The following is a 113,770-nucleotide window of genomic DNA, read 5'->3' on the forward strand; positions in this document are numbered from 1 at the left end:
GCTGCTGCCACCGCCGCTGCTGCCACCGCCGCTGCTGCCACCGCCGCTGCTGCCACCGCCGCTGCTGCCACCACCGCTGCTGCCACCGCCGCTGCTGCCACCGCCGCTGCTGCCACCGCCGCTGCTTCCGCCACCGCTGCTTCCGCCACCGCTGCTTCCGCCACCGCTGCTGCTGCCACCGCCGCTGCTGCCACCGCCGCTGCTGCCACCGCCGCTGCTGCCGCCACCGCTGCTGCCGCCACCGCTGCTGCCGCCACCGCTGCTGCCACCGCCGCTGCTGCCACCGCCGCTGCTACCACCGCCGCTACTTCCACCGCCGCTACCGCTGCCGTTACCCTTGCCGCCGCCACTGCCCGAGCCCGCTGCGCCGCCGGCGCCATTACCGCTCGCACCTGCGCCACCGCTGCCAGCGCTCGCCGCGCCGTTGCCGCCGCGATGCTGCGTGCACCCGCCGATACTGGTGGTTGTGCAATCGCGCGGACTGAACACAATGGCTGCGTCGTCGGCAGCGGTCGGTTCATCAGGCGCGGTGCCAGTCGCCGCTGCGCCCGCCGCCGAACTGTCGTCCTGCACGCTTTGCGTCGCTGCGTGCGCGCCGCTTGCAGGCAGCGGTGCATCGGCAACCGTCATCAACTTGGGGACCGCATCCGTCGACGCCGAATACGCGACCTGGGTGATCAGCAAAGCTACGCCCGCCGCGATTGCCGTACTCCGTAGTACCCCGAAGTAGTACTGATTGAATTTTGTGGTTTTCATCACGTCTCTCCCGAGGGGACGCCGACACCTCGCTGCCGCCATCTCCCACGCTGAATCGCCGACGCCGGGCCTGTCTGAACGCGAGCCTCGCCGTCCCCCGAGTCTGTTTTGCGGATGCAAGTCAAACACCATCACTGTCTTCCCGGCGCCGTAGCCGGTTTGCTGACAAACGCTTGCGTGCGCTTCAGCCGATACCGTTCAAACGCGCTTCGTCACGTATCGCTTCTTGTCACTGCGATTCGCGTAAGCGGCGCTCTCAGGCTCTCTTCCGATCTCTTCTGGATTCGAATGTCTGGACAGTACTTAGCGATATCCATGCCACGGTCCGCAAAGCCTTGCGGCGACGGGCGTCGGATAGGGGTGTGCGATGGCCGCGAGGAAAAAACGCAGGAAAATGTTTCGATGATGAAACGCGTGGCCGGAAAGTCGCCTTATTGCGCGTTATTCGTTGCGCGCGGCGTTTTCCGGTGTGTTTTCCGAGCCGCTGCCGGAGACCTTGCCGGCGTTGTCGCGCGCGGCGAATTGCAGTACACGCAGGTCGTCGACGGGGATATGACAGCGGATGCGATGCGCGGACGGCTGACCCGCGTCACCGCTGCCGGCTTCGAGGAAGGGCGGGTCTTCCTGCTCGCAGATCGCTCCGAGTTTGCGCGGGCAGCGCGTGTGGAACACGCAACCGGACGGCGGCGATGCGGCGCTCGGCAGATCGCCGGACAGCCGTATGCGGGCGGTGTTGTCGTGGGCGTCGAGGGTCGGCACCGAAGACAGAAGCGCTTCGGTGTAGGGATGATGCGGTCCGCCGAAAACCGCGGCTGCCGGTCCGATCTCCAGCAGCCGGCCGAGGTACAGCACTGCGATGCGATCCGACAGATAGCGCACCACATGCAGGTCATGCGAGATGAACACGTAGCTCACGCCGCGCTCGCGTTGCAGATCGGCGAGCAGGTTGAGGATCGCGGCCTGCACGGAGACGTCGAGCGCGGACGTGGGTTCGTCGCAAACCACCACGCGCGGCTCACCGGCAAACGCGCGCGCGATCGCCACGCGCTGCTTGAGTCCGCCGGACAACTGACGCGTGCGCGAGCCGAGATAGCGTTCGGGCAAACGCACGGCTGCTGTCAACATAGCGAGTCGTTCGTCGATGGCGGCGCCGCGCAGTGCGGTGAGTCGCGACAACGCGCGACCGATCAGCCGCTTCACCGAATGCGCGCGATTGAGCGCCGAGTCCGGATTCTGGAACACGATCTGCAGCGACTTGACCTGCTCGTCGTTGCGTCGCGTGACGCGCGCGGCGAGAGGCGTCCCGTCGAGTTCGAGCACGCTGCCCGCGTCCGGTGTGAGCAGGCCGAGCATCAGTTTCGCGAGCGTTGTCTTGCCGCTGCCGGATTCACCGACAAGGCCGAGCGTTTCGCCACTGGCGAGATCGATCGAAACGTTGTCGACCGCGCGCAGCGGAGCGCCGGATACGTGGAATGTCTTCGAGAGTTTTTCCGCGCGCAGCACGAGAGCAGGGGGCTCGCTCTCACGCAACGCATCGCCATGCAGAGGCAGTCCTTCCGCGGACGCACGCGGCAGTTCGATTGCGCGTTCGTGGTAATGGCAGCGCGACATCTGATCGCCGTGTGCGGCACTCACGCGATAGGGCGGCGGTGCTTCACGACGGCAGCGGTCGTCGGCGAGCCGGCACCGGTCGGCGTAAATGCAGCCTTGCGTGACCGAGCCGGGCAAGGGCAAATTGCCCGCGATGGTGTCGAGCCGCTCGGTGTCCTTGCTGCGTCCCGTGGTCGGCAAACAGCGCAGCAGTCCGACCGTATAAGGATGACGTGGCCGTGCGAACACGTCCTGGGTGGCGCCTTCCTCGACCAGCTTGCCCGCGTACAGCACGCCGACGCGCTCGCACATCCGGCCAATCACCGCGAGATTGTGGCTGATGAACAGCACCGCGGTGCCGAGTTCTTCGCGCAGTTGCGCCACGAGATCGAGCACTTCGGCTTCGACGGTGGCGTCGAGGCCGGTGGTCGGTTCGTCGAGAATCAGCAAGGCCGGATTTGAGGCGAGCGCCATCGCGATCACCACGCGTTGCTGCATGCCGCCCGACAACTGATGCGGATAGCTGTCCATCACGCGTTCGGGTGCAGCAATGCGCACCCGCTGCAGTATCTCGACCGTGCGCCGCACGGCTTCGTCGCGCGAGACGCCGGCGGCTTCGAAGGCTTCCGTGACTTGCCGTGCGATCGTCAGTGACGGATTCAACGCGCGGCCTGGGTCCTGATAGACCATCGAAATCGCGTTCGCGCGCATCGTGCGTAACGCGTCCGCGTCGAGCTTCTGCACGTCCTGGCCGGCGATGATGATCTTGCCGGCCTTCACCTTGCCGTTACGTGGCAGATAGCGCAGTGCCGCCATTGCGACCGTCGATTTACCGCAGCCCGATTCGCCGACGAGGCCATACGCTTCGCCGCGCCGCACGCGAAACGAGACGTCCTGCAGCACTTCACGATCACGTCCGCGCATCCGGTACGTGACCGTCAGGCCGACGACGGTCAGCGCATCCGTGCGATCGCTCTTCGAGACGTCGAAGGCGGGGAACGAGGCGGGCGGCGGGCCGTTCATCGGTCGAGTACTCCTTGCACGCTATCGGCGATCAGATTTACGCCGACCACGAGCGAAGCGATGGCGCCGGCGGCGAACACCACGGTCCACCATGCGCCACCCGCCATCAGCGTGTACGACTCGGACAGCGCGAGGCCCCAATCGGCCGAAGGGGGTTGAATGCCGAAACCAAGAAACGACAGCGTGGCGACCGCGAAAATGGCATACCCGAGCCGCACGGTCGCCTCGACGATGATCGGCGGCAGCACGTTCGGCAGAATCTCGGCGAACATGATGTACGGCGCGCGTTCGCCACGCAGTTGCGCGGCGGCGACGTAGTCCAGATGCCGTTCGGCGAACACGGCGGCGCGTACCGTACGCGCGGTGATCGGCGTGAAGGTAATGCCAATGACGAGAATCACGGTGAAGTTCGATGCGCCGACCGCGGCCAGCGCGAGCAACGCGACGATCACGAGCGGCAGCGCGAGCACGGCGTCGATTGCGCGGCCCACGACGTTATCGACCCAGCCCTCGAAGTAACCGACGATCAATCCCAGCGCAGTGCCCGCGACCGTGCCAAGCAGGGTCGCCAAAGGCGCGATGGTCAGAATGTCGCGCGCGCCGACAATCACTCGAGAGAACACGTCACGGCCGAGTTGATCGGTGCCAAACCAATGCGTGCCATCGGGCGGCGTGAGCGAATTGAGCGGATCGGAGGCATACGGGTCGATTCGCACGATCCATTGCCCGGCGATGGCGCAAACGACCCACCATCCAACGATCAACACGCCGACCACGAACGTGGGCGAGCGCAGCAGCACGCGCAACTGGTCGAAGCGCGGTTCAGTAGCCGGGCGTGGCGCGGGCGGCGCGGCCGGCGGAACGATGGTGCTCATTCGGCGCTCCTCACTCGCAGTCGCGGATTGAGCAGGATATGCAGTGCATCGGCGGCGAGGTTGGCGACGGTGTAGATCACGCCGATCGTCAGCACGCCCGCTTCGAGCATCGGAAAATCCTTGGCCTTGGCGGCGTTGTAGATCAGCGAGCCGATACCTTGATAGTGGAACAGCGTCTCGACCACCACGAGGCCGCCGATCATATAGCCGAGCTGCGTGGCGGCGACGGTGATGGTCGGGAGCAGCGCGTTGCGCAACACGTGCCGCCAGATCACGGTACGGCGCGGCAAGCCTTTGAGAATCGCGGTGCGGGTGTAGTCCGCATCGAGCGCTTCCACGGTGCCCGCGCGCGCCATTCTCGCGATGTAGCCGAAGAACACCAGCACCAGCGGCAGCACCGGCAGAATCAGATGCCGCAATTGTTCGAGCGCGTTCGCTTCGGGCGGATACGACGCTTCGATCGGCAACCAACGCAGCCACACGCCGAACACCAGAATCAGCACGATCGACGAGACGAACTCCGGCACGACGGTCGCCGACAAACCGGCGATGCTGATGGTGCGATCGAGCCAGCGTCCCGCGTGCATGGCCGACCAGACACCGCCCGCAATGCCGAGCGGCACGACGACGATAAACGCGAGCAGACCGAGCTTGGCCGAATGCGCCAGGGCGTCGGCGATAAACGGCGCAACCGGTTCACGGTACGCATAGGAGAGTCCCATGTCGCCGCGCACGAAATGCGAGATCCACTCGACGTATTGCGTCATGAGCGGCCGGTCCGCGCCGAGCTGATGATTGAGCGCGGCGACCGCGCGCGCATCGGCGAGCGGCCCGAGCACCGCGCGGCCGATATCGCCAGGCAGCAACTGGCCGCCCGCGAACACAATCACGGACAGCAGCCACAGCGTAATCAGCGACAAACCGACCCGCGTCGCCAGAAATCGCGCGACACGGCCGGCGTTGCCGCTGGGGACCGGAGAGGCGGAAGGGGTCACCGTGGTCGACATTGTGATCTCCTGCCGAAGAAGTGCCGTGCGCTCATGCTTTCAATGGCTTTCGCGCCCACTGCTTTCGCGTTCACCGCTTTTGCATCCACATCACGCGCTCAACACCGCGCGGTCGAAATAGAGTTGCGCGAGCGCGGTAAAGCGCACGCCGTTCACACCCTTGCGCATCGCGATCAACTGATCGTAAAAGAACGGAATGATCACGGGCGTTTCATCGAGCAGCAGCGTCTGGATCTGTCCGGAGATTTTCTTCTGCGTGCTGAGGTCGACCGCCGCGACGAACTGCGCGACCAGTTGATCGTATTGCGGGTTCTTGAAGTGCGCGGCGTTCCACGTGCCGGTGCTGGTAAGCGGCGCGTTCAGAAACACGTTCGGCACGCCGCGATGACCGTAATCGGTGATGCCGAGCGGCGAGTCGAGCCAATCCGATTTGCCCGGTGTGCCCGCGCCGTAGTACAGCGACTGACTCTCCACCTTCAGATTGATGCGCACGCCGATCGCCTTCGCTGCGTTCTGCACAACCACCGCAAGATCGGGAATTTCCATGTACTTCTCGGTGGTCAGCGTGACGTCGAAGCCGTTCGGCACACCCGCTTGCGCAAGCAGTTGCTTCGCCTTCGCGATGTCGATCTTGCGTTGCGCGACGCCTGCATCGGAAGACGGAAATACCGGTGCGAACGGGCTGTCGTTGCCGATCTGCGCACGGCCCTTGAACAGCCCTCGCACCAGCACGTCGCGATCGAGCGATAACGCCAGCGCCTGGCGCACGCGCTTGTCCTTGAACAGCGGGTTGTCGTTGCGCATATGAATCTGGCGATGCGCGCTCGACTTCACGCCGATTGCCTTGTAGTCCGGATTGTTCAGAATGCCGGCGCCGCCCTGCACAGTGAACGTGCCCATTACATCGGCCTGATGGCCTTGCAGCGCGAGCATTTGCGCCTGTTCGTCGGCGTAGAACGAGAACTGTACGCGTTGCGGTAACGCTTTGTCGCCCCAGTAGTCCGGATTGCGCACGAACGAGGCGCCGACCTTCGCCTGATACTTTTCGAGCTTGAACGGACCGGTGCCGATGAAGCTCTTTTCATAACCACCCGCATAGTTCGCGGGCAGGATCACAGCGTTGAAATTGTCCGAGGAAACGTAATACGGGAAGTTGCCGTTCGGCGCATCGAGATGGAAGGCGACCGTGTGCTCGTCGACGACCTTCGCACCGCCTTTCGACAGCACGCCCTTCAACACCGAGAGCGCCGCCGAACCGCTTGCCGGATCGGCGAGGCGATCGAAGGTGGCGACGACGTCTTTGGCGGTGAACGCCTGGCCGTCGTGGAATTTGACGTTCGGGCGCAGCGCGAAGGTCCACACGTCGCCCTTGTCGTTCGCCTTCCACGACAAGGCGAGCGCCGGCTTCAGCATGAGTTTTTCGCCGTCGTCGTCGATCAGGAACTCGCCGGTCTGGTTCAGCAGCGCGAGGCTCGCGGCATCGTTCACGGTGAGTGGATCGACTGCGCCGGCCGGCGTCAGGTGGGCGACGCGGATTGTCTGGTTAGACGGACTCGGCGCGCCTTGCGCGCGGGCTCGCGGCGCATTCAGCACACCGCCGCCAGCCAGCGACAAACCGATCACGCTCGCATAGCGCAGCAGATCGCGGCGCGTGATGCGGCCGGCGATGAATTCGTCGATAGCGTGATTGCCGTAGGCGTCGGCGGTGCGGCGGGCTAGGTCGAGTTCGAGAAATCGGTCCGCGGGAGTCTTCATCGATGGAGTGTCCAGTCCGTTCTGCTGTCGGTTCTGAAGGGCCGCGCCGGATACGCGCGACAAGGCGACTTATTGCAATGACGAAAAGCTGCAGCGCGCTGCAGTGCTGAAAAGCGATTTCAGTGTAAGCGATTGCCCGCCGGTTCGGCGCGCTTGCAGCGCGGTCCGGTCTCCGTTTGGCGTATAAAAGGGCCGGCGTGTGTCGTCACGACAACGCTCGTGGGCTGTCTCGCCCGGCCTGCGCGAAGCGCACGATGCCGCAGCGCGGAAATTGCCGTTACGCCGTCGCCGCCGTGGAAACCTTACCGATCCTCCGCGTAGGCAAACTGGATTTACCGCGCAACCGTGTCGGCGCGGCGCCAGCGATGGAACAGTACCGAGCCGATCCAGCACGCCATGAAGGTTGCGACGATGCCGTAGCCTAGCGCGCCGAAGTGCTCGTTGAGACTCCCCACTGCGTCCCAAACACCGCCGTTCAAACCGAGTTTGTCCGACAGCAGTCCCAGCGCTTCGACGCCGCCAATGACGATCGCCACCACCGCCGAAACGAACGTGATGCTCGCGTTGTAGTAGAGCTTGCGCTTCGGATCGTCCATGGCCCAGCCGTAGGCGTGGACCATCAGCACATTGTCGGTCGAATCGACCAGCGTCATGCCCGCGGTGAAGAGCGCCGGGAACACGAGGATCGAATACAGCGGCAGTCCTTTGCCGGCTTCGGACGCGGCAATCGCCAGCAGGCCGATCTCGGTCGCGGTATCGAAGCCGAGGCCGAACAGCACGCCGACCGGGTACATGTGCCAGCTTTTCGTCACGAGCCGGAACATCGGCCGCAATGCGCGCGACAACAGACCGGCGGGCGCGATGTTTGCCGACGTTTCAGCAGCGAGTTCGCCGCCGCGTTGGACGTGGCGATAGCGGCGCCACACGTCGCGCAGAATCACGAGGTTCACGCACGCCAGCACCAGCAGAAACACCGCCGAGACGATGGTGCCGATCGGGCCGCCTACCGCCTTGAAGGTCTCGAAGCGACCGTGCAGCGAGTGCGCGGTCCACGCAATGCCGATCGTCGCCATGATCACGATCGTCGAATGGCCCAGCGAAAATGCCAGGCCCACGCCGAGTGGCCGCTTGCCCGCCTGCATCAGCTTGCGCGTCACGGCGTCGATCGCGGCGATGTGGTCCGCATCCACCGCGTGGCGCAGACCGAAGCCATAGGCGAGCAGCGCGGTGCCGAGCAGCAGCGGATAGTGGCGAAACGCGATCAGCGCCCACGCCCATGCGCCGAGATTGGCGGCGATCAGGACGGCATACAGCGTGATGAGGCGAGGGCGCAGCGAGGCGGTCGGCGTCATGGGTTGCGTGAAAGAGGTTTAGTGATCGTGCGGATGCTTGTGAATCGGATCGACCCAGAAGACCGTTTCCGGGGCTTCCACCGCGTCGATATTCAGATTCACCACCACCGCTTCATTGTCGCTGCGCACCAGCACGCATTCGAGCGGATCGTCGGTGCTTGCGTTGATTTCCTGATGCGGCACATAAGGCGGCACGAAGATGAAGTCGCCCGGACCGGCTTCGGCGGTGAACTCGAGGTGCTCGCCCCAGCGCATGCGTGCCTGGCCTCGCACCACGTAGATCACGCTTTCGAGCGTGCCGTGATGATGCGCGCCGGTCTTCGCATTCGGATGGATCGTCACGGTGCCGGCCCAGATTTTCTGCGCGCCGACGCGCGCCGCGTTGATCGCCGCCGCGCGATTCATGCCCGGCGTTTGCGCGGTATTGCTGTCGAGCTGGTCGCCCTTGATGACCTTGACGCCGTGCTCGCGCCAATCGATTGGCGCCGCCGGTTGCTCGTCCTTGTAGTGCGGGTGTTCGTGATCCTGGCTCATGGTGCGTCTCCTCGTGGGCGTTATTCCGGGCGGTCAGCACGGCGCCGTCTGGCATTTTTGCACGTTCAAAAACGTGTGTGTTGCCGGCTGCCGCAGGCGGCGTCGCGGACGAAAAAAAAGCCCATCCACAGGGGATGGGCCTTTTGCTGTCTGCCTTCATTGCGTCGCATTCGATTTCGGGTTGCAGCACATGGCGTGTTGCAACCCGTAGCGCTTATTTATGCTTCGCGTTGATCACGGCTTCCGCGACGTTGTTCGGCGTTTCAGCGTAGTGCTTGAACTCCATCGTGTACGTCGCGCGGCCTTGCGTTGCCGAACGCAGCGACGTCGAATAGCCGAACATCTCCGCGAGCGGCACTTCGGCGCGCACCAGCTTGCCGCCACCGCCGGCGATGTCTTCCATGCCTTGCACCATGCCGCGACGGCTCGACAGATCGCCCATCACGTTGCCCATGAAGTCTTCCGGTGTTTCCACTTCGACGGCCATCATCGGTTCGAGCAGCACCGGCTTGGCCTTGCGCATCGCGTCCTTGAACGCCATCGAGCCGGCCATGCGGAACGCGTTTTCGTTCGAATCGACGTCGTGGTACGAACCGAAGGTTAGCGTCACCTTCACGTCGACCACCGGATAGCCCGCCAGCACGCCGGCCTTCAGTGTTTCCTGAATGCCCTTGTCGACTGCCGGAATGTATTCACGCGGAATCACACCGCCCTTGATCGCGTCGACGAATTCGTAGCCCTTGCCTTGCGCCGACGGTTCGAGCGTGATCACCGCGTGGCCGTACTGGCCGCGGCCGCCCGACTGCTTGACGAACTTGCCTTCGACGTCTTCGACCTTGTTGCGCACGGTTTCGCGGTAAGCCACCTGCGGCTTGCCGACGGTCGCCTCGACGCCGAACTCGCGCTTCATCCGGTCGACCAGAATCTCCAGGTGCAATTCGCCCATGCCGGAGATGATGGTCTGGCCGGATTCTTCATCCGTCTGCACGCGGAACGACGGGTCTTCCTGCGCCAGACGATTGAGCGCGATGCCCATCTTTTCCTGGTCGACCTTGGTCTTCGGCTCGACGGCCTGCGAAATCACCGGTTCCGGGAAAATCATCTTTTCCAGAATGATCACGTGTTGCGGATCGCACAACGTGTCGCCCGTGGTCGCTTCTTTCAGACCGACTGCCGCGGCAATGTCGCCGCAGTAGACTTCCTTGATTTCCTTGCGCTCGTTCGCATGCATCTGCAGGATCCGGCCAAGGCGTTCCTTCTTTTCCTTGGTCGCGTTGTAGACGGTATCGCCCGAATTCACCACGCCCGAATACACGCGGAAGAAAATCAGCTGGCCCACGAACGGGTCGGTCATGATCTTGAAGGCGAGCGCGGAGAACGGATCGTCGTCTTTCGGATGCCGCTCGATTTCGTTGTCGTGCTCGTCGTGACCGGTAATCGCGGGGATGTCGAGCGGCGAGGGCAGATAGTCGATCACCGCGTCGAGCATGGCCTGCACGCCCTTGTTCTTGAACGCGCTGCCGCACAGCATCGGCACGATCTCGTTGGCGATGGTACGCACACGAATACCGTGCTTGATTTCCTCTTCGGTCAGCGTGCCGCCATGCAGATATTTGTCGAGCAGTTCCTCGCTCGCTTCAGCGGCGGCCTCGACCATCTTGTCGTGCCATTCCTTCGCGGTAGCCTCGAGCTCGGGCGGAATGTCGCGGTACTCGAATTTGATGCCCTGGTTCTCTTCGTCCCAGTAAATCGCCTTCATCTTGACGAGGTCGACCACGCCCTGGAAGTGATCTTCCGCACCGACCGGAATCTGGATCGGCACCGCGACGCCCTTCAGGCGATCGCCGATTTGCCGCTGCACACGGAAGAAGTCCGCGCCGACGCGGTCCATCTTGTTGACGAACGCAATGCGCGGCACCTTGTACTTGTTCGCCTGACGCCACACGGTTTCGGATTGCGGCTGTACGCCGCCAACCGAGTCGTACACCATGCAGGCGCCGTCGAGCACGCGCATCGAGCGCTCAACTTCAATCGTGAAGTCGACGTGACCCGGGGTGTCGATGATGTTGATCCGGTGTTCCGGATAGTTGCCGGCCATACCCTTCCAGAAAGCAGTCGTGGCAGCCGATGTGATCGTGATGCCGCGCTCCTGCTCCTGTTCCATCCAGTCCATCGTCGCAGCACCGTCGTGAACCTCGCCGATCTTGTGGGTCACGCCTGTGTAGAACAGGATGCGTTCAGTGGTGGTGGTTTTGCCGGCGTCGATGTGAGCGCTAATGCCGATATTCCGGTAGCGCTCGATGGGAGTCTTGCGGGGCACGTGAACCTCCTTGAAATGGCGCGCCTGAAACGCTTGCCGGGCGGCAGTCTGTGCCGCCCGGGGAGCCTTGGATGCTGCTTTGCCAAGAATACTAGGATAGCGCGTCGGCCTGTCTTTTGCAGGAATCTTGCCAGCTGCGTGTGAAGGCCTGCTGGTATGGGCTCGCGCGACGCCGCCGGCCTCCGCCGCGTGCTGCCGCGCATCGCCTGCCCCGCGCCGAATGGAAAAAGCCGGTGCCTCGCGAAAGGCACCGGCTTTTTTCAAAAGCGGCTGCTGAAGAATCGGCAGGGTGTCGTCGTGGTCGACGCGCCTTTATTGCGCGGCCGGCAGGCCCTGGATCTTCATGCCCGGTTTGATGCCTTTCGACGAGAACCAGCCCTTGCTCATTTCCAACGCATACACGCCGTTGTTCTTCGGGCAGTGATTGTTGGTGGTCTCGGCCTGCATCTCGTCGATGTCGGTGACCGTGCCGTCGGCGCGCATGAACGCGATCGACAGCGGGATCAACGTGTTCTTCATCCAGAAGCAATGCACGGCGGTTTCATTGAAGACGAACAGCATGCCTTCATTCGGCGCGAGGTTCGTGCGATACATCAGACCTTGTTCGCGATCGGCGTCGTTAGCGGCGACGGCTGCGTCGATCACGAACATGCCCGCGGTCAGCTTTGCGCGCGGAAAGTCGCCGGGCTGCTTCGCACCGGCCGGCATCTGTTGCGCATGAGCGGGGGCAGCGGTGGTCGCGGCGAACGACATCGCGGCGAGCGGCAGTGCAACGGCAACAGCGAAACGCGCAATCAACGAGCGCATGGGAAATCGCACGGCATGACTCCTTGCTGGAATTTAACTCGCGAATGTTACGCGAGCGCGTCAAAAACAAAAAGGCAGATCGCCTTGCGGTGATCTGCCTTTCAACGCCGTAAGAACGGCAATGAAGCTAGTTCTTGACTGCGTTTTTACAACAAACTTACTCCGAAGCGCCCGAAGCTGCAGCTGCTGCTGCTGCCTTCTTGTGCGACTTCTTGTGAGCGTGCTTCGTGGTCTTCTTTGCCGACGAAGCTGCTGCTGCCGGAGCTGCCGAAGCTGCTGCCGGTGCCGAAGCTTGTGCGAATGCTGCCGTTGCGAAGAGACCAGCGACCAGAGCGGCGATCAGTTTGTTCATTTTGTAAATCCTCAGCTTTAGTTGATTAACCAAATGACCCGGTTATATGTAGAGTCATGTCGGTAAACGTGCCATCCACCTTTCGGTTGACAGCCGCATCGAACATTTTTCTCGACGCGTCTGCTTAGCGCTCAGACTCCCCGTACTCACCGCCAGAGCGGCGTGTGCAAAGGCCCTTAAGGCTGAATGCCGGATAGCTTCGGGCGGCATCTGCGTCGAATAACGCGTGAGCTCGCGCACCGGTTGACGTGAATTTCGTGGAAAATTTATATGCCAACGTGCTGAAGCAAATGAATGGCTGCAGAGCGATCGTGAGCGCAATTGTTTCACGCGTTTTTCATATTGGTTTCACGCGCTATTTTGTTTGCGGATACAACGAGTTAGCTTTTTCGATGCCGGTCGAAATAGCGGGTCGACGCAGGTTCCGTGCAGACATGGCGCGCATGCAAATCGCTCAGGCGATGCCATCCCATGGGGCCTTTAGCGGCAATTCGACACTTTCTCCTGGCTGCAGCCCGAGCGAAAAAATATCGAGTGCGCCGATACCGGCGCGCACGAGACGCAATGTGGGGAAACCCACCGCGGCGGTCATGCGTCGCACCTGGCGGTTCTTGCCTTCCGTGATCGACAATTCGATCCATGTGGTCGGAATCGCTGCGCGATAGCGGATCGGCGGCCTGCGGGTCCAGAGCGAGTCGGTCGGCTCGACGTATTCGGCGCGGCAGGGCCGCGTCACGTAGTCGCCGAGATCGACGCCGCGCGCGAGCTTCTTCAAGGTGGCATCGTCGACTGCGCCTTCCACCTGTGCCCAATAACGTTTGACAAGTTTGTGACGCGGCTCCGCGATGCGTGCCTGCAGCGCGCCGTCGTCGGTGAGGAGTAGCAGCCCTTCGCTATCGGAGTCGAGCCGGCCCGCCGGATAGATGCCGGGCACTTTCACCCAGTCGGCCAGCGACGCCCGCGTTTCGTGCGGCGAAAACTGACAGATGGTGCCGAACGGTTTGTTCAGGGCGAGAAGTCGCATAGAGGAATCAATGAAGGTCGAGCGGCGGCGGGAGCGTGCCGCGCAGGCCAGGAAGGGCGCTGCTCGGTAGTAAATGGCGGAATAATAATGCATAATGAGCCACGCCAAGTCTTATGTCTTATATAAGATAGATGAGTAAGCGGCGTTGCTAACTTTGATTTTCGACAATGTTGGAAAACCCCGAGCCGTATGCGGACTCGGGCCTGCGTCAGCGTGGGCTAGAATAGACGACCAGGCCGCTCGCAGGCGTCCGGCATTGCGTAGCGAGGAGCACCCAGTTTCCGCAGTCTCCCATCAGCTTTCAGCACAGCCTTCACTGGAGTCCGATCATGCCGTACCAGCACGTCAAGGTTCCGACCGGCGGTGACAAGATCACCGTCAACGCAGATTTCTCGCTCAACATTTCCGACCAGCCGATCATTCCGTATATCGAAGGCGACGGAACGGGCCTCGACATCACGCCGGTGATGCTGAAAGTGGTGGATGCCGCGGTAGAAAAAGCCTACGCGGGCAAAAAGAAAATCCACTGGATGGAAATCTACGCCGGCGAAAAGTCGACCAAGGTGTACGGCCCGGACGTGTGGCTGCCGGAAGAAACGCTGCAGGTGCTGAAGGAATACGTCGTCTCGATCAAGGGTCCGCTCACCACGCCGGTCGGCGGCGGCATCCGCTCGCTGAATGTCGCGCTGCGTCAGGAACTCGATCTGTATGTCTGCCTGCGCCCGGTGCAGTACTTCAAGGGCGTGCCTTCACCGGTGCGTGAACCCGAAAAGATCGACATGGTGATCTTCCGCGAGAATTCGGAAGACATCTATGCTGGCATCGAATGGCCTGCCGGGTCGGAAGATGCGAAGAAGGTCATCAAGTTCCTGCGCGAAGAAATGGGTGTGAAGAAGATCCGCTTCCCGGAAACCTCGGGGATCGGTGTCAAGCCGGTGTCGCGCGAAGGCACGGAGCGCCTCGTGCGCAAGGCGATCCAGTATGCGATCGACAACAATCGCCGCTCGGTCACGCTGGTGCACAAGGGCAACATCATGAAGTTCACCGAAGGCGCGTTCCGCGACTACGGTTATGCGCTGGCGCAGAAGGAATTCGCCGCGGAGCTGATCGACGGCGGTCCGTGGATGAAGATCAAGAACCCGAAAACGGGTGGTGACATCGTGGTGAAAGACGTGATTGCGGACGCGTTCCTACAGCAGATCCTGCTGCGTCCGGCGGAATACGACGTGATCGCCACGCTGAACCTGAACGGCGACTACATTTCAGACGCGCTGGCCGCGCAAGTCGGCGGTATCGGGATTGCGCCGGGGGCGAACATGTCGGATTCGGTCGCGATGTTCGAAGCCACCCACGGCACGGCGCCGAAGTACGCCGGCAAAGACTACGTAAATCCGGGTTCGGAAATTCTCTCGGCTGAAATGATGCTGCGTCACATGGGCTGGACTGAAGCGGCCGACCTGATCATCAAGTCGATGGAAAAGTCGATTCTGCAAAAGCGGGTCACCTATGACTTCGCGCGCTTGATGGAAGGCGCGACGCAGGTGTCCTGCTCGGGCTTTGGCCAGGTGTTGATCGAAAATATGTAAGTGATTCGCGCTGGTTTTTCCAGCCTGAGTCAAAACCCCGGCGCCGTAAGGCGGCCGGGGTTTTTTTACGGCCGGCGGCAGCGGTTGAGCATCGAAAGCGTTCGGAAAGAGAGACGGGTGTCCGATATTTGGGTATTCGCGTTATCCCCGCCTCAAGCAATGGTCACGATTTGCCGTAAATCAGAATGTGCCGCCCAAAAAAAGAAACCCGGCATGAAGCCGGGTTTCAAAAGGACGGGTAACGAACAGGTTCAGGCAGGTGCCTGGATGTTCGATGCCTGTTTGCCTTTCGGGCCTTGCACGACCTCGAAGGTTACTTTTTGACCTTCCTTGAGGGTCTTGAACCCATTCATCTGGATGGCCGAGAAGTGTGCAAACAGATCCTCACCACCTTCGTCAGGCGTGATGAATCCGAAACCTTTTGCGTCATTGAACCATTTGACCGTACCAGTTGCCATTCCAACTTCCCCTGTAACTCATGTCACTACCACGAGCCCTCGAAAAGCTCGACGACCGCGCGATGCAGCCGCTCCCTCCTCACAAGCTCACCATCGGCATTTTTTCGATTTATGGCGCAGTGAAAAAAGTGCCAGCTTGATTGTTGAGGCTCTTTATTCGAGTGTCAAGAAAATTTTGAGACGTCGTTGTCGCGTTGCAAACAGGCGTTTTCCAGGGTTTTTCCCGCTTTTGTTTTCTTATGTGCGGTTGCCCAAGCGTGCTGTCTTGAAAAGTCGCATAATCGACTCACATGCTGTTCTGCGGGTCGCACACCGTCCGCTGGCCGGGGGCGTGCCGTCAGCCAGCATGGGCAGGTTGTGCGATACTCGATCCGACTGCGGCGCAGCACGGCCGCGACGCATCACAGGATAGGGGCCGGCTCCGCAATCGGCTCGTCGAATGACGCACCGCTTTGGGGTATTTACCCATCAGGCGGGAGCGAACGGGCTCACCGGCCGGTCGGCTGGGTTTTGACAGGATTGCGGGCCTGTCCTAGTTGTTTAGAATGGGTGTATGGCGATTATCCCGGACAAGCAGGACGGCACCGTACTGGAGCGGCAGGAAAAGAAGCTGAAGCCGCCTTCCATGTACAAGGTAGTGCTGCTGAATGACGACTTCACGCCAATGGAATTTGTCGTGATGATCGTGCAGGAATATTTCAATAAAGATCGTGAAACCGCAACGCAGGTGATGTTGAAGGTGCATCGCGAGGGCAGGGGAGTTTGTGGGGTCTATACGCGGGACATCGCGTCGACCAAAGTCGAGCAAGTCGTTACCCACGCACGGCAGGCCGGGCATCCGCTGCAGTGTGTGATGGAGGAAGCATGATTGCCCAGGAACTGGAAGTCAGCCTGCACATGGCGTTCATGGAAGCACGCCAGGCGCGGCACGAGTTCATAACGGTCGAACATCTTTTGCTGGCACTGTTGGACAATCCAACAGCGGCGGAGGTGTTGCGTGCATGCGCGGCCAATATCGAGGATCTGCGCCAGAACCTGCGCAACTTCATTCATGACAACACGCCGACCGTGCCAGGCACGGACGACGTCGACACGCAGCCCACGCTGGGATTCCAGCGTGTGATCCAGCGCGCGATCATGCATGTGCAATCCACCTCGAATGGCAAGAAGGAAGTGACCGGCGCGAATGTGCTGGTGGCGATCTTCGGCGAGAAGGATTCGCATGCGGTGTACTACCTGCAACAGCAGGGCGTGACGCGTCTGGATGTGGTGAATTTCATCTCGCATGGCATTGCCAAGACCAGCAGCACGGACGCCGCGAAAGCGAGCGACGCGAATGCCGAGTCCGACGAAGCCGCCGCGCAGAAGGAAACGCCGCTCGCCCAGTTCACGCAGAACCTGAACCAGATGGCGAAAGACGGCCGCATCGACCCGTTGATCGGGCGCGAGTCGGAAGTCGAGCGCGTGGTCCAGGTGCTATGCCGTCGCCGCAAGAACAATCCGCTGCTGGTCGGTGAGGCCGGCGTCGGCAAGACCGCGATCGCCGAAGGGCTCGCCTGGCGCATTACGCGCGGCGAAGTGCCGGATATTCTGGCGGATGCGCAGGTGTATTCGCTCGACATGGGCGCGCTGCTCGCCGGCACCAAATATCGCGGCGACTTCGAACAACGCCTGAAGACGGTCCTCAAGGAATTGAAGGAACGTCCGCACGCAATCCTGTTCATCGACGAAATTCATACGCTGATCGGCGCGGGTGCTGCGTCGGGCGGTACGCTGGACGCATCGAATCTGCTGAAGCCGGCGTTGTCGTCGGGCACTTTGAAGTGCATCGGCGCGACGACGTTCACGGAATATCGCGGCATCTTCGAAAAAGACGCGGCATTGTCGCGCCGTTTCCAGAAGGTCGACGTGACCGAGCCGACCGTCGAGCAGACGGTGGCGATCCTGCGTGGCCTGAAGTCGCGCTTCGAAGAGCACCACGGCGTGAAGTATTCGTCGGGCGCGCTGTCGGCGGCGGCTGAATTGTCGGCACGCTTCATCACGGATCGTCATCTGCCGGACAAGGCGATCGACGTGATCGACGAAGCGGGTGCTGCGCAACGCATCCTGCCGAAGTCGAAGCAGAAGAAAACCATTGGCAAGAACGAGATCGAAGAAATCATCTCGAAGATTGCTCGCGTCCCGCCGCAAAGCGTGTCGCAAGACGATCGCAGCAAGCTGCAAACGCTGGATCGCGATCTGAAGAGCGTGGTGTTCGGGCAAGACCCGGCCATCGACGCGCTGTCGGCCGCGATCAAGATGGCGCGTGCGGGCCTGGGCAAGCTGGACAAGCCGATCGGCGCGTTCCTGTTCTCCGGCCCCACGGGCGTCGGCAAGACGGAAGTGGCGAAGCAACTGGCGTTCACGCTGGGGATCGAGCTGATTCGCTTCGACATGTCGGAATACATGGAGCGTCATGCGGTGAGCCGTTTGATCGGCGCGCCGCCGGGCTATGTCGGTTTCGACCAGGGCGGTCTGTTGACCGAAGCTGTCACGAAGAAGCCGCATTGCGTGTTGCTGCTCGACGAAATCGAGAAGGCGCATCCGGACATCTACAACGTGCTGCTGCAGGTGATGGACCACGGCACGCTGACGGACAACAACGGCCGCAAGGCGGATTTCCGCAACGTCATCATCATCATGACGACGAACGCGGGCGCCGAGGCAATGGGCAAGGCGGTGATCGGCTTCACGAATCGTCGGGAAACCGGCGACGAAATGGTCGACATCAAGCGCATGTTCACGCCGGAGTTCCGTAACCGTCTGGACGCAACGATCAGCTTCCGCTCGCTCGATGAAGAAATCATCATGCGCGTGGTCGACAAGTTCCTGATGCAGTTGGAAGATCAGTTGCATGAGAAGAAGGTCGACGCGCTCTTCACCGACGCGCTGCGTGCTCACCTTGCGAAACACGGTTTCGATCCGTTGATGGGTGCGCGGCCGATGCAACGTCTGATCCAGGACACGATCCGTCGTGCGCTGGCCGACGAGTTGCTGTTCGGCAAGCTGATGAACGGCGGCCGCGTGACGGTCGACGTGGATGCGGAAGACAAGGTGCAGTTGACCTTCGACGAGCATCCGGCACCGCGTAATCCGAATCCGGAAGCGGTCGAGGTTGAATAAGTCGGTCGAGTAAGCGTTTCAGTCTCATCTGAAAGCAGAACGGCGCGGGTTGAACCCCGCGCCGTTCTGCTTTTTGCGTTGTGCGAAACGCTTGTTGCTAGTTGGAAGCAAGCGAAGCTTCAACGCTTATCGATACGCTTAGTGCTTGCCGGTGCTGCCGAATCCACCCGCGCCACGCTCGCTGGTTTCGAAATCGTCGACGATGTTGAACTCGGCCTGCACGACGGGCACGATGACCAGTTGCGCGAGGCGCTCCATCGGATTCAGCACGAACGTGGTTGTGCCGCGATTCCACGTCGAAATCATCAGTTGCCCTTGATAATCTGAATCAATCAGCCCGACCAGGTTGCCGAGCACAATGCCGTGCTTATGACCCAGACCCGAACGCGGCAGAATCAACGCCGCATAACCCGGATCGCCGACGTGAATCGCCAGACCCGTCGGCACCAGTGCGGTTTCGCCGGGTTTGAGGGTCAACGGTTCGTCGAGGCAGGCGCGCAGGTCGAGGCCCGCGCTGCCGGTGGTTGCGTAGGCCGGGAGTTGTTCGCGCATGCGCGCATCGAGAATCTTCAGGTCGAGTTTCATGCAGGGTCGAAGGTTTAAGGAGTGGAGTCCGGGCGTCCGAGTTCGAACGCGTCGGCGAGAAGTTCATAGGAGCGCAGCCGGGCGCGATAGCTGCCCGCTACGGTGAGCACGATCAATTCGTCGGCCTGGAACTGCTCCTGCAAGGCATGCAGCCGTTCAGTGACGGTTTCTGGCGTGCCGATGATACTGCGCGGTTTCTCGCGGTCGATCACCAGTCGCTCGCGTTCGCCGTATTCTTGCGCGATGCCTTGTTCGATTGTCGGGATCGGCTCGTTCAGGCCATAGGCCATTTGCACGCGACGCAGGTCGACGGCCTTTTCCAGATCGGCGGCTTCCTGCTCCGTGTCTGCGCAAATCGCGAAGACAGCGGCGGCGAGATAGGGTTGTTGCGTTTCCAGGCTGGCTTTGAAGCGCTCGCGATAGGCAAGCGCCACCTGGTGCCCGAAATGCGCGTTGATGAAATGCGCGAACGCAAAGCGGATACCGAGTTGTGCCGCCAGGAGGCCACCGAATTCGCTCGAGCCGAGCATCCACAGTTGCGGGCGTGTAGCAATCTGCGGCTGCAGCAGTACACCGTGCGCAATGTGATCGGTGGGCAATGTGCCGTGCATCAGGCCGACGAGATCGGCAACCTGCTGCGGGAAAATGTCGCCGCGGTTGTAGGCGCCGGCTGCGACCGCCTGCGCTGTTTGCATGTCGCCGCCTGGAGCGCGGCCTACGCCGAGATCGATCCGATTCGGGAATAACGCCTCGAGCATCATGAACTGCTCGGCGACCTTGAACGGGCTGTAGTACGGCAGCATCACGCCGCCGGAGCCCAGCCGAATGCGTTGGGTGACGCTGCCGAGGCGCGCCAGCATGACCTCGGGGCATGGGTTCGACACGCCGCGCAAGCCGTGATGCTCGGCGCACCAGTAGCGCGTGTAGCCGAGATCGTCAGCCAGCTGCGCGAGTTCGACGGTGGCGGCAATTGCGTCCGCCACTGAGTGCCCGCCGATCACGGGCGTTTGATCGAGCACGGAAAGTAGCGTCATGTCAGTACTGCTCCAGATAATTCGGTGCGCTAAAGGCGCGCGCGGCGAACGCAGCTTGCGCCGCCTCGCGCAGCTTTAGCGGATCAGACTTGTGTCGGGCAGACGCCTGGCAATTTCCACGATCAAGGCGCGCGCGAGCGTCTGCTTGTCGGCGCGTGGCAGTTTGGTTGCACCGCCTGCTTCGAACAGAATGACCTCGTTGTCGTCGAGACCGAAAGTGAGCGGGCCGAGATTGCCGATCAGGAGCGGCACGTTCTTGCGCGCGCGCTTTTCTTCACCGTGCACTTCGAGGTCGCCGCTTTCCGCTGCAAAGCCGACTGCGAACGGAGGATGCGGCAGCTTGGCGACCGCTGCCAGGATGTCCGGATTCTCGACGAATGTGAAGGTGGGCAGTGCGCGCTCGGCGGTCTTCTTGATCTTGTGTTCGCTGGCGTGATCGACGCGCCAGTCGGCCACCGCGGCCACGCCGATGAAGATGTCGGCGTCCGCGACCGAGCGCATCACCGCGTCGTGCATTTGCTGCGCGGTTTGCACGTCCTGGCGGAACACGCCCCACGGCGTTTCCAGCGCGACGGGGCCGGCGATCAGATGTACTTCGGCGCCGGCTTGTTGCGCGGCGCGCGCCAGCGCAAAGCCCATCTTGCCGCTCGAACGATTGGTGATGCCGCGCACCGGATCGAGCGGCTCGAAGGTCGGGCCGGCGGTCAGCAACACACGACGGCCGGACAGGATCTTAGGCGAGAAGAATGACGTGATCGCTTCGTAAGTCGCGGCCGCTTCGAGCATGCGACCGTCGCCGACTTCGCCGCAGGCTTGCGGACCCGAATCGGGGCCGAGCACTTCGATGCCGTCCGCGCGCAACTGCGTGACGTTGCGTTGGGTGGCCGGGTTTTGCCACATCTGCCGGTTCATCGCCGGCACAACGAGCAGCGGGCAATCGCGCGCGACACACAGCGTCGACAGCAGGTCGTCGGCCATGCCGTGCGCAAGTTTGGCGAGGAAGTCGGTGGAGGCGGGCGCAATGACGATCGCGTCGGCTTCACGCGAGAGATCGATATGCGCCATGTTGTTCGGCACACGAGCGTCCCACTGGCTCGTGTAGACCGGCCGGCCGGACAGCGCCTGCATCGTAACGGGGGTGATGAACTGCGTGGCCGCTTCGGTCATGACGACCTGCACGGTCGCGCCGGCCTTGGTCAACAGACGCGTGAGTTCGGCGATCTTATAGCAGGCAATGCCGCCCGTCATGCCGAGGACGAGGTGTTTTCCTGCGAGTTCTGCGGTTGCCAACGAAAGCCTCCGACAAAGCGTGGTCTACCTATACGCGTTACCGCGAGCCGCGCACGCGCCGCAACTCGTCGAGCACGAGCAGGATCGCGCCGATCGTGATCGCGCTGTCGGCGAGATTGAACGCCGGCCAGTGCCACGTGCGTACGTGAAAATCGAGAAAGTCGATCACATGACCGTACGCCAGCCGGTCGATCACATTGCCGAGCGCGCCGCCCAGAATCAGCGCGAGCGCCGTGCAGAACATCTTCTGCCCGCCGTGGCGCTTGAGCAGATAGCAGATCACCAGCGCCGCGACCACGCCAAGCGCGGTGAACGCCCAGCGCTGCCAGCCGCCCGCCATCGCGAGGAAGCTGAAGGCGGCGCCGCGGTTGTACACGAGGATCAGGTTGAAAAACGGCGCGACCTCATGCGGAACACCGTAGGCGAACACCTTCTGGACCGCGATCTTGGTGAGCTGATCGAACAGGATCACGATCAGCGCGACGCCGAGCCACGGCGCCAGCGAACCACCGGCAGCTGACGATTTCGACATGGTTTTCGCCATTATGCCGCGCTCCTCACTTCACCGTTGCCGAACAGATTGCTGAAGCAGCGGCCGCACAGGGTGGGGTGCTCGGCGTTGGCGCCGACGTCCGCGCGGTAGTGCCAGCAGCGTTCGCACTTCAGATACTTCGAGGCGATCACCTCAACGCTTTCTTCCGCTTCGCTATCGACCTTCACGACGGTCGCCGCCGACGTGATCAGCACGAACTTCAGGTCGTCGCCGAGGCTCGTGAGCGCGTCGTAACGCGCGCCGCTCGCGCGGATTTCGACTTCCGCCTGCAGCGACGAACCGATCAGGTTCGCGACGCGTGCTTCTTCCAGCGCCTTGGTCACGTCGCTACGCGCGGCGCGCAGCAGCGTCCATTTGTCGAGCAGCTCGCCGGCTTGCGGCACTGCCGGGAACGCGTGATACGTCTCGGTGAAGATCGTTTCGCTGTTCGGCTGGAACACCTTCCACGCTTCTTCCGCGGTGAACGACATGAACGGCGCCATCAGGCGCAGCAGGCCGTGTGCGATGTGATACAGCGCGGTCTGAGCCGAGCGGCGCGCGACGGAGTCAGCCGCCGTGGTGTACAGACGGTCTTTCAGCACATCCAGATAGAAGCCGCCCAGGTCTTCCGAGCAGAACGTCTGCAGCTTGGCGACCACCGGGTGGAACTCGTATTTGTCGTAGTGCGAGAGGATGTCGTTTTGCAGATTTGCCGACAGCGCCACCGCGTAACGGTCGATCTCGAGCCAGTCTTCGACCGGACGCGCGTGTTGCGCGAAGTCGAAGTCCGACAGGTTCGCGAGCAGGAAGCGCAGCGTGTTGCGGATGCGGCGATAGCCTTCCGTCACGCGCTTCAGGATCTCTTCGGAGATCGCCAGTTCGCCCGAGTAATCGGTCGAGGCGATCCACAAGCGGATGATTTCCGCGCCAAGGCGATTCGCCACTTCGTGCGGGTCGATACCGTTGCCGAGCGACTTGCTCATCTTGCGGCCTTCGCCGTCGACGGTGAAGCCGTGCGTGAGCAGCGCGTTGTACGGCGGGCGGCCATCGAGCATCGAAGCCGTCAGCAGCGACGAGTGGAACCAGCCGCGGTGCTGGTCCGAGCCTTCCAGATACAGATCAGCCGGGAACTGCAGTTCGTCTTTATGCGAGCCGCGCAGGACGTGCCAGTGCGTGGTGCCCGAATCGAACCAGACGTCGAGCGTGTCGCGGTTCTTTTCATACATGTTGGCGTCGTCGCCGAGCAGTTCGCGCGGGTCGAGCGTTTGCCATGCTTCGATGCCGGCCTTCTCTACGCGTTGCGCGACTTCTTCGAGCAATTCCAGCGTGCGCGGATGCAGCTCGCCGGTTTCCTTGTGCACGAAGAACGCCATCGGCACGCCCCATTGACGCTGACGCGACAGCGTCCAGTCCGGGCGGTTGGCGATCATGCTGAACAGGCGCTGTTTGCCCCACGACGGATAGAAGGCGGTGTTCTCGATGCCTTCGAGCGCGGTTTCGCGCAGCGTCTTGTCGGTGTCGTTCGGCTTCACGTCCATGCCGGCGAACCATTGCGACGTCGCACGGTAGATGATCGGCGTCTTATGGCGCCAGCAGTGCATGTAGCTGTGCGTGTACTTCTCGGTGCGCAGCAACGAGCCGGCCGCTTGCAGGGCTTCGACGATCTGCGGATTCGCCGCCCAGATCGACAGGCCGCCGAACAGCGCGAGCGATTCGATGTAACGGCCGTCGCCCATCACCGGATTGATGATGTCCGAATCGGCCATGCCGTGCGCCTTGCACGACACGAAGTCTTCCACGCCGTACGCCGGCGACGAGTGCACCACACCCGTACCGGATTCAGTCGTCACGCAGTCGCCGAGATAAACCGGTGCCGTGCGCTTGTAGGCCGGATGCGCGGAGGCGAGCGGGTGATTGAAGCGTAGGTTGACGAGCTTCGCGCCCGGCGTGGTCGCGATGACCGTGCCTTCCAGCCCATACAGTTTCAGGCACGCTTCAACACGTTCTTCGGCGAGGATCAGCAAGCCGCGTGGTGTATCGACCAGCGCGTAGACGATTTCCGGATGCAGGTTCAGCGCCTGGTTGGCGGGGATGGTCCACGGCGTGGTGGTCCAGATCACGATGCCGCCTTCGTTGCGCGGCAGCGCATTCAGGCCGAACGCCTGCGCGGTCTTTTCCGGCTCGGCGAAGCTGAACAGCACGTCGATGGTCGGATCGGTCTTGTCCTTGTACTCAACTTCCGCTTCGGCCAACGCCGAGCCGCAGTCGAAACACCAGTTGACCGGCTTCAGGCCGCGGAAGACGTAACCCTTTTCCATGATCTTCGCGAGCGCGCGGATTTCACCGGCTTCGTTCGTGAAGTTCATCGTCTTGTACGGGTTATCCCAGTCGCCGAGCACGCCCAGACGGCGGAAGCCGACCTTCTGCTTCTCGATCTGTTCGGTCGCGTAAGCGCGCGCCTTCTGCATCACTTCGGCGGCCGGCAGCGACTTGCCAAACTGCTTTTCGATCTGGATTTCGATCGGCATGCCGTGGCAATCCCAGCCCGGCACGTAGACAGCGTCGAAGCCCGCCAGATTGCGTGCCTTGACGATCATGTCCTTGAGGATCTTGTTGACCGCGTGGCCCAAGTGGATGTCGCCGTTCGCATACGGCGGGCCGTCGTGCAGGATGAACTTCTTGCGGCCTTTGCTGGCTGCGCGGATCGTCTCGTAGACCTTGCGTTCCTGCCATTCCTTGACCCATTGCGGCTCGCGCTTGGGCAGGTCGCCACGCATCGGGAACGGCGTGTCGAGCAGGTTGACCGGGTAGCGTGACTGCGGTTTCGAATCGGCTTTCTTGTTGCTCATGATGAGGTCGCGGTGAATTCTTTCTAAGCGCAGCGAGGCTGCGGTAAGCGCAAGATGCGCAGGGCGTTGGGCGCGCCCGGCAGGCATGTCGCGTAATCCACGGACGCCCTTCGATGCGCGCAGCAGTGGGTACATGCAGCGCTTCAGCGCGCTCACATGTACCGCGGCGGCTATCTAATTCGGTCAGTGGCCGAAGTGGCGAAACCGGTGGATCGGCTGCCCGGCGTGCCGGCGCCGACGGCCGCGAACCACGCGCGCGCATTGGCGACGTCGCGCGCGATGGCGGCGGTCAGCGTTTCGAGGTCGACGTATTTTTCCTCGTCGCGCAGCTTCTTCAGGAATTCGACGCGCACGAGTTTGCCATACGCGTCGCCGTGCCAGTCGAGCAGGTGTACTTCGAGCAGCACGCGGCCGGAATCGTCGACGGTGGGGCGCAGGCCGAGGCTGGCGACGCCAGGCAGCGGTTCGTCGGCCACGCCATGCACGCGCACCACGAAAATGCCGGCCAGTGCCGGGCGTTTGTGCGCGATCGCCAGATTGAGCGTGGGGAAGCCGAGGTCGCGACCGAGCTTCATGCCATGTACGACGTGGCCGCTGATCAGGTAATCGCGGCCCAGCGCGGCACGCGCGGAGTCGAGATCGCCCGCTACCAGCGCCGCGCGCACGCCCGAGCTGGAAATGCGCGCGCCGGACGGATCCGCTACGGTTGCCATCTGCTCGACTTCGAAACCGTGCAGTTGACCCGCGGCCTTGAGCGAGGCGAAATCGCCCGCGCGCTTGGCGCCGTAGCGGAAGTCGTCGCCGATCATCACCCAGCGAGCATGCAGCCCGTTGACGATGATCCGTTCGACAAACGCATCCGGCGACTGGCTCGCGAAGGTATGGTTGAAATGCTCGACCACGACCCGGTCGACACCGTTGGTGCGCAGCGCCTCGAGCTTGTCGCGCAGCATGGCGATTCGTGGCGGCGCGCCGGCGGGGTTGAAGAATTCGCGCGGGTGCGGCTCGAAGGTCATCACGCAGACGGGCAGGCCGCGAGCATCGGCGGCGGCCCGGACGTGGGCGAGCAAAGCCTGATGGCCGCGGTGGACACCGTCGAAGTTGCCGATGGTCAGTGCGCAGGGCGCACGGCTTTCGGCATTGGGAAGACCGCGGAAGACTCTCACGATAGCGGGTTTGAGGTAGGGCGGCCGATATGCCGCAAAACAAACGATTATAAACGCTCAGCGCACGAGACGGCGGCGCGTCGCCGTTTCAGTGTCCCCCGAATGATAAAATCCGCGGATGAAAAAACTCGTCATCCTGATTTCCGGACGGGGAAGCAACATGGAAGCTATCATTCGCGCCTGCGCGGACGAAGGCTGGGCGGCGCAAGTCGCCGCTGTGATTGCCAACCGTCCTGACGCCGCGGGCCTTGCGTTCGCTGCGTCGCACGGCATTGCCACGGCGGTGGTCGACCACCGCCAGTTTCCCGATCGCGACAGCTTCGACGCCGCGCTGGCGCAAGAAATCGACAGCTTCGCACCTGATCTCGTCGTACTCGCCGGCTTCATGCGGGTGCTCACGGCCGGTTTCGTCGACCATTACGCCGGACGCATGCTGAACGTGCATCCGTCGCTGCTGCCGAGCTTTCCGGGCCTGAAAACCCATCAACAGGCACTTGACGCCGGCGTGCGGCTGCACGGCGCGTCGGTGCATTTTGTCACGTCGCAGCTGGATCACGGGCCGATCGTCGCGCAGGCGGCCGTCCCCGTCGAGGCTGGCGACACGCCCGCCACGCTCGCCGAACGCGTGCTGGCAACCGAACACATTATCTATCCACGCGCGGTGCGCTGGTTCGTCGAAGGGCGTCTTGCTCTCGACGGCTTGCGCGTCACGCTTACGCCGCCGGAGCCGCAATGGCTCTTTGCCGGTCACACCGCCGGAGAGGGCGCATGAGATTACATGGTTTTTTGATTGGACAAACCGAGACTTTGCTGGCTGAAGTCCTGAAGCTGAACGGCCCCGCCGACGCCACGACGAGCCGCTTTTTCCGCGCGCATCCTAAGCTCGGGCACGGCGAGCGCGGCGTGATCGCCGAAGCGGTCTTCGCCGTGCTGCGCCGCCGGATGGAATTCGCTCATCTGGCCGAAGGCGGCGCGGGCAGCCCGGCGCGCCGCATGGCCTTGCTGGGACTGATGCAGACGGCCGGCCGCACGGCCCTCAAGCCGTTCTTGACTGATACCGAATCGCACTGGCTCGAACACGTCGCGAAGATCGACCCGGAGAGCCTGCCGCTGCGGATTCGCCTGAATCTGCCCGACTGGATCTATCAGGCGCTTTCCAAGCGCTTCGAACCCGCGGAACTGGCGCAACTGGCCGCCGCGCTGAACTATCCGGCGCCGCTGGACCTGCGCGCGAACCCGATCAAGGCAAGCCGCGACGACGTGCTGAACGCGCTGTCGAAGGCCGGCATCGAAGGTGGCGCGACGCCTTTCGCACCGTTCGGCGTGCGGGTGGTCGGCAAGCCGCCGCTTACCAAGCTGGACGCGTTCCAGCACGGCTGGGTCGAAGTCCAGGACGAGGGCAGCCAGTTGCTGTGTTCGCTGGTTGCCCCCAAGCGCGGCGAAATGATCGTGGACTTCTGCGCGGGCGCGGGCGGCAAGACGCTGGCGCTGGGCGCGGCGATGCGTTCCACCGGGCGTCTGTACGCCTTCGACGTCTCCGAGCGGCGTTTGGCCAAGCTCAAGCCGCGCTTGGCGCGTAGCGGGCTGTCGAACGTGAATCCGGTGCTGATCGATAGTGAGCACGATGCCAAGATCAAGCGTCTGGCCGGCAAGATCGACCGGGTGCTGGTCGACGCGCCGTGCAGCGGGCTGGGTACGCTGCGTCGTAACCCGGATCTGAAGTGGCGCCAGTCGCCGGAATCGGTCGCCGAACTGGCGCCGAAGCAGGCGTCGATTCTGGCCAGCGCCTCGCGTCTGGTGAAGAAGGGCGGCCGTCTCGTCTACGCAACCTGTTCGATTCTGGAAGCGGAAAACGAAGCCGTCGTGCAGCAATTCCTCGCCGACCATCCGGACTTCGCATTGGTGCCGGCGCGCGACGTGCTCGCTGAGCAGCGCATCGAGCTGGAAATGGGCGATTACCTGTCGTTGTGGCCGCACCGCCACGCTACTGATGGCTTCTTCGCAGCCGTGCTGGAACGCCAGAGCTAAACGCAACCGGCTATCTGTCGGCGCAACCGGGTTCCTTTTCTGAATTGAACCCCGCTGCGCCGGCGATTTCGGCGACATCATGCAAAACCGCATTTTTCCTCATATGTTCGGCGACCTCGCGCGCGACTTCGGCCAGCCGGTGATGCTGTGGCAGGTCGGCGTCCTGCTCGTGACGCTCGCCATTGCCTGGCTGCTCGCGCGCCTGTTGCGCCGCACGCTCGATCTGCGGCGCCAGACGCGTTACCAGACCCTGCGTTTCGGCGCGGAGAGCCTGAACCGCGCATTCTTCCCGCTGATTGGCGCGGCGCTTGTGTGGGTTGCACAGGCGATCACCAGCCAGTTCATGCACACCGCGCTGCTCGATCTGGCGCTGGTGCCGCTGTTCGGTATCGGCCTGATTTACATCGTGTTTTTCTTCGCGCGACGGGTCTTCAGTCAGGACGGCGCGAACCATCCGTGGCTGTTCCTCGTCGAGAAGATCGTTTCGCTGGTCGTCTGGATCGGCATGGTGCTCACCGTGATGGGCATCCAGGACGACGTGATCACGTGGATGGGCAGCGTACGCTTCCGGGTCGCGAATGCGCACATGACGCTGCTTTCGCTTACCACGGGGCTTCTGTGGGTGTGTGTGACGATGATCGTCGCGATGTGGCTCGGCGCCACGTTCGAAGATCGCCTGATGCGTTCGAAGACGCTCGATGCCAACCTCAAGGTGGTGGTGGCGCGAGTCGGGCGTGCTGCGTTCGTGCTGGCGGCGGTGCTGATCAGCCTGTCGCTGGTAGGTATCGACATCACGGTGCTGGGCGTGTTCGGCGGCGCGCTGGGTGTTGGACTCGGGTTCGGCTTGCAGAAGATCGCCAGCAACTACGTCTCGGGCTTCATCATCCTGATCGACCGCTCGCTGCGCATCGGCGACACGATCAACGTCAGCGGCTTGCAGGGCATGGTCACGCAAATCCGTACGCGGTATACGGTGGTGCGCGGTCTCGACGGCATCGAAACGCTAATTCCGAACGAAAAGCTGATTACGGACGTGGTGCAGAACCAGTCGTCCTATCTGACGCGCGGCTACGCCAAGGCGGCCGTGCAGGTTTCCTACTCCACCGACGTGGAGCAGGCGATGGCGTTGCTCGCCGAGGCCGCTCAGGGCGTCGCGCGGGTGTTGCAGGAACCGGCGCCTACGCCTTATCTGGTTGGCTTCGGCCCCGACGGCATCAACCTCGAACTGGGTTTCTGGATCGAAGATGCTGCAACAGGCACGTCAGGCGTTCGCTCGGCCGTGAATCGCAACATCTGGCGTCTGTTCTCCGAACACGACATCGCAATTCCTTTCGCGCAACGCGAAGTGCGAATCGTCGGCAACATCAGCGACGCGATGCCGCAAGCGGTAACAATGACCGCTCCCGCGGCCAATCAGGCGGACAGCGCCCACTGACGGGCACTGCGAACGCGCCGGAGGTCCAAAAACGACCTCCGGCGCGTTCCATCTGGTTGATAGCGCACAAAAAATCCCTATTTGTTACAAACACTTGGAACGCTTCAAGTAGAATATCGTCCAATCCCGCTGTATGCTTTCACTTTCTTGACACGCGCATTTCGCGTGTGTCTGGCGTCTCTTGTTCCACAGGTAAATTGCCTTGTTGAATTCCTTGCTCGATTTCCTTGCTCACGGTTTGCTGCACTTTTCGTGGTGGCAACTTGTGCTGTACACGCTGGTCGCGACGCACATCACGATCATTGGCGTAACGGTCTATCTGCATCGCTGCCAGGCGCACCGCGCGCTGGAGCTGCATCCGATCGTCAGTCATTTTTTCCGCTTCTGGCTGTGGATGACCACCGGCATGCTGACCGGCCAATGGGCCGCGATTCACCGTAAGCACCACGCCAAGTGCGAGACCGAAGAAGATCCGCACAGCCCGCAAACGCGCGGCATCTGGAAGGTGCTGCTCGAAGGCGCGGAACTGTACCGTTCCGAAGCCAAGAATGAAGAAACGATGCGCAAGTTCAGTCACGGCACGCCGAATGACTGGATGGAACGCAACGTCTACACCAAGTACCCGATCCTCGGGGTGAGCCTGATGATGGTGCTGAACGTCGCGCTGTTCGGCGTCGTCGGCCTGACGATCTGGGCCGTGCAGATGGTGTGGATCCCGTTCTGGGCGGCTGGCGTGGTGAACGGCCTCGCGCACTGGTGGGGCTACCGCAACTTCAACTCGTCGGATGCCAGCACCAACATCTTCCCGTGGGGCATCATCATTGGCGGTGAAGAACTGCACAACAACCACCACACGTATGCGACGTCGGCCAAGCTGTCGAATAAGTGGTACGAGTTCGACATCGGCTGGATGTACATCCGCATCATGTCGGCGTTCCGTCTGGCCAAGGTGAAGAAGATCGCGCCTACGCCGCGTCTGACCACCGGCAAACTGGTTCTCGATCAGGACACGTTGCAAGCCGTGCTGGCAAACCGCTATGAAGTGATGGCGCGTTACGGCAAGGCGCTCAAGCGTGCTTATCGCCAGGAACTGGCACATCTGAAGGAAGTAGGCGCACGCGAGAAGTATCAGGTGATGCGCGGTGCGCGTAGCTGGTTCCACAAGGAAGAAGCGGGTCTCGATGAGCCGCAGAAGCGCCAGTTGCCGCAGATCTTCGCGAATAGCCAGAAGCTCAAGACCTACATCGACATGCGCAATGAACTCGCGGCGATGTGGGAGCGCTCGAATGCGTCGCGCGACCAACTTCTGGTTCAGTTGCAAGACTGGTGTCATCGCGCGGAACAGAGCGGTATCAAAGCACTGCAAGACTTTGCAATGCGCCTGCGCCGTTATGCCTGATCGTATGCCTTAGCGCGAAATCTATTAAAATTTCGTTACGTCACAAAACCCCGCGTTGGCGGGGTTTTGCTTTTTGGGCCGCGGCAATTTCAACGACACGCGATTGACAGTCCGCGGCGGCAGAGCGAAGGCAGAGGAGATCATGGATCAGCAGGCGATCAGGACCGTCGAATACGACCGGCCACAGGCGCAGGGCACGAGCTGCGGGATCGGGCAGGCGTGGGCGAAGGTGCCCGACGTGCCGTCGGCGGAACAGAAGGTGGCGCTGAAAGAGCGCATCCGCGCATTGCTTAAGCGCGAGAAAGCTGTGCTCGTCGCGCACTACTACGTCGACGCGGAACTGCAGGAACTCGCCGACGAAACCGGCGGTTGCGTGGCCGACTCGTTGGAAATGGCGCGCTTCGGCCGCGATCACGAGGCGCAGACGTTGGTGGTGGCGGGCGTGCGCTTCATGGGTGAGACGGCGAAAATCCTGAGTCCGGACAAGCGCATTCTGATGCCGGATCTCGACGCGACCTGTTCGCTCGACCTCGGCTGTCCGGTCGATGAATTCTCGGCGTTCTGTGACGCGCACCCGGATCGCACGGTGGTCGTGTACGCGAACACCAGCGCGGCCGTCAAGGCGCGCGCGGACTGGATGGTGACGTCGTCGATTGGGCTGGAAATCGTTGCCGATCTGCACGCACGCGGCGAAAAGATCATCTGGGCGCCGGATCGGCATCTCGGTAGCTATATCCAGAGCAAGACCGGTGCGGACATGCTGCTGTGGCAGGGCTCGTGTCTCGTGCACGACGAATTCAAAGGCATCGAACTCGATCTGCTGCGCGCCGAGTATCCGGGCGCGAAAGTGCTGGTGCATCCGGAGTCGCCGGCTAACGTGGTCGCGCAAGCAGATGTGGTCGGCTCGACCACGCAGTTGATCGACGCCGCGCAAAAACTCGACGCGACGCATTTCATCGTGGCGACCGATCTCGGCATTCTGCACAAGATGCAGCTCGCCGCGCCGGGCAAGACGTTGATCGCCGCGCCCACGGCCGGCAACAGCGCGACCTGCAAGAGCTGCGCGCATTGCCCGTGGATGGCGATGAACGGCCTCGCCAATCTGGCCGAGGTGCTCGAACGCGGCCACAACGAAATCTTTGTCGATCGAGCGATCGGCGAGCGGGCGCGTCTGCCGATCGACCGGATGCTCGACTTCGCGGCGCGTCACAAGAAGCGCGTGCAAGCCAGCGGCGATCTCGCACGCGACGCGCAACTGTATTCGAACGTGGGAGCGGCGTAATGGGGGCGGTTGAAGGGGCAGTTGAGCGCAATCAGGTCGAGGCGGTATCGCCGCTGTTCGCGGAGATTCATGCGCAGTACGGCGCGGCATTCGATGCGGCGTTGGCGCGTAACGTCGCTGACGCGCTGGCAGAAGATGTTGGCGCAGGTGATCAAACCGGTCGCCTTGTTCCTGCGGACGACGTGCGCGATGCACGCATCATCGTGCGTGAAGATGCCGTGCTGTGCGGCGTGCTCTGGTTCAACGCGGTGATGCGCCAGGTCGATCCGCGCATCGAAGTGCAGTGGCGTTATCGCGAGGGCGATCGGATGACCGCGGATACGCCGGTCTGCGAACTGCGTGGCCCTGTCCGTGCGCTGTTGACTGCGGAACGCAATGCGTTGAATTTCTTGCAGCTGCTGTCGGGCGTGGCGAGCGCAACGCGCCGCTATGTCGACGCAATCGCCCACACTCAAACGCGCATCCTCGATACGCGTAAGACCTTGCCGGGCTTGCGGCTCGCGCAGAAATACGCCGTGCGCGTGGGCGGCGGTGCGAATCAGCGGCTCGCTTTGTACGACGGCATTCTGATCAAGGAAAACCACATCGCTGCAGCGGGCGGTGTCGGGGCCGCAATGGATGCGGCGCTCGCGCTGAATGCAGGCGTGTCGATTCAGATCGAAGTCGAAACGCTCGCACAATTGGAAACCGCGTTGGCGCATCGCGCGCAATCCATTCTGCTGGACAACTTTTCGTTCGACGCGATGCGTGAAGCAGTGCGTATCACGGCGGGGCGAGCGGTGCTGGAAGTGTCTGGCGGTGTGAACTTCGAGACGGTGCGTACCATTGCGGAAACAGGCGTCGACCGCGTGTCGATCGGCGCGTTGACCAAAGATGTGCGTGCGACGGATTACTCGATGCGAATCGTCTGAACCGTGCACGCTTAAGCGTTCGCCATCCATGAAAAAGCCATCGCAGGGAAACCGGCGATGGCTTTTTCACTTCAGCTTCAGAAATCACACGTTGCGGTTACGCACATGTTCCGGCGATAGCACAGTCGGCAGCGCTTTCGGCAACGTCGCCGGCCAATCGCGGCTAAAGTGCAAGCCGCGGCTTTCACGCCGTGAACGAGCGCCTTCGACGATCAATGACGCCACGTCGACCAGATTGCGCAGTTCAAGCAAATCGCGGCTCACCTTGAAGTTCGCGTAATACTCATGAATCTCGTCACGCAGTAAGGCAAGCCGATGCTTGGCTCGGGCCAGCCGTTTGTCCGTCCGCACGATGCCGACATAGTTCCACATCAAGCGGCGCAGTTCATCCCAGTTGTGCGCGACCACCACTTCTTCGTCCGGATCGGACACACGGCTTTCGTCCCAGTCAGGCAGCGGAGCATGGACGGCGGCGCTGAAGCCTTCTTCCTCGATCGCCTGCGCGGCGGAGCGCCCGATCACGAGACACTCGAGCAAGGAATTGCTGGCAAGCCGGTTCGCACCGTGCAGGCCTGTGCATGACGTTTCACCGACCGCATAGAGACCGGCGAGGTCAGTCCTGCCCGTCAGGTCCGTCACGACGCCACCGCATGTGTAGTGCGCGGCGGGCACAACCGGAATCGGCTCTTTGGTGATGTCAATGCCGAATTCCAGGCAGCGGGCCAGAATCGTCGGGAAGTGCTCGCGCAGGAATTCGGGCGGCTGATGGCTGATGTCGAGATAGACGCAGTCGATGCCGCGCTTCTTGATCTCGAAGTCGATTGCGCGCGCGACGATGTCGCGCGGCGCGAGTTCGGCGCGCTCATCGTGGTTCGGCATGAAGCGCGTGCCGTCCGGCAGCTTCAGAATGCCGCCTTCGCCGCGTACCGCTTCCGAGATCAGGAACGATTTCGCATAAGGATGGAACAGGCAGGTGGGATGGAACTGGATGAATTCCATGTTCGACACGCGGCAGCCGGCGCGCCAGGCCATTGCGATGCCGTCGCCGGTCGCAGTGTCGGGGTTGGTGGTGTACAGATAGACCTTGCCGGCGCCGCCGGTGGCGAGCACGGTATGCGGCGCTTCGATTGTCACGGTGCGGCCGCTTTGCAGATCGAGTGCATACAGACCGTGGCAGCGACGCCCCGGCAAACCGAGACGGTCGGACGTGATCAGGTCGATCGCGTAGTGGTCCTCGAGCAGGGTGATGTTCGGATGACGGCGTACGCGCTCGCTGAGCGTGGTGACCACGGCATGTCCCGTTGCATCCGCAGCGTGAATGATCCGACGATGGCTGTGGCCGCCTTCGCGTGTCAGATGAAAGCCGAGTTCGGCGGCGTCGTCTTTGGTGAACGGCACGCCTTGCGCGATTAGCCATTCGATCGCAGCGCGGCCATGCTCGACGATAAAGCGCGTCGCCGCCTCATCGCACAGGCCGCCGCCGGCGATCAGTGTGTCGCGCACGTGGTTTTCGATGCTGTCTGCCGAATCAAGAACGGCGGCGATTCCGCCTTGCGCCCAATCGCTCGCGCCTTCGGTCATCGATCGCTTGGCGACCACCGCAACCCGCCGGGTCTCCGCGAGGTTGAGCGCGACGCTCAAGCCTGCCAGACCGCTACCGACAATCGCTACATCGAATTCCATCGCCTGCATCTCCGTCTTTCGTTTTGCCATGACGGCATGCTGTGTGCATGCCGCTAAAACGAGAAAGGATACGCGTCGCGACGAATGAGGGAAAGCTGGCCGAACGGGATAAGACTGTCCTAAGTGGGCAACGGACAGCTAATCAGCGCGATATTGGGAAGTTGAAAACAAAAAAGCCTCGCACGAATGCGAGGCTTTTTTGCGAATCTTTTTGCCTTCGTCAGGCAGGAGTCAAGATTTATTTAATCTTGGTTTCCTTGTAGTCAACGTGCTTACGGACGACCGGATCAAATTTCTTGATCAGCATCTTTTCCGGCATGTTGCGTTTGTTCTTCGTCGTCGTGTAGAAGTGACCCGTGCCTGCGGTCGATTCCAACTTGATCTTGTCGCGTGCGCCTTTCGCCATGATTTACTCCTTAGGCTTCACCGCGTGCGCGCAGATCTGCGAGCACAGCGTCGATACCGTTCTTGTCGATCAGGCGCAGGCCGGCGTTCGAAACGCGCAGACGCACCCAACGGTTTTCGCTTTCCACCCAAATACGGCGGTTTTGCAGGTTCGGCAGGAACCGGCGCTTGGTTTTGTTGTTCGCGTGGGAAACGTTGTTGCCGCTCATCGGCGCTTTCCCAGTTACTTGGCATACGCGTGCCATGAGAGCACTCCTAATACGCTAATTCTGAGTTCGAACGCCGTGAAAGTTTCCCGAAAAGAGCCGCACTTGAGAGTTTATTGAAACTCGAGGCACGTTTCCTTTCCGGAACGCCTTGGTGGCTTCGGAACAGGGGGTTGGAAATAGGCAAACCGGAATTCTAGCAGAAAAAAAGCCGCAAAATCAAACCTTATTTGCGATGCTGAACTCGGCACGACGTTGCTGCGACCCTGGTTGGCGCCGTGTCAGGGCCAGCCGGCGCGGGCAAACGAGTACGTGTGATCCGCGCCGATCACCAGATGATCGATCAATTGTACGTCGATCAGCGCAAGGGCTTCGCGCAGCGTATGCGTCAGCCGGCAGTCGCTAGCGCTCGGCTGGACGGCGCCGGAAGGGTGATTATGCGCGACGATCAGGCTGGCCGCATTCAGGTTTAGTGCCCGCCGCACGATTTCGCGCGGATAGACGGCCATGCGCGTGAGCGTGCCTCGGGCGCTCTCCTCGCAGCGGATCAGGCGGTGGCGGGCGTCGAGAAAGAGCGACAGGAAGACTTCGTGGGGACTTCCGCCGATACGAAGGCGCAGATAGTCTTGCACGGCCTCAGGCGAGTTCATTAGCGAGCGGTCACGCATTTTATCGACCAGCGAACGCCGCGCCATTTCCATAATGGCCATCAGCTGGGTTTTTTTCGCCGGCCCGATACCGCGCAGGCCGTCGAAGTCCGAGTAAGTTGCGTCGAGCATGGCGCGTAGCGAGCCGAAGCGGTCGAGCAGGGTGCGTGCAACGTTGAACACGTCGTGGCCCGGCAGCCCCGCGCCGAGCACCAGCACGATCATTTCGGTGTCGGACAGGACGCTGGGCCCTTCCTCGATCAGCCGCTCGCGTGGCATGTCGTTCTTGTGCCATTTGCCGCGTACAAGCGGCCGGGTCAGAGGTGTGGCGCCGTCCGCGGCGGCTTTGGCAGAGCTGACACTGGCTTCCGCTGCAGTGTGACCAGCCGCGGCGCCAGCGCGTGGCGACGCCGGGGCGGGGGCCGCGAGTGCGGCGGCGTCGGGCGCAGCGGGCTCCGGCAACGCCGCTTCCAGTGTCGCTTCGTCCATCGTGCAGGCATAGTCAGCCATATAGATATACATCCTCCAGTTCGGGTTTGTGGCGGCGCGCGGTGCGCGGCCGTGCCGCGATGCGCGCGACGGCCAAGCCGCCGCCCGCTATGTGGCTTACAATAGACGCTTTGCGCACGGCACCCCGAGGGTTTGCCACGCGCGTCAACTGCGGCGTCAACTGCGCCCGCGGCGCACGCGTGCAGAGCGCTTCGACTGAGCGAGCATTGCATGAGCATCATCGACATTTCCGAAGTGAAACCCGGTTCACACGTCACGCTTCACTACCGGCTTTCCCTTGCCGATGGCGCCGAAGTCATCAATACGTTTACCGACAATCCGGCAACGCTGCTGCTCGGCGCGGGTCAACTGGCGCCGCCGCTGGAAGACATTCTGCTGGGTTTGAAGGTGGGCCACCATTCGACCTTTCAGCTAACGCCGGGTCAGGCGTTCGGTCCGCGCAATCCGGAGTTGATCCAGCGGGTCTCGCTGGCCACGCTGCGCGAAAACAGCATGATCGGCGAGGATTTTTCGCCGGGTGACCTGGTCGAATTCAACGCGCCGGGTGGCGGCCGCTACGCGGGCGTCCTCAAGGAAGTTGGCGAGACGTCGGCGTTGTTCGATTTCAACCATCCGCTTGCCGGCCAGGCGCTGGCGTTTGAAGTGAAAATCATCGGGATTCTGTAAACATGAGCATCACGGAAACGACTCTTGCCGAAACCGAGATCCTGCTGGCGCAGCCGCGTGGGTTCTGCGCCGGCGTCGATCGGGCCATTGAAATCGTAGAGCGGGCCATCAAGCTGCACGGCTCGCCGATTTACGTGCGCCACGAAATCGTCCATAACGCCTATGTCGTCGAGGATTTGCGCAAGAAGGGCGCGATCTTCATTGAGCAACTGGAAGAAGTGCCGGCCGGCAATACGGTCATTTTCAGCGCGCATGGCGTGTCGAAAGCGGTGCGTTCGGAAGCCGAGTCGCGCGGCCTGCGTGTGTACGACGCCACGTGTCCGCTCGTGACCAAGGTGCATATCGAAGTCGCGAAAATGCGCCAGGACGGCTTCGACATCGTGATGATCGGCCACAAGGGCCACCCTGAAGTCGAGGGCACGATGGGGCAGGCGGGCGAAGGCATGCATCTGGTGGAAGACATCAAAGACGTGCTGGCCTTGCAGTTGGCCGATCCCGAGCGGATCGCGTTCGTGACGCAAACCACTCTGTCGGTCGACGACGCAGCCGAGATCATCGGCGCCCTGAAGGCGAAATATCCGGCGATCCGCGAGCCGAAGAAGCAGGACATCTGCTACGCCACGCAAAACCGCCAGGACGCGGTCAAGTTCATGGCGCCGCAATGCGACGTCGTGATCGTGGTTGGCAGCCCGAATAGTTCGAACTCGAACCGGTTGCGCGAGCTGGCCGAAAAGCTTGGCGTGCCTTCTTATATGGTTGACTCGCCAGACCAGATCGATCCGGTATGGGTCGAAGGCAAGCGCCGGATCGGTGTGACGGCGGGCGCCTCGGCGCCGGAAGCGCTGGCGCAAGCGGTGATTGGCCGGTTGCGTGAGCTTGGCGTGCGCAACGTGCGCGCGCTCGACGGCATTGAGGAAAACATCGCATTTCCGCTGCCGCGCGGGCTGGGTCTGCCTGCCTGACAATCAGCCGACGTTTCTGAAAGGAAAGCGCGCCCAAGGGCGCGCTTTTTTTACGTCTGCGGATTCGTGGGCCCGTCCAAAATAAAGTGCCAGATCAGCGCCCTGGGCCGTTTTAAGTGTTCTCCCACACAAATTCCTTTGAATTGTGATTTGGCTTTTAAACAATTTTTGGACGATGTGGCCCCGTTTAAATCGTTTCAAACGTGTTGCCCCGATTTTTGACGCACTAAAATAGTGCGCGCATTCTGATATCAATGGAAACGTAATACTTAACGCGAACCACGGCGCAATCAGGGATCGGGCCAGATCGCTGCAACACTTGATGCCATTGGGTGCGACGATGGTGCAACTGATGCACGAAAAATAGTCGCAACCCGGTTGCGCCTTTTGCGGAATTCCTCTCTCAAAATAAGGTTGCAATGCAGGAAAACCCCACCGTTTCAACAATATTGCCCGTCGCATAATTGGAGTTACAATGCGCGCGTTCTCAAGGCCTCCGGGTCCCGAACAATAGATTTTGCAAGGCGCAGGAGACCTACTTAATGCGAGTCAAGTTTGCTTACGCCGTGTCCATCGTGACCGCGGTTGCGATGTTGACCGCGTGCGGCAAAAAGCAGGAAGGCGAGGCGGGAGCAGGTGCATCGGCTGCCACGGCGGCAGCGGCACCGGCGAGTGAAGCAACTGTTGTGAAGATCGGTCATGCGGCCCCATTGACGGGCGGCATTGCGCATCTTGGCAAGGACAATGAAAACGGCGCGCGTCTGGCGGTCGAGGAAATCAATAAGCAGGGCTTGACCATCGACGGTCACAAGATCCAGTTGGAGCTCGACGCACAAGATGATGCAGCGGACCCGAAAACGGGTACGGAGGTCGCTGAAAAATTTGTCGACGATCACGTTGTCGCCGTGGTCGGCCACCTGAATTCAGGTGTCTCGATTCCGGCGTCAAAGATCTATAGCGATGCCGGGATCGTGCAGATCTCGCCGTCGTCGACAAATCCGGGGTACACGCAGCAAGGTTTCAAGACGACTTATCGGGTGGTCGCGACCGATGCCCAGCAGGGCCCGGCGCTGGCCAACTACGCGACGAAGGTGCTCGGCGCGAAACGCATCGCGATTGTCGACGACTCGACCGTATACGGTAAGGGACTGGCCGACGAGTTCGCGAAGACGGTACAGGCGAGCGGGGCGAAGATCGTCGCGCGTGAAGCCACGAATGACAGGGCTACGGAGTTTCAGGCCGTCCTTAGAAAGATCAAGAGTGTTCAGCCGGACGTGATCATGTTCGGCGGAATGGACGCGACGGGCGGGCCGTTTGCCAAACAGGCGGCGGCGCTCGGTATCAGGGCAAAAATCCTTGGCGGCGACGGTGTGTGTACCGACAAGGTGGGTGAGCTGGCGGGAACCGCCGTGCAAAACCTGGTCTGTTCGGAGGCGGGACTCGCGCTTTCGAAAATGGACAAGGGAGCGGACTTCGAACAGAAGTACGTAGACCGCTTCCACACGCCGGTGCAGATTTACGCACCGTTCACGTATGACGCTGTGTACGTGATTGTCGATGCAATGAAGCGCGCTAATTCTATCGAGGCGCCCAAGGTGCTGGCTGCGATGCCGTCCACCGATTACAACGGGGTAATCGGCCACATCGCGTTCGACGACAAGGGTGATTTGAAAGAGGGCGCCATTACGCTTTACGACTTCAAGGACGGCAAGAAAGCGGTTCTCGACGTCGTGAAGATGTGATGACGGGACGTACAGCCTGACGGCACCGAAACCACCCAACGGTGCCGTTTTTGCATCCGCCATCGATTCGTCCCCGACTGCATCCCAGTCGTAAGACGAAACGGGCAGCGGATAACCCTTACCGGTCTTTTACATCAGTACCCGCAGTGCCGTTGAGATTGGCGTACCGCATCACCGCCCACCGGCTGATGAAGAACGCGAATCCAGTCGCACGGGCTAAGGAGCATTAAATGGATATCTTCATCCAGCAGGTCCTCAACGGGCTGGTGCTTGGCAGCGTTTACGCCATCATCGCACTGGGCTATACGATGGTTTACGGCATCCTGGGCATCATCAACTTCGCGCACGGCGATGTGTTGATGGTGGGCGCGATGGTTGCGCTCTCAGCCATAGGCGTGCTTCAGAACCACTTCCCCGGCCTCGGCAATGTGCCGACGCTCATCATCGCGTTGATCATCGCGGCAGTGGTTTGCTCGCTGGTCGGCTACACGATTGAGCGCGTGGCCTACCGGCCGTTGCGTAAAGCACCGCGTCTCGCCCCGCTGATCACCGCGATCGGTGTGTCGATCCTGCTGCAAACCCTCGCGATGATGATCTGGTCGCGCAACCCGCTGCCGTTCCCGCAGCTGTTGCCTACCGACCCGATCAACGTGATCAAGGCCACCGACACGACGCCTGGCGCCGTGATCTCGATGACCGAAATCGTGATCATCGTGGTGGCGTTCCTCGTGATGGGCGGTCTGCTGCTGCTGGTCCACAAGACCAAGCTCGGCCGCGCGATGCGTGCGATCGCTGAGAACCCGGGCGTTGCCAGCCTGATGGGCGTGAACCCGAACTTCGTGATTTCGGCGACCTTCATGATCGGCTCGGCGCTGGCCGCTCTCGCCGGCGTGATGATCGCGTCCGAATACGGTAACGCACACTTCTATATGGGCTTCATCCCAGGTTTGAAGGCCTTTACCGCGGCGGTGCTGGGCGGGATCGGCAACCTCGGCGGGGCAATGGTGGGCGGCGTGCTGCTCGGCCTGATCGAACAGTTGGGGGCGGGGTATATCGGCAACCTCACGGGTGGCGTATTCGGCAGTAACTACCAGGACGTGTTCGCATTCATCGTGCTGATTATCGTGCTGGTGTTCCGTCCGTCGGGCCTGTTGGGCGAACGTGTTGCTGATCGAGCATAAGGAGTAGACAGACATGACCTCAATTCAACCGATCGAGCCGTCCACGACGCTCATCCCTGAAAAGAACCTGACGAAGACGTTGACCGTCGGCATCATCACCGCGATCTTCGTGATCGCGGCACCGATGATCATCGGCGCGGCAGGCGGCAACTACTGGGTCCGCGTGCTCGACTTCGCGATGCTGTACGTGATGCTCGCGCTGGGTCTCAATGTGGTGGTTGGCTTCGCCGGACTGCTGGACTTGGGCTACATCGCGTTCTACGCAATCGGCGCCTACGTTGCTGCGCTCCTGAGCTCGCCGCACCTGACCTCGCAATTCGAGTGGATCGCGCACCTGTTTCCGGGCGGCCTGCATACGCCGATCTGGATCATCGTGCCGATCGCGATGGGGCTGGCCGCGACCTTCGGCGTCCTGCTCGGCGCGCCGACGCTGCGTCTGCGTGGCGACTATCTCGCGATCGTGACCCTGGGCTTCGGGGAAATCGTGCGGATCTTCATGAACAACCTCGACCGTCCGGTGAACATCACCAATGGTCCGAAGGGGATCACGGGGATCGATCCGGTCAACGTCGGGGGTTTCAGCCTCGCGCAAACCCACTCGCTGTTCGGCCTGCAGTTCCCGTCGGTGTACTCGTACTACTACCTGTTCGTGTTGTGCGCGCTGTTCGTGATCTGGACCTGTACGCGTTTGCAGCACTCGCGGATCGGCCGTGCATGGGCCGCTATTCGTGAAGACGAAATCGCCGCCAAGGCAATGGGCATCAACACCCGTAACGTGAAGCTGCTGGCTTTCGCGATGGGCGCGTCGTTCGGCGGTCTGTCGGGTGCGATGTTCGGTTCGTTCCAGGGCTTCGTGTCGCCGGAATCGTTCACGTTCTGGGAATCGGTCGTGGTGCTGGCGTGCGTGGTGCTGGGCGGTATGGGCCACATCCCTGGCGTGATTCTCGGTGCGGTGCTGCTCGCCGTGTTCCCGGAATTCCTGCGCTCGACGATGGGTCCGCTGCAGAACGCGATCTTCGGCCATGAAATCGTCGATACCGAAGTGATCCGTCAGTTGCTGTACGGCCTCGCGATGGTCGTGATCATGCTGTACCGCTCGGAAGGCCTGTGGCCGTCGCCGAAGCACGAAGACAAGATTGCGAAACTGGCGAAGCGCAGCGGCAAGAAGCCGGTGCGTGCCTAAAGGACAGGAGAAAAATATGAGCGATAACATTCGACTGTCCGTCAAGGGCGTGAACAAGCGCTTCGGCGGCCTGCAGGCGCTGTCCGATGTCGGCCTGCAGATCAAGTCGGGCCAGATTTACGGCCTGATCGGCCCGAACGGCGCCGGCAAGACGACCTTCTTCAACGTGATCACGGGTCTGTACACGCCGGATTCGGGCGAGTTCAAGCTCGACGGCACGGAGTACACGCCGACCGCCGTCTATCAGGTGGCGAAGGCGGGGATTGCGCGTACGTTCCAGAACATCCGTCTGTTCGGTGGCATGACCGCACTGGAAAACGTGATGGTCGGCCGTCACGTGCGTACCAAGCACGGCCTGATCGGCGCGGTGTTCCAGACGCCGGCCGAGCGCAAGGAAGAGCGCGAGATCAAGGAACGCGCGATCGAACTGCTGGAATACGTCGGCATTGCGCAGTACGCGGACTACACGTCGCGCAATCTGTCGTACGGTCACCAGCGCCGTCTGGAAATCGCCCGCGCGCTGGCAACGGATCCGAAGCTGCTCGCGCTGGATGAACCGGCTGCCGGCATGAACGCAACGGAAAAGGTCGAGCTGACCAAGCTGCTCGACAAGATCCGCAGCGACGGCAAGACGATTCTGCTGATCGAGCACGACGTGAAACTGGTGATGGGTCTGTGCAACCAGATGACGGTGCTCGACTACGGCAAGGTGATTGCTCAGGGTCTGCCTTCGGACGTGCAGAAGGATCCGAAGGTGATCGAAGCTTATCTGGGTGCGGGGGTCCACTAATGGCAACGGCAATGTTGAAAATCAAGGGCCTGCAGGTCAATTACGGCGGCATCCAGGCAGTCAAGGGTATCGATCTCGAAGTTGCGCAGGGCGAACTGGTCACGCTGATCGGCGCGAACGGCGCGGGCAAGACCACGACGATGAAGGCGATCACGGGTCTGAAGCCGTACTCGGCAGGCGATATCGAGTACATGGGTGAGTCGATCAAGGGCATCCCGGCGCACGAGCTGCTCAAGCGCGGTCTGGCGATGGTGCCGGAAGGCCGCGGCATTTTCTCGCGCATGTCGATCGTCGAGAACATGCAGATGGGTGCGTATCTGCGCAACGATACCGACGCCATCAAGGCAGACGTCGATCGTATGTTCGGCTTTTTTCCGCGCCTGAAGGAACGTGCGACGCAGTACGCGGGCACGCTCTCGGGCGGCGAACAGCAGATGCTGGCGATGGCGCGCGCGATCATCAGCAAGCCGAAGCTGTTGTTGCTGGATGAGCCGTCGATGGGTCTGTCGCCGATCATGGTCGAGAAGATCTTCGAAGTGGTGCGTGCAATCTCGGCTGAAGGCATGACGGTGCTGCTGGTCGAGCAGAACGCGCGTCTCGCGTTGCAGGCGGCGAACCGCGGCTACGTGATGGACTCGGGCCTGGTGACGATGTCCGGTGATGCGAAGCAGATGCTCGATGACCCGAAGGTTCGGGCAGCTTATCTGGGTGAATAACCTGGACTAAGTTTGCCTTAGCCGTAAAAAAGGCCGCATGCGCGATCGAAGCGCATGCGGCCTTTTTCTATTCAGGCGATTGCCTGCGCCTAAGCCGCTGGCGTTTCCGCCAGTTCACCCAATCGTTTGCCGAGACTGATAACAGCATCCGCACGATACCCGAGCGCCTCATAGAACGCGCGCACATCGTCCTTCGCGGAGAGCACCTGCAAATTCAGCTTCGGGCATCCACGTTCGGTCAACGCGTTTTCGACATGGGCGACGAGGCGCGTGCCGATGCCGTGACGTCGCAACGATTCATCCACCGCGAGCGAATACAGCCAGCCTCGGTGCCCGTCATAACCGCCCATCACCGTGCCGACGATACGCTCGTCGAACACGGCGACAAAGAACAGTTCCGGCTGCGTCGCCAGCTTGTTGGCGATCGACAGATGCGGATTGCGCTGTGGTCTCGTCACGTCCCGATACTCGGGGAATGCTTCCTGCCACAGCGCGACCACGGCGTCGGTGTCGCTCGCTTCGAAGCGGCGGATCGATAGCGTTGCGGTCGTCGTCATACGCGCTTTCCTGTGTGATTACAGCGTGTCGAGAATCGAACGCAGCATCGCCATCATCTGGTCGATTTCTTCATTCGTGACGTTCAGTGCCGGCATGAAACGCAGCAGGTTCGGACGCGCCGCGTTCAGCAGCAGGCCGTCGGGCTGCATCAGGCGAGCCTTCTCGACGATCTGGTTGCCGATGTCCTTGCCGAGCAGCAGGGCGCGCAGTAGACCTTCACCGCGTTCGCCTTCGAAGCCGCGCTCTTCCGACAGTTCGAGCAGCTTGGCGCGCAGATATTCGCCGCGTGCACGCACGCCTTCGAGGAAGCCCGGCGCGGTCAGCTGCGAGATCACCGAGTAGCCGACCGCAGTCATCAGCGGATTGCCGTTGTAAGTACCGCCCTGGTCGCCTGCTTCGAACACGGCGATTTCAGCTTTGGCGAGCAGCGCCGCGAGCGGCACGCCCCCACCGATGCCCTTGCCGAGCGTCATGATGTCCGGCTCGATGCCCGACAGTTCATACGCGAACAAGGTGCCGGCACGGCCGCAACCGCTTTGCACTTCGTCGACGATCAGGAGCAGATTGTGTTTCTTGGTCAGCGCCCGCAGTTGCTGCATGAACTCGCGCGTGGCGGGAATCACGCCGCCTTCGCCCTGAATCGGCTCCAGCATTACCGCGACGGTCTTCGCATTGATCAGCTTTTCGACCGATGCGATGTCGTTCAGATCCGCCTTCGGGAAACCCGGCACTTGCGGTGCGTAGATCGTGTCCCAACCCGGCTTGCCGCTTGCCGACATGGTGGCGAGCGTGCGGCCGTGGAAGCTGTGATCGAACGTGATGATTTCGAACGCGCCGTCCTTGAACTTCTTGCCCCACTTGCGCGCGAGCTTGATTGCGCCTTCGTTCGCTTCGGCGCCGCTGTTCGCGAAGAACACCTTGTCGAAGCAGCTGTGCTGGGTGAGCAGTCCGGCGAGCTTCGCCATCGGCTCGTTGTAGAAGGCCGGCGACGGATTCAGCAGCAGCTTCGATTGCGTGTTGAGCGCTTCGATCATGCCGTCGTTGCAATGGCCGAGGCTGTTGACCGCCCAGCCCTGGATGAAGTCCAGATATCGCTTGCCGTTATTGTCGTAGAGCCACGAGCCCTTGCCGTGCGTGAAAACGATTTCGGGCCGGTTCGTGATGTACATCAGCGACTCGATCGGGTACTCATTGAAATTCATGACGGCAAGCTCCAGACAGCGGGGTGAAGGGTGAGTGAGCGGTTGGCCTCAAATGAAGCAGCGGCCGGTGAAAACAAAAAAAGCAAACAAAAAAGCCACGGCATGCCGTGGCTTTCATGATTCGAACTGCTTGCGCCGTTGTGCGGCGCGAATCCGTGACGAAGCCAGCGGCGCCCCTAAGGGAGCGGCGAGCGGCGACGTCGGAGTTCGGACTGGATGCGGTTCATGCGCGAAAGAATACGACAAGGAAAGCGCTGGTGTAAACCATGAATTTGCATTGGGCGGATATTTTTTGTCCGCAGCGGCAGACCAGGTTGTACGCCGATTATGAGATCGGCGGCTGACTAAAATGTGACATTGGCTGTTTGAGCAGCTGTCCGGCAGGGCGGAACAAGCCGGCATAAAGCGGTACAAACGGCCGCCAGAAATGCAAATGGGCGCTCAGGAGAGCGCCCATTTTCAATCAGGAAGCCGGGGGTCCGCCCATCCGAAGATAGCTGCCGACGCTGATCCCGACTTATCGCAAGCAATTCTAAAAGCACAGGAGCCAAAGGTCAATGAAGCACCTGACAGATGAAGAAATTACTGCAGTCGCCGCACTGCTTTCGGGCGAACGTCTCGGTACGTTTCAGGCAATGGCAGGCAGCACTCGTGCAGCCGTCGCTCTTCATCAGGAGATGTTGCAGCTTGCCGGTGCACTGATGAGCGTTACTGCGGTGGTCGAAATCGCACTGCGCAAGCTGCTCAAGCCAGAGCATGCGGCGCTAGAAAATCAGGCGCACGCGTTGCAGATCAGACTCGACGCGTTTGTCCGTGCAAATCATCCATGCGCAAAGCACGGCCATATGCATAGCCGTGCTTTCAGAACTCCGCTTCGCGAGCATCGACGCACCTGCGCCGATGCTACGCACTCCCTCAAACCGCGTTCGCCAGATCCGCCGCGCTCGTGAAGGAGTCCGCGTAGAACTCGTCTTCCGGCAGCCCATGATGCTGGGTGAAATCGCGCTGTGCCGACTCCACCATTACAGGTGCGCCGCACGCGTACACCTGATACGGCGACAGGTCCGGCAGATCCTCGATCACCGCGCGATGCACGAAGCCGACGCGACCCGTCCACGCGTCGCCCGCGTCCGGTTCCGACAGCACCGGCACGAACTTGAAGTTCGGAATCTCGCGAGCCCATTGCTCGGCGAGCTCGAGCAGGTACAGGTCCTTCTTGCGGCGCGCGCCCCAATAAAGCGTCATCGGCCGGTTCAGGTTCTTGAACACCGCGTGTTCGACGATCGCCTTCAGCGGCGCGAAGCCCGTGCCCGAGGCGAGCAGCACGATCGGCTTGTCCGAGTCTTCACGCAGGAAGAAGGTGCCGAGCGGGGCTTCGAAGCGCAGGATGTCGCGCTCTTTTATCGTGTTGAACACGTGGTCCGTGAATGCGCCGCCCGGCATATGACGGATGTGCAATTCGATCGGGCCTTCGTTGTGCGGCGCACTCGCCATCGAATAGCTGCGGCGTTTGCCGTCTTTCAGAATGAATTCGAGGTACTGGCCGGCCAGATATTGCAGACGCTCGTTAGCGGGCAATTGCAGCTTCAGCACGACGACATCGTCGGCCTTGCGCTCGATCGCGTTCACTCGGCACGGCAGTTTCTTGACCTGCACGTCGCCTACGCCGGCTACTTCGCGGATATCCACTTCGAGATCGGAGCAGGCCGTCGCGCAGCAGAAGAGGGCCATGCCGCGCGTCTTTTCGTCGTTCGACAAAGCCGACGACGAATGCTGACGCTGTTCGATCTGACCGCTGACCACGGTGCCTTTGCATGAGCCGCAGGCGCCGTTCTTGCAGCCGTACGGCAGACCAATGCCCTGGCGCAAGGCCGCGATCAGGACCGGTTCGTCCTGTTCCACCTGAAACTGCCGGCCGCTTTGCCGGAGCGTGACGTTAAATGCCATAGAGTGTTCGAAATCGAAAAGTCGGTAATCGTTATCGGACCCGCTGTGCAACTGTGCGGTACCTGCCGCGCTTGACGGCTACAATGCGTCCACCATGAAAGCGACACGAAATTTACGCCGGCCGCGCGTGTTGATTGTTGGCTGCGGGGACGTTGGCATGCGCTGCGTGCCCCTGTTGCGGCCACACGCGCATGTCTTCGCGCTCACCAGCCACGCCGAGCGCGGTGCCGAATTGCGCGCCGCCGGCGTCACGCCGCTGGTCGGCGACCTCGACGCGCGCCGCAGCCTGAAACGGCTTGCCGGCCTCGCGCCGACGGTGCTGCATCTCGCGCCACCGCAAAAGACCGGCGACGATGACCGCCGCACCCGCGCTTTGCTCGCTACGTTGAGCACACGCCGTGATCGGGCGATGCGCGCCGCGCGCGGCGCGGTGGCGCCGGTAGGGCGGCTGCGCCGCGAGTTGCGCAACATGAGTGCCTCATGGGCGGAATCTGAAGCAGCCAATATTGTACCCGACAGGGTGCGCTGGACCGCCGCTCCGCAAGTGCCTGTGAGGCTGGTGTACGCGAGCACGACAGGCGTGTACGGCGATTGTGGCGGCGCGTGGATCGACGAGACGCGCGCGCCGCAGCCGGCCAATGCACGCGCCAAACGGCGCGTCTCGGCCGAGCGGCAATTGCGGCGCGCCACCGCGCGAGGTGTGGTCGCTGCCAGCATCGCGCGGATTCCGGGCATCTATGCAAGCAACCGCCTGCCGCTCGCGCGGCTGGAAAAGCGCACTCCTGCCCTGATCGACGCCGACGACGTCTACACCAACCATATCCACGCCGACGACCTGGCCGCGATCCTCGTGCGTCTCGCGACACATGGGCGGCCGGGGCGCGTGATTCACGCGTCCGACGATACGTCGCTGAAAATGGGAGAGTACTTCGATGCGGTGGCCGATGCGTTCGGCCTCGAGCGCGCGCCTCGCATCACGCGCGCGGAGGCGGAGCAGCAGATCGAGCCGACCTTGCTGTCCTTCATGCGTGAATCGAGGCGGCTCGTGAATCGGCGCCTCAAAGAAGAGTTGCGCGTGCGCTTGCAATATCCGAGTGTCGAGGATTTTTTCGCGAAGCGTGGAAATTGAAAACGCGTCGGCAGGCGGCGCGTTTTTAAGGTATTCAGCCGAGGGCAAATCAAATGCTCGCGGCGCCAGGCATGACCCGGTCAGACTCCCTGCCGCGCTGGCTTAAGTCAGCGCCGGCAATGCCTCCAGCAACAGGAAACACAGCATGGCGCCGATCAGCGCGCCGATCAGGTTCGGATGATATTTGTGCCGCAGCCGCATCATGACCAGCAGTCCGCCGACCAGGACGATCCCGAGACACGTGAAAGCAATCATCACGGTCGAAATTTGAATAGTGTCGTGGATGACCATGGCGCCCCTCCCTGAGACCTTTGTAGTCTTCGTTTAAACGAGTATAGAGCGACTTGTAAGGAAGAGCATGCTGCGATGCAGCGTGCAATCAGGTGTCCGCGAGAGCCTATGTGTGGGGGCGCACACGATTCTCCTGACGCATCAAGGCTCTAAAGGGATCCTACCTGTTTACCCGCTCCGTAAAGATCCGAGGTCGGTTTCGTCGAGCCATTGCCACGCACCTTCCGCGAGCGTCGCGGGCAATGCGAGTCCACCGATCCGTTCGCGATGCAGCGCTTCGCACCGGTTGCCCGCTGCCGCGATCATCCGCTTGACCTGGTGATACTTGCCTTCCATCACGGTGAGGGCCAGCGCGTGCTCACCGCGCGCCTCGGCGTCGACGGCGACGATCGGCTTGGGCTCGCCGTGCAGCAAGACGCCGTCGCGCAAGGCATGCAACTGGGCGTCGTCGATGGGATGACGCGTGGTCGCGATATACAGCTTCGGCACTTTGCGTTTCGGCGACGTGAACATATGCACGAACTTGCCGTCGTCGGAGAGCAGCAGGAGGCCGGTCGTGTCCTGATCGAGGCGGCCCACGCACTGCACGCCACGTTCGGCGAACTGCGGCGGCAGCAGGCTGAACACGCTCAGATGATGCTGCGGATCGCGCGAACATTCGTAGCCGGCAGGTTTGTTCAGCAACAGATAGGCGTGCTCGCGATACGGCCAGACGGCCCCGTCCACGCTGAAGCAGAACGTGTTGTCGTCGGTTGGGAAATCGGCGTCGGCATCGGCGCAGACGGAGCCGTCGATGCTCACGCGGCCGTCGCCGATCAGCGCCCGGCATTGGCGGCGCGAGCCGAAACCTTGTGTGAAGAGGATGCTTTCGAGATTCATGGCGAGCGAAGAATAACACCGCAAGAAGCGGAGCGCCGCGCCGCGCCTTAGCGACCACGATGGTCTTTCCCCATCCCGTCGCAGGAGTTCATCGATGCACGCCGCTTCCTCTTCGTCGTCTTCATCCGCGCTTCGTCTGCCGGCCGCATTCCAGCGGCTCGCATGGTCGAATCTGGTCGCGCAATCCGCTGAGCAGATCAGCCTTGCCGCCGCGCCGCTCGTCGCCGTGTTCGCGCTCGGCGCCAGCGCACGCGAGACCGGTCTGCTGCAAACCGCGCAGACCTTGCCGTTCCTGTTGTTGTCGATTCCGCTCGGCGTATGGGCCGACCGCCGCTCGCGCCGCACGTTGATGACGCTCGCCGAAAGCGTGCGCGTGATCGCAATGTTGTGCGTGCTGCTGCTCCTGATGACGCATGCGCTGAGCTTGCCGCTGCTCGCCGCGCTCGGCTTCATTGCTGCGACCGGCACGGTTGCCTACAACGTCGCTGCGCCTTCGCTGGTGCCGTCGATCGTGCCGCGCGAGGCATACGCCCAGGCCAACGGCCGGCTCGAACTGGCGCGCAGCGTCGCGTATTCGGCGGGACCGGCACTCGGCGGACTGCTGGTTGGCTGGATTGGCGCGGGATGGGCGTATGGCTGCGCGGCCGGGCTATCGGCGCTGGCCGTCGCCTTGCTCGCGGGGCTGCGCGAACCGCCGCGAGCAGCTGCTCCCCAGCGTCATTTCCTGCTGGAACTGCGTGACGGTACGCGCTTCGTGCTGCGCGACGCGCTGCTGCGTCCGATGCTCGCTACCGCGATCTTCTTCAACCTCGGTTTCTTCGTGCTGCAGGCGGTGTATGTGCCGTACGCCGTGCATCGCTTGGGCTTGAGCGCTTCGATGGTCGGTGTGACGCTCGGCGCGTATGGCGTCGGCATGGTGTGCGGCGCGCTCGCTGCACCGGCCATCGCGCGGCGTCTCGCGTTCGGTCGCGTGCTGATCATCGGACCGTCGTGCGGTTTACTTGCCTCGCTCGTGATGGTGGCGACGATCGTCACGCCGTCGTTCTGGCTCGCGATGCTGAGCTTCTTCCTGCTCGGCGCCGGACCGATTTTGTGGGTGGTCGGCTCGAGCACGCTGCGTCAAGCGATCACACCTGAACGGATGATGGGCCGCGTCTCGGCGCTCAACAGCACCGCGACCTATGGTGCGCGGCCGCTGGGCGCGTTGCTCGGTGCGGCGATCAGCGCGCGCTGGGGAATGGACGCGTGTCTGGTCGCTGCTGCAGCGGCTTTCCTTGTGCAGGCGTTGATCATCGTCATGTCGCCGGCGGCGCGGCTCGCGCATATTCCTGAAGGCGCAGCAGTCGCGCAATGAAAACTGGTTTTCATCGGATGGCATGCGCTGCGTGCCAAGGCAGGTGCGGGCGTCCGTGAAAACCCTCGAAAATGAAAATGAATTTTTTTCGGCGAAATTTCTATGTAAATATACTTTCATGCATTTTGCTTGCACCCCCCGAATGAAGTCCTCTTTGAGGGCAGTTACCAGGCCGCCTTGCTCGCATGATCCATCACTCGTCCGTTGCTTCGAACCCCGCCGAGCAGGCCATCGCCACGCGCATCGCCGCTGCGATGCCGACCCTCACGCCGATTCATCGGCGCATGGGCGAATACGTGCTGGCGAATCTGTTCCGTGCGGCGACCATGCGAATCGACGAACTGGCAAGTGTGGTCGGTGCGTCGGTGGCGACGGCGAATCGCTTCGCCCGCGCGCTCGGCTTTGACGGTTATCCGCAGTTTCGGGAAGCGCTTGTACGCGGTTTCGAAGCGACGCTCGCGCCGGTAGAGCGGCTGCGTAGCGCGCAGGAATCGCTTGCTTCCGGCGACGATGTGATTGACGCGTCGCTCGAACAGGCCGCAACCAATCTGCAATCCACTCGCTCAGCGATCGACAGCGCCGCCGCCGAGGCCGCCGTAGAAGCGATCATCTCCGCGCGTCGCGTCTTTGTGCTCGGCGCGGGTTCGAGCGCGTTCCTCGCCGGCTTGATGGAGCACGGCCTGATGCCGTATCACGACAACGTGCAGTCGCTCGCGTTAGTCGGCGGACCCTCGCATGCCGCGCGGCGTCTGTTCGCTTCGAATGAAGGCGATCTGGTGATCGGGATCGTGTTTCCGCGTTACGTCGAAGACACAATCGAACTTGCGCGGCGTGCGGCAAGTCGCGGGGCGCGCGTGCTCGCTTTGACCGACGGCCCGCGCTCGCCGCTCGCGCAATTCGCCGATCTCTCGCTCTATATCCGCTCTGAACGGCGACTTGCGGCCAATGCTGATGCCGCCGTGCTGGCCGTTATCGAAGCGCTGTGCGACGCGGTCGCCTACCGGGCGAAACGCTCGGTGAAGGCCGCCGCCGAAGTCACCGAATTCGTGCTGCCGTGGCTTACCGATCCGCAAGCTGCTGTCGCCAGCACAAGCGAGCAGTCTGTGAACGCTTCCACTCGCATTCCCCGCACTACCAAAGCCAAAAAATGAACCCCAACGCAGTCATTGCCATTCACGGCGGGGCAGGCACGATCCTGCGCGCGTCGATGTCGGCCAGCGCCGAAGCCGACTATCACGCTGCCTTGCACGCTGTGCTGAGCGCCGGACAGCGCGTACTCGCCGACGGCGGCAGCGCGCTCGACGCCGTTAGCGAAGCCGTCCGTCTGCTCGAAGACTGCCCGCTCTTCAACGCAGGCCGCGGCGCGGTCTACACAGCGGCCGGCACGCATGAACTCGACGCGGCCATCATGGACGGCAGCACGCTCGACGCCGGCGCAATCTGCTGCGTGACGCGCGTACGCAATCCGATTCTGGCAGCGCGCCGCGTACTCGAACGCAGCGAACACGTGCTGTTCACGGGCGCAGGCGCCGAAGCCTTCGCGGCCGCGCAAGGACTCGAATTCGTCGAGCCCGAGTATTTCCATACCGAAGCGCGTCATCGCCAATGGCAACTCGCACGCGGTCAGAAGCGCGCAATGCTCGATCATGACGGCGCGACGCTGGCCTCCGCGCCATCGTCGAGCGACGACGATCCCACGCCGCACGAGCCGATCGATCCGAATCGCAAGTTCGGCACGGTCGGCGCGGTCGCGCTCGACCAGCATGGCCACGTTGCAGCCGCGACATCGACAGGCGGCGTCACCAACAAGCAGGTGGGCCGGGTCGGCGATACGCCGCTGATCGGCGCGGGTTGTTACGCGGACGACGCAACCTGCGCGGTCTCAACCACTGGTTCTGGCGAGATGTTCATGCGCATGGTGGCGGCCTACGACGTGGCGGCGCAGATGGCGTACCGCAACGTCTCGCTCGAAGAAGCTGCGCAAGACGTGGTGATGAACCGCTTGCCGAAGATCGACGGACGCGGTGGCCTGATCGCCGTCGATGCACGCGGCAACGTCACGCTGCCGTTCAACACCGAGGGCATGTATCGCGGTTTCGCACGGATCGGCGAGTCGCCGGTGACGGCGATCTATCGCTGATGCGGTCTTGCTGCGTCGTCGCTCGAACTGCCGCTTAAGTTTTCGTTTGAATCACCGTTAGCCGCGTCCGAATCCAAAGGAACCATCGTGCCGACTTCATCGCACACCGCTCGTCCGCTTATCGAAACCTTGCCGCCGCAACGCGTGCTTGCGGTCGACAATCTGTCGGTCGCATTCCGCAGCGGCGACAAGACCGTCAACGCGGTGCGCAATCTCTCGCTGACGGTCGAGCGTGGCGAGACGCTGGCGATCGTCGGCGAATCGGGCTCAGGCAAATCGGTGACATCGCTCGCGTTGATGCGGCTGATCGAGCATGGCGGTGGGCGCCTTGCCGGCGGCAGCATCGCTTTCCGGCGCCGCGACGGCAGCGTGCTCGACCTCGCGAAAGCGTCGTCCGGCACGATGCGTTCGATTCGCGGCGCCGACATCGCGATGATCTTCCAGGAGCCGATGACCTCGCTGAATCCGGTGTTCACGGTAGGCGACCAGATCAGCGAAGCGATTGCACTGCATCAAGGCAAGAGCCGTTCTGCCGCGCACGCCGAAACGCTGCGTCTGCTCGAACTCGTACGCATTCCGGAAGCGCGCCGGGTGGCCGCACGTTTTCCGCATCAGCTGTCCGGCGGTATGCGCCAACGCGTGATGATCGCGATGGCGTTGTCGTGCAAGCCCGCACTACTGATCGCCGACGAGCCGACCACCGCGCTTGACGTCACGATCCAGGCGCAGATCCTGCAATTGATTCGCGGCTTGCAGGACGAGATGAACATGGGCGTGATCTTCATCACGCACGACATGGGTGTGGTGGCCGAGGTGGCCGATCGCGTGCTGGTGATGTATCGCGGCGAGAAAGTGGAAGAGGGGGCGTCGGATACGCTGTTCGCCGCGCCGTCGCATCCTTATACGAAAGCATTGCTTGCGGCGGTCCCGCGCCTTGGCGCGATGCAGGGCACCGATCAGCCCGCCAAGTTTCCGATTCTGACCGTCGAGCAGGCGGCGCTGACCGGCACCGACGATGCCGTTCGTCCGGCAGCCGCCGTCGCACAAGAAACCCAACCGTTGATCCACGACAGCACGCCGCCGATTCTGCGCGTGCGCGATCTGGTCACGCGCTTTCCGGTCAAGAGCGGCGTGTTCGGGCGGTTGACCGGCCGCGTGCATGCGGTCGAGAAAGTCAGCTTCGATCTGCGCCCGGGTGAAACGCTCGCGCTGGTCGGCGAATCGGGTTGCGGTAAATCGACGACGGGCCGTTCATTGCTGCGCCTCGTCGAAAGCCAGAGCGGCTCGATCGAATTCGACGGCAAGGAAATCAGCTCGCTCACCGGCCCTGCGTTGCAAGCGTTGCGCCGCAATATCCAGTTTATTTTTCAGGACCCGTTTGCTTCGCTGAATCCGCGCTTGACGGTCGGCTTCTCGATCATGGAGCCGCTGCTCGTGCACGGCGTCGCTCAAGGCGCCGAAGCACAAGCGCGCGTGGCGTGGCTGCTCGAAAAGGTTGGCCTGCCACGCGAGGCCGCAGGGCGCTATCCGCACGAATTTTCGGGCGGACAACGGCAACGCATCGCGATTGCGCGTGCGCTGGCATTGAATCCCAAAGTCGTCATCGCCGACGAATCCGTCTCCGCACTGGACGTCTCCGTGCAGGCGCAGATCGTCAACCTGATGCTCGATCTGCAACGCGAACTGGGCGTTGCGTATCTGTTCATTTCGCATGACATGGCGGTGGTGGAGCGTGTCAGCCATCGCGTGGCGGTGATGTATCTCGGCCAGATCGTCGAGATCGGCCCGCGCCGCGCGGTGTTCGAAGCGCCGCAGCACCCGTACACGAAGAAGCTGATGGGCGCGGTGCCGGTCGCCGATCCGGCGCGCCGTCACGCGAAACGCATGCTCGCCGCCGATGAGATTCCGAGCCCGATCCGCGCGCTAAACGACGAACCGAGCGTGGCGCCGCTGATTGCGGTCGGACCGGATCATTTCGTGGCGCAGCATCGGGTCGGGGGCGCTTACTAGACGCGATAGATGCCGCGTACCCGTGCGCAGAACTGAACCACGCACTAAGCCTGAAGCAAAAACCATTTTCTCTCGCAGCACATAACCCTGTTTCAATTCGCAGCCTGGAGCCAACCTCATGAACCTGCTGGTCCCGTCTTCTCCGTTTCGTTTGCGCGCGCTGGTCAGCGGCGGCGCGGTGGTGTTCGCGATGCTCGCGGGCAGTGTGGCGCACGCCGATACCACGGCCGTGATGGCTGTTGCGTCGACCTTCACGACGCTCGATCCATACGATGCGAACGACACGCTGTCGCAAGCCGTCGCCAAGTCGTTCTATCAAGGCCTGTTCGGTTTCGACAAGGACATGAAGCTGGTCAACGTGCTAGCCGATAGCTACGAAGCGAGTCCGGATGCCAAGGTCTACACGTTCAAGCTGCGTCATGGCGTGAAGTTCCAGGACGGTACCGACTTCAACGCCGCCGCAGTGAAAGCGAACTTCGACCGCGTGACTGATCCGGCGAACAAGCTCAAACGCTACAACATGTTCAACCGTATCGAGAAGACCGAAGTGGTCGATCCGTACACGGTGAAGATCACCTTGAAGGCGCCGTTCTCGGCGTTCGTCAACGTACTGGCGCATCCGTCGGCGGTGATGATTTCGCCTGACGCGCTGAAGAAGTACGGCAAGGACATCGCGTTCCACCCGGTCGGCACAGGTCCGTTCGAACTGGTGAAATGGGACCCGGCTGGCGACCTGACCGTGAAGAAGTTCGCGGGCTACTGGAAGAAGGGCTACCCGAAGGTCGATGCGATCGACTGGAAACCGGTGGTCGACAACAACACACGTGCTGCGTTGATGCGCACTGGTGAAGCGGACTTCGCGTTCCAGGTGCCGTTCGAACAGGCGGCGCAATTGCAGTCGAGCCCGAAGGTCGATCTGATTGCTTCGCCGTCGATCATCCAGCGCTATATCAGCATGAACGTCAACCAGAAGCCCTTCGACAATCCGAAGGTGCGTGAAGCGCTGAACTACGCGGTCAATAAGGATGCGCTGATCAAGGTCGCGTTTGCCGGGTACGCGACGCCGGCTGAGGGCGTGGTGCCGCAAGGCGTCGAGTACGCGACGAAGCTCGGCCCCTGGCCGTACGATCCGGCGAAGGCGCGTGAACTGCTGAAGGAAGCGGGTTATCCGAACGGTTTCGAAACGACATTGTGGTCCGCGTATAACTACTCGACGGCGCAGAAGGTGATTCAGTTCGTGCAGCAGCAACTCGCGCAAGTCGGCATCAAGGCGCAGGTCGAAGCACTCGAAGCAGGTCAACGCGTCGCCAAGGTGGAAAGCGCGCAGGATCCGGCAACCGCTCCTGTGCGCATGTACTACGCGGGCTGGTCGTCGTCGACGGGTGAAGCGGACTGGGCGATCACGCCGCTGCTCGGATCGGTCTCGTTCCCGCCGAAGATGGTCAACACCGCGTACTACAAGAACGACACGGTCGATACCGATCTGAAGCAGGCGCTCGAAACCACCGACCGCACGCAGAAGGCCGCGCTCTACACCGACGCGCAAAAACGCATCTGGGCCGACGCGCCGTGGATCTTCCTCGTTAAGGAAAAGGTCGTGTTCGCGCGCAGCAAGCGCTTGTCGGGCGCCTATGTCGCGCCGGACGGCTCGTTCAATTTCGACGAGATCGCGATCAAGTGATGAGCCGACCGTTCGGCGCCGTGTGTTCTTCACGAACGCACGGGCCGGACAGTCGCGTACTGCTCTGAAAGATCTTTCGTTGCCCGCATCATTGCCGGATTGGGTTTCATGCTGAACTTCCTCGTCAAACGTATCTTTGGCCTGCTGCCGACGCTCTTCATCGTCGCCGTGCTGGTGTTCCTGTTCGTGCATCTGTTGCCCGGTGATCCGGCGCGCCTCGCAGCCGGTCCCGAAGCAGATGAGGCGACCGTTGCACTGGTGCGTGCCGATCTCGGCCTCGATAGGCCGATGCCGCAGCAGTTCGCCAACTTCTTCGTGAAGATCGCGCACGGCGACTTCGGCACGTCCACGCGCAGCAAGCGGCCGGTCAGCCAGGAAATCGGCGAGCGCTTTATGCCGACGTTGTTGCTTACGCTCGCGAGCATGGTCTGGGCGGTGGTGCTCGGCATGGGCATCGGCATCGTCTCGGCCGTGTGGCGCAATCGCTGGCCGGACCGGCTTGGCATGACGCTCGCGGTGTCGGGTATTTCGTTTCCCGCATTCGCGCTCGGCATGCTGCTGATGGAAATCTTCTCAGTGAAACTCGGCTGGCTTCCGATTGTCGGCGACGGGTCGTGGAAGAGTTACGTGCTGCCGTCGCTCACGCTTGGTGCAGCAGTGGCGGCGGTGATGGCGCGCTTCACGCGTGCTTCGTTCGTCGAAGTGATGAATGAAGATTTCGTGCGTACCGCACGCGCCAAGGGCGTGCCGGAACGGCTCGTCATCATCAAACACTGCTTGCGCAACGCGATGATTCCCGTCATCACGATGATGGGGCTGCAATTCGGCTTTCTGCTGGGCGGCTCGATCGTGGTCGAAGTGGTATTCAACTGGCCGGGGCTCGGGCGCTTGCTGGTGGATGCCGTGGCGATGCGCGACTACCCGGTGATTCAGGCGGAAGTGCTGTTGTTCTCGCTTGAGTTCATCATCATCAACCTGGTTGTGGACGTGCTGTACGCCGTCATCAACCCGACCATCCGTTTCAAGTGAGGCCCGCATGAGCATCTCAGCCACCGAGGCGAATGCGGCCAAGGCCGCTCTCGTAGAAAACGCGATCCGCACACCGTGGAGTGAATTCTGGCGCAAATTCCGTAAGCAGCATGTGGCGCTGGGCGCCGGCATTTTCGTGCTGCTGCTGGTTGCGGTTGCGATTCTCGCGCCGCATATCGTGCCGTACGATCCGGAAAATTTCTTCGACTACGACGCGTTGAACGCGGGGCCATCGGCGGCGCACTGGTTCGGCGTCGATTCGCTGGGCCGCGATATTTTCAGCCGCATTCTGGCGGGTTCGCGTATTTCGCTCGAGGCCGGTTTTCTGTCGGTGGCGATCGGCGCGGTGATCGGTACGTTCTTCGGTTTGCTGGCCGGTTACTACGAAGGCTGGTGGGACCGCATCACCATGCGTGTCGCCGATGTGCTGTTTGCCTTCCCCGGCATTCTGCTGGCGATCGGTGTGGTCGCGATTCTCGGCAACGGCATGATCAATGTGATTTGCGCGGTGGCGATCTTCAGCATCCCGGCATTTGCGCGGCTCGTGCGCGGCAATACGCTGATGCTTAAACAACTCACCTATATCGAAGCGGCGCGCAGCATCGGCGCATCGGACTGGACCATCATCGTGCGGCATATTCTGCCGGGGACGATTTCGTCGATCGTGGTGTACTTCACGATGCGGATCGGTACGTCGATAATCACGGCGGCGAGCCTGTCGTTTCTCGGACTCGGCGCGCAACCGCCAATGCCGGAGTGGGGCGCGATGCTCAACGAAGCGCGCGCGGATATGGTTACGGCGCCGCATATCGCGCTGTTCCCGAGTCTGGCGATTTTCCTCACTGTGCTGGCATTCAATCTGCTCGGCGACGGTTTGCGCGATGCGCTCGACCCGAAGCTCGACCGGCCATGAGTTTTACCGAAACTGCCGATGAGAACGCGCCGCATATCGGCGTGTTACCGAGTGGCCCACGTGGAACGATTGCCGACGTAGAAGGCGTGACGGTCGGACATTGCACGCTGGATGAAGGCGTTGTGCAAACCGGCGTGACTGTGATTCGTCCGCATTGTGGCGATCCTTTTGCGAGCAAGGTGCCTGCTGCGGCGTCGGTGATCAACGGGTTTGGAAAGAGCATTGGGCTCGTGCAGGTTGAGGAGCTCGGCGTGCTGGAGACGCCCATTGCGCTGACCAATACCTTTGGCGTCGCTGCTGTCGCACAAGCGCAGATTCGTGCGGCTATTCAAGGCAATCCGAAAATCGGACGCGAATGGTCGACGGTCAATCCGCTGGTGTTCGAATGTAATGATGGGTACCTGAACGATATTCAGGCTTTAGCGGTAAGCGAACGGCATTACAGCGACGCGTATGAGGCTGCAAGCGTCGACGTTGCGAGCGGTTCGGTTGGCGCAGGCCGCGGTATGTCCTGCTTCGATCTGAAGGGTGGTATCGGCAATGCGTCGCGTGTTGTTGACGTAGCAGGGCAGACTTATACGGTCGGCGCGCTGGTGCTGGCGAACTTTGGTCGCCTGCCGATGCTGACGATCGACGGCACGCCGCTCGGTCGCGTGCTCGCCGAACGCGCAGCCAAAGCTGTCGCCGCTGGCGCGGCGACCTTAGCAACTTCGGCGAGCGCAGAGACCTCGGTGAACTCAGCGGCCTCAGCGACATCAGCGCCACACTCAAAACCCGAACAAGGCTCGATCATCATGATCGTCGCCACCGACGCGCCGCTCGACGCTCGTCAACTCAAACGCCTGTCATTGCGCGCCGCGGCCGGTCTCGCACGAACCGGTTCGGTGTACGGCCACGGCAGCGGCGACATCGCGTTGGCGTTTTCGACGGCCTACACCGTGCCGCACGAATCCGACTTCGTTGCCTTGCCGCCCATGCTCGCCGACGCACGCCTCGATCCCCTATTCCGTGCCTGCGCGGACAGCGTCGAGCAAGCGATCGTCGATGCGCTATGGAGCGCCACGTCGGTGACGGGCCGCGACGGCCATCGTCGCCTGTCGCTGCACGACGCCGCCCCCGACCTCGCTCAACTTCTCAAGCAATCTTCCTGATGAAAGTCCTGATTTCCGTCGACATCGAAGGCGTGGCTGGCGTGTTCCATCCTGAACAAACGCGCGCGGGCAACGGCGAATACGAAGCCGCGCGCCGCTGGATGACGCTCGAAGCCAACGCGGCGATCGAAGGCGCGTTCGCGGGTGGCGCGACGCACGTGTGGGTCAACGATTCGCATGGCGGCTTTCGCAACCTGCTGCCCGATCTGCTCGATGCGCGTGCCCAGATCGTGCTCGGCAAACCACGCACGCTTGGCATGATGGCTGGCCTTGAATACGGCGCGGCGCTGGTGTTCATGATCGGCTACCACGCGAGGTCGCAAACGCACGGCATCCTCGCGCACACGATCAACAGCTTCGCGTTCGCGCGTGTTTCGCTAAACGGCGTCGAAGTCGGCGAGGCAGGGTTGTATGGAGCGCTGGCGGAAGAATATGGTGCACAGGTAGCGCTTTTATCCGGCGACGATGTATTCGCCGAGGAAACCGCGCCGCGCTTTCCCGGCGCGCATTTCGTGGTCACCAAGAGCGCAACGGGGCATGCGAGCGGCGTCACGCAAACACCGGCAAGCGCTCGCGACGCGATCGAAATTGCCGCGCGCGAAGTGGTGCGGCACTACATCGACAAGGGTCATGCGCCGCAAGCCACGCGCGCTGCCGCGAAGCCCGTCGAATGCGAGTTGCGCGTGCAAACTACTGCACTTGCCGATCTGTTCTGCCAATGGCCGACGCTCACACGCGTCGACGCCGTCACGTTGCGTTTTAGTGCGGAGTCTGCCGAACATGCGGTGCGCATGCTGAACTGCCTGTCGGCGATGTCGTTCATGCTGCGCTGAGCCGTGTGACGGATGGCGTGACCGGCGACAGCCTACTGTTGCCGGCTCAGCTCCCGCGCTGCCCGATCGATCACATCCGCAACCGCGCCAGCATGCGACACCGGCACGAGATGGCTCGATGAGATCGGCACGATCTTCGCACCCATCCGGTTGGCCATGAACTGTTCGACTTCAGGCGATATCGCGCGATCCCTCGTCGTCACGATGTACCACGAAGGCTTTTCTCTCCACGCCACCTGGCTGACCGTTTCGCTGAAGGCACGGGCGGAGATCGGCTGTTGCGCGGCGGAGAGCACGCGCGTCAGATTCTCGGGCACGTCGGCGGCGAAGTCGGCGTGGTATTTGCTGCGGTCAAGCCAAAGAAAGCCTGTGGAATCCGCGGTGATGGCTTGACCCGCTGGCGCCGGCGCCGCGCGTTTCATCAGGTCCATTGTCGATTCGTGCAGGTCCGGTGCAATCGCCGCCACATAGACGAGACCGGCGACGTTCGGCGCGTTCGCACCCGCTTCGGTGATCACGACACCGCCCCATGAATGTCCTACGAGGATGGTCGGGCCATCCTGGCGCGCGAGAACACGGCGGGTGGCGGCGACATCGTCGGCCAGCGACGTGAGCGGGTTCTGCACCGAACTCACGTGATAACCCTTCTGCTGCAATTTCGCGACGACACCGTTCCAGCTCGACCCGTCGACGAACGCGCCATGAACCAGCACGACGTTGCGCACGGGGCCGGTCATCGGTGCTGCGGGTGCTTTGGCGGCGGTCGCTTTTGGAGCGGCAGGCGTGGGGACGGCGGCGGGAGTCGCAGGCATTGCGGCCGGCGCCGCGGGCGGCTCCGGTGCTTCCGGTGCGCTCGATTCCATGCCCGGCATGTCGGCCGGCTCGGCGGCGGGTTCTGCCGTGGGCGCCGCGGTTTGCGCGAGGGCACCCGCCGCAGCGAAGCTGAGACACAAAGCAGCGGCGCAAAGCAAACGTTTGGGCGACATGTTGAATCTCCGAAGGCAAAAACCTCGACTAGGGCAACATACAGAAGCCCCACGCCAGTGACAATCACTATCCTCGCCGTTAAGTGCGGCGCAGAACCAAGCGCGGGTTGCTCCCACTATTTAGGTAATATCGGCCGCGGTAAAATTTCAGGTTCTGCCGGGGCAGACCATAAGTCTGATCGGGCGATCGATATCCATACACTGGGGCGCAATTTTGAATAGTGCACAGCAGCAAGACGGCCTGAAGCGCGGGCTTAAGAATCGTCACATCCAGCTGATCGCGCTGGGCGGGGCGATCGGCACGGGCCTGTTTCTCGGCTCCGCCAGCGTGTTGAAGGCCGCCGGCCCGTCGATGATTCTCGGCTACGCGATCGGCGGCATCATCGCGTTCATGATCATGCGCCAACTCGGCGAAATGGTCGCGCAGGAACCGGTTGCCGGTTCGTTCAGCCACTTCGCGTACAAGTATTGGGGTGATTTCCCCGGCTTTCTGTCCGGCTGGAACTACTGGGTGCTGTACGTGCTCGTGAGCATGGCCGAGCTGACCGCTGTTGGCACCTACGTGCACTACTGGTGGCCGGGCGTGCCTACTTGGGTATCGGCGCTGGTGTGCTTCGCCGTCATCAACGCAATCAATCTCGCCAACGTCAAAGCATACGGCGAAACCGAATTCTGGTTTGCGATCATCAAGGTGGTGGCGGTGATCGGCATGATCCTGTTCGGCGGCTATCTGCTGATCAGCGGCCATGGTGGTCCGCAAGCGTCGATCACCAATCTCTGGGCCGACGGCGGCTTTTTCCCGCACGGTTTTCATGGCCTGTTCATGATGCTCGCGGTCATCATGTTTTCGTTCGGCGGCCTCGAGTTGATCGGCATTACGGCTGCTGAAGCGGCCGATCCGCAAAAGAGCATTCCGAAGGCCGTGAATCAGGTGATCTACCGGATTCTGATTTTCTACATCTGCTCGCTGGCGGTGCTGCTTTCGTTGTATCCGTGGAATCAGGTGGCGGCCGGCGGCAGCCCGTTCGTGATGATCTTCTCGCAGATCGGCTCGACACTGACCGCGAACATCCTCAACGTGGTGGTGCTGACCGCAGCGCTCTCGGTCTACAACAGCGGCGTCTATGCGAATAGCCGCATGCTCTACGGTCTTGCGGAACAGGGCAACGCACCGCGCGCGCTGATGAAGGTCGACCGGCGCGGCGTGCCGTATATGGCAATTGGTTTGTCGGCGCTCGCCACGTTCACCTGCGTGATCATCAACTATCTGATTCCGGCCGAAGCGCTTGGCCTGCTGATGGCGCTGGTGGTGGCCGCGCTGGTGTTGAACTGGGCGCTGATCAGCCTGACGCATCTGAAGTCGCGCAAGGCGATGGTGGCGGCGGGCGAGACGCTCGTGTTCAAGTCGTTCTGGTTCCCAGTCAGCAACTGGATCTGCCTCGCTTTCATGGCGCTGATCCTCGTGATTCTGGCAATGACGCCGGGCCTGTCGGTTTCGGTATGGCTCGTGCCCGCGTGGCTGGTCGTGATGTGGCTTGGCTACGTGTTCAAGTGCCGGCGTGCAGCGACGCATGGCGGCGCACAGGTGGCAGGGCGGTAAGGCGGGGAGTGGGCACCGGCGCTGTTGGCGTCGGACCGCCCAATATCGAGAAGAGCTTCAATATGCGGCCGAACGTCACATATTGCTTAAGCAATTATTGCCTAAGCTGATAAGTGCAATGTCGCACGTCAGGAGCCGAATATGAACACCACCATCGAACACGACGCACGTCTGGAATTGTTGCTGTCGATCGCGCATGAAACGCTCGGCATCGCGACGTTCGAACTGAGCGGCAAGCCGAGCGCCGATTTACGCATCGTGCGTGTCGATAGTCTCGCGCGAGCGCTGGAAGCGGCCTACGACGCCGGCCTCATGGTCGGTCATCGAGTGAGCTCGAATAAATGTCCGGCTGACCATCTTCAGTAGTGCGCTTTAGCCGCTTTGCAGAAGACAACAAAAAACCCCGCGCAGCATGACTGGGCGGGGTTTTCTGATCTTTATACGGTACTGCTGGAATTTCTTTTGGTGCCCAGGGCCGGAATCGAACCGGCACGCCTTGCGGCGGGGGATTTTGAGTCCCCTGCGTCTACCAATTTCACCACCTGGGCAGGTCTTGCAGCGCACGCGCCAGAGTATGGCTCGCGGCGAAGACGCAGATTATGGCGGAAAATTCGACGACGGGCAAGCCGGTCGCTTTCTTCGCATACCCAGCCGTCAAACCGTGCGTGAAAATCGTTCGAGCGCCTGCTGACCGAGATAGCGGTCGAACACCATCGCGATGTTGCGCACGAGCATGCGTCCGGCAATTTGCACCTCGAGCTTGCTGTTGCTTACCGACAGCAGCCCGTCCTGCTCGAAGCCTCGCAAGCGCTCCAGTTCCGGTTCGAACGTGTCGGCAAAGCGGATGCCGTACGCGGCTTCGAATTCGTCGAAGCGCAGTTCCAGATTGCACATCAATTGCGTGATCACATCGCGACGCAGACGGTCGTCCGCAGTGAGGCGCACGCCGCGTGTGATCGCGAGCTTGCCCGCATCGATTGCCGCGGCGTAGCCCGGCAGGTCCTTGATGTTCTGCGCGTACACGTCGCCGACTTTACCGATCGACGACGCGCCGAAGCCGATCAGATCGCATTCCGCTCGCGTGCTGTACCCCTGGAAATTCCGATGCAACGTGCGCTGCGCTTGTGTGCGCGCGAGTTCGTCGGTGGGCAGCGCGAAGTGATCCATGCCGATGTAGACGTAGCCCGCGTCGGTCAGACGCTCGACCACCCTTTGCAGGATCGCAAGGCGCACGGCAGGTGAGGGTAGCGTGGCCTCATCCATCTGCCGTTGCATCTTGAATAGCTGTGGCATGTGCGCATACGCGAACACCGAAAGACGATCGGGTGCGAGTGCGATCATCGTGTCGAGTGTGCGGCTGAAGCTATCGACCGTTTGATGCGGCAGTCCGTAAATCAGATCGACGCCGATCGAGTGGTAGCTCGTATCACGCGCGGCTTGCATCACCGACGCAGTCATCTCGAGCGGCTGAATGCGATTGATCGCCTGCTGCACCACCGGATCGAAATCCTGTACACCGAGACTGAGCCGGTTGAAGCCGAGTGTGCGCAAATGCGCAATGGTCTCGGGCGACGCTTCGCGCGGATCGACTTCGATCGAATACTCGCCTTCAGTATCGGGCAGCAACGTGAAGTGCTCGCGCGCTGCGGCCATGAGTTCCGCCATTTCATCGTGCGACAGGAACGTGGGCGTGCCGCCGCCCCAGTGCAATTGCGAAACGGGGCGTCGCGTGTCGAAACACGTGGCCTGCAAAGCCATTTCACGCTTCAGATGCTCGACATAGGGACGCGCGTGCGCGCGGTTCTTTGTGGCGACCTTGTTGCAACCACAGTAGAAGCACACGGTGTCGCAAAAGGGGATGTGGAAGTACAGCGAGAGATCGGTGGCAGAGGAGCCTGGGTCCGCCGCGGCGCGCAGATAGTCGGCGGGATCGAAATCGTCGCGGAACTGCAAGGCCGTTGGATAGGACGTATACCGTGGACCGTTCGCGCTGTATTTGGTGAGCAGGTCGGGGCGGAATAGCGTGTTGGCGGTGGTCATGGGGCGCTCGGGTTTGACGGCCACCCTTGAAGAGGCACGAGCCGGAGGATTCTCGGGACCGGTTCGAACAGCGCAAACGCCTCTTGAGCGTGGCCTTTCGTATCCAGCAAGTTTACGTGAGCGACCCTTCGCGTAATTGTGTAAAAAGGTCGCACGAGATGCGATGGCACAATGCGGGTCTGGCGCTGCGTTGTATGTTGTATTGCCTGTTTTCGAGTTCAGGAAAAATGTCGTGAGTGATGTGCCGAACAGCGTTGTGAAGCGCGAGTCCCCGTTCCATGTGGCCGGTCATGCGTGCCGCCCCGATTGCGGCGCGTGCTGTATCGCGCCGTCGATTTCGAGCCCGATCCCCGGCATGCCGAATGGCAAACCGGCGGGCGTGCGCTGCGTGCAACTCGGCGATGATCTGCGCTGCGCGATCTTCGGTCAGCCGGAGCGGCCGGCGTGCTGTTCCGGTCTGCAACCGCAGACGGAGATGTGCGGCACGAGCCGCAGCGAGGCGCTCGCTTGGCTCACCCAGCTTGAAACGCAGACTCAACCGCAACTGGCGGTACGCCAATAGCGCGCGGGAACGATTCCGTCACGTCACCCATCCGAACAAACAACCCAACGCAACCGCATGCTCGAGAAGGCTTCCACAGGAGATTTCGCATGACTCGACCCGCTGCGCCGACCCGGCGCCGCTTCCTGCTTGCCGCGCTGACAGGCTGCACCGCGCTTGGCATCACCGTGTCGCTGGCGGCCTGCGCGACATTGACTTTCCCGTTCATCCCCTCGCATTACACGTTCTCGCAGCAGCAGGTGCAGGATGCGGTGCAGCGCAAATTCCCGTATCAGCGGACGGTTTCGCAAGTGTTCGACGTCGCGCTAACCAACCCGGTGGTCGGCTTCCTGCCGGACGCGAACCGCGTCTCGGTGAAGCTCGACGCCCGGCTCGCGAGCCCATTCATGCCGCAACCGGTGGACGGCGTATTCACACTGTCGAGCGAGTTGGCTTACGACGCCGCCAGCAAATCGGTCGTGCTGAAGTCGCCGAGCGTCGACAACGTCAGCGTGAGCGGTCAGGCCCAGGCCTACACACAGCAGATCAACGCCGCCGCGGCCGTGCTCGCCACGCAGTTGCTGACCAACTATCCGATCTACACCTTCAAGCCTGAACAGCTGCAATTTGCCGGGGTGAATTACGAACCCGGTACAATCACCATCCTTACAAACGGCATACGCGTGCAAATCGTCGAGAAATGACGCTGCGCGCGGCCGGCAGGGCCGCGTACACCGTGCCGCCCCTGTTCGTTTCGGCTATCTATAACAACGAGGGTCACGGATGGACTGGCTATTGGCTTGCAAGGCGCTGATTCTGGGCGTCGTCGAAGGGCTGACGGAATTTTTGCCGGTGTCGAGTACCGGCCATTTGATCGTCGCGGGCAGTCTGCTCAATTTCACGGATGAACACGCGAAAACCTTCGATGTCGTGATCCAGCTCGGCGCGATTCTGGCCGTGTGCTGGGAGTTTCGGCGCCGTATCGGCAGCGTGGTGGTCGGCTTGCCCAGCCGGCCCGACGCAAGGCGCTTTACGCTGAATGTGATCATCGCGACGATTCCGGCGGTTGTGCTCGGCCTGCTGTTCGAGAAGGCCATCAAGGCGGCGCTGTTTTCGCCCGTGCCGGTCGCGTTCGCGTTAGTGGCGGGCGGGGTTGTGATTCTGTGGGCGGAAGCACGTCAGCGTGCGCGAGGCGACGTGGCGGCACGTGTTCAGAACGTCGACGATTTGAGCCCGCTAGATGCGTTGAAAGTCGGCCTCGCTCAATGTTTTGCGTTGATCCCGGGCATGTCGCGCTCGGGTTCGACGATCATCGGCGGGATGCTGTTCGGTCTCGACCGGCGCGTTGCTACGGAGTTTTCTTTCTTCCTCGCGATTCCGATCATCTTCGGCGCGACGGCTTACGAGCTCTATAAAGACTGGCATCTGCTGTCCATCGACGCGCTTGGCAGTTTCGCGCTCGGCTTCTTGGCGGCCTTCATCAGCGCGTTCGCCTGCGTGCGCTGGCTGCTGCGCTACATCGCCGCGCACGATTTCACCGTGTTCGCGTGGTACCGGATCGCCTTCGGACTGTTGATCCTGCTGGTGGGTTACAGCGGCGCGTTGAGCTGGGCGGACTGAGTCTCCGCATGTTTTCCGCGTCATGAGAAAAGGCCCGCGTTTGCGGGCCTTTTTGCTTATGGCGAGGACAACTGCGGTGCGGTTTTATACGGCGGCGCGCTTCCTGAACACCAGATCCCACACACCATGCCCGAGCCGTAGCCCGCGGCGCTCGAACTTCGTCACCGGACGATACTCGGGACGCGGCGCGTAGCCGTCAGCGGTATTTTCCAGCGCAGGATCGGCGCCCAGCACTTCGAGCATCTGCTCGGCGTAGTTCTGCCAGTCGGTCGCGCAATGCAGATAGGCGCCCGGCTTCAGACGCGAAACCAGCAATGCGACGAACTTCGGCTGGATCAGCCGGCGCTTGTGGTGGCGCGCCTTGTGCCAAGGATCGGGAAAGAAAATATGCACGCCGTCGAGGCTGTCCGGCGCGATCATCTGCTCAAGCACTTCGACCGCGTCGTGCTGAATGATGCGGATGTTCGACAGCGTCTGCTCGCCCATCAGCTTCAGCAGCGCGCCGACGCCTGGCTCGTGTACTTCGACGCCGAGGAAGTCGTCGGCGGGACGGTGCGAGGCGATCTCCGCGGTGGTCGCGCCCATTCCGAAGCCGATTTCCAACACACGCGGCGCGGCGCGGCCGAACACGCTGTTCCAGTCGGGTTGTTGCGGCGTGAAGGGCACGACGAAACGCGGACCGAGCTCGTCCATCGCGCGGCGCTGGCCGGTCGATACGCGACCAGCGCGCGTGACAAAGCTGCGGATGCGGCGTCGATGTAAGGCTTCGTCTTGCGAGGTGCCGGCAGTCGCGTCGGCGTCGGCCGGTTGGCCCTCGGCTTCTGCTTCAGTTGAAGGCGGCGGGAGTTCGTCGGGCAGGCCGGCGTCGTTTGGATCGTGGATCATTATCGATACTGCTACTAGGGTGAGGGCCCGGCGGCTTGCCTGGCGTGTTGCAAGGCGCCTTTTGCGTTTGTGCTTACGCTTGCCGCGGCATGGGCCGCAGTTCGCAGGCGCGGTTCGCTCGAATCGCTATGCCGGGCCGCTGCCACTACAAAAAAGCCGCCTTCATGGGAGGCGGCTCGTGCTGGATTCCGCTGAAAGCTCAGCAGGAAGGTGGAGCGGGCGTTGCAAGTGCGCGTAAGGTAGCACACCCGAAAAGGGTGCGTCCAGACGGTGGCCGATGCGGAGGGAGCCTGAATTCGACATCAAGATTACGTTTTCATAACCGTGACAGCCATTCGTATGATTTAATCGCGCTGTAAGCCATTCCGTTGCAACGATTATCAAAACGAAAATCCACCATGGGCAAACACGCACACAATCATCGTCAGGCAAAAGCCGCCAAAACGGATTGGGTCGCTATCGATCCAACTGCGGTTCCAACTACTTCCCAGAATGCACTTCGCAAGGCAATGGCCATTGAAGGCGTTGCCCTCACGCAATTCAACGATTTACTGTGGCTCATGGCGCAGGAGTCGAGCGGTGTGGTCGACGTGCGCAATGGGAAGTCGTCCGCACGCGGGCTTTATCAGTTGCTGCGGCCTCAATATGAATTGAATCCGAATGGCGAAAAATCTTTCGGTAATGCGGTCGAAGAATGTCAGGGCGGGATTCGCTATATTCTCGGGCGATATCACACTGCGGCATCAGCACGGCTGTTCTGGGAAAAACACCACTGGTATTGAGCAATGAAAAAGTTTCTATTGATGGGCTTTGTGTCCGCCATGTGCTGGATGGGCGTCGCGCAAGCCGATGATGCCGGCGTGCCGCGCTTTGAAGATTTCGCGGTCAGCGACACCTTCGCGGGCAAAGCGGCGAAAGTGCGGCTCGTATCCGCGGACGACAAGGAATACGCGACGCGTATCCGCGAAGCCAGCCGCCAGAAGCCGAACTTCGCCGGGCATTACGTGCTGGCAAGCTGGGGCTGCGGGGCGTCCTGCGTGTCCAGCGTGGCGATCGACGCGAAGACTGGCCGCGTCACGTGGCTGCCTTTTACGGTGTGCTGCTGGGACGTGGATGTGCAGGAGCCGATCGAATTCCGGCGCGACAGCCGCCTGCTGGTGGTTCACGGCAGCAGGAATGAAGCGGGTGGCGGGACGTACTACTACGCGCTGGACAAAGACGAATTCAAGCTGGTCAAAGCGGTCGAGAAAGCTGCGAAGAACTAGCAGCGGCTCCCGCAATGGCGCGTTGACACCACGCACGCTCATCTCGCGTTTTTGCGACTTCTCGAATGACAGACGGGGAGGACGTAGCGGGCGGGAAATGCGGCAAGGTGCTGCAGATTCAGATCCTTTCGCGAAGCCACCTGGTTAATCGCCAGGCTGGCTGAAAAGAATCTGGAGCGGGCGATGGGAATCGAACCCACGGCTCTAGCTTGGGAAGCTAGGGTATTACCATTATACGACGCCCGCAGAGCGCACGATTCTACTCGGGAAGGGGCGGTTAGCGCAAATCGCACTGCCGCCACCCTTGTTCCACAAGGCGCACGAAGCGCCGTTCAGATCACGAAGTAGGTCAATTGAACGGCCGCACGTGTGACCACCATCAGCAGCACCTGCACGATCACGAACAGCAGGATCGGCGAGAGGTCGATGCCGCCGAGTTGCGGCACCACACGGCGCAGCGGATTCAGGAACGGCGCGGTCAGCTGGTACAGAATCGGCATGGCCGGCGAGCGCGGATTGAGCCACGACAGCAGCGCCATCAGGATCGTCATCCAGATGATTAGGTTCAGCGCCCACTTGATCACGGTCAGCACGGCAACGATCAGCAGTGTCGGCACGAGCGTGAGCGGATCGGCGCCCGTGAGCACCACCATCAGCACCACATAAACGATCGCCGCAATCAGCGCTGCGACGAGACTCGCCCAGTCGATGTTGCGGGTGCTGTGCAGAATGTGCCGCAAAGGCAGCACGATCCAGTTGGTGGCTTGCAGCACGGCGTTCGTCACGGGATTGTACGGCGGCATGCGCACGACCTGCAGCCATGCGCGCAGCAGCAGCGCGGCGCCGAACAGCGTAAAGACGGTATTGAGCAGAAAACGGGCGATATCGCCAAACATCTCGTGTCCTTATCCTTCGGAAGGCGGTCGTCGATCGGCCGCAGGGTGCCGGCGCTGACCGATCGGTGCGCCGGCGGGTTCATTTGGATTGCCTGCGCCGTTCCCGAGGAGGGCGCGTTACGCGTCACAAATGGGGACGCAGTGCTTCAATTTCCAGATGCTCGAGTCAGACCAATTGGCGAACCGCATGCCGCCAGGCCACACCGGCCACGGGATATCACACAGAAACCTTGATTTCGCTGATCAGAATCGTACCGTTGCCGCCGTCGGTGTAATTCGGAATGTCGGCGACCAATTGCTCCGAGGCCGACTTGAAGACTTTATAGAAGTCGTCCGTGCTATCGAACAGGAAGTGGCCTGCGGCGACATACGGCGGCGGCGTTCCCGGCGGCCCGGCATTGATGCCGACGTCGACCGACCAGCCTTTCAGCGACGGCCCGAACAGCCTGGCCGCGAGCGGCATGTGCGTGACGCAGTAGTAGTCCACGTCGAAGTGGCCGTTTTCCCGATACGGATAAAGGATGCTGACCTTGATCATTGTGCGTTCTCGTCTGTTGGTCCCGAAGCGCGGCGCTGGCGGATTGCGCGCGGCGCCGGACGTCACATTATCACGGCTTACTTGACGCTTGCACCTGCTGCGGCCTGATTCAGCGACCGGTTAAGCGATTCTTCCACCGCCTCGGCAATCGTGTCGATCGCGGCGGGCGGTTTGACGCGGCGTTCGGCCAGTCCGACCGCGCGCCGCGTCAGCAAACCGTACAGCGCGGCATGATCGCCGCCAAGGCCTTCCAGCAACGCCAACTGCTTTTCCACCACGCCCGTATCGCCGCGCGACACAGGGCCGGCGAGCGCGTTGGGCAGGCCCTTGTCGCGAGCGGTTTCGATCGTGCCGGAGAGCATGGGCAGCAGCGCGCGCAGCGCGTCGTCTTCGGCAAAACCCAGCGTGCGCCACAGCGCCACGCATTCCGCGAGGCTGCACAGCGCGAAGCTGGCGGCGTAATGCGCGGCGGCGTGGTACAGCATGCGGCCGCCTGCAGGAATCGACAGCGGATGGCAGCGCAGGGCGACGGCCAGCGCCGTCAGAGCCTCCATGAGCGCGCCGTCGGCCTCGATCGTCACCGAACAGCCGGCGATCCGCTCCAGGTCGGCGAGATCGCCGCTAAAGAGGTACAGTGGGTGAAACCCGCCGATCGAGGCACCCTGGTCGCGCGCCGGGGCCAGCAACTCCACCGGCGAGGCGCCGCTGCAATGCACGAGCGCTTTGTCGCATGGGCCGGTCGCCGCGTCTGCCGTGAATCGCAGTGTGTGCGCTGTCGTACCGATGCTGTCATCGGGAACGGCTAAAAAGACGATATCGGCTGCGTCGACAACCTGTTGTGGATCGTCGAATGCGGCGCAATGTTCGATTTGACTGGCGAGCCGGCCGGCCGAGGCCGCCGAGCGGCTCGCCACCGCCGTGACAGGATAGCCGGCGCGTGAAAAGCTCAGCGCGAGACAGCGCGCGAGCCGGCCCGCACCGATGAAGCCGAGGCGCGGCAGAGGGGGCTGGGACATGGTTGCGTGCTCCAGGCGGGATACTTGAACGGGAATGCAGCAGTATCGCCCATCCGTCCGGCAGTAGTGTGTCCCGGTGTGGGTATTCCTCTGATCAGTCCGCGCGCGATATGGCGCGTCTGGTCGGTCATCCGGCCACACACGCCCCGCGGGTCCGAAAACTGCTCACAATTTCCTTCATGAGCCGGTTTTGCAGTTGCAGTTCTGGGTTTTTCGTCTCGCAGTCAGATTCGGGAGGTAGCGATGAATATTTTTTCTTACCGAAAGCACTTGCGGTTCCTGACGCACTCACAGCGCCGTCGCTGGTGGGATCAGAAAAAGCGCCTGACGCCACGCGTGCGCATCAGTGGCGCGTATGTTCCGCCCAGCGTCTCCCGAGAATTCGCCTATGTGAAGGTAGGCTGACAATACCGTCTGCTGATGGGTAAGAAATGCCCGGTGCGATTGCACCGGGCATTTTTCATTTGGGCCGTCAGGATTGAAGCTAATTTGTAATCAAAGATTACTGACAAGTGAGAACCGGGGGCCGCAAGACCCGCAAGGCAGTGGGTTCACGCGCATTTCACCGCTGGCAAACCCTTAGTTCTCAGTCTGTTGCGCGACATGTCCTGGCGGCCTCGCGCCGGCGGACTTTCCGACCTATTGCCGCCAATTGCAATTTGCAACAAATGCGAACATCTATGCACGGTCTTTTTCGATACATTGAATTCATAGCATGCAAGGCATGCGAAGTCGGCGACCTTAGTGGGCCGCGCCAGGAGAATAAAAGTGAAAAAGATCGTTCCGTTTGTCGTTGCCGCCGCACTCGGCGTGGGGTTCGCTACTGCTGCTGAGGCGCACGTTTCCGTAGGCATCGGTATTGGCATTCCGGTTGCGCCCGCGTATCCGGTTTATGCCGCGCCGCCGCCGGTCTATTACGCTCCGCCGCCTCCGCCGGTGGTGTATGCGCCAGGCTATTACGCGCCGCCGCCGGCAGTCGTGGTGGGTGGGTATTACGGTGGCTATGGCCGTCCTTATTATCATCACGGCTACTACGGTCGCGGTTACTACGGCCACGGCTACTACCGCCGCTAATCGCAAGAAGCGCGCAGAGATGTTGACGGCGTAACGCCGGCTTGATCGCCGGGTTACGCCGTTTGTGTTTCTGCTGCGGCATACCGCGCGACATACCAAAGCATCGTCGAAGCTGGGAGAATGGCTGTTTCGCCACCGCTCTGGAGAGTTTCGTCAATGCAAGCGCTTCCCGCTCCCACTTTCGACGACGTACTCGACGCCGCTGCGCGTCTCGAAGGCGTCGCTCATCGCACCCCCGTTCTAACCTCGAGCACGTTCAACGAGCGCACGGGCGCGTCGGTGTTCTTCAAGTGCGAAAATTTTCAGCGCATGGGCGCTTTCAAGTTTCGCGGCGCCTACAACGCGATTTCGCACTTCGACGCGGAGCAACGTAAAGCGGGTGTGCTGACGTACTCGTCGGGCAATCACGCGCAAGCGATCGCACTGTCGGCGCGTCTTGCCGGGATTCACGCCACGATCATCATGCCGCACGACGCGCCCGCCGCCAAAGTCGCGGCGACCAAGGGCTATGGCGGCGAAGTGATCAGCTACGACCGCTACACCGAGAATCGCGAAGAGATCGGCCGGCGGCTCGCCGAAGAGCGTGGCATGACGCTGATTCCGCCGTACGACCATCCGCATGTGATCGCCGGGCAAGGCACGGCAGTGAAGGAGTTGATCGACGAAACCGGCCCGCTCGACATGCTCTTCGTTTGTCTCGGCGGCGGCGGACTGATCGGCGGCAGCGCACTGTCGGCGGCGGCATTGAGTCCGGCGTGCACCGTCATCGGTATCGAACCCGAAGCGGGCAACGACGGTCAGCAATCGCTCGCACGCGGCGAGATCGTGCATATCGACACGCCGCGCACGATTGCCGACGGTGCTGCTTCCACGCATCTCGGCGACTACACGTTCGAGATCATCCGGAAGCTGGTCGCGCAGATCGAAACGGTCAGCGACGAGCAATTGATCGAGACCATGCGTTTCTTCGCGCAGCGCATGAAGATCGTGGTCGAGCCGACGGGTTGTCTCGCCGCGGCTGCCGTGCTCAATGGCATCGTGCCGGTGAAGGGCAAGCGCGTGGGTGTGGTGGTGAGCGGCGGCAACGTCGATCTGGCGAAGCTGGCGCAGTATCTCGCCTGATACGCTGCTTGATCGTTATTGCGCCGAGCTGCGCACGTTGAAATTGAGGGAAGACGGCTCGCCAAGGCGAGCCGTTTTTTCTAGCTTGCCACCTGTGCGGTCTGCACGATCAGATCGCGATATCCGTTCACGATCACGCTATACGAGAAGTAGGCGAACAGCAGCGCCGACAACACATGGCACGCACGCAGCAAACCGGTGCCGGCGCGTTTGCGTCCATGGCTACCGAGTCCGCAGATAAAGATCGTCCAGCACAAGCCACCCAGGAAGAAGCCGCCGAGAAATACCGGTGCAGTGGTCGCGCTGGTGGCGCCGGCTTTCGCGATCAACGCACCGCCGACTGCGGCGAACCACAGAATCGCTGACGGCGATGACATTGCCAGCAACGCGCCGCGCAAGAAACCGCGCCACGGGGAAAGATGCGGCGCGTTGGCATCCGCTTCGCCGGCAACTGCAGGCGCCGTCGCCGGGAACAGCGCTTCACGCGCCATCTTCCATGTGAGAAACAGCAGGACCGCCGCGCCGCCGATCCACACGACCCAGCGTACCGATTCGAACTGCAGCAGCGCAGCCATTCCCGCGAGCGCGAGCGCCGCGTAAACGAGATCGCCGAAACAGGAACCCAAGCCCAGCCAGAAGCCCGGTTTGAAGCCGTGCGACAGCGTCAGCGAAATCATCGCGACGTTGACGAGACCGATATCCAGACATAACGACAACGATAGAAAGAAACCATCCGACATCATTGAAAAGGCATGCATCCGCGCAACTGCTCCATCAGTTTTGTTATTCAGACTTGTTCAAGCGGGAGCGATCCGGCTGGTGAACGGATCGCTTCGATGCCGACAGAATCAGGAATTCAACGGTGTGACCTGTGTGATTCAAGGCCCGTTTTTACAGCCCCAACTCATTCCACAAGGTGTCGATGCGTTTTTTGACCGCGCCGTCCATCTCGATCGGGCGGCCCCATTCGCGATCGGTTTCGCCGGGCCATTTGTTGGTGGCGTCGAGTCCCATCTTCGATCCGAGACCCGCGACCGGCGAAGCGAAATCGAGGTAGTCGATCGGCGTGCGATCGACCAGCACAGTGTCGCGCGCCGGATCGATGCGCGTGGTGATGGCCCAGATCACTTCCTTCCAGTCGCGGATATTCACGTCCTCGTCGACCACGACGATGAACTTCGTATACATGAATTGCCGCAGGAAACTCCACACGCCGAACATCACGCGCTTGGCGTGACCCGGGTAGCTCTTCTTCATCTGCACGATCGCCATCCGGTAGCTGCATCCTTCGGGCGGCAGATAGAAATCGGTGATCTCGGTGAACTGCTTCTGCAACAGCGGTACGAACACTTCGTTGAGCGCGACGCCGAGTACGGCGGGCTCATCGGGCGGTTTGCCGGTGTAGGTGGAGTGATAGATCGCGTCGCGCCGCATGGTGATGCGCTCGACCGTGAAGACGGGAAACCACTCCTGCTCGTTGTAGTAGCCGGTGTGGTCGCCGTAGGGTCCTTCCAGCGCATGTTCGTAAGCGGCGGACGCGCCCTTGGCCGGACGCGGCGGCGCGCCTGCGGGAGCAGGTGAGGGCGTGCCTTCCTGCGGATAGATGAAGCCTTCCAGGACGATTTCCGCGCGCGCGGGCACCTGCAAACCGTCGACGCCCGGCGTGATGCACTTCGCGAGTTCGGTGCGGCCGCCGCGCAGCAGCCCGGCGAACTGGTATTCGGAGAGCGTGTCGGGCACCGGCGTCACCGCACCGAGGATGGTCGCCGGGTCGGCGCCCAGCACCACGGCTACGGGATACGGCTTGCCCGGATTCTGCAGCGCGAACTCGCGGAAATCGAGTGCGCCGCCGCGATGCGCGAGCCAGCGCATGATGAGTTTGTTACGCCCGATCAGTTGCTGGCGATATATGCCTAAATTTTGTCGGCTCTTATTCGGGCCTTTTGTGACGGTCAGGCCCCATGTGATCAGCGGCCCTGCATCGCCCGGCCAGCAGGTTTGAATTGGCAGCTTTCCGAGGTCGACGTCGTTGCCTTCCCAGACGATTTCCTGGCAGGGCGGCGCGCTCACTGTTTTGGGCGCCATGTCCCACACCGCCTTCGCGAGCGAGAACAGTTTGCCAGCGTCCTTGAGGCCCTTCGGTGGCTCCGGTTCCTTCAATGCGGAGAGCAGACGGCCGACGTCGCGCAGCGACTCCAGCGCGGCGCCATCGCCTTCACCTGCTTGCGCGTCGATACCCATGCCGAGCGCGACGCGGCGCGGCGTGCCGAACAGGTTGCCGAGCACCGGAAACGCATGCTGCTGCTGGCTCTCAAACAATATCGCGGGACCGCCGGCGCGGAGGACGCGGTCGCACAGTTCGGTCATTTCCAGGACGGGCGAGACGTTTTGCGAGATGCGGCGCAGTTCACCGATCGTTTCGAGACGGCCGACGAAATCGCGCAGGTCTTTGTATTTCATCTGGTGCGGTAGAGAGCCGCGCAAGCGGCAAAAAGGTAGGGCACGGCAGGGCTTCGCGGTGCCAGAACGATTGTCGATTTTACCTGTGTTGGCAGTCGCACGTAGATTGGCCAAACGGCCTGCTTCGGGAGGACTAATTGAGATAGCTCAAGAAGCGCGCACCGCGCGGTTCTTAACGGACTGAACACTGTTCATTATTACAATTAGTTATACATTTGCCTATCTATAGTGTTGACGATCTATAAAACCCTGCATAAAATCCGTCCACATTGGTTGCAGGGCGTGAACGTTTTTACCGCCGCCCCGGTCCCTTCAGACGCAACGCGTCACCGCTTACCGACCCCCTGCACGGTATTTGACGGTCTTACTGAAGTCCTCGCCAGCGCCTGTTGACGCTGGTTTTTCGCGTGGGAGCCTCCGCCCGCATGTTTTTTGGCATGCCGCGGGCCTCTTTTCAAGATGGCTCCCCACAAACGGTATTTGCCGTTTTCCCGACGTCGCTGCTGCCCTAACCAGACAGAGCGCGCGATGTCTTGACTCTGCGAATGTGTGTTACCGCCTGTTCGACTGGCGGAGTTCGCGGATCATGCAACATGGGAGATCTGAATGAACGCCTGGTTATCGTGGCGTCCCGATGAACGTATTGCGCAAGTTGTGCGTGGTGCGTTGCGTCGCGGCACGCGAATGAGTCATCACCTGTTCAGCATTGTCGGCGGAATCGCCGTCGTGCTGGCCGTTACGCTGTGGCTGATGCCAGCTTTGCGCGGCACCCTTGCCGCCAAGCTGATGCCGGTCATTTCCGCCGCTGTGCAAGCCGGTCCCGCCCGTCTGCTGCAGGGCCACCCGCTGCCGGCTTTCGGGCCCCCTGGTGCGTCCTCTGACGACTCGCTGGCCGCGAATTCGACAAGTAGCGACACCGCGAGCGGTGCGAACAACGGCAACAATGGCAACAACGGCAACAATGGCAACAACGGCGTCACCGCCAGCAATACCAGCTATGACGGCGCCTTCGACGGCACCGGCACGTCCGGTATGGGCGTGGCCGCACTGAACGGCCTCGACCCGCGCACCATGCAGAGCGTCTCCGCGCTGGCACGGCTGATCCCGGCGCAGCGCGTCTCGGCCGATGCACGCGACGATCGCGTGCTGGTTTCGACCCGCGAGCAGGATCTGGTTTCGTCTTACCTGGCGCGGCGCTATCGCGTTGCTCAGGAGCCCGTTAGCGAGCTCGTGAAGGCAGCGTTCGACACCGGCCGCGAAGTCGGTCTCGACCCGCTTCTCCTGCTGTCCGTGATGGCAATCGAATCGGGCTTCAACCCGTACGCCGAGAGCGGCGTGGGCGCGCAGGGCCTGATGCAGGTGATGTCCAAGGTTCACTCGGACAAGTTCCAGTATTTCGGCGGCCAGAGCGCGGCGCTTGAACCGGTCGCGAACATCAAGGTTGGCGCGCTGGTGCTGAAGGATTGCATCGCACGCGGCGGTTCGCTGCCGGGCGGCCTGCGTCTCTACGTCGGCTCGACCTCGCAGGACGACGGCGGCTACGGCGCCAAGGTGATGGCCGAGCGTGGCCGTCTGCGCGATGTGGCGCGTGGCCGCAAGGTGCCGATCAACGCACCGCAGGCTCCGGTTTTGACGGCGTCGAACACGACGACGACGGCTGCAGCGGCATCGACCAACGGCAAGCGCGTGCAGGTGACGCTCGACGCAGGTCATCCGCTGAGCGCGGCAGCGCCGGTGAAGACGCCGGTGTCCGAGCAGGACGATGCCAGTTCCAATGCGACCAAGCACGTGGCATCGGCTTCGGAGTTGGGCGCTTGAGGTTGACGTTGACGTAATCCGGTTCGCCCGGCACGCGAGAGCGGCCGATACAAAAAAGGACACCCGAGGGTGTCCTTTTTCTTTTGTGGCTTCCGTCTGTAGAGGCGTCCGTCGCCGGGCCCTCGGGGGACTCAAACCGCGGAGCGCTCGGCGCCTCTATCCAGTCAGTGCCGTCCGAAAAGCTTCGCCAGCCTCTCGACCGCTTCTTCCAGCTTCGGCAGGGCAGTGGCATACGAGAGCCGGATGTAGTCCTTCGGCGCGTGCGTACCGAAGTCCATGCCGGGCACCAGCACCACTCCAGCGTCGTGCAGCATCGCCTTCGTGAGCGCCGCGCTATCTCCGGCCGCCGGATGCGCGACCGTGCGGCAATCGGCGTACACATAGAACGCGCCGTCCGGCATCACCGGCACCGAGAAACCCAGCGATTCGAGCGCCGGCGCAATGAAGTCGCGGCGGCGCTTGAATTCGAGGCGGCGCGCTTCGTAGATAGCGATCGTGTCCGGTTCGAAGCAGGCCAGCGCCGCATGCTGCGCGAGCGCCGACGCGCAGATGAACAGGTTCTGCGCGAGCTTTTCGAACGCGCCGACCATGCCGGGCGGCACCACCAGCCAGCCCAAACGCCAGCCGGTCATGTTGAAGTACTTCGAAAAGCTGTTGACGGTGATGACGTCTTCACCGAACGAGAGCGCCGAGACGGGCTTCGCGTCGTAGCTCAGGCCCTGGTAGATCTCGTCGACGATCGTAAAGCCGCCACGCGCCCGCACGGCCTTAACGATGCGTTCGAGTTCAGCCGGTTCGATCGACGTGCCCGTCGGGTTAGACGGCGACGCCAGCAGCACGCCGCGGGTGTGTTCGTTCCACAGGCGTTCGACGTCGGCAGCGGTCAGCTGGAAGCGTTCGGCCGGCCCGCTCGGCACCATCACCGGCTTGCCTTCCGCAGCTATCACGAAGTGGCGGTTGCACGGGTAGCATGGGTCGGGCATCAGCACTTCATCGTCGCGATCGACCAGCGCCGCGCAAGCCAGCAGCAGCGCGGCAGACGCGCCGGCGGTGACAACGATCCGCGAAGGATCGACGCTCACGCCGTAGAACTCGGCATAATGCGCCGAGATCGCCTCGCGCAGCGCGTGCAGGCCAAGTGCGTTCGTGTATTGCGTAACGCCGCGGCGCAGGGCGCTCGCGGCCGCTTCGATGACCGGCTCGGGTGCGGTGAAATCGGGTTCGCCGATTCCCATGTGGATGATGTCGCGCCCTTCGCGCTCGAGCAGCGCGGCTTCCTTGGCCAGTTCCATCACATAGAAAGGCTGGATGGCGTCAACGCGGGCAGCAAGCCGCACCAAGGGTTCGGTCACGGAGTTCATACGATCAAATCCAGTTCAGAAGCAACAGCGGGACGGCGCATGGCGCGCTCGCCCCGCCTCAAGCTCAATGCTTGCGAGCCGCCTGCGTTTCGGCAGCGCGCAATTGCGCCGACAGCTTGTCCAGCACGCCGTTCACGTACTTATAGCCGTCCGCGCCGCCAAACGTCTTGGCGAGTTCGACTGCTTCATTGATGACCACGCGATAGGGGATATCGAGGTGATTCTTCAACTCGAAAGCGGCGACCAGCAGCACGGCGCGTTCGACCGGCGAAAGCTGATCGATCGGGCGGTCGAGGCACGGTGCGATATCGGCGGAGAGTGCTTCCGAATCGCGGATCACGCCGTGCAGGATGGCGTCCAGATGTTCGTGGTCGGCCTTGTCGAAGCCCTGCGCGCCGCGCAGTTGCGCGTCGATTTCACCGCCGGGCGAGCCCGACAGCAGCCACTGGTAAAGCCCCTGCGTGGCCAGTTCGCGGGAGCGTCGGCGTGCGCTCTTCATGCCTCTTCCTCTTCTTCGTCTTCTTCCTCGTCGTCACCGCCGAGCTGCTCGAGCGCGACCGAGAGGTTCGCCATTTCGACGGCCACGCGCGCTGCGTCACGACCCTTCTCGGTCATGCGCGCGACGGCTTGTTCGTCGTTTTCGGTGGTCAGCACGGCGTTCGCAACCGGAATGCCGAAGTCGAGGCCGATGCGGGTGATGCCCGCACCGCTTTCGTTCGACACCAGTTCGAAGTGGTACGTCTCGCCGCGAATCACCGCGCCCAGCGCGATCAGTGCGTCGAATTGCGCGCTTTCGGCGAGCTTTTGCAGCGCCAGCGGGATTTCCAACGCGCCCGGCACGGTGACCAGCAGCACGTCTTCGCCGGTCACGCCGAGGCGTTCGAGTTCTTCGATGCACGAATCCGCGAGACCGTTGCAGACGGGCTCGTTAAAACGCGCCTGGACGATGCCGATACGCAGTCCGTCGCCGTCGAGATTCGGTTGGTATTGTCCGATTTCCATGTGAATTCCGTAGTGTTTTGAGTTGGCGCTTAAGCGCGTGAATGGTCGGATCAGCCTTGTTGCGGAGCCTGTGCGGTGCTGCCCGGCATCGGCACGAAGCCGGTGACTTCCAGGCCGTAGCCCGACATGCTGCCCAGCTTGCGCGGGTTCGACAGCACCTGCATCTTGCCGACACCCAGCTCACGCAGGATCTGCGCGCCGATGCCGTACGTCTTGAAGTCGACCGGCCGGCGTTTGAGCGCCTCGGCTTTTTCCTTCGAATCGAACGCCTTGAACACGTCGACCAGATGCTCCTTCGAATCGCCGCAGTTCAGGAGGACGATCACACCGAGGTCGCGCTCGGCGATCTCTTTCATGGCCGCATCCAGTGTCCATGAGTGAGTCGATTTGCCGACTTCGAGCAGGTCCAGCATGGACAGCGGCTCGTGCACGCGCACCAGCGTTTCCTGCTCCGGGTTCGGCGTGCCGCGCACCAGCGCGATATGCGGCTGGCCGCTCGGCTGGTCGAGATACATCACTGCGCGAAATGCGCCGTGCGCGGTTTGCATGGTGCGTTCGCAAATGCGCTCGACGATCGATTCGGTGCGGCTGCGGTAGTGAATCAGATCCGCGATCGTGCCGATCTTCAGATCGTGCTCTTTGGCGAATTCCATCAGGTCCGGCAGGCGCGCCATCGTGCCGTCGTCTTTAATGACTTCGCAGATCACCGCGGCCGGCGTGAGGCCTGCCAGCGCGGTGAAGTCGCAGCCGGCCTCGGTATGGCCGGCGCGCACCAGCACGCCGCCGGGCTGCGCCATGATCGGGAACACGTGTCCCGGCTGCACGATGTGCTCGGCCTTGGTGTCCGGTGCGACCGCCACGGCGATCGTGCGGGCGCGGTCGGCCGCCGAGATGCCCGTGGTCACGCCTTCGGCTGCTTCGATACTGACGGTGAACGCCGTGCCGTACTGCGTGCCGTTGCGATAAGTCATGAGCGGCAGGTTCAGCAGCTTGCAGCGTTCCTGCGTGAGCGTCAGACAAATCAGGCCGCGGCCGTAGCGGGCCATGAAGTTGATCGCTTCCGGCGTGACGAATTCGGCGGCGATTACGAGGTCGCCCTCGTTTTCGCGGTCTTCTTCGTCGACGAGGATCACCATCCGGCCTGCTTTCAGTTCGGCAATGATCTCTTGAGTGGAGGCGAGCGTCATGTTGGCGGAGTTTTTCGAAGAAAGCGCGTATTTTACGCCACGCGCGCCCTCAAGTCGCCTGGGCCGGATGGCATAGGCCGTTTGGCGAGGCACTTAGGGCTGTCCGGCGGCGGTTTGACAGGGCGGCGTTGCTATAATTCGCCGCGCCCGCGAAGGCCGCCTCCAGAAAACAACTTGCCCGCTAAACCCGTTCGAGAAAGATCATGCCGCACTATCGCTCACGCACATCGACTCATGGCCGCAACATGGCCGGCGCCCGCGCCCTGTGGCGCGCTACCGGAATGAAAGACGACGATTTCGGCAAGCCGATCATCGCGGTGGTGAACTCGTTCACCCAGTTCGTGCCGGGCCATGTACATCTGCGTGACCTGGGCGCACTGGTCGCGAAGGAAATTGAAGCAGCCGGCGGTGTGGCCAAGGAATTCAACACCATCGCGGTGGACGACGGCATTGCCATGGGCCACGGCGGCATGCTGTATTCGCTGCCCTCGCGCGAGCTGATCGCCGACTCGGTGGAATACATGGTCAACGCGCACTGCGCCGACGCCATGGTCTGCATTTCCAATTGCGACAAGATCACCCCGGGCATGCTGATGGCCGCCATGCGCCTGAACATTCCAGTTGTGTTCGTGTCCGGCGGTCCGATGGAAGCGGGCAAGGTCAAATCGCCCACCGATGGCCAGGTGATCGCCAAGATCGACCTGATCGACGCGATGATCAAGGCGGCGGACCCCAAGATCAGCGACGCTGAAGTGGCCGAAGTCGAGCGCAGCGCCTGTCCGACGTGCGGTTCCTGCTCGGGCATGTTCACCGCGAACTCGATGAATTGCCTGACCGAGGCGATTGGTCTCGCGTTGCCGGGCAACGGCACGATCGTCGCCACGCATGCATGGCGTAAGGGCCTGTTCGAACAGGCCGGCCGCCTCGTGGTGGACCTGTGCCGCCGCTACTATCAGGAAGAAGACGCGTCGGTCCTGCCGCGCAGCATCGCCACCAAGCAGGCATTCGAGAACGCCATGGCGCTCGACGTGGCGATGGGCGGTTCGACCAATACCGTGCTGCACCTGCTGGCCGCCGCGCAGGAAGCCGGCGTCGATTTCACGATGTCCGACATCGACCGCATCTCGCGCAAAGTGCCGTGCCTGTGCAAAGCGGCGCCCGCCACCGACAAATACCATATCGAAGACGTGCACCGCGCCGGCGGCATCCTCGGCATTCTCGGTGAATTGGCCCGCGCGGATCTGCTGGACCTGTCGTGCGGCAACGTGCATAGCGGCACGCTGGGCAATGCCATCGCCAAATGGGACGTCGCCGGTGGCGCGGGTGAAGAAGCGCAGAAGTTCTTCCGTGCGGCCCCGGGCGGCATTCCGACTACCGTCGCGTTCAGCCAGGAAGCCACGTTCGCGTCGCTGGATACCGACCGCAAGACCGGCTGTATCCGCAGCAAGCAGGACGCGTATTCGAAAGACGGCGGCCTCGCCGTGCTCTACGGCAACCTCGCGGAGAAGGGCTGCATCGTCAAGACCGCGGGTGTCGACGAATCGCAATGGATCTTCTCCGGGCGCGCGCGCGTCTTCGAGAGCCAGGACGACGCTGTCGACGCCATTCTGGGCGACAAGGTCGTAGCGGGTGACGTGGTCGTGATCCGTTACGAAGGTCCCAAGGGCGGTCCGGGCATGCAGGAAATGCTGTACCCCACGTCGTATCTGAAGTCCAAGGGTCTGGGCAAGACCTGTGCGCTGTTCACCGACGGCCGTTTCTCCGGCGGTTCGTCAGGGCTCGTGATCGGGCACGCGTCGCCGGAAGCAGCCGAAGGCGGCACGATCGGTCTGGTGGAAGATGGCGATGTGATCGAGATCGACATTCCCAAGCGCAAGATGCATCTGGTGGTGTCAGACGACGAATTGGCGCGCCGTCGCGAGGCCATGGAGGCTCGTGGTGATAAGGCGTGGATGCCGGTGGATCGTGAACGTGTGGTGTCGCAGGCGTTGCAGGCCTATGCGGCGCTGGCGACTTCCGCGGACCGTGGCGCGGTGCGGGATCTCTCGCAATTGAAGCGCAAGTAAGGCGTAGTTGACGCTTGGCTGACCGGCTCGCTGAGATAGGAGCCGTGAGGCTGGGCGGCGTCCGCAACGGACGCCGCCCGTCAATCCGATTACTTCAAAGGCTGCTGTCCGTCCTGCGATGCCGACAGCATCCGCTCCACATACCGCGCGATCAGATCGATCTCCAGATTCACCTGCGAACCCTCGCGCAGATTCTTCAGCGACGTCACCTGCACCGTGTGAGGAATCAGGTTGATCGAGAATTCGCAGCCGTCGTCGCGGTCCTGAACCGAGTTGACCGTCAGGCTCACGCCGTTGACTGTGATCGAGCCTTTGTAAGCCAGATAGCGGCCGATCTCGCGCGGAGCGAGCACGCGCAATTCATGCGATTCGCCGACCGGCGCGAAACGCGTGACCGTGCCGAGACCGTCCACATGGCCGGAGACGATATGGCCGCCGAGCCGGTCGTGTGCACGGAGCGCCTTCTCGAGATTGACTTCGCCCGGCTCGCCGAGACCGACGGTGCAATTCAGGCTTTCGCGCGACACGTCCACTTCGAATGAATGCGCGGCTTTTTCCACCACCGTCATGCAGGCGCCCTGGATCGTGATGCTGTCGCCGAGCTGCACGTCTTCGAGATCGAGGCCGCCGGCTTCGACGTTCAGGCGCACACCCGCGTCGCCATCCGTGCCGAGGGGTTTGACTGATTCGATGCGGCCCACCGCCGCGACGATTCCTGTAAACATCGTGCTAATCCTTGATCAATTCGAAGTTGGTTGGGGTGCGGGCTCGGTGCCGGTTTCGGGTGCCGGATCCGGCACGGCGCGGGGCACGAAGCGAGCAAGAATCCGCAGATCGTCGCCGATCCGGTCGACTGCGTGGAAGTTCAGTTGCGTGCGGCCGTCGAGCGTTTCGGGCGCGTTCAGATTGAACATGCTCATCGAGTCTACGCCAAGCAGGCTGGGCGCGAGATAGACCAGCAGTTCGTCGACGCAGCCTTCGCGCAGCAGTGAACCGTTGAGCTTGTAGCCCGCTTCGACGTGCAGTTCGTTGACGTTACGCTCGCCGAGTATTTTCAGCATGGCGGGCAAATCGACCTTGCCGGACGCGTTCGCCAGTTGCACGATCTCCGCGCCGCGATCGCGCAGTGCGGCGGCTCGCTCGGTGTGACGCTCGTCGAGATTGCCGCAGAAAATCAGCGTGGGTGCGCCGGCCAGAATCTGCGCGTCAGGCGGCACGTCGAGCTGGCTGTCGATCAGCACGCGTTGCGGCTGGCGCGGCGTGTCGACGGCACGCACGGTCATGCGCGGATCGTCTTCCCTGACGGTGCCGATGCCCGTCAGAATCGCCGACGCACGGGCGCGCCACGCATGACCGTCGGCGCGTGCCGCTTCGCCGGTAATCCATTGACTGACGCCCGACGGCAAGCCGGTGCGGCCATCCAGCGACGCGGCCACTTTCATGCGCACCCATGGGCGGCCGCGCGTCATGCGCGACACGAAGCCGATGTTCAGTTCGTGCGCTTCGTTGGCGAGCAGTCCGCAACGTACTTCAATGCCGGCGTCGCGCAGCATTTTGAGGCCACGCCCGGAGACTTGCGGATTCGGGTCTTCCATCGCCGCGACCACGCGCTCGACCTGCGCCTCGATCAGCGCGTTGGCGCACGGCGGTGTGCGGCCGAAATGGCTGCATGGTTCGAGCGTCACGTAGGCCGTGGCGCCGCGCAGATCATGGCCGCGCGAGCGCGCGTCCTTCAACGCGCGAACCTCGGCATGATCCTGACCGGCCGGTTGCGTGAAGCCTTCGCCGATCACCTCGCCGTTCTTGACGAGCACGCAACCGACGCGCGGATTCGGGTCGGTCGTGTACATGCCGCGCTTGGCTAGCGCGAGCGCGCGTTCCATATGGACGAAGTCGGTTTGCGAAAACATCGGTGTCCGGTCGGGTACGGTGGCTAGGCAGTATTGAACCTGGGGTCAGGGGTTGCGTGTCTTACCGGCTTCAGGCCGCGAGCGAGGCGAACGCGCCGCGCGCCGCGTCGATTGTCGCGTCGATAATCGCGTCGTCGTGCACGATCGACACGAAGCCCGCTTCATAGGCCGACGGCGCGAAGTACACGCCCGCGTCGAGCATTTTGTGGAAGAACGCATTGAAGCGCGGCACGTCGCTCTTCGTGACTTCTGCAAAGCTGGTCGGGACCGACTCGGTGAAGTACAGGCCGAACATGCCGCCGAGCGAATCGGCCGCGAACGGCACCTTCGCTTCACGCGCGACATTGGCGAGACCTTGCGCAAGACGCGTGGTGCGGGCGGCGAGCGTGTCGTAGAAGCCGGGCGCCTGGATCAGTTGCAGCGTCTTCAGACCCGCGGCGACCGCGATCGGATTGCCCGACAACGTGCCCGCCTGGTAGACGCCGCCGAGCGGCGCGAGGTGAGCCATGATGTCGCGCCGGCCGCCGAAGGCCGCCGCCGGCATGCCGCCGCCGATCACCTTGCCCAGACACGTCAGGTCCGGCGTGATGCCGTAGACCTCTTGCGCGCCGCCCAGGGCGACGCGGAAACCGCACATCACTTCGTCGAAAATCAGCACTGAGCCGTACTCAGTGCACAGGCGCCGCAAGGCTTGCAGGAATTCAGGCGTGGCGCGCACGAGGTTCATGTTGCCTGCCACCGGCTCGACGATCACCGAGGCGATCTCGTTGCCGAACGCCTTGAACGCTTCTTCGAGTTCCGCGACGTTGTTGTACTCGAGCACTGTGGTGTGCTTGGCGATATCGGCTGGTACGCCCGCCGAAGTCGGATTGCCGAACGTGAGCAGGCCCGAGCCGGCTTTGACCAGCAGGCTATCCGCGTGACCGTGATAGCAGCCTTCGAACTTGACGATGCGGCTGCGGTTCGTGAAGCCGCGCGCGAGACGCAGCGCGCTCATGGTCGCTTCGGTGCCGCTCGAGACCATGCGAACCTGTTCGATCGACGGGACCAGTTTGCAGATTTCTTCGGCGATTTCGATTTCGGATTCTGTCGGCGCGCCGAACGAGAAGCCGTTAGCCAGCACGCGCTGAACGGCTTCCAGCACTTCGGGATGGACGTGGCCGAGGATCATCGGGCCCCATGAGCCGATGTAATCGATATAGCGTTGGCCGTCCGCGTCCCAGAAGTACGCTCCTTCGGCGCGCTCGATGAAGCGCGGCGTGCCGCCTACCGAACGGAAGGCGCGGACCGGCGAGTTCACGCCGCCGGGGATGGTGCGCTGCGCGCGTTCGAAGAGGGTCTGATTATTGGACATGGCGATGGCTGGAATTTGGGTTGCGCAGCGGCGCGGGTAGCCTGGAGGCGGCTGGCGCGGCGCTGGGATGAGTACAGAAATTGTACCGGAGTCAGCGTGAAGAGGTTTTGGGTTCGCCCATGCCGGCGGATGTGTCGAGCTTTGGCGGCTTGCGCTTGCCTGTGAGTTCGGCCCAGCGCTTCTCCAGCGCGCCTTCCGCCATGGGCTTGATCACGGTGCCTGAACTCTGCGCGTCCCATGTCTGCACCGAAAACGGATGCGTACGCAACATCTCGCGTGGAATCACGACACCCTCGTGTGCGTCGACCACCCAGTCGTACACGAAGTCGATGCACAACCGGTAGCCGCGCTTCGTCGCCGGGTCGGGGACCTCGTACGGCGCGCGCGTTACGTAGCCCGAGCCGAAAATGCCCTTGGGTTCCTGCGCGACACGGTGCAGGAACACGCGGTCGCCCGGCAGGATGCTGCGGGCAAATCCGCAACCCCACACATCAGCCACCGCTACGCCTGCGGCGACACGTTTCGCCACGCCGGGTAACTCGGGCCACGGCCATTTCTTGGGGCTCCAGATCAACAGGAAGGCAGTCATGACAAGGTCGGAACAGGGCAGTGTGGAAGGCGTAGCGGACAGGTTTGTGTCACGCCCCGAAGCGTTCTGGCGGCAGCTTAACCGATCGACGGCGCGCTTGTCGCGGAGCATGAACGGCCCGTGATCATTCGAACCTGGACGCCTCGGACGGTTTGGCTGTCGCGTACAATCGAGGTCGTCAAGCTGCTGCTTTCCCTGTTTCACCGTGTGTCGCTGCCGATAAAGGCGCGGCGCTTCATCTGGATTCCCATGTCTCACGTCACCCGAAGCCGGCCCGATGGCCGGCTGATTCTGTTGCTCGGTGCGCTTGCCGCATGCGGGCCGATTTCGATCGATATGTATTTGCCGAGCCTGCCGACTATTTCGCAGGCATTCGCCATCAGCAACGGCGCCGCGCAAACCACGCTTACCAGCTTCATGTTCGGCTTTTCGATCGGCATGCTGCTCTATGGTCCGTTGTCGGATACCTATGGCCGCCGGCCCGTGCTGCTCGGCGGCATCATCATGTATGCGCTGGCAAGCGTGGCCTGTGCGCTGTCGTTTTCGATCGGATCGCTGGTGATATTCCGCTTCGTGCAGGCGCTCGGCGCGGGCGCGGCCTCGGTGCTGGCGCGCGCGATTGCCCGCGACGCGCACGGGCCGACCGATGCCGCGCGTGTGCTGTCGATGCTCGCCATCGTCACGTCGATCGGGCCGTTGCTCGCGCCGCTGATCGGCGGGCAGTTGCTGTTGCTCGGCGGCTGGCGTGTTGTCTTTGTCGTGCTGACGCTGTTCGGTACGGTGTGCGCGGTGACTGCATTTCTCAAGGTGCCGGAAACGTGGCCGCCCGAAAAGCGTGCGCATTCAGCGCTGCTGAAATCGTTCGGCGCCTATGGCAAATTGCTGCGCGATCCGGTCGCGTGGGGGCACATGCTGTGCGGCGGCATGGCGTTCGCGTCGATGTTCGCGTACATCACGGCGACGCCGTTCGTGTACATCGAATATTTCCATGTATCGGCGCAGCACTATGGCTTTCTGTTCGCGTTGAATATCGTCGGCATCATGTTCGGCAACTTGATGAATACGCGTCTCGTCGGCAGGCTCGGTTCGCTGCCGATCATTTCGTTCGCCGCGACCGTGAGTTGCATTGCGTCGCTGTTCGTCTGTCTCGTCTCGCTGACGGGGTGGGGCGGTTTGTGGTCGATCGTTTTCGGATTGTTCTTCGTGGTTGGCGTGGTGGGCTTGTTGTCCGCTAACTGCACGACCGATCTTATGCATCGGTATCCGTTGAATGCCGGCGCCGCCGCCGCTGTGTTCGGCGCGGTGCAGTTGGCGCTCGGCGCGTTGGCGAGCCTCGCCGTTGGACTCTGGCAGGATGGCTCGCCCAAGGGTATGGGCATCGTCGTGGGCGTCGCGGGCGTGCTGTGTTACGTCGGGCGGATTCTGGTAGTCAAATGGCACGGGATGAAGGTACCTGTCGCTGCTGTTTGACGGCATCGCGAGCAGGCATTCTTCGCTGAACGCGGATCATTGTTCCTTTGCCGAAACGCGCGGCATGCTTGCTTCTTCATCCTGTGCGAACAACGTGTCTACGGAAAACACCAGGTGTTGCGTGCGCGCGACCGTGCGTTTTGATTTGCGTTGCTATGATGGAGTCACTGTTCCTCGGAGCGGCAATCATGGCGATCAGAGATTTGATGAATGGCGAACGGCAACATGCTGCCTTCGCTGAAGCGCAGAAGCTGGCAGACAGCGGCGCCTATCACGATTACACAGACATCGAATACGTCTTGCGCTTTGATTACGGTTTGTCTGATGTATCGGCGCTGCTCGACAGTCAGCTGATGCATCGCGACCTGAATCGCCGTTGCGCCGATGCGCGTGAGAAGCTGGATGCGCTTAGCGTGTGACGCGTCTGACGTGGGCGGTGAGCGGCATGCAGCGTCCCGTGCATAGTCACGCGCCACCAAGGCGCCATCCACTTTGGAGTTGCATTCATGGCTGTTAGCCAGCACGACACGCATCTGCCGCACATGGACAATCCCGCTGGTTTGGCGAAGCCGGGTGGCCATTACAGCCACGTTGCGATTGCGAATGGTTTTGTATTCGTCTCGGGACAGTTGCCGATCAACGCACAGGGCGAGAAGCTTGCTGACGCCTCGTTCGAGGTCCAGGCCGAGCAGGTATTGGCGAATGTTCAGGCTGCGCTCGAAGGCGCCGGCAGCAGCATTGCGCAACTGGTGCAGGTGCGCGTCTATATCGCCGATGTCGAACACTGGGCGAGCTTCAATCAGATCTACGCGCGTTGGGCAGGTGAGGCACGGCCGGCGCGGGCCGTCGTGCCGGTTCCACACCTGCATTACGGGTTGAAGGTCGAGGTCGAGGCGACCGCGCTGGTTTAAGTCGTGGCCTGATTCGTTGCGATGCGAGGCGTTGCGACTCAGTGAATGATGAGCCCGTTGAACTGGGCATTACCCACACCGGACGCGATATTCACGCCGACATTGCCGCTTACCGCCGCTAGTGAGCCAGCACCGAGTTTGGCGGAGGTGCTGCCCGTCACTTGCGCGACGGCATGCACATTCTGTTGCGAGGTGACCGAGGCTTGCGGTGTGGTGATGAGGATGATCTGGTTGGACTGAGCATTCAGCGCACCGGCTGAGACGTTCACGCCGATGTTGCCGCTCGCGCCTTTCAGCGTATTGGCGCCCAGGGTAGCGGCAGAGGCGCCAACTTTCGCGCTGCCGCCGATGTCCTGCAGATTCGACAGCCTGGCCGAGCCGAATACCGCTGCGCTATCGTCGTCGGACAGCGCCGTTGACGTGCCGGCAAGCGCGGACGATGCGCCCGCGCTCGCGGCAACCCAAATTAGTGCACAGGCTAAAGTACTGACTTTCATGAGCAGCTCCCTGGCGTGCTGAGGGCACAGATAGTCTTGATATCGACCATGGGAGCGAGATGTTGAGAGAGGGGTTCCCCTTAATGCGGGTGGTGCCGAGAGATTGACCGATACGAACTTGGCCAGGAATGAACTCAGCAATTACCACCGCCCGCGGCCACCGTAATAACCGCCGACGCCAACACCCACGCTGACGCTCGGGGCGGCGTAGTAGCCGGGCGCATATCCGTATGCCGGGTAGCCATAGGGCGGTGCAACGACACACCCGGTAAGGCCCACTGCGAAACCTATCGTTAACAGTAATTTGAGCATGGTTCCTCCCTTGTCATGAGTTGGAGGAGCCGGGCGCCGCGTTCGTTCGGGCTAGCTTGTGACGGCAAATTACGCAGCCTCGGTGCTAGCGGGTTTTATTTACAGTTGCTTACCCGTTCGACACATTGGACATTTGCCGATCGGCGGGTTCTTTGATGTGCAGAAATGAAAAACGGGCCGATCGGCCCGTATTCATTGATTGTCTGGCGGAGGCGGTGAGATTCGAACTCACGGAAGGATCACTCCTTCGCCGGTTTTCAAGACCGGTGCCTTAAACCGCTCGGCCACACCTCCAAGCCCTAAATTGTAACCTGAAAAATCCTCGTTGCGGCGCTCGGCGGAGCTGCAATCACTGCGGATCTTTCAGAAACAGCGCCTGCAGATCGTTCAGGAAGGCTTGGCCAAGCGGCGTCGGCGCGATCTTTTCGTGGTCGCGCGTAATCAGCTTGCGCCGTTCCGCCTCTTGCAAAGCCGGTTCGATGGAGGTCATCGAGAGCCCTGTGCGCTCGATAAAGCGATGCACCGGAAATCCTTCCACCAGCCGCAGCGCGTTCAGCATGAACTCGAACGGCAGATCGCGCGGCCCGACCTCGTTCTCTTCCTGCACTGCCGTGCCGGCCAACGCTCGCTCAATGAAGGTAGTGGGGTGCTTGTAGCGCACCTGACGCAGCACCCGGTTCGGAAACGACAGTTTGGTATGCGCACCCGCGCCGATGCCGAGATAGTCGCCGAAGCGCCAGTAATTCAGATTGTGCTTGCTCTGCCGATGCGGCTGCGCATACGCGGACACTTCGTAGCGTTCGTAGCCGGCGGCCGTCGTGCGTTCGTGAATCCAGTCTTGCATGTCGGCGGACGCATCGTCGTCGGGGAGCGCAGGCGGGAATTTCGCAAACAGCGTGTTCGGTTCCAGCGTCAGGTGATACAGCGACAAATGCGGCGGCGCGAACGACAAGGCCGTCTCCACATCCGCCTGACACTCCGCGAGCGTCTGCTGCGGCAGCGCGAACATCAGATCGAGGTTGAAGTTGTCGAAGGTGTTTGCGGCCACTTCCACCGCGTGGCGCGCCTGCGTCGCGTCGTGAATCCGGCCGAGCGCCTTCAGATGCGCTTCATTGAAGCTCTGGATGCCCACCGACAGGCGATTCACGCCGCTCGCGCGAAACTGCGCGAACTTGGCCGCTTCGAACGTACCAGGGTTGGCTTCGAGCGTGATTTCCGCGTCGGCGTCGAGCGGCAGCAATGCGCGGATGTCGGACAGCATGCGGTCGAGCCCCGCCGCCGACAGCAAGCTGGGCGTGCCGCCGCCGATGAACACGGTATGCACCTGGCGCCCCCACACGAGCGGCAACGCCATCTCGAGATCGGCGCGCAGCGCGTCGAGATACTCGGTCTCCGGAAACGTGTCGCCTTTCCATTCGTGCGAGTTGAAATCGCAGTACGGGCATTTGCGCACGCACCAGGGAAAGTGCACGTACAACGCCAAGGGCGGCAACGACGTCAGGCGAATGGCGCCCGGCGACGTGAAGGCCTTGATGACGCCGTTGCCGATATCGGCAGGCGCCGGTTTGATCGGAATCACGCTTCCTCCGTCAAACGCGCGAGCAGGTGGCGCAAGGCAATCGCGCGATGGCTGCTGGCGTTCTTTACCGCCGATTCAAGTTCCGCGGCGCTCGCATTCAGCGACGGCAGGAAGAAGTACGGGTCATAGCCGAAGCCATGCGCGCCGCGCGGCGCATCCAGCATTTCGCCATGCCAGCGGCCTTCGGCAATCAGCGGTTCGGGATCGTCCGCATGACGCACGAGCGCCAGCACGCAGTAGTAATACGCGCGCCGATCGGTTTCACCTTGCAAGGCTGAAACGAGCTGTGCGTTGTTAGCCGCATCGCTCTTTTCACCGCCGGCGAGTTGCGCGTAGCGCGCCGAATAAACGCCAGGCGCGCCGCGCAGCGCGCGTACGCACAAACCGGAATCGTCGGCGAGGGCGGGCAGGCCGGTGAGCTTTGCCGCGTGACGCGCCTTGGTCAGCGCGTTTTCGACGAACGTCGGATACGGCTCTTCCGCTTCCGGCACGTTCAACTCGCCTTGCGGAATCAGGTCAATGCCGGCCGCGCCGAGCAGCGCCGCGAACTCGCGCAGCTTGCCCGCGTTGTTCGACGCCAGCACGACTTTCTTCAACGGCGAGTCAGGCGCAACTGCGACGTTGCCTTGACGAACTTCACTCACTCTTTTGCTCCAGCGCTGCTTTCTGCTTTGCGATCAGCGTGTTGATGCCATCGCTCGCCAGATCGAGCAGCGAATTCATTTCGTCGCGCGAGAAAGGCACGCCTTCAGCCGTGCCCTGAATCTCGACGAAGCCGCCCGCGCCCGTCATCACCACATTCATGTCGGTGTCGCATTGCGAATCTTCGTCGTAGTCGAGATCCAGCACCGGCAGACCGTCGTACACGCCGACCGAAATCGCCGCGACGTAATCGGTAATCGGCGAGCTTTCGATGCGGCCCGTAGCCAGCAATTTGGCCACGGCATCATGCGCCGCCACGAATGCGCCCGTGATGCTGGCCGTGCGCGTGCCGCCGTCGGCCTGGATCACGTCGCAATCGATATGCAGCGTGCGCGCGCCGAGCTTCTCGAGATCGAACACCGAGCGCAGGGCGCGGCCGATCAGGCGCTGGATTTCCTGGGTGCGGCCGGTTTGCTTGCCGCGCGCGGCTTCGCGGTCGCTGCGGGTATGCGTGGCGCGCGGCAGCATGCCGTATTCGGCGGTCAGCCAGCCCTGGCCGCGGTCGCGCAGGAACGACGGCACGCTCTCGGCAATGCTCGCCGTGCAGATCACCTTGGTGTCGCCGAACTCGACCAGCACCGAGCCCTCCGCATGCTTCGTGTAGTGACGCGTGATGCGCACGTCGCGCAGCTGATTGGCCTGGCGGCCGCTGGGGCGTTGGGTGTTGTCGGTCATGTTGGGATTGGTCTGGAAGAAGAGCAGGGGGAAACCGCGATTTTACCGCCGATCGCGTCGGGCGCGGCGCGGCCTGTCGATCGGACGGCCGCCCGCATGTGCCGGGGCTTTGCGCGGGGTAGTACTTCGCGCGTATGAAGCGGCCTTGTCGGTAAAAATGGGATAATACGGATTCTCCGCCCCGCGTCTCGTACACGCCGGGCGATTCGACTCTCCGGCCATCGTCAAACGCATGGCCACAATCGCGAGAAATACGATGATCTACAGCATGACTGGCTATGCGAGCGCCACGCGCGAACTCGTCCCGGCCTCAGGCACAGGCGGCGTGAGCGTATCGGTCGAATTGCGCACGGTGAACTCGCGCTTTCTCGATCTGAACTTCCGGATGCCGGAAGACGTGCGCGTCTGCGAACCGACGTTGCGCGAAATGCTGATGAACAAGCTTTCGCGCGGCAAGGTCGACATCCGTATCAACCTGCAACGCAGCGAACAGTCGGCTAACGCGGGCTCGGTGAATCGCGAGGCGCTGACGCAACTTGCGCTGCTCGAGCGCACGGTGCTGTCGACGTTCCCGGAAGCAGGGCGCCTGCGCACCGGAGAGATTCTGCGCTGGCCGGGCGTGCTGGCCGAAACCGGCGTAGCGCCGGACGTGCTGCGCGATGCGGTGCTCGCATGTGGCAAGCAGGCGATTACCGATCTGATCGACGTGCGTGCCCGCGAAGGCGCGCAACTGGCGGCGGTGCTGCTCGCCAACGTCACCGAGATGGAAACGATCGTCACGAAGATCACGCCGCTCGTGCCGGAGCTGATCGCCAAGCATCAGCAGAAGATCGTTGAACGTCTGCAGGAAGCGCTGGGTATCGCCGCGCCCGACACGACGGCAACGAGCGTCTCGCGCGAAGAAATCAACGAACGGATTCGCCAGGAAGTGACGATGTACGGCATCCGTATCGACATCGCCGAAGAACTGTCGCGCCTCACGGCTCACCTGAACGAAACGCGTCACGTGATCGAGAAGGGCGGCAAGGTCGGCAAGCGGCTCGACTTCATGATGCAGGAACTGAATCGCGAAGCGAACACGCTCGGCTCGAAGGCGGCGGCGAAGGAACTGGCCGATTCGTCGATGACCCTGAAGCTGCTCATCGAACAGATGCGCGAGCAAGTACAGAATCTGGAGTAAGGCAGGAGCCCCGAGAACATGACCGACCACACACGCGAAACCAGCGCACCGCGCAACCCTTACGCCGGTGCTTATCCCGGCAACCTGTTCATGGTGGTCGCGCCTTCGGGCGCGGGCAAGTCGACGCTCGTGAACGCGCTGCTCGCCGGCGACGACGCGATCCGTCTGTCGATTTCGTACACGACGCGCCCGCCGCGCCCGAAGGAGCAGGACGGCGAGCACTATCACTTCACGACGGTCGACGATTTCCTGACCCGTCACGCTGCTGGCGAGTTTCTGGAAAGCGCGGAAGTGCACGGCAACTACTACGCCACTTCGCGCGTGTGGATCGAAGAACAGATGAAAAGCGGCCATGACGTGCTGCTCGAAATCGACTGGCAAGGCGCGCAGCAGGTGAAGAAACAGTTTCACAACGCTGTTGAAATCTTCATCTTGCCGCCGTCCCTGGACGCACTCGAAGAGCGTTTGAAAAAGCGCGGCCAGGACGAACCGAACGTGATCACGCGCCGTCTGCTCGCAGCCGGCAGCGAGATGGCGCACGCGGCCGAAGCGGAGTACGTCGTGATCAACGACAACTTCGAGCGCGCGCTCGGCGAACTGCGCTGCCTCGTGGCGGCGACGCGTTCGCGCTTCGCCTCGCAATACGCCCGTCACACGCAGCTTTTCGTGCAGCTTGGCATTCACCTGCCACACGCGTGAACGCGGCGGCATGTCGAGCACATAAGGTAGAATAAGCAACATACTGAGAAGGAACCCAACATGGCCCGCATTACCGTCGAAGACTGCCTCAAACAGATTCCGAACCGTTTCGAACTCGCGCTTGCCGCAACCTATCGCGCGCGTCAGCTCGCACAAGGTCACACGCCGAAGATCGAAAGCCGCGACAAGCCCACGGTCGTCGCATTGCGTGAAATCGCAGCTGGCCAGGTTGGCGTCGAAATGTTGAAGAAGGTGCCTGTCTAAGGCGCACGCTTCCGTTTTCGATTGCCCCATTGCCATGTAATTGCATCAACGTACAGACCGGCGTCCAACCCTAACCGCTACGGAGGCGAAATTGAGTGCTACCCCGCCCACCGCCACGGAAGTGGAACACGACGCCGATTCGCCCTCGTCTGCACGGAAGTACATCGACGCGGTCCTCGAACAGTCGTTTCGCCATCTGTTCGGGCCGACCGCCACGCCGGAGCAACCGCGCCGGCATGACGTCGTTTCGATCGCCAAGCTGACAGGTGTTCTGTCCGGTTACCTGCAGCCGGAAGAAATCAAGGACATCAAGGCGGCGTTCCATTTCAGCGACGAAGCCCACCTTGGCCAGTATCGCCAGAGCGGCGAGCCCTACATCACGCATCCTGTCGCCGTCGCGGAAATCTGCGCCGGCTGGAATCTCGACGCCCAGTCGATCATGGCGGCGCTGCTGCATGACGTGATGGAAGACCAGGGCGTGACCAAGGCCGAACTCGCCGAGCGATTCGGCGCGAAGGTCGCGGAACTGGTGGACGGGTTGTCGAAGCTGGACAAGATGGAGTTTCGCAATCGCGAAGAGGCGCAAGCGGAAAACTTCCGCAAGATGCTGCTCGCGATGGCGCGCGACGTCCGCGTGATTCTCGTCAAGCTCGCTGACCGGCTGCATAACATGCGCACGCTGGGTGCGGTGCCGCACGAAAAGCGCCGCCGCGTGGCGCGCGAAACGCTGGACATCTACGCACCGATCGCCCACCGGCTTGGCCTGAACAATACCTATCGCGAGCTGCAGGACCTGAGCTTCGCGAACTTCAACCCGCATCGCTACGCCACGCTCGAAAAAGCCGTCAAGGCCGCGCGCGGCAACCGGCGTGAAGTGGTCGGCAAGATTCTGGAGTCGGTGCAGCGCGCGATTGCCGACGCGAAGCTCGACGCCGAAGTCACCGGCCGCGAGAAAACCATCTTCAGTATCTATAAGAAGATGCGCGACAAGCAGTTGTCGTTCTCGCAGGTGCTCGACGTGTACGGCTTCCGCGTGGTGGTCGAAAGCGCGCTCGAGTGCTACACCTGCATCGGTGCGCTGCATGCGCTCTACAAGCCGGTGCCGGGCAAGTTCAAGGATTACATCGCGATCCCGAAGGTGAACGGCTATCAGTCGCTGCACACCACACTGGTTGGCCCGTTCGGCGCGCCGATCGAGTTCCAGGTGCGCACGCGCAAGATGCACGAGATCGCCGAAGCGGGCGTCGCCGCGCACTGGCTGTACAAGAATGGCGGCGCGGATCTGAACGATGTGCAAAAGCGCGCGCACCAGTGGCTGAAGTCGTTGCTGGACATTCAGAGTGAAGCGGGCGATTCGAGCGAATTCCTCGAGCACGTCAAGATTGATCTGTTCCCGGATGCGGTCTACGTGTTTACGCCGAAGTCGAAGATCATGGCGCTGCCGCGCGGCGCCACTGCACTCGACTTCGCGTATTCGATCCACAGCGATCTGGGCAACCAGTGCGTCGCAGTGAAGATCAACAATGAACTCCTGCCGCTGCGTACCGAGCTGAAGAGCGGCGATATCGTCGAAGTCATTACGGCGCCCTATTCGAAGCCGAATCCAGCGTGGCTTGGATTCGTGCGTACCGGCAAGGCGCGTTCGGCGATCCGCCACTACCTGAAGACCATGCGTCTGAACGAGTCCGTGCAGCTCGGCGAGCGTCTCGTCGACCAGGCGCTGAAGGGCTATGGGCTGGCGCTGTCGGACGTCACGCCTGAGGCGTGGGAAAAGCTGGTGCAGTGGACGGGCAATAAGAACCGTCAGGAAATCTTCGCGGATATCGGCCTCGGCCGCCGTGTCGCTGCGGTCATGGCCAAGCGCATCGAAGTGCTGATGAGCGGCCGCGATGCCGACGACGACGGTTCGCGCGACGGCACAGCATCGCATGCGCCGCCGGTCGTGATCACCGGTACTGAAGGCATGTCGGTGCAACTGTCCGCGTGCTGCCGTCCGATTCCGGGCGACGACATCATGGGCTACATCGGCATCGGCCTCGGCATGGCGATCCACACCACGGACTGCCGCGTTGCGCAGCGTATCCATCGCCGCGATCCAGGCCGCTGGATCGATGTGGCGTGGGCGCCGCAGCCGGGGCGTCTGTTCGACGTCGCGGTGAAGGTGCTGGTCAAGAACACCAAGGGCGTATTCGCCCGCGTGGCCGCCGATATCACATCGGCGGATGCGAACATCGTCCACATCGCGATGGACGAAGACCTGTCGCAGGAATCCACGGTGCTGCGCTTTGTGATCCAGGTCAGCGATCGCGTCCATCTCGCCAACGTCATGCGCCGCGTGCGTACGAATCCGGACGTGATGCGTATTGCGCGCGAGCGGCCGAGCGAGGAAGGGCATCACCGTCACGACGGCGGGATGCGAATCGACCGCGAGCGCGCGGATTACTGATCTGACGGCCGGCTGGGTCCGCTCGACTACACATTGACGTCTGCTTGCCTCGGGCAGCTTCAGGCGGGCTTTGTTCGAATCGGAACGCACCTGCCAGCCAGCGAGTCTCACCGGAACTTCAGGGAGAACGCTTATGAACGTAGCTGACCTCACCGGCGTGTCGCTCGATTATTGGGTGGCCCGCAGCCTGCATGACTTCGTGCGCGAAATCTACTTTACCGACAGCGGCGAAACCGTCTCGATCCGCGGCAATGACCGCGGCCGCCCGTGGGATGGCCGTTTTACGCCTTCCGCGTCGTGGGAAGCGGCTGCGGCGGTATTGGAGCGCGCGCAGCGGCTGGAGGTGCGTGAGCGGACCGATCATGGCGCGGCACATTGCATCGCGGAGTTCGAAGGCGGCCATCGAACCGTGGAAGGGCGGGGAGACTCGTTGCGGATCGCGCTGCTGCGGGCGTTTGTTGAAAGCCGTTTCGGCGCAAGTGTGGGCGAGGTGTTGTGGCAGGCGCAGGCTGTGGCTGGCGAGCACGCGGCGCTGATCGGCGAGGAATCGGCGGAAAGGCCGTTCGCGGATGTGCCGAGTCCCGATGGGCAGATCGGTGATATTCAGTCGATACCGCGGTAGCTGCGGTGACGCCGCCAAGGCTTGAGGGGCTGGCCGGGTGGACCGGTTAAAGCAGAACCGGTCACGCAAAAACAAAGGGCCTTCCGATCGGAAGGCCCTTCATAGGTGGTGCGGCTGGCAGGATTCGAACCCACGACCCCTTGGTTCGTAGCCAAGTACTCTATCCAACTGAGCTACAGCCGCACGCTAAACAGGTGGCGCTAAATACGATGATACTGCAATGAGGCTCGGTAAAACGTAAGGGCCTCCCCGGAGGGAGGCCCTCGAATAAGTGGTGCGGCTGGCAGGATTCGAACCCACGACCCCTTGGTTCGTAGCCAAGTACTCTATCCAACTGAGCTACAGCCGCACGCAGAAACGAGATTATAGCAAAGGTTTTCAAAAAGGGAAGCATGTAACTGCGATTTGTCTCATTGCCCTGATCGTGTACCCTTGATAGGCAGTCGTTTGCTGCGGTTACCGGATCATCATGAACAAGGCCTTTGTCAAAGAGTCGAGCGAAGAGAATGACGACGATCTCGACGTCGCCCAGCCCGAAATCCCCCCGGGTACAAAAAACTACATCACGCCCGCCGGCTACCGGCGGATGCGCGATGAATTGCTGCATCTGATCGATGTCGAGCGGCCGGAGGTGGTCAGACTGGTGTCGTGGGCGGCCTCGAACGGTGACCGCTCGGAAAACGGCGACTACATCTATGGCAAACGCCGTTTGCGAGAAATCGATCGGCGGATTCGTTTTCTGACCAAGCGTCTCGACATCGCTGAAATCGTCGACAGCAGCAAACAGGAGAACGTCGATCAGGTTTTCTTCGGCGCGACCGTGGAATACGCGACGGAAGATGGCGAGGTGCATACGCTGACGATTGTCGGCGTCGATGAAGTCGACCTGGATGTCGGCCACGTCAGCTGGATCTCGCCGATCGCGCGGGCACTGCTCAAGGCCAAAATCGGCGATACGGTGACGTTATACACGCCGGCCGGCCCGCAGCCGATCGACATCCTGGACGTCAAATATCCCCCGCCCGATACCGGCGGCGGTGCAGCATAAAAAAAGGCGCCGCGAACGGCGCCTTCGATACTGCAGGTGTTGCCAACTGCTTTAGAAGCGGTGACGCAGACCTGCGGTTACAGCGACTTGCTTGTTGTTGCCCGAAGCGCCCAGACCGTTGATGTCTGCATCGACGACGGCGTTTTCGTTGACTTGCTGGTATTCGCCTTGCAGGTACACGTCCGTACGCTTGGACAGCGCGTACGCGGTTTGCAGGTTGAACTGGTTCCAGTGCGGACGCGTGCCGGCCAGGCTTGCACGCGTGTACGTGTACGAACCGGCGATGCTTACTGCCGGCGTCAGCGCGTAGCGAGCGTTAGCTTCGAAGTTCTGGAAGTGAGCGCTGCTGCCGCCGAAGCCGCCGATACCGGCCGATTGACCCGATGCGCCTGCACCGATGCCAGCCAGACCCGACAGATTCGTTTGCGAGTACACGAGGCCGACGGTAGCCGGGCCGAATGCATAGTTAGCACCTGCGCCCCACGTTTGCTGGCGAGCAGCAAAGAACGTGTTGTCGCTCGACACTGCGCCGCCCGAATTGAACGCTGCAGCTGCGCCAGTTGCGCCGTTGCTGTTCAGTTGCAGGTAAGCAGCAGCGAGGTTCAGGCCGCCCCAGTTATACGATGCGCCCGCGCTGTAAGCACGGTTGTTGGCGAAGCCGTCAGCCTGGTTCGAGAAACCGTACATGCCGCCGAACTTGAAGCCGCCGTAGTTCACGCTCTGGTACTTGACCGAGTTGTTGACGCGGAACGAGTTGTTCAGGTTGTCGTTATCGAACGGATGCGCGAACTGCGTGCCGCCGTATTGCGTGCCGGTCAGTGCCAGCGGGCCCACGTAGTCGACCATGCTGTCGTATTGACGGCCGAGGGTCACGGCGCCGAACTGGTCGCTCGTCAGACCGACGAACGCTTGACGACCAAATTCGCGGCCACCTTGTTTCAGCGTGCCGTCATTGATGCCGAAGCCGTTTTCCAACGTGAAGATGGCCTTGAGACCGCCACCGAGGTCTTCAGAACCACGCAAGCCCCAACGGCTGCCGTTCACCGAGCCGCTCGTTTCTTGCCAGTTGCTGTGGCCGTGCTGGTTATTGGTATAGGTGATGCCGGCGTCGATCAAGCCATACAGCGTGACGCTGCTCTGGGCATGCGCTGCCGTTGCAAAAACGCCCGTGAGGGCCGCGACCATGAGAGTCTTTTTCATCTTGTAACTCCGAGAGCTAGAGTGGGCGTTGAACCCAGGCTTAAGGAGACCATCACGCGGGCGCTGCGAGAGGCGAAATCCGCATGAGAAGCGCGCTGTACAGCACGCGCGCCGGTTTCCGGTTACGCAGAGTGTAGAGAGACGCTTGCAAAGCGGATGTTCCGATTTTCGCAATAAAGTATTACTGGATATGAAACGATATGCGAATACCGTTTAAGCCTTGCCGATAAAGGCTTGCAGCGTTATTGAGGGGTGTGGGAGAGGGGAGTCAACTGAATCGCGTTGCGCATTTGCTACAGCAATCGATGCAAAAAAACAACGCAATAAATCGTAAAAAAGGATTGTTGTCGCTATAGCAATAGATGGTTGTCGATTATGCGAATAATCGATTTCGACTAAGCCGTTATACTGAAATCTCTGCTTTCCGAAGCAGACTTTTTCGTTGACGAAAAAGATCTCCAAACCTTTGTCGGCGCGACTTCCCAGTCGCGCTTTTTTTTGCCTACCGATTGTGGGTTCGACGGCGTTAGTCAGTGCGCCGGCGCGGCACCGTCCACATCACTCCAGTCGGTTGCCACCGAGACACTCCAGTCTTCCATCACGTAGCGACGCGCATCCATGGGGGACGAGAGCAGGTTTTGCCAGTGGTCCCCATGCCACATGGGATCGACTTCGAAGGCCGAGGGTGACGGGGCGGCCGGCTCGGATTGCGCGGGAACTGTCCTTCTGTGCGATTGGGTGAACCAGGCGATGAGGCGACGGAATTCATTGAACAGCATGGCAATCTCCTGACGCGCATTACTTCTCGGTACTGATTTCCATCATGCTGGCATGAGTGCGGCGCAACAACTCGGACAAACACTTACTGAAAACATCCTTTGTTACATATTCGCGTGGGCATGCCGAAATTTTTTCCGATATCGCTGATGGGTGATATCGAGCGAGTAATATTGACGTGAAAAGTTATCCGGTTTTTGCTGAATATGCTGTCGGAATTCCTCTGATTCATTTGGCATTGACTTATCGCGCGGCGTGCTAAGTGAATATGCAAAATTCGCTTGACGTTGATTCTTCGTTCCTCGTATAACAGCAAAGCTGAATTTCAATTGCCAGATATGGAAGTGCTGAGGGCTTCACAAATGCCCGATCGCGGATGAAATGGCCAGGAAATGCAGTTTGAGGGCAATGCCCCGATTTTGATAAATCCTCGAGGGAAGCTGGAATATGGAAACTGGTATTGTTAAATGGTTCAACGATGCTAAGGGCTTTGGCTTCATTACATCGGATTCGGGTGGCGAAGACCTGTTCGCGCACTTTTCGGAGATCCGCACTGAAGGCTTCAAGTCGTTGAAGGAAAGCCAGCGCGTCTCCTTTGAGGTCAAGGCAGGCCCGAAGGGCAAGCAAGCGGCGAACATTCAACCGCTGTAAGTCGCACCGCGCTGCTCTGGGTATGTCGCCGGGCAGCCTGATCGCCGGAAAGCCTTCGCAAGACGCGGAGGCTTTTTTTATGGGCATTGGTTATTATCATCGCGGCATGCGCGATTAACTACCTGGTTCGAATTAATCTGGGGAAGATTAGGGGCGTAAAATTTCGCCCTGGAATCTAAAATCGCCAGCATAAAAATATAATAAATAACGGCTTTATGAGGGAATCGCAGGTCGTGCAGGAATGCAGTCTTTGCGCCGCACGACGACAAGGGCAAAGCAATACTGGCTGGGTGCGCAGCGGCTAACTGGTGCATACTTGCCGCAAAGCCACGCGTCCAAAGTATCCTTTTCCATGTCTGAACAGTTTCTGCCGCAACCGGCCCTAGATGTGCCGATCGTCTTCGTCGACCTTGAAACCACCGGCGGCTCGACCAGTGAGCATCGCATCACCGAAGTCGGCGTGGTTGAAATAGGACCGGCCGGTGTGTCGCGTTGGAGCAGCCTGGTCGACCCGCAGCAACCGATTCCTTCCTTCATTCAGCAGCTCACCGGCATCACGAATGCGATGGTGCGAGGCGCGCCTACTTTCGACGTTATCGCGCCGGCATTGTTCGAGCGCCTGAACGGCAAACTGTTCGTCGCGCACAACGCCAGTTTCGATCGTGGTTTTCTGCGTGGGGAGTTTCGCCGGGCCGGACTCGCGTTTGATCCGGATGTGTTGTGCACCGTGCGCCTGTCGCGCGCGTTGTTTCCGGCGGAAAAGCGCCATGGGCTCGATGCATTGGTGGAGCGTCATGGTCTCGTCCCGTCCGATCGTCACCGTGCACTCGCCGACGCCGATCTGATCTGGCAGTTCTGGCAACGTCTGCATGGCGGTCTTGTACCTCCGGACGTCTTGCAGGCGCAGATCGAGCGCACTACGCGGCGCTACCGGCTTGCCGGCGATATCACCGAGGATCTGCTCGACACGGCGCCGGCCGGATGCGGTGTCTATGCGTTCTATGGAGAAGACGATCTGCCGCTCTATGTCGGGCGAAGCGTGCGTGTGCGTCAGCGGCTGCGCTCGCACTTAACGGGTGAACGGCGTTCGTCGAAGGATGTGAGGCTTGCGCAACAGGTTCGGCGTGTCGAGTGGCGCGCGACCGGTGGCGAACTGGGTGCCATGCTTGCAGAGGCGCAATGGATCGCAACGCTGCGTCCGGGCCATAACCGGGTGCCACGTGTCTTGAAGAGCGATCCGGTGGATGCACCCTGGCCGTTCGAAGGTCCGATCGTATTTGAGGAGCGTGAAGACGTGTCGCACGCGCGCGCTTTTCATGTTGTCGACCGGTGGCGTTACCTTGGGCATGCGCCCTCGCTCGCCCAAGCGGCGGAACTGTATGCGTCGAGCGCGGGCGGAGCGTTCGAACTGTCGACCTATCGTCTTCTGCAAAGCCATCTGGCGCGCGGCTTGCGCGTGATGCCCCTGAGCGTTTCCAGCGGCACGCCTGTGCCGAGTCTGGCTTAACTCGGGTTTGAGCAATAACCCGCTCCACAGGGCGGGTTCAATCCACACCTGAGAGCGGCTGACCGATCGGTGTTTCAGACACCGTTCGACCGCCCCAAGCGATCAGCCCGTCGCACCGACTCCACCCGCTTCGCACACGTGGCCGAGAGCGCGCGTCAACGCGCTCGAATGGGTCGAGTCGTAGCGCGTCAACGATTTCCAGTTAGCAAGCGATTGAGCCACGCGCGACGGACAATCCTGCGCCGTGCGCAGCGGTTGCACGCGTGCGAGTCCAGCCACGAGCGATTGCGTCAGCCGGTCCAACTGCGGCCTCGTGCTGCTAGCGAGGTCGGGCGCAGGGCCTTCGGGCGGCCGCGTGCTGCGCCAGGTATCAAACAGCGCGTTTTGCACATCCTTGCTGGCGTCGATCTGATCCTGGAAGAAGGCGCGCGCAAACGCTGGATCGACGTTCGCTGCAACGGCGCGCTTTTCGACGTCGGCGAGCAACGCATTCTCGCGCGGCGTATCCGTAATCGCCTGGTGGTTGGCCCACTTCCAGCGCGCGACGGGCTCTGCGAGCGCGAGACGCTGCGAAGCCAGTGCGATCAGATTGGTGAGAGCGGTGTCGTCGCCATCCGCGACGGCTGGGGCGGGCGCGAGCGCAAGCGCGGCGAACAACGCGAGCGCGCATGACGCTCCAAAGCGATACGAGCGATTCATGGAAGGCGGGAGTGGCCAGTGGCCGCGGAAGAAAAACCAGAAGAATAGACGATACGCGGATCAAGCGGGCGCGCTGAACAACCGAAAAGCAAACTGAGGGGATATTTAAAGGCGCCTAGCAGAGACTAGTGAGGGACGAGTGCTATCACTTGCGCCGGGCCAGATTAGCCAGGCGTCGCAATCAAGCAGGCGTAACCCGCACCCCGAAAGCGGCAAACGACAATCGTAGGGGCGCGTAGCAACGTTCGCCGCGCGCCGGACGCGCGGACGCTGTTGCTGCATCGCGCCACTGCACAATTACTTCGAGTCGCACGACTTACGTTGTTCGTCGAAAAATGCGCGAACATGCTCAGGCAGTTCGGCACTCAGAAACTCGACGCCAGCGGGTTCCGGATCCGGACTAAAAACTTTATCCGGGGTCGGAATCTTCGGTGGTTTGGCATCCATGATCTCTCTCCTTTACAAACCGATTATCTGCCTCGGTCCCCGTTTTGCACCAGCGTCTGATGCGGCTCACATGATGTGTGTTGCTTTAACGGTACAGCCTTACATTGGAACGGAATGTTTGAATAGAATTTGCCGGTTGACTGCGCAGAACTGAATTTGCCGCGGCCAATCAAAAACAGTCCGATATCTCTTCCGTTCCCCTCTCAGCCTTGCCCCACGCGCCTTCCGCGCATTATCTCTGTTGCGTCACAGCATCGCGTGTTCAAATCCGTTGATATGAACAAACCACGGCGATTTTTGTGCGCTGCCGCATCGGAAGGATTTTCTCCGCGGTAGTCCGAACGTTCGTTTATTACCGATTGGTTCAACACGGTCATTCAGCCCCCTAATTGTTTGTAAACGAACGATTGCGCGAATTCGTTGACGAATGGGAATACTTTTCTGACTATTTTTTGCAAATAGAAAAGCGCCACGCTCCAGACGAAGCGTGGCGCTCGAGGTGGACAATTTTTACGCGTTTGACGCTGGAATCGTGACGGGTGCGGAGTAGGCCGCAGGTTTGTCGGCGACTTCGACCTGGCCATGAATCCGCGCCTGATGACCATCAGCAAACATGTAGTACGGGAATGGACGGGCAGGTGCCGAGATGGCGTTGAGTCGTGCGACCAATTCCGGCGCGAGCGTGAAATCGAGCGAGCCGAGCGACTCCTGCAACTGCTCCGGTCGGGTCGCGCCAACAATGATGCTCGACACGCCGCGCTTCTGGTGCAGCCAGTTCAACGCAACTTGCGCCATCGGTCGCCCCGCGAAGTTCGCGACGGCCTCCAGTTCCGCGACGATGCGGAAGTTGCGCTCAGTCAGCTTGTCGAATCCCGGCGGTGGCGCGCTGGCCATGCCCGCTAGGCGCCCGTCGCCGGAAACAGCGCTCGCCGCTCCGCCTTGCGACGGACGGTATTTGCCCGACAACATACCCATACCCAGCGGACTCCACGGCACGAGCCCCATGCCCAGATTTGCGGCGAGATCAGCGAATTCATTTTCGGCGTTGCGCTCGATCATCGAGTATTCGAGCTGCATCGCCGCGACCGGTTCGAAGCCGCGCCAGTCGGCCAGCGTCTGCGCCCGTCCGGCAAACCACGCGGGCGTATCCGACAGGCCGACGTAGCGGATCTTTCCCGCGCGCACGGCGTCGTCCATCGCGCGCATGACTTCGTCCACCGGGGTGACGCGGTCCCATGTGTGCAGGTAATACAGGTCGATGTAGTCGGTGCCGAGGCGTTTGAGCGAGCCGTCGAGTGCACGCAGCAGATTCTTGCGATGGTTGCCGCCCGCGTTCGGATTGCCGGTCTCGGCGTTGTAGCCGTACTTGGTGGCGATCACGAGCCGGTCGCGCAGACCGCGCGCCGCGACGAATTTGCCGAGCCATTTCTCGCTGGTGCCTTCGGTGTACATGTCCGCGGTGTCGATGAAATTGCCACCGGCATCCACGTATAGATCGAACAGGCGTTGCGCCGCTTGTTCGTCGGCGCCCCAGCCCCATTCGGTGCCGAAGGTCATCGTGCCGAGTGCGATCGGGCTCACGCGAAGGCCCGAGCGGCCGAGCAGGGTGTAGCGATCCATCGTCATGTCAGTCTCCCTGAGCGGTCAGGCGGAAAGTGTTGAATCGATGGCGCCATCGTGCGCCGATTCTTTGCTTGGAAAAATGCCGTCTGTCTGCAAGGATTGTGAAGTCTGACTTAATAATGGAGATCACGATGGACCCAGCCCAGTTGCCGGCGTTGATGGCGTTCGCGAGCGTGGCGCGCCACGGCAGCTTCACGCACGCCGCTGCGGAAACCGGCGTGACGGCCTCGGCGTTGTCGCAAAGCATTCGTTCGCTCGAGACTCAGTTGAATGTGCGCCTCTTCAACCGGACCACCCGGCGTGTCGCCCTGACGGAAGCTGGCGCGCAGTTTCTCGCGCGTGTGCTGCCTGCGCTGGGCGAACTGGAGGCGGCCTTCGAGGCGCTCGACGAAACCCGCGACCAACCTGCCGGCACGCTGCGTATCAATTTGCCGAGGGTCGCGAGCGAGTTGCTGGTGCTGCCGCATCTGGCCGAGTTCACGCGCCGCTATCCGCAGATCCGGCTCGATCTGACACTCGACGACGGTTTCGCTGACGTAGTCGGTGAAGGTTTCGACGCAGGCATCCGGCTCGGCGAACGGGTCGCGCAGGACATGGTGGCGGTGCCTTTGGGCGGCGACATCCGCATTGTCGTAGCCGGCTCACCTGCCTACTTCGAGCGCTACCCAGCGCCGGCGACGCCAGCCGATCTCGCTGCTCACGATTGCCTGCGCTATCGCTTCTCGACTAGCGGCGGCATCTATCGATGGGAGTTCGCGCAGCCTGACGATCCGTCGCGCGTGTTCGAAGTCGAGACGCGCGGGAGTCTTGTCACCAACGATCTGCACACAATGGTGCGGGCAGCGGAGCAGGGCGTAGGTCTCCTCCACGTGATCGACGACTACGTGAAGGAGCAACTCGAAGACGGCCGCCTGGTCCGCGTGCTGGAGGCGTGGTGTCCGAGCTTTCCGGGGTTTTTTCTGTACACCGCGAGCCGTGCGCAGATGCCGTTCAAGCTGCGCGCGCTGATCGATTTCCTACGGGAGAAGCGCGAAGTCCGATAGACCTCGCGTGGTACTGCAGCTTCAGGCTGCGAATCGTTGCGTCGGATACGCTGCCGTGCGGCTCTCCCCGGGTGGTGTCTGCAACTGCCGTTGGTTTGTCGTTCGCCTCGATCGTGCCGCCGACTATCATTGAAGCGGCTATCTGCGGCACAGGGTGCGGTGGATAACGGAAGCGCCGACACCGGCGCGGAAGATGGCAGTCTTCGCCCTTCAGAGAGTTCGCCATGGAAAACGCTGTCTATTGGAAAGGACGTCAGGTCGGTATCGAGTGCGCCGGCCGGATCTCGTGGTTCTCGTCAGCGCCGCAGGAAGCGGTGTTGGCCTATGGCATGAAGCCGGCTGAGAACGTGATCGTTGAAGACGCCATGATCGTTCGCAATCTCGGCGTGACCGCGCGAAGCGATCGACTGGATTTTGGCGGCTGAAGGGGCGCTATCTTTGGTCGTTGTGGCGCCGGTTGCAGCGAAAACCGCGTTGAAAACTGACAACAGAAAAGCAAAAAGCCCAGTCGCAAGGACTGGGCTTTTTGCTTGAATCTTGTGGTGCCGGAAAGAGGAATCGAACCCCCGACCTTCGCATTACGAATGCGCTGCTCTACCGTCTGAGCTATTCCGGCATCAGGAGAAACGAGATTATAGGGACTTCTTCAGGAACTTGGCAAGCCCCCGCGGTCACTTTTTTGCTTCGAGATGGTAGCGCGTGACGCGGTCGACTTCGTTCTTCGAGCCGAGGAACACGGCGACACGCTCGTGCAGGCTTTTCGGCTGTATATCCAGAATCCGCTTCTCGCCATTGGTCGCGGCGCCCCCGGCCTGCTCGACGATGAACGCCATCGGGTTCGCTTCGTACATCAGGCGCAGCTTGCCCGGCTTGTCCGGTGTGCGCTTGTCGGCCGGGTACATGAAGATGCCGCCGCGGTTCAGGATACGGTGCACGTCGGCCACCATCGACGCGATCCAGCGCATGTTGAAGTCGCTCTGGCGCGAACCGTCCTTGCCGTCTTTCAACTCGCCGATGTATTTCTCAACCGGCGGATACCAATGACGCTCGTTCGACGCGTTGATCGCATATTCGCGCGTTTCGACCGGAATGCGCATATCGCTTTGCGTGAGCACCCACGAACCCAGTTCGCGGTCGAGCGTGAAGCAGTTCACACCGTTGCCGGTGGTCAGCACCAGCACGGTTTGCGGGCCGTACACCGCATAACCTGCCGCAACCTGCTGCGTGCCGGGTTGCAGGAACGACTGTTCGGTGGGCTGCTGGCCGTCCGGGCAGCGCAGCACCGAGAAGATCGTGCCGATCGACACATTGACGTCGATGTTCGACGAGCCGTCGAGCGGATCGAACACCAGCAGGTATTCGCCCTTCGGGTAGTTGGCGGGGATCGGGAAGAATTGCTCCATTTCCTCGGACGCCATGCCCGCGAGGTTACCGCCCCATTCATTCGCTTCGAGCAGGATTTCGTTCGACAGGATGTCGAGCTTCTTCTGCACTTCGCCCTGAACGTTCTCGCTGCCCGCCGTGCCGAGCGCATCGCCCAGCGCGCCCTTGCTGACGTGGTAGCTGATCGCCTTGCACGCGCGCGCGACGACTTCGATCAAAAGGCGCAGGTCGGCCGGCAGGTTGTTGGTTTCGCGCTGCTGCTCGATCAGGTACTTCGTGAGAGTGGTACGACGTTGCAAAGCCATTGCTGTACTCCGGGAAGGCTTAGGGAATGTCTCGATTTTAACCGCTCGCTGTGTCGATTCCGTGCTTTTGAGATACAAGGGCGTGCGCCCGTCTTGCCAGGGGCTGTAAAGGCGCGCGAAATTCAGGCTTTTCGGCGAGCCTTGATGGCCGTGACATGGCCGGCCACATGGGTGGCAAGCGCCGCGGCACGGGCGTGTTCGGCGGGGACCTTCGGCATTTTGGGCCGGTTCGCCTTGGGCATCGGCTCGATCTCGCGTTCGATCTGCTCGCCGGCCGCCGCGGTGGCGACCCGCAGGTCGTAGGCGATCTGCAGATTCAGCCAGAATTGCGCACTCGCGCCGAAGTAGCGCTCGAGCCGCAGCGCGGTGTCAGCCGAGATGGCGCGTTTGCCGCGCACGATGTCGTTGATGCGCGGCGCCGGTACGCGCAGCGCAAGGGCGAGCGCGTTGACGGACATGCCGAGCGGCTCGAGGAACTCGCACCGCAGAATCTCGCCGGGGTGGATTTCCGGGATACTTTCGCCGGTGCTGATGTCGGAGAAATCGATGCTGCCCAGATCGGAGCGTTTGATGACCATGCCGGTCTCCCAATAATCAGTGATAGTCGACAATTTCGACATTCAGCGCCTCCCCGTCGACAAAGTGAAAACAGATGCGCCACTGTGCGTTAATGCGAATACTCCACTGCCCGCTGCGCTGGCCTTGCAAGGATTCGAGCCGATTGCCCGGCGGCGCGTGCAGGTTGCGGATGGACCTGGCGGCGTCGATCATGAGCAGCTTGCGGCGTGCGAGCGCCTGCATATGAAGCGGCAGTGAATGCACGAACTTGCCCTGAAAGATTGCCGCCGTAGCCTTGTCGCCGAATGTCGTGATCATGGGATGATATAACGCATCGCGTTAAACGTAAACCGTTAAATGAATGCGTTTACTTTCACCCCGTCGAGCCGATACGAATAGTCGTCCAGACGGCTAACGTTGACGTCCGCACATCGCCTCATCGCGCAATTGAGGACGAAAAAAAGCCGGCAACACGTGCCGGCTTTTCGCTGCGTAAAGCGCTGTCAGACGATCGTCACGCCAACGCTTTTTCCACGATCTCGCGCACGTCGCGCGACTTCACCTGCGACGCCACTTTCTCCAGCGCCGCGCGCATGCCGTCGCGCAGTGTCGGCGTGAAGCGGCGCCACAATTCCAGCGAGCGGGCGAGGCGCGCGGCCACTTGCGGATTGATGGCGTCGAGCGCGATCACCTGCTCGGCCCAGAACGCGTAGCCCGAGCCGTCTTCGGCATGGAACTGCGCGGGGTTCGCGGCGCAGAAGCTGAAAATCAGCGAACGCGCGCGGTTCGGGTTCTTCAGGTTGAACGCAGGATGCGCCATCAGCTTGCGCACGATCTCGATCACCGGACGCTGCGCGCTGCCACGTTGCGTGGCTTGCAAGGCGAACCACTTGTCGATGACGAGCGGTTCCTTTTCGAAGCGCCGGTAGAAGTCGTCCAGGGCCTGCTGCGCCTCAACGCTGCCGCCGTTCGCCGCCGACGCATTGAGCAACGCCGAGAGCGCCGCCGAGCGGTCGGTCATGTTGTTGGCGGCGTCGTATTGCGCGGATGCAAGCCGCACGGCTTCAGCCGGATCGTCCAGTTCCGCGAGATACGACAGCGCAAGATTCTTCAACGCACGATGACCGGAAGCCTCCGGCGTCGCTTCATACGCACCTGGCGTGCGGTGCTTTTCGTACACGGCAAGCCAGTCCTTCCTGAGCGCATTCGCGAGGCGCTTGCGCACAAACTGCCGCGCGGCATGTACGGCAGCCGGATTCGATTCGGCCATCTGTTCAGCCAGATACGCTTCCGACGGCAGCATCAACGCCAGTTCGCGGAAAGCGGGCGAGAGCGTCTCGTCGGTCAGCACGCGAGCGAACGCCGCGACCACCGAGTCGTCGAGTTGCAGCGGCACGCCCGTGGCGGCGCGCCCGGCGAGCGTCAGCAGCTCGCGCGTGGCGAGCCGTTGACCGGCTTCCCAGCGGTTGAACGGATCGCTGTCGTGCGCGAGCAGGAACGCGAGCTGATCGGCCGAGTAGTCGTATTCGACGATCATCGGCGCCGAGAAATTACGCAGCAGCGAGGGCAGCGGTTCCTGCGCGACGTTGACGAACGTGAAGGTCTGTTCAGTCTGCGTGAATTCCAGCACGCGAGTAGTGGCTTCCGACGCCCTGGTTTCGCCTTCCAGTTGCAGCGCCAGATCGTGGCCGTCCTTGCCGATCAAACCAATCGCGAACGGAATCAGCAGCGGACCCTTTTGCGTTTCACGCGCGGCCGGGGCGGTATCGCCGTAGCCTTGCGTGAGCGTCACGCTGTAGCGCTGCTGCGCGGCGTCGTATTGCGTGCGCACGGACACGCGCGGCGTGCCGGCCTGGCTGTACCAGCGCTCGAATTGCGCGAGATCACGGCCGTTCGCATCGGCGAGCGCGTGACGGAAGTCGTCGCAGGTCACAGCCTGGCCGTCATGACGCTTGAAGTACAGGTCCATGCCTTTGCGGAAACCGTCGCGGCCGAACAGCGTCTGATACATCCGCACGACTTCGGAGCCTTTTTCGTAGACCGTCATCGTGTAGAAGTTGTTGATCTCGACGTAGCTTTCCGGGCGCACTGGGTGCGCCATCGGACCCGCGTCTTCGGCGAACTGCATCTGCCGCAGTACGCGCACGTCTTCGATGCGTTTGGTGGCGCGCGCGGCTTCATCGGTCGCGCCGCCCGCCATGTCGGCCGAGAACTCCTGATCGCGGAACACCGTCAGGCCTTCTTTCAGGCTCAGCTGGAACCAGTCGCGGCACGTCACGCGGTTGCCGGTCCAGTTGTGGAAGTACTCGTGGCCGACCACCGCCTCGATATTCGCGAAGTCGGTGTCCGTTGCCGTTTCGGGGTTCGCCAGCACGTACTTCGTGTTGAAGATGTTGAGCCCCTTGTTCTCCATCGCGCCCATGTTGAAGTCGCTCACCGCGACGATCATGAAGCGGTCCAGATCCAGTTCCAGCCCGAAGCGCGACTCGTCCCAGCGGATCGAGTTGATCAGCGAATCCATGGCGTGACGGGTCTTGTCCAGGTCGTGCGGTTCGACCCACACCTGCAACAGCTTTTCCTTGCCCGAACCGCTCTTCACGCGTTCCTCGAGCGCGACCAGTTTGCCGGCGACCAGGGCGAACAGATAGCTCGGCTTCCGGAACGGATCTTCCCAGCGGGCGAAATGGCGGCCGTCCGGCAGATCGCCTTCTTCGAGCAGATTGCCGTTCGACAGCAGCACCGGATAGTCGGCCTTGCTGGCGCGCAGCGTGACCGTGAAGGTCGCCATCACGTCGGGGCGGTCGAGGAAATAGGTGATGCGGCGAAAGCCCTCGGCCTCGCACTGCGTGAAGAAGTTGCCGCCCGACACATACAGGCCCGACAGCGTGGTGTTTTCCGCCGGATTGCAGATGCTGGTGAGCG

At 61.9% G+C, this 113,770-nt stretch carries 107 protein-coding genes and 6 tRNA genes (1 of these 113 cut by a window edge); 51 read left to right on the plus strand and 62 right to left on the minus strand.

Annotation, left to right across the window (positions count from 1 at the left end):
- The 11 genes from M0D66_RS05310 to M0D66_RS05360 form a co-directional block, all read right to left on the minus strand.
- On the minus strand, window positions 1-756 hold a 756-nt coding region (locus tag M0D66_RS05310; RefSeq protein WP_301772802.1), incomplete at its 3' end, for a hypothetical protein.
- Between the two features lie 441 nt (window positions 757-1,197).
- A complete protein-coding gene (locus M0D66_RS05315; protein WP_266209238.1) occupies window positions 1,198-3,369 on the minus strand; it encodes an ABC transporter ATP-binding protein in 2,172 nt (723 codons plus the stop codon).
- Window positions 3,366-4,244 (minus strand): ABC transporter permease, encoded by an 879-nt coding sequence (locus tag M0D66_RS05320; protein ID WP_154565861.1) that lies wholly within the window; start codon window positions 4,242-4,244, stop codon window positions 3,366-3,368. Before M0D66_RS05320 ends, M0D66_RS05315 begins: the two co-directional genes overlap by 4 nt.
- Window positions 4,241-5,251, minus strand: coding sequence for an ABC transporter permease (locus M0D66_RS05325; RefSeq protein ID WP_266209239.1), 1,011 nt, complete (start codon window positions 5,249-5,251; stop codon window positions 4,241-4,243). Before M0D66_RS05325 ends, M0D66_RS05320 begins: the two co-directional genes overlap by 4 nt.
- A 90-nt stretch (window positions 5,252-5,341) precedes the next feature.
- Window positions 5,342-7,006 (minus strand): ABC transporter substrate-binding protein, encoded by a 1,665-nt coding sequence (locus tag M0D66_RS05330; RefSeq protein WP_211705881.1) that lies wholly within the window; start codon window positions 7,004-7,006, stop codon window positions 5,342-5,344.
- A gap of 332 nt (window positions 7,007-7,338) precedes the next feature.
- The gene (locus tag M0D66_RS05335) at window positions 7,339-8,358 is read right to left on the minus strand and encodes a HoxN/HupN/NixA family nickel/cobalt transporter (RefSeq protein WP_211702023.1); all 1,020 of its coding nucleotides are present in this window, start codon (window positions 8,356-8,358) and stop codon (window positions 7,339-7,341) included.
- An 18-nt stretch (window positions 8,359-8,376) separates the two neighbouring features.
- On the minus strand, window positions 8,377-8,892 hold the full coding sequence (locus M0D66_RS05340) for a cupin domain-containing protein (protein WP_266209240.1): 516 nt from the start codon (window positions 8,890-8,892) through the stop codon (window positions 8,377-8,379).
- 214 nt (window positions 8,893-9,106) lie between these two features.
- Window positions 9,107-11,212, minus strand: coding sequence for an elongation factor G (gene fusA, locus M0D66_RS05345; RefSeq protein WP_093638874.1), 2,106 nt, complete (start codon window positions 11,210-11,212; stop codon window positions 9,107-9,109).
- A gap of 312 nt (window positions 11,213-11,524) precedes the next feature.
- Complete coding sequence (locus tag M0D66_RS05350) at window positions 11,525-12,031, minus strand: DUF192 domain-containing protein (RefSeq protein WP_093638877.1); 507 nt, start codon at window positions 12,029-12,031, stop codon at window positions 11,525-11,527.
- A gap of 145 nt (window positions 12,032-12,176) precedes the next feature.
- Window positions 12,177-12,371 carry a hypothetical protein gene (locus M0D66_RS05355; RefSeq protein ID WP_011489640.1) on the minus strand — a complete coding sequence of 65 codons (195 nt, stop codon included), beginning with the start codon at window positions 12,369-12,371 and terminating at the stop codon, window positions 12,177-12,179.
- Between the two features lie 454 nt (window positions 12,372-12,825).
- On the minus strand, window positions 12,826-13,395 hold the full coding sequence (locus M0D66_RS05360) for a pseudouridine synthase (RefSeq protein WP_266209241.1): 570 nt from the start codon (window positions 13,393-13,395) through the stop codon (window positions 12,826-12,828).
- Window positions 13,396-13,724: 329 nt separating this feature from the next.
- On the opposite strand from M0D66_RS05360, the gene icd reads away from it, so the two are divergent.
- A complete protein-coding gene (gene icd / locus M0D66_RS05365; protein ID WP_266209242.1) occupies window positions 13,725-14,981 on the plus strand; it encodes an NADP-dependent isocitrate dehydrogenase in 1,257 nt (418 codons plus the stop codon).
- Window positions 14,982-15,232: 251 nt separating this feature from the next.
- On the opposite strand, the gene M0D66_RS05370 is transcribed toward icd, so the two are convergent.
- Window positions 15,233-15,439, minus strand: coding sequence for a cold-shock protein (locus tag M0D66_RS05370; protein ID WP_007180614.1), 207 nt, complete (start codon window positions 15,437-15,439; stop codon window positions 15,233-15,235).
- A gap of 553 nt (window positions 15,440-15,992) precedes the next feature.
- On the opposite strand from M0D66_RS05370, the gene clpS reads away from it, so the two are divergent.
- Both clpS and clpA read left to right on the plus strand, forming a co-directional pair.
- Window positions 15,993-16,307, plus strand: a complete 315-nt coding sequence (gene clpS / locus M0D66_RS05375; RefSeq protein ID WP_006050100.1) for an ATP-dependent Clp protease adapter ClpS — start codon at window positions 15,993-15,995, stop codon at window positions 16,305-16,307.
- Window positions 16,304-18,601 carry an ATP-dependent Clp protease ATP-binding subunit ClpA gene (gene clpA / locus M0D66_RS05380; protein WP_074282414.1) on the plus strand — a complete coding sequence of 766 codons (2,298 nt, stop codon included), beginning with the start codon at window positions 16,304-16,306 and terminating at the stop codon, window positions 18,599-18,601. The genes clpS and clpA overlap by 4 nt, the downstream gene beginning before the upstream one ends.
- Before the next feature lie 138 nt (window positions 18,602-18,739).
- Here the strand turns inward: clpA and dut are convergent, their stop codons facing one another.
- The 6 genes from dut to M0D66_RS05410 all read right to left on the minus strand — a co-directional run bounded on the left by dut (window position 18,740) and on the right by M0D66_RS05410 (window position 26,057).
- Complete coding sequence (gene dut, locus M0D66_RS05385) at window positions 18,740-19,186, minus strand: dUTP diphosphatase (RefSeq protein ID WP_054042650.1); 447 nt, start codon at window positions 19,184-19,186, stop codon at window positions 18,740-18,742.
- 14 nt (window positions 19,187-19,200) lie between these two features.
- Window positions 19,201-20,220: an LLM class flavin-dependent oxidoreductase gene (locus M0D66_RS05390; RefSeq protein WP_266209264.1), complete on the minus strand. Its 1,020-nt coding sequence runs from the start codon at window positions 20,218-20,220 to the stop codon at window positions 19,201-19,203.
- 75 nt (window positions 20,221-20,295) lie between these two features.
- Window positions 20,296-21,510 (minus strand): bifunctional phosphopantothenoylcysteine decarboxylase/phosphopantothenate--cysteine ligase CoaBC, encoded by a 1,215-nt coding sequence (gene coaBC / locus M0D66_RS05395; RefSeq protein ID WP_054042649.1) that lies wholly within the window; start codon window positions 21,508-21,510, stop codon window positions 20,296-20,298.
- Between the two features lie 37 nt (window positions 21,511-21,547).
- Complete coding sequence (lspA, locus tag M0D66_RS05400) at window positions 21,548-22,054, minus strand: signal peptidase II (protein WP_093638890.1); 507 nt, start codon at window positions 22,052-22,054, stop codon at window positions 21,548-21,550.
- Entirely contained in the window at window positions 22,054-24,891 is a 2,838-nt protein-coding gene (gene ileS / locus M0D66_RS05405) for an isoleucine--tRNA ligase (RefSeq protein WP_266209268.1), read from the minus strand. The genes lspA and ileS overlap by 1 nt, the downstream gene beginning before the upstream one ends.
- 170 nt (window positions 24,892-25,061) lie before the next feature.
- Window positions 25,062-26,057, minus strand: coding sequence for a bifunctional riboflavin kinase/FAD synthetase (locus M0D66_RS05410; protein ID WP_054042648.1), 996 nt, complete (start codon window positions 26,055-26,057; stop codon window positions 25,062-25,064).
- 118 nt (window positions 26,058-26,175) lie between these two features.
- Here M0D66_RS05410 and purN point away from each other — a divergent pair, with 118 nt between their 5' ends.
- From purN to nadC, 6 genes are all read left to right on the plus strand, one after another.
- Complete coding sequence (gene purN, locus M0D66_RS05415; protein WP_093638893.1) at window positions 26,176-26,829, plus strand: phosphoribosylglycinamide formyltransferase; 654 nt, start codon at window positions 26,176-26,178, stop codon at window positions 26,827-26,829.
- The gene (locus M0D66_RS05420; protein WP_093638896.1) at window positions 26,826-28,085 is read left to right on the plus strand and encodes an RsmB/NOP family class I SAM-dependent RNA methyltransferase; all 1,260 of its coding nucleotides are present in this window, start codon (window positions 26,826-26,828) and stop codon (window positions 28,083-28,085) included. Before purN ends, M0D66_RS05420 begins: the two co-directional genes overlap by 4 nt.
- A gap of 79 nt (window positions 28,086-28,164) precedes the next feature.
- On the plus strand, window positions 28,165-29,520 hold the full coding sequence (locus M0D66_RS05425) for a mechanosensitive ion channel family protein (RefSeq protein WP_211707094.1): 1,356 nt from the start codon (window positions 28,165-28,167) through the stop codon (window positions 29,518-29,520).
- A 202-nt stretch (window positions 29,521-29,722) separates the two neighbouring features.
- Window positions 29,723-30,919: a fatty acid desaturase gene (locus M0D66_RS05430; RefSeq protein WP_054042639.1), complete on the plus strand. Its 1,197-nt coding sequence runs from the start codon at window positions 29,723-29,725 to the stop codon at window positions 30,917-30,919.
- Between the two features lie 142 nt (window positions 30,920-31,061).
- A complete protein-coding gene (gene nadA, locus M0D66_RS05435; protein ID WP_211707092.1) occupies window positions 31,062-32,201 on the plus strand; it encodes a quinolinate synthase NadA in 1,140 nt (379 codons plus the stop codon).
- Entirely contained in the window at window positions 32,201-33,112 is a 912-nt protein-coding gene (nadC, locus tag M0D66_RS05440) for a carboxylating nicotinate-nucleotide diphosphorylase (protein WP_093638905.1), read from the plus strand. The genes nadA and nadC overlap by 1 nt, the downstream gene beginning before the upstream one ends.
- A gap of 84 nt (window positions 33,113-33,196) precedes the next feature.
- Here the strand turns inward: nadC and nadB are convergent, their stop codons facing one another.
- The 4 genes from nadB to radC form a co-directional block, all read right to left on the minus strand.
- Window positions 33,197-34,795, minus strand: coding sequence for an L-aspartate oxidase (gene nadB, locus M0D66_RS05445; protein WP_266210424.1), 1,599 nt, complete (start codon window positions 34,793-34,795; stop codon window positions 33,197-33,199).
- Window positions 34,796-35,033: 238 nt separating this feature from the next.
- Window positions 35,034-35,201, minus strand: coding sequence for a 50S ribosomal protein L33 (gene rpmG / locus M0D66_RS05450; RefSeq protein WP_006050116.1), 168 nt, complete (start codon window positions 35,199-35,201; stop codon window positions 35,034-35,036).
- A 10-nt stretch (window positions 35,202-35,211) separates the two neighbouring features.
- Complete coding sequence (rpmB, locus tag M0D66_RS05455) at window positions 35,212-35,445, minus strand: 50S ribosomal protein L28 (RefSeq protein ID WP_007180631.1); 234 nt, start codon at window positions 35,443-35,445, stop codon at window positions 35,212-35,214.
- A 242-nt stretch (window positions 35,446-35,687) separates the two neighbouring features.
- Window positions 35,688-36,563: a DNA repair protein RadC gene (radC, locus tag M0D66_RS05460; protein ID WP_266209277.1), complete on the minus strand. Its 876-nt coding sequence runs from the start codon at window positions 36,561-36,563 to the stop codon at window positions 35,688-35,690.
- A gap of 210 nt (window positions 36,564-36,773) precedes the next feature.
- Between radC and M0D66_RS05465 the strand changes: the two genes are divergently transcribed.
- The 7 genes from M0D66_RS05465 to M0D66_RS05495 all read left to right on the plus strand — a co-directional run bounded on the left by M0D66_RS05465 (window position 36,774) and on the right by M0D66_RS05495 (window position 43,803).
- Window positions 36,774-37,229: a peptidylprolyl isomerase gene (locus M0D66_RS05465; protein ID WP_054042637.1), complete on the plus strand. Its 456-nt coding sequence runs from the start codon at window positions 36,774-36,776 to the stop codon at window positions 37,227-37,229.
- Window positions 37,230-37,231: 2 nt separating this feature from the next.
- Window positions 37,232-38,191 (plus strand): 4-hydroxy-3-methylbut-2-enyl diphosphate reductase, encoded by a 960-nt coding sequence (gene ispH, locus M0D66_RS05470; protein ID WP_211707090.1) that lies wholly within the window; start codon window positions 37,232-37,234, stop codon window positions 38,189-38,191.
- A 542-nt stretch (window positions 38,192-38,733) separates the two neighbouring features.
- The gene (locus M0D66_RS05475) at window positions 38,734-39,933 is read left to right on the plus strand and encodes a branched-chain amino acid ABC transporter substrate-binding protein (protein ID WP_200618028.1); all 1,200 of its coding nucleotides are present in this window, start codon (window positions 38,734-38,736) and stop codon (window positions 39,931-39,933) included.
- Window positions 39,934-40,163: 230 nt separating this feature from the next.
- Entirely contained in the window at window positions 40,164-41,114 is a 951-nt protein-coding gene (locus M0D66_RS05480) for a branched-chain amino acid ABC transporter permease (RefSeq protein ID WP_074282431.1), read from the plus strand.
- A gap of 13 nt (window positions 41,115-41,127) precedes the next feature.
- Window positions 41,128-42,297, plus strand: a complete 1,170-nt coding sequence (locus M0D66_RS05485; RefSeq protein WP_211707089.1) for an ABC transporter ATP-binding protein — start codon at window positions 41,128-41,130, stop codon at window positions 42,295-42,297.
- A 16-nt stretch (window positions 42,298-42,313) separates the two neighbouring features.
- Entirely contained in the window at window positions 42,314-43,087 is a 774-nt protein-coding gene (locus M0D66_RS05490; RefSeq protein WP_054043663.1) for an ABC transporter ATP-binding protein, read from the plus strand.
- The gene (locus M0D66_RS05495) at window positions 43,087-43,803 is read left to right on the plus strand and encodes an ABC transporter ATP-binding protein (RefSeq protein ID WP_093638918.1); all 717 of its coding nucleotides are present in this window, start codon (window positions 43,087-43,089) and stop codon (window positions 43,801-43,803) included. The genes M0D66_RS05490 and M0D66_RS05495 overlap by 1 nt, the downstream gene beginning before the upstream one ends.
- 89 nt (window positions 43,804-43,892) lie before the next feature.
- Here M0D66_RS05495 and M0D66_RS05500 read toward each other — a convergent pair whose 3' ends face one another.
- The gene (locus M0D66_RS05500) at window positions 43,893-44,360 is read right to left on the minus strand and encodes a GNAT family acetyltransferase (protein ID WP_200564721.1); all 468 of its coding nucleotides are present in this window, start codon (window positions 44,358-44,360) and stop codon (window positions 43,893-43,895) included.
- 18 nt (window positions 44,361-44,378) lie between these two features.
- Window positions 44,379-45,563 carry an acetylornithine transaminase gene (locus M0D66_RS05505; RefSeq protein WP_211702033.1) on the minus strand — a complete coding sequence of 395 codons (1,185 nt, stop codon included), beginning with the start codon at window positions 45,561-45,563 and terminating at the stop codon, window positions 44,379-44,381.
- A 557-nt stretch (window positions 45,564-46,120) separates the two neighbouring features.
- Between M0D66_RS05505 and M0D66_RS05510 the strand changes: the two genes are divergently transcribed.
- Window positions 46,121-46,513 carry a hypothetical protein gene (locus M0D66_RS05510; RefSeq protein ID WP_211702034.1) on the plus strand — a complete coding sequence of 131 codons (393 nt, stop codon included), beginning with the start codon at window positions 46,121-46,123 and terminating at the stop codon, window positions 46,511-46,513.
- On the opposite strand, the gene M0D66_RS05515 is transcribed toward M0D66_RS05510, so the two are convergent.
- On the minus strand, window positions 46,479-47,510 hold the full coding sequence (locus M0D66_RS05515) for a CDP-6-deoxy-delta-3,4-glucoseen reductase (RefSeq protein WP_266209278.1): 1,032 nt from the start codon (window positions 47,508-47,510) through the stop codon (window positions 46,479-46,481). The genes M0D66_RS05510 and M0D66_RS05515 overlap by 35 nt on opposite strands.
- A gap of 94 nt (window positions 47,511-47,604) precedes the next feature.
- Here M0D66_RS05515 and M0D66_RS05520 point away from each other — a divergent pair, with 94 nt between their 5' ends.
- Window positions 47,605-48,639, plus strand: coding sequence for an NAD-dependent epimerase/dehydratase family protein (locus M0D66_RS05520; protein ID WP_266209279.1), 1,035 nt, complete (start codon window positions 47,605-47,607; stop codon window positions 48,637-48,639).
- A 102-nt stretch (window positions 48,640-48,741) separates the two neighbouring features.
- Here M0D66_RS05520 and M0D66_RS05525 read toward each other — a convergent pair whose 3' ends face one another.
- Both M0D66_RS05525 and M0D66_RS05530 read right to left on the minus strand, forming a co-directional pair.
- The gene (locus M0D66_RS05525; RefSeq protein WP_093638935.1) at window positions 48,742-48,930 is read right to left on the minus strand and encodes a hypothetical protein; all 189 of its coding nucleotides are present in this window, start codon (window positions 48,928-48,930) and stop codon (window positions 48,742-48,744) included.
- Between the two features lie 168 nt (window positions 48,931-49,098).
- On the minus strand, window positions 49,099-49,809 hold the full coding sequence (locus M0D66_RS05530; RefSeq protein ID WP_211707087.1) for a pseudouridine synthase: 711 nt from the start codon (window positions 49,807-49,809) through the stop codon (window positions 49,099-49,101).
- Between the two features lie 94 nt (window positions 49,810-49,903).
- Here M0D66_RS05530 and M0D66_RS05535 point away from each other — a divergent pair, with 94 nt between their 5' ends.
- The 9 genes from M0D66_RS05535 (at window position 49,904) to M0D66_RS05575 (ending at window position 60,920) form a co-directional block, all read left to right on the plus strand.
- A complete protein-coding gene (locus tag M0D66_RS05535) occupies window positions 49,904-51,163 on the plus strand; it encodes an MFS transporter (protein WP_266209292.1) in 1,260 nt (419 codons plus the stop codon).
- 185 nt (window positions 51,164-51,348) lie between these two features.
- Window positions 51,349-52,314: a MurR/RpiR family transcriptional regulator gene (locus tag M0D66_RS05540; RefSeq protein WP_211702044.1), complete on the plus strand. Its 966-nt coding sequence runs from the start codon at window positions 51,349-51,351 to the stop codon at window positions 52,312-52,314.
- Complete coding sequence (locus tag M0D66_RS05545) at window positions 52,311-53,303, plus strand: isoaspartyl peptidase/L-asparaginase family protein (protein WP_266209293.1); 993 nt, start codon at window positions 52,311-52,313, stop codon at window positions 53,301-53,303. Before M0D66_RS05540 ends, M0D66_RS05545 begins: the two co-directional genes overlap by 4 nt.
- 87 nt (window positions 53,304-53,390) lie before the next feature.
- The gene (locus M0D66_RS05550; RefSeq protein WP_266209294.1) at window positions 53,391-55,313 is read left to right on the plus strand and encodes a dipeptide ABC transporter ATP-binding protein; all 1,923 of its coding nucleotides are present in this window, start codon (window positions 53,391-53,393) and stop codon (window positions 55,311-55,313) included.
- 118 nt (window positions 55,314-55,431) lie between these two features.
- Complete coding sequence (gene gsiB / locus M0D66_RS05555; RefSeq protein WP_211702049.1) at window positions 55,432-56,994, plus strand: glutathione ABC transporter substrate-binding protein GsiB; 1,563 nt, start codon at window positions 55,432-55,434, stop codon at window positions 56,992-56,994.
- Window positions 56,995-57,102: 108 nt separating this feature from the next.
- Window positions 57,103-58,023, plus strand: coding sequence for a glutathione ABC transporter permease GsiC (gsiC, locus tag M0D66_RS05560; RefSeq protein WP_266209295.1), 921 nt, complete (start codon window positions 57,103-57,105; stop codon window positions 58,021-58,023).
- Window positions 58,024-58,030: 7 nt separating this feature from the next.
- Window positions 58,031-58,936, plus strand: a complete 906-nt coding sequence (gene gsiD, locus M0D66_RS05565; protein ID WP_054037373.1) for a glutathione ABC transporter permease GsiD — start codon at window positions 58,031-58,033, stop codon at window positions 58,934-58,936.
- Window positions 58,933-60,087, plus strand: a complete 1,155-nt coding sequence (locus M0D66_RS05570; RefSeq protein ID WP_266209296.1) for a P1 family peptidase — start codon at window positions 58,933-58,935, stop codon at window positions 60,085-60,087. The genes gsiD and M0D66_RS05570 overlap by 4 nt, the downstream gene beginning before the upstream one ends.
- The gene (locus M0D66_RS05575) at window positions 60,087-60,920 is read left to right on the plus strand and encodes a M55 family metallopeptidase (protein WP_256455474.1); all 834 of its coding nucleotides are present in this window, start codon (window positions 60,087-60,089) and stop codon (window positions 60,918-60,920) included. The genes M0D66_RS05570 and M0D66_RS05575 overlap by 1 nt, the downstream gene beginning before the upstream one ends.
- Before the next feature lie 32 nt (window positions 60,921-60,952).
- Here the strand turns inward: M0D66_RS05575 and M0D66_RS05580 are convergent, their stop codons facing one another.
- Window positions 60,953-61,906, minus strand: coding sequence for an alpha/beta fold hydrolase (locus M0D66_RS05580; RefSeq protein WP_266209297.1), 954 nt, complete (start codon window positions 61,904-61,906; stop codon window positions 60,953-60,955).
- A gap of 214 nt (window positions 61,907-62,120) precedes the next feature.
- On the opposite strand from M0D66_RS05580, the gene M0D66_RS05585 reads away from it, so the two are divergent.
- Complete coding sequence (locus tag M0D66_RS05585) at window positions 62,121-63,506, plus strand: amino acid permease (protein ID WP_211702057.1); 1,386 nt, start codon at window positions 62,121-62,123, stop codon at window positions 63,504-63,506.
- Between the two features lie 141 nt (window positions 63,507-63,647).
- Window positions 63,648-63,872, plus strand: a complete 225-nt coding sequence (locus M0D66_RS05590; protein ID WP_093638969.1) for a hypothetical protein — start codon at window positions 63,648-63,650, stop codon at window positions 63,870-63,872.
- A 97-nt stretch (window positions 63,873-63,969) separates the two neighbouring features.
- On the opposite strand, the gene M0D66_RS05595 is transcribed toward M0D66_RS05590, so the two are convergent.
- Window positions 63,970-64,054 (minus strand) — tRNA-Leu (locus M0D66_RS05595).
- 106 nt (window positions 64,055-64,160) lie between these two features.
- Complete coding sequence (gene hemN / locus M0D66_RS05600) at window positions 64,161-65,546, minus strand: oxygen-independent coproporphyrinogen III oxidase (RefSeq protein ID WP_266209299.1); 1,386 nt, start codon at window positions 65,544-65,546, stop codon at window positions 64,161-64,163.
- Between the two features lie 232 nt (window positions 65,547-65,778).
- On the opposite strand from hemN, the gene M0D66_RS05605 reads away from it, so the two are divergent.
- The 3 genes from M0D66_RS05605 to M0D66_RS05615 all read left to right on the plus strand — a co-directional run bounded on the left by M0D66_RS05605 (window position 65,779) and on the right by M0D66_RS05615 (window position 67,707).
- Entirely contained in the window at window positions 65,779-66,108 is a 330-nt protein-coding gene (locus M0D66_RS05605; protein ID WP_200618061.1) for a YkgJ family cysteine cluster protein, read from the plus strand.
- Between the two features lie 89 nt (window positions 66,109-66,197).
- A complete protein-coding gene (locus tag M0D66_RS05610; RefSeq protein WP_266209300.1) occupies window positions 66,198-66,791 on the plus strand; it encodes a DUF1439 domain-containing protein in 594 nt (197 codons plus the stop codon).
- Window positions 66,792-66,870: 79 nt separating this feature from the next.
- A complete protein-coding gene (locus M0D66_RS05615) occupies window positions 66,871-67,707 on the plus strand; it encodes an undecaprenyl-diphosphate phosphatase (protein ID WP_266209301.1) in 837 nt (278 codons plus the stop codon).
- An 84-nt stretch (window positions 67,708-67,791) separates the two neighbouring features.
- Here the strand turns inward: M0D66_RS05615 and trmB are convergent, their stop codons facing one another.
- Window positions 67,792-68,592 (minus strand): tRNA (guanosine(46)-N7)-methyltransferase TrmB, encoded by an 801-nt coding sequence (gene trmB, locus M0D66_RS05620; RefSeq protein WP_266209302.1) that lies wholly within the window; start codon window positions 68,590-68,592, stop codon window positions 67,792-67,794.
- Between the two features lie 398 nt (window positions 68,593-68,990).
- On the opposite strand from trmB, the gene M0D66_RS05625 reads away from it, so the two are divergent.
- Window positions 68,991-69,374, plus strand: coding sequence for a hypothetical protein (locus M0D66_RS05625; protein WP_200618067.1), 384 nt, complete (start codon window positions 68,991-68,993; stop codon window positions 69,372-69,374).
- A gap of 3 nt (window positions 69,375-69,377) precedes the next feature.
- Window positions 69,378-69,857 carry a hypothetical protein gene (locus tag M0D66_RS05630; RefSeq protein WP_266209304.1) on the plus strand — a complete coding sequence of 160 codons (480 nt, stop codon included), beginning with the start codon at window positions 69,378-69,380 and terminating at the stop codon, window positions 69,855-69,857.
- A 172-nt stretch (window positions 69,858-70,029) separates the two neighbouring features.
- Here the strand turns inward: M0D66_RS05630 and M0D66_RS05635 are convergent.
- From M0D66_RS05635 to M0D66_RS05650, 4 genes are all read right to left on the minus strand, one after another.
- Window positions 70,030-70,103, minus strand: a tRNA-Gly gene (locus M0D66_RS05635).
- An 86-nt stretch (window positions 70,104-70,189) separates the two neighbouring features.
- Complete coding sequence (locus M0D66_RS05640; RefSeq protein WP_093638987.1) at window positions 70,190-70,753, minus strand: YggT family protein; 564 nt, start codon at window positions 70,751-70,753, stop codon at window positions 70,190-70,192.
- A gap of 217 nt (window positions 70,754-70,970) precedes the next feature.
- Window positions 70,971-71,291, minus strand: a complete 321-nt coding sequence (locus M0D66_RS05645) for an EthD family reductase (RefSeq protein WP_211702071.1) — start codon at window positions 71,289-71,291, stop codon at window positions 70,971-70,973.
- Between the two features lie 77 nt (window positions 71,292-71,368).
- Window positions 71,369-72,307, minus strand: a complete 939-nt coding sequence (locus M0D66_RS05650; protein WP_211702074.1) for a Rossmann-like and DUF2520 domain-containing protein — start codon at window positions 72,305-72,307, stop codon at window positions 71,369-71,371.
- A gap of 768 nt (window positions 72,308-73,075) precedes the next feature.
- Between M0D66_RS05650 and M0D66_RS05655 the strand changes: the two genes are divergently transcribed.
- Both M0D66_RS05655 and M0D66_RS05660 read left to right on the plus strand, forming a co-directional pair.
- Window positions 73,076-73,381 (plus strand): hypothetical protein, encoded by a 306-nt coding sequence (locus tag M0D66_RS05655; RefSeq protein WP_054037347.1) that lies wholly within the window; start codon window positions 73,076-73,078, stop codon window positions 73,379-73,381.
- Window positions 73,382-73,537: 156 nt separating this feature from the next.
- Entirely contained in the window at window positions 73,538-74,503 is a 966-nt protein-coding gene (locus M0D66_RS05660) for a threo-3-hydroxy-L-aspartate ammonia-lyase (protein WP_266209307.1), read from the plus strand.
- 80 nt (window positions 74,504-74,583) lie between these two features.
- Here the strand turns inward: M0D66_RS05660 and M0D66_RS05665 are convergent, their stop codons facing one another.
- Window positions 74,584-75,261 (minus strand): LysE family translocator, encoded by a 678-nt coding sequence (locus tag M0D66_RS05665; protein ID WP_175050937.1) that lies wholly within the window; start codon window positions 75,259-75,261, stop codon window positions 74,584-74,586.
- A gap of 133 nt (window positions 75,262-75,394) precedes the next feature.
- On the minus strand, window positions 75,395-76,963 hold the full coding sequence (locus M0D66_RS05670; protein ID WP_093639005.1) for a UbiD family decarboxylase: 1,569 nt from the start codon (window positions 76,961-76,963) through the stop codon (window positions 75,395-75,397).
- Window positions 76,964-77,569: 606 nt separating this feature from the next.
- Between M0D66_RS05670 and M0D66_RS05675 the strand changes: the two genes are divergently transcribed.
- Window positions 77,570-78,781: a lytic transglycosylase domain-containing protein gene (locus M0D66_RS05675; protein ID WP_266209308.1), complete on the plus strand. Its 1,212-nt coding sequence runs from the start codon at window positions 77,570-77,572 to the stop codon at window positions 78,779-78,781.
- A gap of 164 nt (window positions 78,782-78,945) precedes the next feature.
- Here M0D66_RS05675 and M0D66_RS05680 read toward each other — a convergent pair whose 3' ends face one another.
- The 4 genes from M0D66_RS05680 to ribBA form a co-directional block, all read right to left on the minus strand.
- Window positions 78,946-80,142 carry a pyridoxal phosphate-dependent aminotransferase gene (locus M0D66_RS05680; RefSeq protein ID WP_200618087.1) on the minus strand — a complete coding sequence of 399 codons (1,197 nt, stop codon included), beginning with the start codon at window positions 80,140-80,142 and terminating at the stop codon, window positions 78,946-78,948.
- A gap of 64 nt (window positions 80,143-80,206) precedes the next feature.
- Complete coding sequence (gene nusB / locus M0D66_RS05685) at window positions 80,207-80,641, minus strand: transcription antitermination factor NusB (protein WP_028197808.1); 435 nt, start codon at window positions 80,639-80,641, stop codon at window positions 80,207-80,209.
- Window positions 80,638-81,144: a 6,7-dimethyl-8-ribityllumazine synthase gene (gene ribH / locus M0D66_RS05690; RefSeq protein WP_054037335.1), complete on the minus strand. Its 507-nt coding sequence runs from the start codon at window positions 81,142-81,144 to the stop codon at window positions 80,638-80,640. Before ribH ends, nusB begins: the two co-directional genes overlap by 4 nt.
- Before the next feature lie 50 nt (window positions 81,145-81,194).
- Window positions 81,195-82,331, minus strand: coding sequence for a bifunctional 3,4-dihydroxy-2-butanone-4-phosphate synthase/GTP cyclohydrolase II (gene ribBA, locus M0D66_RS05695; protein WP_054037333.1), 1,137 nt, complete (start codon window positions 82,329-82,331; stop codon window positions 81,195-81,197).
- Window positions 82,332-82,534: 203 nt separating this feature from the next.
- On the opposite strand from ribBA, the gene ilvD reads away from it, so the two are divergent.
- Window positions 82,535-84,397: a dihydroxy-acid dehydratase gene (gene ilvD / locus M0D66_RS05700; protein ID WP_093639014.1), complete on the plus strand. Its 1,863-nt coding sequence runs from the start codon at window positions 82,535-82,537 to the stop codon at window positions 84,395-84,397.
- A gap of 89 nt (window positions 84,398-84,486) precedes the next feature.
- On the opposite strand, the gene M0D66_RS05705 is transcribed toward ilvD, so the two are convergent.
- From M0D66_RS05705 to M0D66_RS05720, 4 genes are all read right to left on the minus strand, one after another.
- Window positions 84,487-85,122, minus strand: a complete 636-nt coding sequence (locus tag M0D66_RS05705) for a riboflavin synthase (protein WP_054037332.1) — start codon at window positions 85,120-85,122, stop codon at window positions 84,487-84,489.
- 15 nt (window positions 85,123-85,137) lie between these two features.
- On the minus strand, window positions 85,138-86,307 hold the full coding sequence (gene ribD / locus M0D66_RS05710) for a bifunctional diaminohydroxyphosphoribosylaminopyrimidine deaminase/5-amino-6-(5-phosphoribosylamino)uracil reductase RibD (RefSeq protein WP_093639020.1): 1,170 nt from the start codon (window positions 86,305-86,307) through the stop codon (window positions 85,138-85,140).
- A gap of 70 nt (window positions 86,308-86,377) precedes the next feature.
- The gene (gene hemL / locus M0D66_RS05715; RefSeq protein ID WP_200618095.1) at window positions 86,378-87,661 is read right to left on the minus strand and encodes a glutamate-1-semialdehyde 2,1-aminomutase; all 1,284 of its coding nucleotides are present in this window, start codon (window positions 87,659-87,661) and stop codon (window positions 86,378-86,380) included.
- Window positions 87,662-87,752: 91 nt separating this feature from the next.
- Window positions 87,753-88,250: a hypothetical protein gene (locus M0D66_RS05720; RefSeq protein WP_266209309.1), complete on the minus strand. Its 498-nt coding sequence runs from the start codon at window positions 88,248-88,250 to the stop codon at window positions 87,753-87,755.
- 249 nt (window positions 88,251-88,499) lie between these two features.
- Here M0D66_RS05720 and M0D66_RS05725 point away from each other — a divergent pair, with 249 nt between their 5' ends.
- From M0D66_RS05725 to M0D66_RS05735, 3 genes are all read left to right on the plus strand, one after another.
- On the plus strand, window positions 88,500-89,720 hold the full coding sequence (locus M0D66_RS05725) for a Bcr/CflA family multidrug efflux MFS transporter (protein WP_054037418.1): 1,221 nt from the start codon (window positions 88,500-88,502) through the stop codon (window positions 89,718-89,720).
- A 188-nt stretch (window positions 89,721-89,908) separates the two neighbouring features.
- Window positions 89,909-90,139, plus strand: coding sequence for a hypothetical protein (locus M0D66_RS05730; RefSeq protein ID WP_054037416.1), 231 nt, complete (start codon window positions 89,909-89,911; stop codon window positions 90,137-90,139).
- Between the two features lie 87 nt (window positions 90,140-90,226).
- On the plus strand, window positions 90,227-90,631 hold the full coding sequence (locus tag M0D66_RS05735) for a RidA family protein (RefSeq protein WP_266209310.1): 405 nt from the start codon (window positions 90,227-90,229) through the stop codon (window positions 90,629-90,631).
- A 38-nt stretch (window positions 90,632-90,669) separates the two neighbouring features.
- Here the strand turns inward: M0D66_RS05735 and M0D66_RS05740 are convergent, their stop codons facing one another.
- The 5 genes from M0D66_RS05740 to rph all read right to left on the minus strand — a co-directional run bounded on the left by M0D66_RS05740 (window position 90,670) and on the right by rph (window position 94,396).
- The gene (locus M0D66_RS05740; protein ID WP_266209311.1) at window positions 90,670-91,128 is read right to left on the minus strand and encodes a hypothetical protein; all 459 of its coding nucleotides are present in this window, start codon (window positions 91,126-91,128) and stop codon (window positions 90,670-90,672) included.
- Window positions 91,129-91,644: 516 nt separating this feature from the next.
- A tRNA-Ser gene (locus M0D66_RS05745) sits at window positions 91,645-91,734 on the minus strand.
- 55 nt (window positions 91,735-91,789) lie between these two features.
- Complete coding sequence (gene hemW / locus M0D66_RS05750; RefSeq protein WP_266209312.1) at window positions 91,790-93,019, minus strand: radical SAM family heme chaperone HemW; 1,230 nt, start codon at window positions 93,017-93,019, stop codon at window positions 91,790-91,792.
- Window positions 93,016-93,663: an RdgB/HAM1 family non-canonical purine NTP pyrophosphatase gene (rdgB, locus tag M0D66_RS05755; protein ID WP_200650548.1), complete on the minus strand. Its 648-nt coding sequence runs from the start codon at window positions 93,661-93,663 to the stop codon at window positions 93,016-93,018. Before rdgB ends, hemW begins: the two co-directional genes overlap by 4 nt.
- Window positions 93,656-94,396: a ribonuclease PH gene (rph, locus tag M0D66_RS05760; protein WP_054037414.1), complete on the minus strand. Its 741-nt coding sequence runs from the start codon at window positions 94,394-94,396 to the stop codon at window positions 93,656-93,658. The genes rdgB and rph overlap by 8 nt, the downstream gene beginning before the upstream one ends.
- A 256-nt stretch (window positions 94,397-94,652) precedes the next feature.
- Between rph and M0D66_RS05765 the strand changes: the two genes are divergently transcribed.
- From M0D66_RS05765 to M0D66_RS05785, 5 genes are all read left to right on the plus strand, one after another.
- Window positions 94,653-95,576 (plus strand): YicC/YloC family endoribonuclease, encoded by a 924-nt coding sequence (locus M0D66_RS05765; protein ID WP_200618113.1) that lies wholly within the window; start codon window positions 94,653-94,655, stop codon window positions 95,574-95,576.
- 18 nt (window positions 95,577-95,594) lie between these two features.
- The gene (gene gmk, locus M0D66_RS05770) at window positions 95,595-96,275 is read left to right on the plus strand and encodes a guanylate kinase (RefSeq protein WP_093639047.1); all 681 of its coding nucleotides are present in this window, start codon (window positions 95,595-95,597) and stop codon (window positions 96,273-96,275) included.
- A 60-nt stretch (window positions 96,276-96,335) separates the two neighbouring features.
- Complete coding sequence (gene rpoZ / locus M0D66_RS05775) at window positions 96,336-96,539, plus strand: DNA-directed RNA polymerase subunit omega (RefSeq protein WP_006025620.1); 204 nt, start codon at window positions 96,336-96,338, stop codon at window positions 96,537-96,539.
- A gap of 91 nt (window positions 96,540-96,630) precedes the next feature.
- Window positions 96,631-98,985 (plus strand): bifunctional (p)ppGpp synthetase/guanosine-3',5'-bis(diphosphate) 3'-pyrophosphohydrolase, encoded by a 2,355-nt coding sequence (locus tag M0D66_RS05780; RefSeq protein WP_054037314.1) that lies wholly within the window; start codon window positions 96,631-96,633, stop codon window positions 98,983-98,985.
- Between the two features lie 133 nt (window positions 98,986-99,118).
- Entirely contained in the window at window positions 99,119-99,607 is a 489-nt protein-coding gene (locus M0D66_RS05785) for a phage protein NinX family protein (RefSeq protein WP_266209407.1), read from the plus strand.
- A 106-nt stretch (window positions 99,608-99,713) separates the two neighbouring features.
- On the opposite strand, the gene M0D66_RS05790 is transcribed toward M0D66_RS05785, so the two are convergent.
- Window positions 99,714-99,790 (minus strand) — tRNA-Arg (locus M0D66_RS05790).
- A gap of 89 nt (window positions 99,791-99,879) precedes the next feature.
- Window positions 99,880-99,956 (minus strand) — tRNA-Arg (locus tag M0D66_RS05795).
- A 120-nt stretch (window positions 99,957-100,076) separates the two neighbouring features.
- On the opposite strand from M0D66_RS05795, the gene greB reads away from it, so the two are divergent.
- Complete coding sequence (gene greB, locus M0D66_RS05800) at window positions 100,077-100,655, plus strand: transcription elongation factor GreB (protein WP_093639053.1); 579 nt, start codon at window positions 100,077-100,079, stop codon at window positions 100,653-100,655.
- 51 nt (window positions 100,656-100,706) lie between these two features.
- Here greB and M0D66_RS05805 read toward each other — a convergent pair whose 3' ends face one another.
- Both M0D66_RS05805 and M0D66_RS05810 read right to left on the minus strand, forming a co-directional pair.
- Window positions 100,707-101,855, minus strand: coding sequence for a porin (locus tag M0D66_RS05805; protein WP_093639056.1), 1,149 nt, complete (start codon window positions 101,853-101,855; stop codon window positions 100,707-100,709).
- Between the two features lie 530 nt (window positions 101,856-102,385).
- On the minus strand, window positions 102,386-102,634 hold the full coding sequence (locus M0D66_RS05810) for a hypothetical protein (RefSeq protein WP_093639059.1): 249 nt from the start codon (window positions 102,632-102,634) through the stop codon (window positions 102,386-102,388).
- Between the two features lie 445 nt (window positions 102,635-103,079).
- On the opposite strand from M0D66_RS05810, the gene M0D66_RS05815 reads away from it, so the two are divergent.
- A complete protein-coding gene (locus M0D66_RS05815; RefSeq protein ID WP_054037310.1) occupies window positions 103,080-103,283 on the plus strand; it encodes a cold-shock protein in 204 nt (67 codons plus the stop codon).
- Window positions 103,284-103,635: 352 nt separating this feature from the next.
- Complete coding sequence (locus M0D66_RS05820; protein WP_200650549.1) at window positions 103,636-104,790, plus strand: exonuclease domain-containing protein; 1,155 nt, start codon at window positions 103,636-103,638, stop codon at window positions 104,788-104,790.
- 102 nt (window positions 104,791-104,892) lie between these two features.
- On the opposite strand, the gene M0D66_RS05825 is transcribed toward M0D66_RS05820, so the two are convergent.
- The 3 genes from M0D66_RS05825 to M0D66_RS05835 form a co-directional block, all read right to left on the minus strand.
- Entirely contained in the window at window positions 104,893-105,489 is a 597-nt protein-coding gene (locus M0D66_RS05825) for a chorismate mutase (protein ID WP_200618118.1), read from the minus strand.
- A 297-nt stretch (window positions 105,490-105,786) separates the two neighbouring features.
- Window positions 105,787-105,936, minus strand: a complete 150-nt coding sequence (locus tag M0D66_RS05830; protein ID WP_200650550.1) for a hypothetical protein — start codon at window positions 105,934-105,936, stop codon at window positions 105,787-105,789.
- A 510-nt stretch (window positions 105,937-106,446) separates the two neighbouring features.
- Window positions 106,447-107,562, minus strand: coding sequence for an aldo/keto reductase (locus M0D66_RS05835; RefSeq protein WP_266209412.1), 1,116 nt, complete (start codon window positions 107,560-107,562; stop codon window positions 106,447-106,449).
- 128 nt (window positions 107,563-107,690) lie between these two features.
- Here M0D66_RS05835 and M0D66_RS05840 point away from each other — a divergent pair, with 128 nt between their 5' ends.
- Entirely contained in the window at window positions 107,691-108,602 is a 912-nt protein-coding gene (locus tag M0D66_RS05840) for a LysR family transcriptional regulator (protein WP_266209413.1), read from the plus strand.
- Window positions 108,603-108,826: 224 nt separating this feature from the next.
- Window positions 108,827-109,027, plus strand: a complete 201-nt coding sequence (locus tag M0D66_RS05845; RefSeq protein WP_093639072.1) for a hypothetical protein — start codon at window positions 108,827-108,829, stop codon at window positions 109,025-109,027.
- A gap of 115 nt (window positions 109,028-109,142) precedes the next feature.
- Here M0D66_RS05845 and M0D66_RS05850 read toward each other — a convergent pair.
- The 5 genes from M0D66_RS05850 to pepN form a co-directional block, all read right to left on the minus strand.
- A tRNA-Thr gene (locus tag M0D66_RS05850) sits at window positions 109,143-109,218 on the minus strand.
- Between the two features lie 55 nt (window positions 109,219-109,273).
- The gene (locus M0D66_RS05855) at window positions 109,274-110,290 is read right to left on the minus strand and encodes a class 1 fructose-bisphosphatase (RefSeq protein WP_093639075.1); all 1,017 of its coding nucleotides are present in this window, start codon (window positions 110,288-110,290) and stop codon (window positions 109,274-109,276) included.
- A 122-nt stretch (window positions 110,291-110,412) separates the two neighbouring features.
- The gene (locus M0D66_RS05860; RefSeq protein WP_054037300.1) at window positions 110,413-110,868 is read right to left on the minus strand and encodes a HigA family addiction module antitoxin; all 456 of its coding nucleotides are present in this window, start codon (window positions 110,866-110,868) and stop codon (window positions 110,413-110,415) included.
- Window positions 110,869-110,884: 16 nt separating this feature from the next.
- Window positions 110,885-111,166, minus strand: coding sequence for a type II toxin-antitoxin system RelE/ParE family toxin (locus M0D66_RS05865; RefSeq protein ID WP_200564691.1), 282 nt, complete (start codon window positions 111,164-111,166; stop codon window positions 110,885-110,887).
- A 196-nt stretch (window positions 111,167-111,362) separates the two neighbouring features.
- On the minus strand, window positions 111,363-113,770 hold the 3' portion of the coding sequence (gene pepN / locus M0D66_RS05870; RefSeq protein ID WP_266209417.1) for an aminopeptidase N. Its footprint extends 289 nt past the window's final position; the window shows 2,408 of its 2,697 coding nt (coding positions 290-2,697); the start codon falls outside the window, past its right edge — the gene reads right to left on this strand; it ends in the stop codon at window positions 111,363-111,365.

Source organism: Paraburkholderia sp. SECH2, assembly GCF_030464795.1.
Taxonomy (GTDB): domain Bacteria; phylum Pseudomonadota; class Gammaproteobacteria; order Burkholderiales; family Burkholderiaceae; genus Paraburkholderia; species Paraburkholderia aspalathi.

Coding starts and splice junctions, on each gene's coding strand:
- rph (WP_054037414.1), bottom strand. CDS start 94,396: ATGACCGACAACACCCAACGCCCCAGCGGCCGCCAGGCCAATCAGCTG.
- M0D66_RS05650 (WP_211702074.1), bottom strand. CDS start 72,307: ATGTCCCAGCCCCCTCTGCCGCGCCTCGGCTTCATCGGTGCGGGCCGG.
- nadA (WP_211707092.1), top strand. CDS start 31,062: ATGGATCAGCAGGCGATCAGGACCGTCGAATACGACCGGCCACAGGCG.
- M0D66_RS05820 (WP_200650549.1), top strand. CDS start 103,636: ATGTCTGAACAGTTTCTGCCGCAACCGGCCCTAGATGTGCCGATCGTC.
- M0D66_RS05420 (WP_093638896.1), top strand. CDS start 26,826: ATGAGATTACATGGTTTTTTGATTGGACAAACCGAGACTTTGCTGGCT.
- M0D66_RS05670 (WP_093639005.1), bottom strand. CDS start 76,963: ATGAAATACAAAGACCTGCGCGATTTCGTCGGCCGTCTCGAAACGATC.
- M0D66_RS05615 (WP_266209301.1), top strand. CDS start 66,871: ATGGACTGGCTATTGGCTTGCAAGGCGCTGATTCTGGGCGTCGTCGAA.
- M0D66_RS05495 (WP_093638918.1), top strand. CDS start 43,087: ATGGCAACGGCAATGTTGAAAATCAAGGGCCTGCAGGTCAATTACGGC.
- M0D66_RS05855 (WP_093639075.1), bottom strand. CDS start 110,290: ATGGCTTTGCAACGTCGTACCACTCTCACGAAGTACCTGATCGAGCAG.
- M0D66_RS05340 (WP_266209240.1), bottom strand. CDS start 8,892: ATGAGCCAGGATCACGAACACCCGCACTACAAGGACGAGCAACCGGCG.
- M0D66_RS05630 (WP_266209304.1), top strand. CDS start 69,378: ATGAAAAAGTTTCTATTGATGGGCTTTGTGTCCGCCATGTGCTGGATG.
- M0D66_RS05335 (WP_211702023.1), bottom strand. CDS start 8,358: ATGACGCCGACCGCCTCGCTGCGCCCTCGCCTCATCACGCTGTATGCC.
- M0D66_RS05320 (WP_154565861.1), bottom strand. CDS start 4,244: ATGAGCACCATCGTTCCGCCGGCCGCGCCGCCCGCGCCACGCCCGGCT.
- M0D66_RS05735 (WP_266209310.1), top strand. CDS start 90,227: ATGGCTGTTAGCCAGCACGACACGCATCTGCCGCACATGGACAATCCC.
- gsiB (WP_211702049.1), top strand. CDS start 55,432: ATGAACCTGCTGGTCCCGTCTTCTCCGTTTCGTTTGCGCGCGCTGGTC.
- ribD (WP_093639020.1), bottom strand. CDS start 86,307: ATGTTTTCGCAAACCGACTTCGTCCATATGGAACGCGCGCTCGCGCTA.
- M0D66_RS05540 (WP_211702044.1), top strand. CDS start 51,349: ATGATCCATCACTCGTCCGTTGCTTCGAACCCCGCCGAGCAGGCCATC.
- M0D66_RS05645 (WP_211702071.1), bottom strand. CDS start 71,291: ATGATCAAGGTCAGCATCCTTTATCCGTATCGGGAAAACGGCCACTTC.
- M0D66_RS05815 (WP_054037310.1), top strand. CDS start 103,080: ATGGAAACTGGTATTGTTAAATGGTTCAACGATGCTAAGGGCTTTGGC.
- trmB (WP_266209302.1), bottom strand. CDS start 68,592: ATGATCCACGATCCAAACGACGCCGGCCTGCCCGACGAACTCCCGCCG.
- M0D66_RS05625 (WP_200618067.1), top strand. CDS start 68,991: ATGGGCAAACACGCACACAATCATCGTCAGGCAAAAGCCGCCAAAACG.
- M0D66_RS05505 (WP_211702033.1), bottom strand. CDS start 45,563: ATGAATTTCAATGAGTACCCGATCGAGTCGCTGATGTACATCACGAAC.
- rpmB (WP_007180631.1), bottom strand. CDS start 35,445: ATGGCACGCGTATGCCAAGTAACTGGGAAAGCGCCGATGAGCGGCAAC.
- M0D66_RS05330 (WP_211705881.1), bottom strand. CDS start 7,006: ATGAAGACTCCCGCGGACCGATTTCTCGAACTCGACCTAGCCCGCCGC.
- M0D66_RS05705 (WP_054037332.1), bottom strand. CDS start 85,122: ATGTTTACAGGAATCGTCGCGGCGGTGGGCCGCATCGAATCAGTCAAA.
- M0D66_RS05865 (WP_200564691.1), bottom strand. CDS start 111,166: ATGATCACGACATTCGGCGACAAGGCTACGGCGGCAATCTTTCAGGGC.
- nadB (WP_266210424.1), bottom strand. CDS start 34,795: ATGGAATTCGATGTAGCGATTGTCGGTAGCGGTCTGGCAGGCTTGAGC.
- M0D66_RS05725 (WP_054037418.1), top strand. CDS start 88,500: ATGTCTCACGTCACCCGAAGCCGGCCCGATGGCCGGCTGATTCTGTTG.
- M0D66_RS05325 (WP_266209239.1), bottom strand. CDS start 5,251: ATGTCGACCACGGTGACCCCTTCCGCCTCTCCGGTCCCCAGCGGCAAC.
- ribBA (WP_054037333.1), bottom strand. CDS start 82,331: ATGACGCTCGCCTCCACTCAAGAGATCATTGCCGAACTGAAAGCAGGC.
- lspA (WP_093638890.1), bottom strand. CDS start 22,054: ATGGCGAAAACCATGTCGAAATCGTCAGCTGCCGGTGGTTCGCTGGCG.
- M0D66_RS05570 (WP_266209296.1), top strand. CDS start 58,933: ATGAGTTTTACCGAAACTGCCGATGAGAACGCGCCGCATATCGGCGTG.
- M0D66_RS05610 (WP_266209300.1), top strand. CDS start 66,198: ATGACTCGACCCGCTGCGCCGACCCGGCGCCGCTTCCTGCTTGCCGCG.
- M0D66_RS05575 (WP_256455474.1), top strand. CDS start 60,087: ATGAAAGTCCTGATTTCCGTCGACATCGAAGGCGTGGCTGGCGTGTTC.
- M0D66_RS05640 (WP_093638987.1), bottom strand. CDS start 70,753: ATGTTTGGCGATATCGCCCGTTTTCTGCTCAATACCGTCTTTACGCTG.
- radC (WP_266209277.1), bottom strand. CDS start 36,563: ATGGCTGACTATGCCTGCACGATGGACGAAGCGACACTGGAAGCGGCG.
- purN (WP_093638893.1), top strand. CDS start 26,176: ATGAAAAAACTCGTCATCCTGATTTCCGGACGGGGAAGCAACATGGAA.
- M0D66_RS05835 (WP_266209412.1), bottom strand. CDS start 107,562: ATGACGATGGATCGCTACACCCTGCTCGGCCGCTCGGGCCTTCGCGTG.
- M0D66_RS05680 (WP_200618087.1), bottom strand. CDS start 80,142: ATGAACTCCGTGACCGAACCCTTGGTGCGGCTTGCTGCCCGCGTTGAC.
- M0D66_RS05525 (WP_093638935.1), bottom strand. CDS start 48,930: ATGGTCATCCACGACACTATTCAAATTTCGACCGTGATGATTGCTTTC.
- dut (WP_054042650.1), bottom strand. CDS start 19,186: ATGAAACTCGACCTGAAGATTCTCGATGCGCGCATGCGCGAACAACTC.
- M0D66_RS05785 (WP_266209407.1), top strand. CDS start 99,119: ATGAACGTAGCTGACCTCACCGGCGTGTCGCTCGATTATTGGGTGGCC.
- greB (WP_093639053.1), top strand. CDS start 100,077: ATGAACAAGGCCTTTGTCAAAGAGTCGAGCGAAGAGAATGACGACGAT.
- ileS (WP_266209268.1), bottom strand. CDS start 24,891: ATGAGCAACAAGAAAGCCGATTCGAAACCGCAGTCACGCTACCCGGTC.
- M0D66_RS05490 (WP_054043663.1), top strand. CDS start 42,314: ATGAGCGATAACATTCGACTGTCCGTCAAGGGCGTGAACAAGCGCTTC.
- M0D66_RS05840 (WP_266209413.1), top strand. CDS start 107,691: ATGGACCCAGCCCAGTTGCCGGCGTTGATGGCGTTCGCGAGCGTGGCG.
- M0D66_RS05810 (WP_093639059.1), bottom strand. CDS start 102,634: ATGCTGTTCAATGAATTCCGTCGCCTCATCGCCTGGTTCACCCAATCG.
- M0D66_RS05485 (WP_211707089.1), top strand. CDS start 41,128: ATGACCTCAATTCAACCGATCGAGCCGTCCACGACGCTCATCCCTGAA.
- M0D66_RS05665 (WP_175050937.1), bottom strand. CDS start 75,261: ATGCATGCCTTTTCAATGATGTCGGATGGTTTCTTTCTATCGTTGTCG.
- icd (WP_266209242.1), top strand. CDS start 13,725: ATGCCGTACCAGCACGTCAAGGTTCCGACCGGCGGTGACAAGATCACC.
- M0D66_RS05360 (WP_266209241.1), bottom strand. CDS start 13,395: ATGCGACTTCTCGCCCTGAACAAACCGTTCGGCACCATCTGTCAGTTT.
- M0D66_RS05315 (WP_266209238.1), bottom strand. CDS start 3,369: ATGAACGGCCCGCCGCCCGCCTCGTTCCCCGCCTTCGACGTCTCGAAG.
- M0D66_RS05580 (WP_266209297.1), bottom strand. CDS start 61,906: ATGTCGCCCAAACGTTTGCTTTGCGCCGCTGCTTTGTGTCTCAGCTTC.
- M0D66_RS05480 (WP_074282431.1), top strand. CDS start 40,164: ATGGATATCTTCATCCAGCAGGTCCTCAACGGGCTGGTGCTTGGCAGC.
- nadC (WP_093638905.1), top strand. CDS start 32,201: ATGGGGGCGGTTGAAGGGGCAGTTGAGCGCAATCAGGTCGAGGCGGTA.
- M0D66_RS05830 (WP_200650550.1), bottom strand. CDS start 105,936: ATGGATGCCAAACCACCGAAGATTCCGACCCCGGATAAAGTTTTTAGT.
- M0D66_RS05825 (WP_200618118.1), bottom strand. CDS start 105,489: ATGAATCGCTCGTATCGCTTTGGAGCGTCATGCGCGCTCGCGTTGTTC.
- M0D66_RS05370 (WP_007180614.1), bottom strand. CDS start 15,439: ATGGCAACTGGTACGGTCAAATGGTTCAATGACGCAAAAGGTTTCGGA.
- M0D66_RS05545 (WP_266209293.1), top strand. CDS start 52,311: ATGAACCCCAACGCAGTCATTGCCATTCACGGCGGGGCAGGCACGATC.
- M0D66_RS05390 (WP_266209264.1), bottom strand. CDS start 20,220: ATGACGCTACTTTCCGTGCTCGATCAAACGCCCGTGATCGGCGGGCAC.
- M0D66_RS05720 (WP_266209309.1), bottom strand. CDS start 88,250: ATGACTGCCTTCCTGTTGATCTGGAGCCCCAAGAAATGGCCGTGGCCC.
- rpoZ (WP_006025620.1), top strand. CDS start 96,336: ATGGCCCGCATTACCGTCGAAGACTGCCTCAAACAGATTCCGAACCGT.
- M0D66_RS05520 (WP_266209279.1), top strand. CDS start 47,605: ATGAAAGCGACACGAAATTTACGCCGGCCGCGCGTGTTGATTGTTGGC.
- M0D66_RS05845 (WP_093639072.1), top strand. CDS start 108,827: ATGGAAAACGCTGTCTATTGGAAAGGACGTCAGGTCGGTATCGAGTGC.
- hemL (WP_200618095.1), bottom strand. CDS start 87,661: ATGTCCAATAATCAGACCCTCTTCGAACGCGCGCAGCGCACCATCCCC.
- gmk (WP_093639047.1), top strand. CDS start 95,595: ATGACCGACCACACACGCGAAACCAGCGCACCGCGCAACCCTTACGCC.
- ilvD (WP_093639014.1), top strand. CDS start 82,535: ATGCCGCACTATCGCTCACGCACATCGACTCATGGCCGCAACATGGCC.
- M0D66_RS05510 (WP_211702034.1), top strand. CDS start 46,121: ATGAAGCACCTGACAGATGAAGAAATTACTGCAGTCGCCGCACTGCTT.
- M0D66_RS05765 (WP_200618113.1), top strand. CDS start 94,653: ATGATCTACAGCATGACTGGCTATGCGAGCGCCACGCGCGAACTCGTC.
- ribH (WP_054037335.1), bottom strand. CDS start 81,144: ATGGAAATCGGACAATACCAACCGAATCTCGACGGCGACGGACTGCGT.
- M0D66_RS05515 (WP_266209278.1), bottom strand. CDS start 47,510: ATGGCATTTAACGTCACGCTCCGGCAAAGCGGCCGGCAGTTTCAGGTG.
- M0D66_RS05730 (WP_054037416.1), top strand. CDS start 89,909: ATGGCGATCAGAGATTTGATGAATGGCGAACGGCAACATGCTGCCTTC.
- M0D66_RS05660 (WP_266209307.1), top strand. CDS start 73,538: ATGCAAGCGCTTCCCGCTCCCACTTTCGACGACGTACTCGACGCCGCT.
- M0D66_RS05805 (WP_093639056.1), bottom strand. CDS start 101,855: ATGAAAAAGACTCTCATGGTCGCGGCCCTCACGGGCGTTTTTGCAACG.
- M0D66_RS05355 (WP_011489640.1), bottom strand. CDS start 12,371: ATGAACAAACTGATCGCCGCTCTGGTCGCTGGTCTCTTCGCAACGGCA.
- M0D66_RS05425 (WP_211707094.1), top strand. CDS start 28,165: ATGCAAAACCGCATTTTTCCTCATATGTTCGGCGACCTCGCGCGCGAC.
- M0D66_RS05675 (WP_266209308.1), top strand. CDS start 77,570: ATGAACGCCTGGTTATCGTGGCGTCCCGATGAACGTATTGCGCAAGTT.
- M0D66_RS05860 (WP_054037300.1), bottom strand. CDS start 110,868: ATGGTCATCAAACGCTCCGATCTGGGCAGCATCGATTTCTCCGACATC.
- M0D66_RS05465 (WP_054042637.1), top strand. CDS start 36,774: ATGAGCATCATCGACATTTCCGAAGTGAAACCCGGTTCACACGTCACG.
- gsiC (WP_266209295.1), top strand. CDS start 57,103: ATGCTGAACTTCCTCGTCAAACGTATCTTTGGCCTGCTGCCGACGCTC.
- clpS (WP_006050100.1), top strand. CDS start 15,993: ATGGCGATTATCCCGGACAAGCAGGACGGCACCGTACTGGAGCGGCAG.
- M0D66_RS05475 (WP_200618028.1), top strand. CDS start 38,734: ATGCGAGTCAAGTTTGCTTACGCCGTGTCCATCGTGACCGCGGTTGCG.
- hemN (WP_266209299.1), bottom strand. CDS start 65,546: ATGACCACCGCCAACACGCTATTCCGCCCCGACCTGCTCACCAAATAC.
- clpA (WP_074282414.1), top strand. CDS start 16,304: ATGATTGCCCAGGAACTGGAAGTCAGCCTGCACATGGCGTTCATGGAA.
- gsiD (WP_054037373.1), top strand. CDS start 58,031: ATGAGCATCTCAGCCACCGAGGCGAATGCGGCCAAGGCCGCTCTCGTA.
- nusB (WP_028197808.1), bottom strand. CDS start 80,641: ATGAAGAGCGCACGCCGACGCTCCCGCGAACTGGCCACGCAGGGGCTT.
- M0D66_RS05535 (WP_266209292.1), top strand. CDS start 49,904: ATGCACGCCGCTTCCTCTTCGTCGTCTTCATCCGCGCTTCGTCTGCCG.
- M0D66_RS05590 (WP_093638969.1), top strand. CDS start 63,648: ATGAACACCACCATCGAACACGACGCACGTCTGGAATTGTTGCTGTCG.
- M0D66_RS05500 (WP_200564721.1), bottom strand. CDS start 44,360: ATGACGACGACCGCAACGCTATCGATCCGCCGCTTCGAAGCGAGCGAC.
- M0D66_RS05740 (WP_266209311.1), bottom strand. CDS start 91,128: ATGAAAGTCAGTACTTTAGCCTGTGCACTAATTTGGGTTGCCGCGAGC.
- rpmG (WP_006050116.1), bottom strand. CDS start 35,201: ATGGCGAAAGGCGCACGCGACAAGATCAAGTTGGAATCGACCGCAGGC.
- M0D66_RS05530 (WP_211707087.1), bottom strand. CDS start 49,809: ATGAATCTCGAAAGCATCCTCTTCACACAAGGTTTCGGCTCGCGCCGC.
- ispH (WP_211707090.1), top strand. CDS start 37,232: ATGAGCATCACGGAAACGACTCTTGCCGAAACCGAGATCCTGCTGGCG.